Annotated in this window: 113 protein-coding genes, 2 pseudogenes and 3 riboswitches (2 of these 118 running past the window's edge); of the genes and pseudogenes, 48 read left to right on the forward strand and 67 right to left on the reverse strand. The window is 59.0% G+C overall.

What is annotated here, in order from left to right; all coding sequences use genetic code 11:
* The 4 genes in view from M0412_RS05450 to M0412_RS05465 are tightly spaced (at most 13 nt apart) and all read left to right on the forward strand, a layout consistent with a single transcriptional unit that may run on beyond the window.
* Positions 1 to 449, forward strand: partial view of a PfaD family polyunsaturated fatty acid/polyketide biosynthesis protein gene (locus M0412_RS05450; RefSeq protein WP_269699571.1) — the 3' end only. It extends 1249 nt beyond the left edge of the window; 449 of the gene's 1698 nt are visible here — the last part of the coding sequence; the start codon falls outside the window, past its left edge; its stop codon occupies positions 447 to 449.
* Positions 446 to 1810 (forward strand): aspartate aminotransferase family protein, encoded by a 1365-nt coding sequence (locus M0412_RS05455; protein ID WP_205125313.1) that lies wholly within the window; start codon positions 446 to 448, stop codon positions 1808 to 1810. The genes M0412_RS05450 and M0412_RS05455 overlap by 4 nt, the downstream gene beginning before the upstream one ends.
* Positions 1807 to 2574, forward strand: a complete 768-nt coding sequence (locus M0412_RS05460; protein ID WP_269699570.1) for an SDR family NAD(P)-dependent oxidoreductase — start codon at positions 1807 to 1809, stop codon at positions 2572 to 2574. Before M0412_RS05455 ends, M0412_RS05460 begins: the two co-directional genes overlap by 4 nt.
* 13 nt (positions 2575 to 2587) lie before the next feature.
* Complete coding sequence (locus M0412_RS05465) at positions 2588 to 3817, forward strand: thioester reductase domain-containing protein (RefSeq protein WP_269699569.1); 1230 nt, start codon at positions 2588 to 2590, stop codon at positions 3815 to 3817.
* 38 nt (positions 3818 to 3855) lie between these two features.
* On the opposite strand, the gene M0412_RS05470 is transcribed toward M0412_RS05465, so the two are convergent.
* On the reverse strand, positions 3856 to 4050 hold the full coding sequence (locus tag M0412_RS05470; protein WP_269699568.1) for a hypothetical protein: 195 nt from the start codon (positions 4048 to 4050) through the stop codon (positions 3856 to 3858).
* Between the two features lie 119 nt (positions 4051 to 4169).
* On the opposite strand from M0412_RS05470, the gene M0412_RS05475 reads away from it, so the two are divergent.
* From M0412_RS05475 to M0412_RS05520, 10 genes are all read left to right on the forward strand, one after another.
* Entirely contained in the window at positions 4170 to 5057 is an 888-nt protein-coding gene (locus M0412_RS05475; RefSeq protein WP_269699567.1) for a LysR family transcriptional regulator, read from the forward strand.
* Between the two features lie 209 nt (positions 5058 to 5266).
* Positions 5267 to 5460: riboswitch (cobalamin riboswitch) on the forward strand.
* 89 nt (positions 5461 to 5549) lie between these two features.
* Positions 5550 to 6341 (forward strand): (2Fe-2S) ferredoxin domain-containing protein, encoded by a 792-nt coding sequence (locus M0412_RS05480; RefSeq protein WP_237681350.1) that lies wholly within the window; start codon positions 5550 to 5552, stop codon positions 6339 to 6341.
* 16 nt (positions 6342 to 6357) lie between these two features.
* On the forward strand, positions 6358 to 7854 hold the full coding sequence (locus tag M0412_RS05485; protein ID WP_269699566.1) for an ABC transporter substrate-binding protein: 1497 nt from the start codon (positions 6358 to 6360) through the stop codon (positions 7852 to 7854).
* 6 nt (positions 7855 to 7860) lie between these two features.
* Positions 7861 to 8775: an ABC transporter permease gene (locus M0412_RS05490; protein ID WP_269699565.1), complete on the forward strand. Its 915-nt coding sequence runs from the start codon at positions 7861 to 7863 to the stop codon at positions 8773 to 8775.
* Positions 8775 to 9536, forward strand: a complete 762-nt coding sequence (locus M0412_RS05495; RefSeq protein ID WP_269699564.1) for an ABC transporter permease — start codon at positions 8775 to 8777, stop codon at positions 9534 to 9536. The genes M0412_RS05490 and M0412_RS05495 overlap by 1 nt, the downstream gene beginning before the upstream one ends.
* Before the next feature lie 45 nt (positions 9537 to 9581).
* Positions 9582 to 10355 carry a class I SAM-dependent methyltransferase gene (locus M0412_RS05500; protein WP_142839967.1) on the forward strand — a complete coding sequence of 258 codons (774 nt, stop codon included), beginning with the start codon at positions 9582 to 9584 and terminating at the stop codon, positions 10353 to 10355.
* 208 nt (positions 10356 to 10563) lie between these two features.
* Complete coding sequence (locus tag M0412_RS05505; protein ID WP_309568464.1) at positions 10564 to 11550, forward strand: L,D-transpeptidase; 987 nt, start codon at positions 10564 to 10566, stop codon at positions 11548 to 11550.
* 171 nt (positions 11551 to 11721) lie between these two features.
* A riboswitch (glycine riboswitch) is annotated at positions 11722 to 11815 on the forward strand.
* A 450-nt stretch (positions 11816 to 12265) separates the two neighbouring features.
* Positions 12266 to 13117 (forward strand): LysR family transcriptional regulator, encoded by an 852-nt coding sequence (locus M0412_RS05510; RefSeq protein WP_269699563.1) that lies wholly within the window; start codon positions 12266 to 12268, stop codon positions 13115 to 13117.
* Between the two features lie 157 nt (positions 13118 to 13274).
* A complete protein-coding gene (locus tag M0412_RS05515; protein WP_269699562.1) occupies positions 13275 to 15011 on the forward strand; it encodes a penicillin-binding protein 2 in 1737 nt (578 codons plus the stop codon).
* 51 nt (positions 15012 to 15062) lie between these two features.
* Positions 15063 to 15701, forward strand: a complete 639-nt coding sequence (locus tag M0412_RS05520) for a trimeric intracellular cation channel family protein (RefSeq protein ID WP_269699561.1) — start codon at positions 15063 to 15065, stop codon at positions 15699 to 15701.
* A 9-nt stretch (positions 15702 to 15710) separates the two neighbouring features.
* Here M0412_RS05520 and M0412_RS05525 read toward each other — a convergent pair.
* Positions 15711 to 15800, reverse strand: a pseudogene (locus tag M0412_RS05525) (3-oxoacyl-ACP reductase); the annotation flags it as partial.
* Positions 15801 to 15886: 86 nt separating this feature from the next.
* Here M0412_RS05525 and M0412_RS05530 point away from each other — a divergent pair.
* Positions 15887 to 16318 (forward strand): GNAT family N-acetyltransferase, encoded by a 432-nt coding sequence (locus M0412_RS05530; RefSeq protein WP_371338109.1) that lies wholly within the window; start codon positions 15887 to 15889, stop codon positions 16316 to 16318.
* Between the two features lie 5 nt (positions 16319 to 16323).
* On the opposite strand, the gene M0412_RS05535 is transcribed toward M0412_RS05530, so the two are convergent.
* Both M0412_RS05535 and M0412_RS05540 read right to left on the reverse strand, forming a co-directional pair.
* Positions 16324 to 16974 (reverse strand): glutathione S-transferase family protein, encoded by a 651-nt coding sequence (locus M0412_RS05535; protein WP_269699559.1) that lies wholly within the window; start codon positions 16972 to 16974, stop codon positions 16324 to 16326.
* A 91-nt stretch (positions 16975 to 17065) separates the two neighbouring features.
* Positions 17066 to 18279: pseudogene (locus tag M0412_RS05540) on the reverse strand (MFS transporter).
* Positions 18280 to 18758: 479 nt separating this feature from the next.
* Between M0412_RS05540 and M0412_RS05545 the strand changes: the two are divergent.
* Positions 18759 to 19415, forward strand: coding sequence for a peroxiredoxin (locus M0412_RS05545; protein WP_035217366.1), 657 nt, complete (start codon positions 18759 to 18761; stop codon positions 19413 to 19415).
* Positions 19416 to 19492: 77 nt separating this feature from the next.
* Here M0412_RS05545 and M0412_RS05550 read toward each other — a convergent pair whose 3' ends face one another.
* Entirely contained in the window at positions 19493 to 19945 is a 453-nt protein-coding gene (locus M0412_RS05550; RefSeq protein WP_142839738.1) for a DUF5680 domain-containing protein, read from the reverse strand.
* A 165-nt stretch (positions 19946 to 20110) separates the two neighbouring features.
* Between M0412_RS05550 and M0412_RS05555 the strand changes: the two genes are divergently transcribed.
* Genes M0412_RS05555 through fghA form a run of 3 tightly spaced genes read left to right on the forward strand, consistent with a single transcriptional unit; the run spans position 20111 to position 22134 of the window.
* Entirely contained in the window at positions 20111 to 20566 is a 456-nt protein-coding gene (locus M0412_RS05555) for a YaiI/YqxD family protein (RefSeq protein WP_142839737.1), read from the forward strand.
* Positions 20567 to 20591: 25 nt separating this feature from the next.
* Entirely contained in the window at positions 20592 to 21269 is a 678-nt protein-coding gene (locus M0412_RS05560; RefSeq protein WP_142839736.1) for a DUF1345 domain-containing protein, read from the forward strand.
* Positions 21270 to 21300: 31 nt separating this feature from the next.
* A complete protein-coding gene (gene fghA / locus M0412_RS05565; protein WP_269699556.1) occupies positions 21301 to 22134 on the forward strand; it encodes an S-formylglutathione hydrolase in 834 nt (277 codons plus the stop codon).
* A gap of 59 nt (positions 22135 to 22193) precedes the next feature.
* Here the strand turns inward: fghA and M0412_RS05570 are convergent, their stop codons facing one another.
* The 6 genes from M0412_RS05570 to crcB form a co-directional block, all read right to left on the reverse strand.
* A complete protein-coding gene (locus M0412_RS05570) occupies positions 22194 to 22583 on the reverse strand; it encodes a RidA family protein (RefSeq protein WP_269699555.1) in 390 nt (129 codons plus the stop codon).
* A gap of 227 nt (positions 22584 to 22810) precedes the next feature.
* Positions 22811 to 23299: a hypothetical protein gene (locus M0412_RS05575; RefSeq protein ID WP_142839733.1), complete on the reverse strand. Its 489-nt coding sequence runs from the start codon at positions 23297 to 23299 to the stop codon at positions 22811 to 22813.
* Between the two features lie 60 nt (positions 23300 to 23359).
* Positions 23360 to 24154 (reverse strand): ATP12 family chaperone protein, encoded by a 795-nt coding sequence (locus M0412_RS05580; protein WP_269699554.1) that lies wholly within the window; start codon positions 24152 to 24154, stop codon positions 23360 to 23362.
* Positions 24155 to 24186: 32 nt separating this feature from the next.
* Positions 24187 to 24849, reverse strand: a complete 663-nt coding sequence (locus M0412_RS05585) for an HAD family hydrolase (RefSeq protein WP_142839731.1) — start codon at positions 24847 to 24849, stop codon at positions 24187 to 24189.
* Positions 24850 to 24855: 6 nt separating this feature from the next.
* Positions 24856 to 25845 (reverse strand): RluA family pseudouridine synthase, encoded by a 990-nt coding sequence (locus M0412_RS05590; protein ID WP_142839730.1) that lies wholly within the window; start codon positions 25843 to 25845, stop codon positions 24856 to 24858.
* Positions 25846 to 25911: 66 nt separating this feature from the next.
* Positions 25912 to 26289, reverse strand: coding sequence for a fluoride efflux transporter CrcB (crcB, locus tag M0412_RS05595; RefSeq protein WP_142839729.1), 378 nt, complete (start codon positions 26287 to 26289; stop codon positions 25912 to 25914).
* Between the two features lie 202 nt (positions 26290 to 26491).
* Between crcB and M0412_RS05600 the strand changes: the two genes are divergently transcribed.
* Positions 26492 to 26812, forward strand: coding sequence for a hypothetical protein (locus M0412_RS05600; protein ID WP_269699553.1), 321 nt, complete (start codon positions 26492 to 26494; stop codon positions 26810 to 26812).
* 224 nt (positions 26813 to 27036) lie between these two features.
* Here M0412_RS05600 and M0412_RS05605 read toward each other — a convergent pair whose 3' ends face one another.
* Positions 27037 to 28017 carry a copper chaperone PCu(A)C gene (locus tag M0412_RS05605; RefSeq protein WP_142839727.1) on the reverse strand — a complete coding sequence of 327 codons (981 nt, stop codon included), beginning with the start codon at positions 28015 to 28017 and terminating at the stop codon, positions 27037 to 27039.
* Positions 28018 to 28106: 89 nt separating this feature from the next.
* Entirely contained in the window at positions 28107 to 28487 is a 381-nt protein-coding gene (locus tag M0412_RS05610; RefSeq protein ID WP_269699552.1) for a hypothetical protein, read from the reverse strand.
* A gap of 174 nt (positions 28488 to 28661) precedes the next feature.
* Here M0412_RS05610 and M0412_RS05615 point away from each other — a divergent pair, with 174 nt between their 5' ends.
* From M0412_RS05615 to M0412_RS05640, 6 genes are all read left to right on the forward strand, one after another.
* Positions 28662 to 28847 (forward strand): DUF3008 family protein, encoded by a 186-nt coding sequence (locus M0412_RS05615; RefSeq protein ID WP_142839725.1) that lies wholly within the window; start codon positions 28662 to 28664, stop codon positions 28845 to 28847.
* Between the two features lie 124 nt (positions 28848 to 28971).
* A riboswitch (glycine riboswitch) is annotated at positions 28972 to 29059 on the forward strand.
* Positions 29060 to 29211: 152 nt separating this feature from the next.
* Positions 29212 to 30351 carry a glycine cleavage system aminomethyltransferase GcvT gene (gene gcvT, locus M0412_RS05620; RefSeq protein ID WP_269699551.1) on the forward strand — a complete coding sequence of 380 codons (1140 nt, stop codon included), beginning with the start codon at positions 29212 to 29214 and terminating at the stop codon, positions 30349 to 30351.
* A gap of 27 nt (positions 30352 to 30378) precedes the next feature.
* A complete protein-coding gene (gene gcvH / locus M0412_RS05625; RefSeq protein WP_006315335.1) occupies positions 30379 to 30741 on the forward strand; it encodes a glycine cleavage system protein GcvH in 363 nt (120 codons plus the stop codon).
* Positions 30741 to 33605 (forward strand): aminomethyl-transferring glycine dehydrogenase, encoded by a 2865-nt coding sequence (gene gcvP, locus M0412_RS05630; RefSeq protein WP_269699550.1) that lies wholly within the window; start codon positions 30741 to 30743, stop codon positions 33603 to 33605. Before gcvH ends, gcvP begins: the two co-directional genes overlap by 1 nt.
* 217 nt (positions 33606 to 33822) lie before the next feature.
* On the forward strand, positions 33823 to 34380 hold the full coding sequence (locus M0412_RS05635) for a fasciclin domain-containing protein (RefSeq protein ID WP_046800194.1): 558 nt from the start codon (positions 33823 to 33825) through the stop codon (positions 34378 to 34380).
* A 187-nt stretch (positions 34381 to 34567) separates the two neighbouring features.
* A complete protein-coding gene (locus M0412_RS05640; RefSeq protein WP_269699549.1) occupies positions 34568 to 35371 on the forward strand; it encodes an endonuclease/exonuclease/phosphatase family protein in 804 nt (267 codons plus the stop codon).
* A gap of 29 nt (positions 35372 to 35400) precedes the next feature.
* Here the strand turns inward: M0412_RS05640 and M0412_RS05645 are convergent, their stop codons facing one another.
* Entirely contained in the window at positions 35401 to 35904 is a 504-nt protein-coding gene (locus M0412_RS05645) for a hypothetical protein (protein WP_142839721.1), read from the reverse strand.
* 196 nt (positions 35905 to 36100) lie between these two features.
* Here M0412_RS05645 and M0412_RS05650 point away from each other — a divergent pair, with 196 nt between their 5' ends.
* On the forward strand, positions 36101 to 37378 hold the full coding sequence (locus M0412_RS05650) for an MFS transporter (RefSeq protein WP_269699548.1): 1278 nt from the start codon (positions 36101 to 36103) through the stop codon (positions 37376 to 37378).
* 65 nt (positions 37379 to 37443) lie between these two features.
* Here M0412_RS05650 and M0412_RS05655 read toward each other — a convergent pair whose 3' ends face one another.
* From M0412_RS05655 to cysG, 5 genes are all read right to left on the reverse strand, one after another.
* Entirely contained in the window at positions 37444 to 38256 is an 813-nt protein-coding gene (locus tag M0412_RS05655) for a ferredoxin--NADP reductase (protein ID WP_142839719.1), read from the reverse strand.
* 148 nt (positions 38257 to 38404) lie between these two features.
* On the reverse strand, positions 38405 to 38911 hold the full coding sequence (locus M0412_RS05660) for a DUF934 domain-containing protein (RefSeq protein ID WP_269699547.1): 507 nt from the start codon (positions 38909 to 38911) through the stop codon (positions 38405 to 38407).
* 10 nt (positions 38912 to 38921) lie between these two features.
* Positions 38922 to 40592 (reverse strand): nitrite/sulfite reductase, encoded by a 1671-nt coding sequence (locus tag M0412_RS05665; RefSeq protein ID WP_269699546.1) that lies wholly within the window; start codon positions 40590 to 40592, stop codon positions 38922 to 38924.
* Between the two features lie 8 nt (positions 40593 to 40600).
* The gene (locus tag M0412_RS05670; RefSeq protein WP_046800199.1) at positions 40601 to 40915 is read right to left on the reverse strand and encodes a DUF2849 domain-containing protein; all 315 of its coding nucleotides are present in this window, start codon (positions 40913 to 40915) and stop codon (positions 40601 to 40603) included.
* On the reverse strand, positions 40908 to 42371 hold the full coding sequence (gene cysG / locus M0412_RS05675) for a siroheme synthase CysG (RefSeq protein WP_269699545.1): 1464 nt from the start codon (positions 42369 to 42371) through the stop codon (positions 40908 to 40910). The genes M0412_RS05670 and cysG overlap by 8 nt, the downstream gene beginning before the upstream one ends.
* A gap of 262 nt (positions 42372 to 42633) precedes the next feature.
* Here cysG and M0412_RS05680 point away from each other — a divergent pair, with 262 nt between their 5' ends.
* Together M0412_RS05680 and mazG are read left to right on the forward strand one after the other, a co-directional pair.
* A complete protein-coding gene (locus M0412_RS05680; RefSeq protein WP_269699544.1) occupies positions 42634 to 43221 on the forward strand; it encodes a deaminase in 588 nt (195 codons plus the stop codon).
* A 69-nt stretch (positions 43222 to 43290) separates the two neighbouring features.
* Positions 43291 to 44136 carry a nucleoside triphosphate pyrophosphohydrolase gene (gene mazG / locus M0412_RS05685; protein WP_269699543.1) on the forward strand — a complete coding sequence of 282 codons (846 nt, stop codon included), beginning with the start codon at positions 43291 to 43293 and terminating at the stop codon, positions 44134 to 44136.
* A 153-nt stretch (positions 44137 to 44289) separates the two neighbouring features.
* On the opposite strand, the gene hflX is transcribed toward mazG, so the two are convergent.
* The 8 genes from hflX to dusB all read right to left on the reverse strand — a co-directional run bounded on the left by hflX (position 44290) and on the right by dusB (position 55046).
* Positions 44290 to 45711 carry a GTPase HflX gene (gene hflX, locus M0412_RS05690; protein WP_269699542.1) on the reverse strand — a complete coding sequence of 474 codons (1422 nt, stop codon included), beginning with the start codon at positions 45709 to 45711 and terminating at the stop codon, positions 44290 to 44292.
* Between the two features lie 108 nt (positions 45712 to 45819).
* The gene (gene hfq, locus M0412_RS05695; RefSeq protein WP_003496145.1) at positions 45820 to 46062 is read right to left on the reverse strand and encodes an RNA chaperone Hfq; all 243 of its coding nucleotides are present in this window, start codon (positions 46060 to 46062) and stop codon (positions 45820 to 45822) included.
* Between the two features lie 184 nt (positions 46063 to 46246).
* On the reverse strand, positions 46247 to 47644 hold the full coding sequence (gene trkA, locus M0412_RS05700) for a Trk system potassium transporter TrkA (RefSeq protein WP_269699830.1): 1398 nt from the start codon (positions 47642 to 47644) through the stop codon (positions 46247 to 46249).
* Positions 47645 to 47670: 26 nt separating this feature from the next.
* Positions 47671 to 49035: a sigma-54 dependent transcriptional regulator gene (locus tag M0412_RS05705; protein ID WP_035217431.1), complete on the reverse strand. Its 1365-nt coding sequence runs from the start codon at positions 49033 to 49035 to the stop codon at positions 47671 to 47673.
* Entirely contained in the window at positions 49025 to 51286 is a 2262-nt protein-coding gene (locus M0412_RS05710) for a PAS domain-containing sensor histidine kinase (protein WP_142839711.1), read from the reverse strand. Before M0412_RS05710 ends, M0412_RS05705 begins: the two co-directional genes overlap by 11 nt.
* Positions 51287 to 51436: 150 nt before the next feature.
* Complete coding sequence (gene ntrC, locus M0412_RS05715; protein ID WP_046800205.1) at positions 51437 to 52888, reverse strand: nitrogen regulation protein NR(I); 1452 nt, start codon at positions 52886 to 52888, stop codon at positions 51437 to 51439.
* Positions 52885 to 54033, reverse strand: a complete 1149-nt coding sequence (locus tag M0412_RS05720; protein WP_269699541.1) for a nitrogen regulation protein NR(II) — start codon at positions 54031 to 54033, stop codon at positions 52885 to 52887. The genes ntrC and M0412_RS05720 overlap by 4 nt, the downstream gene beginning before the upstream one ends.
* Positions 54030 to 55046 carry a tRNA dihydrouridine synthase DusB gene (dusB, locus tag M0412_RS05725; RefSeq protein ID WP_269699540.1) on the reverse strand — a complete coding sequence of 339 codons (1017 nt, stop codon included), beginning with the start codon at positions 55044 to 55046 and terminating at the stop codon, positions 54030 to 54032. Before dusB ends, M0412_RS05720 begins: the two co-directional genes overlap by 4 nt.
* A gap of 275 nt (positions 55047 to 55321) precedes the next feature.
* Between dusB and M0412_RS05730 the strand changes: the two genes are divergently transcribed.
* Positions 55322 to 56509 (forward strand): bifunctional 2-C-methyl-D-erythritol 4-phosphate cytidylyltransferase/2-C-methyl-D-erythritol 2,4-cyclodiphosphate synthase, encoded by a 1188-nt coding sequence (locus M0412_RS05730; protein ID WP_269699539.1) that lies wholly within the window; start codon positions 55322 to 55324, stop codon positions 56507 to 56509.
* Complete coding sequence (locus M0412_RS05735) at positions 56506 to 57015, forward strand: CinA family protein (RefSeq protein WP_269699538.1); 510 nt, start codon at positions 56506 to 56508, stop codon at positions 57013 to 57015. Before M0412_RS05730 ends, M0412_RS05735 begins: the two co-directional genes overlap by 4 nt.
* Here M0412_RS05735 and M0412_RS05740 read toward each other — a convergent pair.
* Both M0412_RS05740 and M0412_RS05745 read right to left on the reverse strand, forming a co-directional pair.
* A complete protein-coding gene (locus M0412_RS05740) occupies positions 56997 to 57452 on the reverse strand; it encodes a type II toxin-antitoxin system RatA family toxin (protein ID WP_269699537.1) in 456 nt (151 codons plus the stop codon). The genes M0412_RS05735 and M0412_RS05740 overlap by 19 nt on opposite strands.
* A 9-nt stretch (positions 57453 to 57461) precedes the next feature.
* The gene (locus M0412_RS05745; protein WP_269699536.1) at positions 57462 to 58031 is read right to left on the reverse strand and encodes an AAA family ATPase; all 570 of its coding nucleotides are present in this window, start codon (positions 58029 to 58031) and stop codon (positions 57462 to 57464) included.
* 247 nt (positions 58032 to 58278) lie between these two features.
* Here M0412_RS05745 and M0412_RS05750 point away from each other — a divergent pair, with 247 nt between their 5' ends.
* From M0412_RS05750 to M0412_RS05760, 3 genes are all read left to right on the forward strand, one after another.
* A complete protein-coding gene (locus M0412_RS05750; RefSeq protein ID WP_003496171.1) occupies positions 58279 to 58455 on the forward strand; it encodes a hypothetical protein in 177 nt (58 codons plus the stop codon).
* 129 nt (positions 58456 to 58584) lie between these two features.
* Complete coding sequence (locus tag M0412_RS05755) at positions 58585 to 59319, forward strand: AraC family transcriptional regulator (protein WP_269699535.1); 735 nt, start codon at positions 58585 to 58587, stop codon at positions 59317 to 59319.
* A gap of 357 nt (positions 59320 to 59676) precedes the next feature.
* The gene (locus tag M0412_RS05760) at positions 59677 to 60609 is read left to right on the forward strand and encodes a DMT family transporter (RefSeq protein WP_269697841.1); all 933 of its coding nucleotides are present in this window, start codon (positions 59677 to 59679) and stop codon (positions 60607 to 60609) included.
* Between the two features lie 168 nt (positions 60610 to 60777).
* Here the strand turns inward: M0412_RS05760 and lipA are convergent, their stop codons facing one another.
* The 12 genes from lipA to M0412_RS05820 all read right to left on the reverse strand — a co-directional run bounded on the left by lipA (position 60778) and on the right by M0412_RS05820 (position 72471).
* On the reverse strand, positions 60778 to 61749 hold the full coding sequence (lipA, locus tag M0412_RS05765; protein WP_142839703.1) for a lipoyl synthase: 972 nt from the start codon (positions 61747 to 61749) through the stop codon (positions 60778 to 60780).
* Positions 61750 to 61853: 104 nt separating this feature from the next.
* Positions 61854 to 62102: a GlsB/YeaQ/YmgE family stress response membrane protein gene (locus M0412_RS05770; protein ID WP_065115534.1), complete on the reverse strand. Its 249-nt coding sequence runs from the start codon at positions 62100 to 62102 to the stop codon at positions 61854 to 61856.
* A 96-nt stretch (positions 62103 to 62198) separates the two neighbouring features.
* Complete coding sequence (gene lpdA / locus M0412_RS05775) at positions 62199 to 63644, reverse strand: dihydrolipoyl dehydrogenase (protein ID WP_142839702.1); 1446 nt, start codon at positions 63642 to 63644, stop codon at positions 62199 to 62201.
* A gap of 60 nt (positions 63645 to 63704) precedes the next feature.
* Entirely contained in the window at positions 63705 to 64349 is a 645-nt protein-coding gene (locus tag M0412_RS05780) for an SGNH/GDSL hydrolase family protein (RefSeq protein ID WP_269697848.1), read from the reverse strand.
* A gap of 12 nt (positions 64350 to 64361) precedes the next feature.
* Positions 64362 to 65732, reverse strand: a complete 1371-nt coding sequence (locus tag M0412_RS05785; RefSeq protein WP_142839700.1) for a pyruvate dehydrogenase complex dihydrolipoamide acetyltransferase — start codon at positions 65730 to 65732, stop codon at positions 64362 to 64364.
* A gap of 2 nt (positions 65733 to 65734) precedes the next feature.
* Positions 65735 to 66022, reverse strand: coding sequence for a hypothetical protein (locus M0412_RS05790; RefSeq protein ID WP_161991186.1), 288 nt, complete (start codon positions 66020 to 66022; stop codon positions 65735 to 65737).
* Positions 66023 to 66034: 12 nt separating this feature from the next.
* Positions 66035 to 67456, reverse strand: coding sequence for a pyruvate dehydrogenase complex E1 component subunit beta (locus M0412_RS05795; protein ID WP_142839699.1), 1422 nt, complete (start codon positions 67454 to 67456; stop codon positions 66035 to 66037).
* A gap of 17 nt (positions 67457 to 67473) precedes the next feature.
* Positions 67474 to 68517, reverse strand: coding sequence for a pyruvate dehydrogenase (acetyl-transferring) E1 component subunit alpha (gene pdhA / locus M0412_RS05800; RefSeq protein WP_046800221.1), 1044 nt, complete (start codon positions 68515 to 68517; stop codon positions 67474 to 67476).
* 153 nt (positions 68518 to 68670) lie between these two features.
* Positions 68671 to 68988, reverse strand: a complete 318-nt coding sequence (locus M0412_RS05805) for a septum formation initiator family protein (protein ID WP_003512872.1) — start codon at positions 68986 to 68988, stop codon at positions 68671 to 68673.
* Between the two features lie 344 nt (positions 68989 to 69332).
* A complete protein-coding gene (eno, locus tag M0412_RS05810; RefSeq protein WP_003512870.1) occupies positions 69333 to 70607 on the reverse strand; it encodes a phosphopyruvate hydratase in 1275 nt (424 codons plus the stop codon).
* A 137-nt stretch (positions 70608 to 70744) separates the two neighbouring features.
* On the reverse strand, positions 70745 to 71590 hold the full coding sequence (kdsA, locus tag M0412_RS05815; RefSeq protein WP_269697866.1) for a 3-deoxy-8-phosphooctulonate synthase: 846 nt from the start codon (positions 71588 to 71590) through the stop codon (positions 70745 to 70747).
* Entirely contained in the window at positions 71590 to 72471 is an 882-nt protein-coding gene (locus tag M0412_RS05820) for a VOC family protein (protein ID WP_269697867.1), read from the reverse strand. Before M0412_RS05820 ends, kdsA begins: the two co-directional genes overlap by 1 nt.
* A 212-nt stretch (positions 72472 to 72683) precedes the next feature.
* On the opposite strand from M0412_RS05820, the gene lexA reads away from it, so the two are divergent.
* Together lexA and M0412_RS05830 are read left to right on the forward strand one after the other, a co-directional pair.
* Positions 72684 to 73406 carry a transcriptional repressor LexA gene (gene lexA / locus M0412_RS05825; protein WP_142839696.1) on the forward strand — a complete coding sequence of 241 codons (723 nt, stop codon included), beginning with the start codon at positions 72684 to 72686 and terminating at the stop codon, positions 73404 to 73406.
* Positions 73407 to 73819: 413 nt separating this feature from the next.
* On the forward strand, positions 73820 to 74497 hold the full coding sequence (locus M0412_RS05830) for a glutathione S-transferase family protein (protein ID WP_269697869.1): 678 nt from the start codon (positions 73820 to 73822) through the stop codon (positions 74495 to 74497).
* 19 nt (positions 74498 to 74516) lie between these two features.
* On the opposite strand, the gene M0412_RS05835 is transcribed toward M0412_RS05830, so the two are convergent.
* The gene (locus tag M0412_RS05835) at positions 74517 to 76952 is read right to left on the reverse strand and encodes a ComEC/Rec2 family competence protein (protein ID WP_269698818.1); all 2436 of its coding nucleotides are present in this window, start codon (positions 76950 to 76952) and stop codon (positions 74517 to 74519) included.
* Positions 76953 to 77259: 307 nt separating this feature from the next.
* Here M0412_RS05835 and gltA point away from each other — a divergent pair, with 307 nt between their 5' ends.
* Positions 77260 to 78549, forward strand: a complete 1290-nt coding sequence (gltA, locus tag M0412_RS05840) for a citrate synthase (protein ID WP_006312523.1) — start codon at positions 77260 to 77262, stop codon at positions 78547 to 78549.
* 112 nt (positions 78550 to 78661) lie between these two features.
* Here the strand turns inward: gltA and lpxB are convergent, their stop codons facing one another.
* From lpxB to M0412_RS05910, 14 genes are all read right to left on the reverse strand, one after another.
* Entirely contained in the window at positions 78662 to 79843 is a 1182-nt protein-coding gene (lpxB, locus tag M0412_RS05845; protein WP_269697886.1) for a lipid-A-disaccharide synthase, read from the reverse strand.
* Positions 79844 to 79847: 4 nt separating this feature from the next.
* Positions 79848 to 80720, reverse strand: a complete 873-nt coding sequence (locus M0412_RS05850) for an LpxI family protein (protein ID WP_269697887.1) — start codon at positions 80718 to 80720, stop codon at positions 79848 to 79850.
* Between the two features lie 3 nt (positions 80721 to 80723).
* Positions 80724 to 81539, reverse strand: coding sequence for an acyl-ACP--UDP-N-acetylglucosamine O-acyltransferase (gene lpxA / locus M0412_RS05855; protein WP_142839693.1), 816 nt, complete (start codon positions 81537 to 81539; stop codon positions 80724 to 80726).
* The gene (gene fabZ, locus M0412_RS05860) at positions 81536 to 82003 is read right to left on the reverse strand and encodes a 3-hydroxyacyl-ACP dehydratase FabZ (protein ID WP_142839692.1); all 468 of its coding nucleotides are present in this window, start codon (positions 82001 to 82003) and stop codon (positions 81536 to 81538) included. Before fabZ ends, lpxA begins: the two co-directional genes overlap by 4 nt.
* Positions 81996 to 83063: a UDP-3-O-(3-hydroxymyristoyl)glucosamine N-acyltransferase gene (gene lpxD / locus M0412_RS05865; RefSeq protein ID WP_142839691.1), complete on the reverse strand. Its 1068-nt coding sequence runs from the start codon at positions 83061 to 83063 to the stop codon at positions 81996 to 81998. The genes fabZ and lpxD overlap by 8 nt, the downstream gene beginning before the upstream one ends.
* 49 nt (positions 83064 to 83112) lie before the next feature.
* Entirely contained in the window at positions 83113 to 85437 is a 2325-nt protein-coding gene (bamA, locus tag M0412_RS05870; RefSeq protein ID WP_269697890.1) for an outer membrane protein assembly factor BamA, read from the reverse strand.
* 199 nt (positions 85438 to 85636) lie between these two features.
* Positions 85637 to 86758, reverse strand: coding sequence for an RIP metalloprotease RseP (rseP, locus tag M0412_RS05875; protein WP_269698820.1), 1122 nt, complete (start codon positions 86756 to 86758; stop codon positions 85637 to 85639).
* Between the two features lie 49 nt (positions 86759 to 86807).
* Positions 86808 to 87641: a phosphatidate cytidylyltransferase gene (locus M0412_RS05880; RefSeq protein WP_142839688.1), complete on the reverse strand. Its 834-nt coding sequence runs from the start codon at positions 87639 to 87641 to the stop codon at positions 86808 to 86810.
* Entirely contained in the window at positions 87641 to 88384 is a 744-nt protein-coding gene (locus M0412_RS05885; RefSeq protein WP_269697892.1) for an isoprenyl transferase, read from the reverse strand. Before M0412_RS05885 ends, M0412_RS05880 begins: the two co-directional genes overlap by 1 nt.
* 64 nt (positions 88385 to 88448) lie before the next feature.
* Positions 88449 to 89006, reverse strand: coding sequence for a ribosome recycling factor (gene frr, locus M0412_RS05890; RefSeq protein ID WP_046800234.1), 558 nt, complete (start codon positions 89004 to 89006; stop codon positions 88449 to 88451).
* Positions 89007 to 89072: 66 nt separating this feature from the next.
* Positions 89073 to 89795, reverse strand: a complete 723-nt coding sequence (pyrH, locus tag M0412_RS05895; RefSeq protein WP_003502561.1) for a UMP kinase — start codon at positions 89793 to 89795, stop codon at positions 89073 to 89075.
* A gap of 97 nt (positions 89796 to 89892) precedes the next feature.
* Entirely contained in the window at positions 89893 to 90819 is a 927-nt protein-coding gene (tsf, locus tag M0412_RS05900; protein ID WP_142839686.1) for a translation elongation factor Ts, read from the reverse strand.
* 362 nt (positions 90820 to 91181) lie between these two features.
* A complete protein-coding gene (rpsB, locus tag M0412_RS05905) occupies positions 91182 to 91949 on the reverse strand; it encodes a 30S ribosomal protein S2 (RefSeq protein ID WP_046800236.1) in 768 nt (255 codons plus the stop codon).
* A gap of 192 nt (positions 91950 to 92141) precedes the next feature.
* Complete coding sequence (locus tag M0412_RS05910) at positions 92142 to 92984, reverse strand: cell envelope integrity EipB family protein (RefSeq protein ID WP_142839685.1); 843 nt, start codon at positions 92982 to 92984, stop codon at positions 92142 to 92144.
* Between the two features lie 116 nt (positions 92985 to 93100).
* Between M0412_RS05910 and M0412_RS05915 the strand changes: the two genes are divergently transcribed.
* From M0412_RS05915 to M0412_RS05930, 4 genes are read left to right on the forward strand one after another with little or no spacing between them, the layout of a single operon-like run.
* Positions 93101 to 93571, forward strand: a complete 471-nt coding sequence (locus M0412_RS05915; protein ID WP_065115506.1) for a RidA family protein — start codon at positions 93101 to 93103, stop codon at positions 93569 to 93571.
* Positions 93568 to 94308 carry a glycerophosphodiester phosphodiesterase gene (locus tag M0412_RS05920; protein WP_161991184.1) on the forward strand — a complete coding sequence of 247 codons (741 nt, stop codon included), beginning with the start codon at positions 93568 to 93570 and terminating at the stop codon, positions 94306 to 94308. The genes M0412_RS05915 and M0412_RS05920 overlap by 4 nt, the downstream gene beginning before the upstream one ends.
* On the forward strand, positions 94305 to 95498 hold the full coding sequence (locus M0412_RS05925; protein WP_269697923.1) for a GNAT family N-acetyltransferase: 1194 nt from the start codon (positions 94305 to 94307) through the stop codon (positions 95496 to 95498). Before M0412_RS05920 ends, M0412_RS05925 begins: the two co-directional genes overlap by 4 nt.
* Before the next feature lie 22 nt (positions 95499 to 95520).
* Complete coding sequence (locus M0412_RS05930; protein WP_269697925.1) at positions 95521 to 95952, forward strand: HIT family protein; 432 nt, start codon at positions 95521 to 95523, stop codon at positions 95950 to 95952.
* 178 nt (positions 95953 to 96130) lie between these two features.
* Here M0412_RS05930 and M0412_RS05935 read toward each other — a convergent pair whose 3' ends face one another.
* The gene (locus tag M0412_RS05935; protein ID WP_269697927.1) at positions 96131 to 96982 is read right to left on the reverse strand and encodes an urea carboxylase-associated family protein; all 852 of its coding nucleotides are present in this window, start codon (positions 96980 to 96982) and stop codon (positions 96131 to 96133) included.
* Positions 96983 to 97091: 109 nt separating this feature from the next.
* Between M0412_RS05935 and M0412_RS05940 the strand changes: the two genes are divergently transcribed.
* The gene (locus M0412_RS05940) at positions 97092 to 97982 is read left to right on the forward strand and encodes a LysR family transcriptional regulator (RefSeq protein WP_269697929.1); all 891 of its coding nucleotides are present in this window, start codon (positions 97092 to 97094) and stop codon (positions 97980 to 97982) included.
* On the opposite strand, the gene M0412_RS05945 is transcribed toward M0412_RS05940, so the two are convergent.
* The 6 genes from M0412_RS05945 to cckA all read right to left on the reverse strand — a co-directional run bounded on the left by M0412_RS05945 (position 97961) and on the right by cckA (position 105921).
* Positions 97961 to 98911: a phosphatase PAP2 family protein gene (locus tag M0412_RS05945; protein ID WP_269698822.1), complete on the reverse strand. Its 951-nt coding sequence runs from the start codon at positions 98909 to 98911 to the stop codon at positions 97961 to 97963. The genes M0412_RS05940 and M0412_RS05945 overlap by 22 nt on opposite strands.
* A gap of 70 nt (positions 98912 to 98981) precedes the next feature.
* Positions 98982 to 99326: an AzlD domain-containing protein gene (locus tag M0412_RS05950; RefSeq protein ID WP_161991183.1), complete on the reverse strand. Its 345-nt coding sequence runs from the start codon at positions 99324 to 99326 to the stop codon at positions 98982 to 98984.
* Positions 99323 to 100081: an AzlC family ABC transporter permease gene (locus tag M0412_RS05955; protein ID WP_269697933.1), complete on the reverse strand. Its 759-nt coding sequence runs from the start codon at positions 100079 to 100081 to the stop codon at positions 99323 to 99325. The genes M0412_RS05950 and M0412_RS05955 overlap by 4 nt, the downstream gene beginning before the upstream one ends.
* Before the next feature lie 68 nt (positions 100082 to 100149).
* Entirely contained in the window at positions 100150 to 102666 is a 2517-nt protein-coding gene (gene clpA, locus M0412_RS05960) for an ATP-dependent Clp protease ATP-binding subunit ClpA (protein ID WP_269697935.1), read from the reverse strand.
* A gap of 10 nt (positions 102667 to 102676) precedes the next feature.
* Positions 102677 to 103030 (reverse strand): ATP-dependent Clp protease adapter ClpS, encoded by a 354-nt coding sequence (gene clpS / locus M0412_RS05965; protein ID WP_142839678.1) that lies wholly within the window; start codon positions 103028 to 103030, stop codon positions 102677 to 102679.
* A 305-nt stretch (positions 103031 to 103335) separates the two neighbouring features.
* On the reverse strand, positions 103336 to 105921 hold the full coding sequence (gene cckA, locus M0412_RS05970) for a cell cycle histidine kinase CckA (protein WP_269697937.1): 2586 nt from the start codon (positions 105919 to 105921) through the stop codon (positions 103336 to 103338).
* A gap of 332 nt (positions 105922 to 106253) precedes the next feature.
* Here cckA and M0412_RS05975 point away from each other — a divergent pair, with 332 nt between their 5' ends.
* Complete coding sequence (locus tag M0412_RS05975) at positions 106254 to 107531, forward strand: flagellar biosynthetic protein FliO (RefSeq protein WP_269697939.1); 1278 nt, start codon at positions 106254 to 106256, stop codon at positions 107529 to 107531.
* A gap of 113 nt (positions 107532 to 107644) precedes the next feature.
* Here the strand turns inward: M0412_RS05975 and dksA are convergent, their stop codons facing one another.
* The gene (dksA, locus tag M0412_RS05980) at positions 107645 to 108064 is read right to left on the reverse strand and encodes an RNA polymerase-binding protein DksA (protein WP_046800250.1); all 420 of its coding nucleotides are present in this window, start codon (positions 108062 to 108064) and stop codon (positions 107645 to 107647) included.
* A 302-nt stretch (positions 108065 to 108366) separates the two neighbouring features.
* Here dksA and M0412_RS05985 point away from each other — a divergent pair, with 302 nt between their 5' ends.
* From M0412_RS05985 to M0412_RS06000, 4 genes are all read left to right on the forward strand, one after another.
* Positions 108367 to 108843, forward strand: a complete 477-nt coding sequence (locus M0412_RS05985; protein ID WP_237681348.1) for a histidine phosphatase family protein — start codon at positions 108367 to 108369, stop codon at positions 108841 to 108843.
* 131 nt (positions 108844 to 108974) lie between these two features.
* Positions 108975 to 110453, forward strand: a complete 1479-nt coding sequence (locus M0412_RS05990; protein ID WP_149897692.1) for a YcjX family protein — start codon at positions 108975 to 108977, stop codon at positions 110451 to 110453.
* Positions 110450 to 111529: a YcjF family protein gene (locus M0412_RS05995; protein WP_269697945.1), complete on the forward strand. Its 1080-nt coding sequence runs from the start codon at positions 110450 to 110452 to the stop codon at positions 111527 to 111529. The genes M0412_RS05990 and M0412_RS05995 overlap by 4 nt, the downstream gene beginning before the upstream one ends.
* A gap of 129 nt (positions 111530 to 111658) precedes the next feature.
* On the forward strand, positions 111659 to 112219 hold the full coding sequence (locus M0412_RS06000) for a hypothetical protein (protein WP_142839672.1): 561 nt from the start codon (positions 111659 to 111661) through the stop codon (positions 112217 to 112219).
* A gap of 14 nt (positions 112220 to 112233) precedes the next feature.
* On the opposite strand, the gene folK is transcribed toward M0412_RS06000, so the two are convergent.
* From folK to folP, 3 genes are all read right to left on the reverse strand, one after another.
* Positions 112234 to 112749 carry a 2-amino-4-hydroxy-6-hydroxymethyldihydropteridine diphosphokinase gene (gene folK, locus M0412_RS06005; RefSeq protein ID WP_269698823.1) on the reverse strand — a complete coding sequence of 172 codons (516 nt, stop codon included), beginning with the start codon at positions 112747 to 112749 and terminating at the stop codon, positions 112234 to 112236.
* A 4-nt stretch (positions 112750 to 112753) separates the two neighbouring features.
* Positions 112754 to 113119 carry a dihydroneopterin aldolase gene (gene folB / locus M0412_RS06010; RefSeq protein WP_142839671.1) on the reverse strand — a complete coding sequence of 122 codons (366 nt, stop codon included), beginning with the start codon at positions 113117 to 113119 and terminating at the stop codon, positions 112754 to 112756.
* A 77-nt stretch (positions 113120 to 113196) separates the two neighbouring features.
* Entirely contained in the window at positions 113197 to 113982 is a 786-nt protein-coding gene (gene folP, locus M0412_RS06015) for a dihydropteroate synthase (RefSeq protein WP_269698824.1), read from the reverse strand.
* A 179-nt stretch (positions 113983 to 114161) separates the two neighbouring features.
* Between folP and M0412_RS06020 the strand changes: the two genes are divergently transcribed.
* A protein-coding gene (locus M0412_RS06020) for a DUF922 domain-containing Zn-dependent protease (protein WP_142839670.1) crosses the window boundary here: on the forward strand, positions 114162 to 114476 show its 5' portion. 312 nt of this gene lie beyond the right edge of the window; the window shows 315 of its 627 coding nt (coding positions 1-315); it begins with the start codon at positions 114162 to 114164; its stop codon lies off the right edge, out of view.

The following is a 114476-nucleotide window of genomic DNA, read 5'->3' on the forward strand; positions in this document are numbered from 1 at the left end:
AGTTCTTTCAGGCGCGCGGCAACCCCAGAATTATCGAGGCGGCGGAGACGCATCCGAAAAAGCGCATGGCGCTGGTCTTCCAGTGGTATCTCGGCCAATCCTCCCGCTGGGCGATTGCCGGAGAGAAATCCCGCGCGGTCGACTACCAGATCTGGTGCGGCCCGGCCATGGGTGCGATCAATGAATGGTTGCGTGGCAGCCCTTACGAGCCGGTCGAGCACCGCTCCGTCGTCGTTATCGCCGATCTTCTGATGCGCAACGCGGCCTATCTTGCAAGGCTCGAAGCGCTGAAAAACGCTGGCCTACCGGTGCCAGACGCACTCTACCGCTACCGGCCCTGGACGGAAAATCCGTTCGATCCTTCAACGCCGCCGACACGGCATCCATCCCCGTCAATCGGAACCGCCCCGGCAGCATCGCCGGCCAAACTGGAGAACGCACAGCCATGATCACAGATACGGACAGCAAGCTGACGCTGAAGATTTCGCGCGATTTCTACAAACGGCTCTGGGAACTGATGCCGGGCGGCACCCACTATAATTTCGGCGACGCCGAGCGCGCCTTCGTGGTGCCCTTCAACAAGGGCCGCAATTCCCGGGTATGGGATCTCGACGGCAATGAACATCTGGATCTCTTCTGCAAATTCGGCGCACTTTTCGTCGGCCATCACAATGAGGCCTATAATGAAGCGCTGATCCGCTACATGGAGAAGGTCACTTCCGTCGATACCTGCGATCTGGAGATCGAGGTGGCGGAACTGATGATCAAGCATATTCCCTGCGCCGAGATGGTGCGGTTTTGCCTGAGCGGTACCGAGGCGGTGCAGAATGCGCTGCGGCTGGCGCGCGGCTTTACCGGCAAGAACCGCTTCATCCGCTTCCATGGCCATTATCACGGCAATGCCGACAACGTCATGGGCTTCCGCAAGAAGGACAATCTCGATTTCCCCGTGCCGGAAAAATACCAGGGTGACATGCTCGATACGCTCGGCCGCGCCGAGGGCGTGCTGGAAAGCCAGAGCTTCATGCTGCCGTGGAACGACATCAACGCGCTGGAAGCCACCATCCGCCGCTACGGCAACGAAATCGCGGCCGTGCTGATGGAGCCGATCTGCATCAATGGCGGCGGCATCTTCCCGGTCGAAGGCTATCTGGAGCGCACCAAGGAACTGTGCGAAGAGCACAATATCGTGCTGATCTTCGACGAGATCATCACCGGCGTGCGTCTGGGGCTCGGCGGCGCGCAGGATATTCTCGGCGTCACGCCGCATCTCGCCACCTTCGGCAAGGCGCTGGGCGGCGGATCGATGCCGATTTCCGCCATTGCCGGCCGGCGCGACATCATGGATCTCTATACGCGCGGCAAAGTCATCCATGCGGGCACTTTTAACGGTTACCCGCTGGGTCTCGCCGCCATCAAGGCGACCTTCGATATCGTCGAGAAGGATCCGGGTTGCTATGACCGGATGCGTCGCTACACCGAACAGATTTCGGGCGTCTTCACCAAGGCGGCGAAGGCTGCCGGAATGCCGCTCGTCATTCAGGGCATGCCGACGGCGCTGGTCTACCATTCGCAGGAAGAGCCGGTGGATCGCTCCGAGGGCTATTCGCACAAGGTGAAATTCTGCGACATCATCATCCGCGAGGTGAGCAAGCGCCACGGCATCCAGTTCTCACCGCTGTCGCGCATCTATTCCAACCTCTTGATGAACCAGGACGACGTGCATTTCTTCGAGGAACGCATCTCCGATGCGCTCGTCAATGCCCGCAAGGTCATGGAAATCGCCTTCAAGGACGAGGAAGTCGCGTGAGCCAGCAAATCGCGGTCGTGACCGGTGCTTCAGGCGGCTTCGGCGCCGCCATTACCCTTGCGTTGCTCGATGTTGGTTATGCGGTAGCGGCTGTTGATATCGACGTTACCGCGCTGCAACGCCTTGAACAGGAGATCGGAAAACCCGGGCACCTTGGCGTTTTCGCCATGGATGTCACCGATCATGGCAGCGTCGAGCAGGCATCGGGTGCCATTGCCGAGAAAATGGGATTGCCGGTGACCGTACTCGTCAACAATGCCGGCATTCTCGATCGCACCTATTGCGTCAACGACCGCAGCCAGACGCAGTCCCGCAAGGTCATCGACGTCAACCTTGCGGGCGCGTTCAACTGCACGGGCGTCTTTACGCGCTCGATGGTGCGCCAGCGTTACGGGCGGGTCATCAACATCGCCTCGATTGCCGGCATCTGGGGGGCAGGGGGTGGGGCAGCTTATGCCGCCTCCAAGGCCGGTCTCATCAAGGCCTCGGAATCCTGGGCGCAGGAACTCGGACAGTTCAACATCAGCGTCACGGCGATTGCGCCGGGCATCTGCAAGACCAACATGTCCAAACCCTTCGAACAGGAAGGCATCAACGACACGGTGGCCGATGAACGTCTGGTGCGCTCGATCGTCCCGGTCGGACGCTGGGGCACGCCTGATGATGTGGCGGAAGTGGTGACGTTTCTGGCCACCTGCAAAACCAATTACCTCAATGCCGCAGTGATCCCGATGGATGGCGGCATGCGGGTCGGAACGCTCTAAACGGAGATCGGCAATGACTTACGATAACGGCGTGGACAATATTCTGCTGACCGGCGCCACCGGCGTCATGGGCGGACGCCTGCTGCAGGAACTGCTCACCACAACAAAAGCCACGGTCTATTGCCTGGTGCGTGCCGCCGACATGGCGGAGGCGATGGGCAAGATCGAGAGCATCCTCTTCTGCTATGACGAGGAACGCAGCCTCAAGGGGGAGGCCGCCGCCCGCATCGTGCCTGTTCTCGGCGATGTTTCCAGATCGCATCTCGGACTGCAAAGGCATGCATGGCGTGACCTTGCCGAAAGGATCGATCTTGCGCTGCATTGCGCGGCCAATGTCAATCTCATCGCATCCTACAGCAAGATCGCGCCGGTCAACGTTGGCGGTTCGGCCAATATGGTGGAGTTTTGCCTCGAGGGTAAAATCCCGTTGATGCATACATCGAGCTTCAGCGTCATCGGCGACAAGCTATACGAGGAGTTTACGCTCTATGAGGATGCGCTCGACGTCGGCCAGCGTTTTCCGGACATGGATTATGAACGTTCCAAGTTCGAGTCGGAAAAGCTGATGCACGCCGCCGGGCAAAAGGGTCTCGATTTCATCATCGTACGCCCGGGCAACATCTGGGGCGACAGCCGTACCGGTCGTTATCCGCTGACGCAGACCAAGGTGAAGGGTATCTATTACGAAGCGGTGCGCGCCATTGTGGAAACCGGCTTCACTTTCGCATCGGATGAAGATTTCGATATCACGCCGGTCGATTACGTGGCACGGGCGAGCCTGCATCTCGCCATGAACTGGCGCGCTCACAACCGCCGCACCTTCAATCTCGTCAATCCAAAACCGATCGACTGGAACACGCTGGTGGAACAGGTGCGCGATTGCGGCTATGTGGTGCGCGAATTGTCACGCGACAATTATTTCGATGCGCTCAATCAGGGCCGGATGCTGCGAGAGGGTAAAGCCTATAGCTCGGTCTTCACCGATCTTCTGTCGATGCTGGGCAATGCCGATTACGTGCGTGACAGCGCCAGATACGACACTGGCAAAGCCCGGCAGGCGCTCGCCGGAACCGGAATCAACTGCCACGAATGCGATGTGATGCTGATGATGCGTTATCTCGATTACGCCTTCGAAAAAGGTTTCCTGCCGCTGGCCGGAAGTGGCTTTCCACTGGCGGAAATTTCGAGGACGGTTGCGCCGCGCGGTTTCATGGAGCGGCTTTACGACGCGAAGCTGGTTTAGATGCGAGTGCTTCCGTGCCGTATCGGGTGCCCGGCTCCCTAGTCATGCAAAGCCATGTCGCGCATGAGGGCGCTGTCCTTGTCCGAATGCGGTGATCCGTAGGCGACGGATGCGGTAACTGTTGCGTCGATTGCCGGCCTGTTGTCGGGGAGCGTCCTTGCAGCGAACACAGCAAGGACGAGCAGCGCCAGTCTGAAGGCGATGGCGCGGAGGAGGGCTTCTGAGGCGTCCATGTATGTCGTTCCGGATCAATAAACTACGGCGACAATGATCGTTGTCCGTGACTTCGCACAATGCGGAAGATACAAGGAAACCCTTCGGATTATCCGAAGGGTCTGGACCGGAGGGGCAAATGCGCTTCGATTTGACCGACCTCCGCCTGTTTCTTCACGTGGTCGAGGCGGAAAGTATTACGCAGGGAGCAGACCGCACGGGTATGGCCTTGCCATCGGCGAGCGCGCGTATTCGCGGCATGGAAGAAATGAGCGGCGTATCGCTTCTCGATCGTGGCGCCCGCGGGGTCAAAGCGACGCCGGCGGGGGATGCTCTGGCCCATCATGCCCGTATCGTGCTCGGGCAGATGGAGCAGATGAGGGGTGATCTGCAGCTTTATGCGCGGGGTCTGCGGGGGCAGGTCCGGATATTTTCGGGGCGGGCGGCAATGGCGCATCTTCCCGGCGCCCTTCGCCGATATCTCGTGGATCACCCGACCATCGACATAGACCTCGAAGAGCGCCAGAGTCCCGATGTGGTTGCAGCCGTTGCCGCCGGGCAAGCGGATCTCGGCATTGCGGCGGACACGACCGATACGGGAACGCTGGAAACACGGCCTTTCGAGATCGACAGGCTTGTTCTGATCACACCTGCCAGCCATCCACTCGCGGACCGGGATATGGTGACGTTCGCGGAGCTTCTCGACGAACCCTTTGTCGGCCTTCCGACGGAAAGTGCGCTTCAGGGGCATCTGGCAACCCATGCGGCGCGCGAGGGCCGGCCGTTCAAACTGCGTATCCGTCTGGATAGTTTCGAAGATATCTGCGCCATGGTCAGCAGCGGTGTCGGGCTTGCCATCGTGCCGGAGGTTTATGCCTTGAGGTACCAGGCCGAATTGCCCTTCAGGACAGTCTCGATCTCCGATGTCTGGGCGCGCCGTCATCTGCTTATCTGTGCTCGAAGTTTTGCGGGACTTCCCGTACATGCCCGCGCCGTGGTCCATTATCTGACGGCGTTGAAAGGCTAGGTCGCCTGTCTTTCGGCGATTTGACCCACAGACATCAAACATTGTGGTTTCGCGTCCCGCCAGTCTCTCAGCCAATTCCTTAGAGGAGAGCCTTGACGGCCAGGTATCTGTCATGCTTAACGTTACTTTATAACGTAACATGATTATAAAGCTTTGTTGCGTGGAAATCAGACTACCCGTGCAGGCGGTTGACAGTGACCGGCGGCAGTGTAGGGTCGCTCCGTCATGGTTCTTTCGCCGCCCGGCGGAAGCTAAGAGGGAATCCGGTTAAATTCCGGAGCTGTCCCGCAACTGTAAGCGGTGAGCCGATCGCCCACGATGTCACTGGCAGCGATGCCGGGAAGACAGGTGAGACGGCCTCGACCCGCAAGCCAGGAGACCTGCCTGACATCATGTAATTCCGTGGTCGGGGGGTGCCATGGGAATGATGGCTGTTTCCGGTCTTCTGCCGGAGACCCGTCATTTTCGACGCCGCCTCGTGAATGAGGCAATGTGACAGATAGTACCCATCCCACCCATCGCGAGCCTTCCGTGCCGGACGCGGTGCTGCTTGTCGCCAAGTCGGCCTTTGCCGCCGCGCCTCATCAGGACATGCAGCGGCTGGCAATGCAGGCCGAAGGGCTTTGCGGCGCTCAGACCGTTCGCATCGCCTTCACGGAGCAGGGAACACCGTCACTCCATGAAGCGCTGTTCGAGCTGATCGATGAGGATGTCGGCCATGTCCTGATCGTTCCGCTGATGCTGCCGCTCGAGCCCAGTTTTCACAACTGGATGACCAAGACATTGAAACGATGGCGGGCAGGCGACCTCCGGCCATGGCCGTCCCTTTCCATAACAGCAAGTCCCACATCGAGCAGCCTGATGGCGCGCCTGCTCGAAGATCTGGCCGAAACGGCGCAGGCGCTTGACCTTTCAGGGCCTGTTCGCCCGGCAGGTGAAGGATCGCTGGTCCCGGCGCAGAAGCGTCGTGTGCTCGTCTGCCAGGGGGCGCCATGCAACTCGGCGGGTGCGGATGTGATCTGGGGTCATCTGCGCAACCAGCAGGAACGGCAGAAACTTCGGGTAACGGGAGAGGGGACCATGACCGCCAAGTCCACCTGTCTTGGCCCCTGCAACCTTGCGCCTGTCCTGCAGGTCTTTCCCGAGGGCACCTATTATGGCGGCGTCACGGAAGAGGCAGTCGATCGCATCGTTGCCGAACATCTGCTGGGTGGCCGCGTCGTTGACGATTTCGCCTACCACCCGACCGGCCGCAAACAGCGGCTTCGTAATCTGTCCGAATAGCATGAGAGGAAATAGAATGTCGGCAAAGAGCTTTTCACGTCTGGCCGCGGCCGCGCTTGCGGCCTTGATCACGGGTGTGGGCGCCAGCGCTCTCGCCACCGAGCCGTTGCGCGTTGGCGCCACCTACATCACGAGCGGTCTCGACCCGGCAAAGGGATCGAACGGCTGGGCGCTTGTCAGCCATGGCGTGGGTGAAAACCTCTTCACCGTCGATCGGGAAGGGCGGCTTGTGCCCGGTCTCGCCGAAAAAGCGGAACGCACCGGCGATCTCAGCTGGAAAGTGACGCTGAAACCGGGCCGCGCCTTTTCCGATGGTTCCCCTGTGACGGCGGCTGCGCTTGCCGCCGGTTTCGACCACACATTTGCGACTAACAAGGCGGCGCTGGCAACGGGTGGAAAACTGGATTTCGAGGCGGCCGATGACCTGACACTGACGATTACCACGGAGAAGCCGGTGGCTTTTCTTCAGGCGCTTTTCGCCGAATGGCCGCTGATCGCCTACAAGCCTGCAACCGACGGTAAGGCGCTGTTCACCGGGCCGTATCAGATTGCGGATTTCAAGGCGGATACGTTACTGACGCTTACGCCGAACACCCATTTTGCCGATGCGGATGCCCGTTCCCCGGTTGATTTTCGCAGGTTCGGCGATGCGCAAAGCATGACACTGGCGCTGGAGGCGGGTGAACTGGACCTTGCTTTCGGATTGCCTTCGGAAGTCGTAAGCCGTCTGAAAACCAATCCGGATCTGACGATCAAGTCTTTCCCTGTCGGTTATCAATATCTCGCTTTCCTGAACACAACGAGGCCGGTTACCGCCGATATCAAGGTACGCCAGGCGCTCGATCTCGGCTTCGACCGCAGGGAACTGGCCGCCGCCATCAATGGTGGTGAACCCGCGACCGGCGCTTATGCCGCCTATTTCCCCTTTGCCGGGAAAGAGCAGCGACAGACCGATCTTGTGAAGGCCGAAGCGCTTCTCGACGAAGCCGGCTGGACGAAGAACGGGGCAGGGAAGCGTGAGAAGGACGGCACGCCGCTGCGCCTTCTCGCCATTACCTATCCGCAGCGCCCGGACCTCGTCACCATGCTGCCGGTGGTGAAGGCGCAGCTTGCCAGAATAGGTATCGAACTCGACACGAAGGTCGTTGAAAATATCCAGGACGTGGCTGCTGCCGGTGAATTCGACATCGCGCTCTGGGCGCAGCATACCGCACCGAACGGAGACCCGGCCTTCTTCCTCAATTCGATGCTGCGCAGCGGTGCCTCGCTCAATTATGCGAAATACGCCTCGCCTGAATTCGATGTCATTCTCGATCGTTTCGCGACGGCTGGCGAGGCCAGCGAACGTGCAACGATCGCGCTTGATGCGCAGGCAAAGCTGTTTACCGACGTTCCTGCATCCTTCCTGGTTTCGCCGGTCTGGTATGTCGGCGTTTCGAAGCGGCTGCAGAACTACGAGCCCTGGGGTTCCGACTATTATGTCCTGCGCGGCGATATAGGCGAAGCGCGGTAAGGTCAGATGCAATTGCTCCGGTTCGGCATATATTCCGTGGTGGGAATGGTTGCGCTTTCATTCGCATCCTTCACGCTCATCGCATGGATGCCCGCCGATCCGGTGCAGATTGCCATTCGGGTGTGGAACCTGACGGCCACGAGTGAAACCGTTGCAGCGCTGCGGGAAGGGTGGGGGCTCGATCGCCCGCTCATCCTGCGTTATCTGCACTGGCTCGTGGATTTCGTGACCGGCGACTGGGGACGATCCTTCCGCACCGGCGAATCCGTCTTTGCGGAATTTATCGAACGTCTGCCTCTCTCGCTCATGCTCGGTATTTCCGGCCTTCTCCTCGCCATTGCCGTCGCCGTACCGCTCGGTTTCAGCGCTGCGGCGCGGCCAGGCGGCATTGCTGATCGTGCCAGCCGGGCATTTTCGGTGTTTGTGCAGGCTGTTCCCGGTTTCTGGCTGGGGCTTGTCCTGCTCTGGGTTCTCGGCGTCCAGCTGCGCTGGATCCGTCCGTTCGGAACCGACATAACGGCAATCGTTCTGCCCGTCATCCTGATCGCCTGCCATTCGGCCGCCGTCTTTGCTCGCATCTACCGCCGCGACATGATCGAGACCACCCGACAGCCGTATTTTCGCACCGCTCTCGCCAAGGGGCTTTCGCACCGGCAGGCGCTCTGGCGTCACGCGCATCGTGGCGCGTTTTATGCCCTGCTTTCGGCGGTGCGCTCGGAGGCGGGGTGGGTGATCGGTTCGACGGCGACCATGGAAATCCTCTTCAATCTTCCCGGCATCAGCCAGTTTCTCGTGCAAAGCATCGCGGTGCGCGACCAGATGGTGCTGCAGGCCTATGTGATGGTCATCGCGCTTTGGCTGCTCTTCATGAACCTGATCGTGCAGCTGTTTCAACGTCTTCTGGATCCACGGCTCGCCTGATGCTCCGGTATTTCGCACTTGCCGTTCTGGCCCTTTTCCTGCTTCTGAGCGCCATCTGGCAGCCATATGATCCTGACGCCGTGGATATCCTGGCCCGCCATTCCGGTATGACGGCGCAGCACCTGCTGGGTACCGATCATCTCGGCCGCGATCTTCTTTCGCGCCTCATGGCGGGCGGATGGCGCACCGCGCTTGTGCTGTTATCGGTCGGCACCATCGCCTTTACCGGCGGCACCTTGCTCGGCGCCGGCGCTGCGGTGCTGGGTGGCTGGCAGGAGAGGGTGGTGCTGCGCTGTTGCGAATTCTTCATCACCGTTCCGACGCTCATCATCGCCCTGACGGCGGCGGCGATTTTTGGGCTTACACCGATGACGGCCGGGCTGGCGCTTGGTCTTGCCGGCATTGGTCCGACGGCTCTGCTTGCCCATTCCCTCAGCCGGCGCGTGCTTGGGCAACCCTTTGTCCATGCCGCACAGGCGCTGGGCGTTCCGCCCTTGCGGATGGTCCTGCGCCATCTTCTGCCGAATATCCTGCCGCTGATGATAACCCATACCGGAAATCAGGTGGGTTTTGCCGTCACCGCCTATGCCTCGCTGGCCTTTATCGGGCTTGGCGCGGACCCTTCCAAACCGGACTGGGGCTCGATGTTGTTCGAGTATCGCGTTTTCATCTTCGATCATCCAAGCCTGATGATCTGGCCCGGCATCGCAATCGCCATCACGGTTGCGACGCTCAATACCGTATTCGACACATCCGACTGATCATTTTGCCGGAACTCGCAGATGCAACACACAAAGGACGACACGATGGATGGCGGCAATTTCGATCTCAAGGAGGAAATCCGCGACTATTGGTCCAAAAGATCTGAGACCTTCGATCTTGCTTTCGGACATAAAATCTCAGCCGGTCCGGAAGCCGAGGCATGGCAGAAACCGATCCGCGAGCTGATCGGCGCGGAACCGAAACGGGTCCTTGAACTGGCCTGCGGCACCGGCGAGGTGACGCGGCTGATCCATGATCTCGGCCACGATGTTACGGCGCTCGATTTTTCAGAGGCGATGCTGGCTGTGGCACGCGCCAAACATGCCGGTAAACCGAGGCTGCGTTTCATCATGGCGGATGCCGAAAACACCATGGAGCCCGACGCATCCTATGACGCAATCATCTGCAGGCATCTGGTCTGGACTTTGACGCAACCCGAACAGACGTTCCACGAATGGTTCAGGCTTCTCCGTCCGGGCGGCCGGCTTCTGTTTTTCGACGGCGATTGGGCGACGCCGAAACCGACCGGACGCATTGCGAGACTGCTTATTGCGCTCATCGATCGTGTCGTGGGCGAAGACAGTCATTATGACGGCGCTCTGGGCAGCCGCCACGCCGCCATCATGAAGGGACTTCCATTCGGTGAAGGGCTGCGGCCTCACATGTTGATGCCGTTGCTGACTGGCGCTGGCTTCGCGGAGATAAAACTCCATTCCCACGACCCAATCGCCAAAGCGCAGCGTAAAAAAGCCGACCTGCGCAACCGGCTGCGCACCTTCGTTTATCGACGCTTTATCCTGACCTGCCAACGTCCGTGACGTTGTCGCGAAGGCGTTTTCTGGTCCGGACCGCCGTCTCAACCGCAATTTAGTTCCATAATCTATCTTATGCGATCATCGCATGCGGCGGTCATCTTGTAGATGCGATGCCTTGGGCCGCTGAAATCCGGCCCTCTCCTTGCACGACGCTGGTTAATATCAACGTTGGAACTTGCCGGTACGCAAGTCCGGTTGCCGGACGGATTTTATGACCGATCCAGAAATTATCGCAAGACGGCAAAAGGTTGTGTTTGCAGGATCGGTCCCAATACATATCAAAGCCGGTTTTACCGGGAATGTCGCAGGGCCAATCTGCGTATTTGTGCAGTATCGAATGGGCAGATTTCATGGTTTCTGTCGCGCCGCAGACATCCGGGCCTTGGCGCTTCGCCGGTTGTCCGCCCCGATCCCGGCACAGCCCCTAGAATTCGACAGCAGAACAGCCTTGGAACAGAAAATCAATTCTCACTTGTCTCGCAGATCGCTGCTCACCCTGGCCATCAGTTCATTTCTGGCTGCAGGTTGCGAGCAGGTTCCCAAGACGAAACTCGAAGTCACCGCGGCTACCCTGCCCGAACATAAAAATGAGACGACGACAGCCGCAAAAACATCGAAGGACAACGGGCCAAAGCCTGCGGGTACCGGTTTTGCTTACGACGAGATTTATGCTGCGCTTACGGATGGTGGCTTTGACGTTCCAGCTGTCAATTACCGCGCCATCGACCCACAATATCTCCGACAGGAGGTTGAATACATCACCGCAGAGCCCGCCTATTCAATTGTCGTAGATACAAATGAGAGGTTCCTCTACTGGGTTCTCCCCCGTGGCCGAGCCATACGTTACGGCGTAGGGCTTGGAACTCAGGGCCGATCATGGAAAGGGCGCGCTGTCGTTCAATGGAAGCAGAAATGGCCAAGATGGAAGGCGCCGGAGGATATGATCGCCCGTAATCCTGAACTCAAGCCATACGGTGTTGAAGCAGGCGGAATGGCCCCCGGCCCCCGGAATCCTCTGGGTGCGCGCGCCATGTACATTTTCCAGAACGGCAAGGATACGCTCTATCGTATTCATGGATCACCGAGCTGGAGAACCATAGGTAAAAATTCGTCCTCGGGTTGCGTCAGGATGCTGATGCAGGATGCGATCGATCTTTATGACCGAGTGAAGGGAAAAACGCCGCTTTTGGTCATCTGATAGCGTCAATTTGAGCGCGCAGTGACTAAGAATAACCGCTGCGGGTCAAATTTACGCCATAAACGGCACCATATTTCGCGTCGTTCGGTTTAGCGGATCTAGGGCCTTTCGGTCTTGGAAACGCCAGATCACAGCGCTCCAAACCTCGCGACAGAGGCATGGGGCAACACATATCGAGCAGCGGGAGAGACCGATATCTCCCGACATCGGCGCCGACGGAGCAACCACCCCGGAAACTCTCAGGCAAAAGGACCGCTGCAAGATCATACAAACTCTGAAAAGCGAGCTGATGCTCGCGCCGATGGTGTAAGTTCGCCGAAACAAGGTGAGCGAATCTCTCAGGCCAATGACAGAGGGGGTGCCAAAAGCCCAGGAAAAGGGCAAGGAGCACCTATGGCTGGAAGTCACCCTTCCCTATCGACAGTCGATTGCGTTGACGCAGTTTCAAGATCATTTTCAGTGTCGATGACGGCAATTGCATTTGCTGCATACGGCCTTGACAGGCGTGGCGCATTCCGGCGCGCCGTCGCTCGTGTCAGCCGGCTTCAGCTGAGGCATTTCACCCCGGTCCCCTTCAAAATTTGAACAGCTCCACGCGGTTTTACCGGGCAACGGCGCTCGACAGGTGTGGTGCAAACACCTCGCGACCTGCCTTCTCGCGGTGAGACCGCTATGCGGTTCTCGTACGAACACTACCTAATTCAGGAAATTTAAAATGGTCGATTGGGAAGATTTGCGATTTTTCTCCGCCTTCGCTCACCACGGCTCCATCACGGCAACCGCCAAGGCGCTACGCGTCGATCATACGACTGTCAGTCGGCGCATCACATCGCTGGAAACCTCGCTTTCGGTGAAGCTCGTGGATCGCAGGCCACGATCATATGTACTGACCGATATGGGCCGCGACGTCGCGAACTTCGCCGAGGAAATGAGCAGGTCTGCATTTGCTCTGAGCCGTTGCGCTGGTTCCGGCCAGAACGGTATCGAAGGTGATATCGTGGTATCCGCCCCGCCATCGCTGCTCTACAGCTTCATTGCACCGCAAATCTCCACGCTGCAATCTCAGCATCCTGACGTAAGGCTCCGTCTTGTCGGCACCATGGAGGCCATGTCCCTCTCCAAGGGAGAAGCGGATATTGCCATCAGCCTCAAGCGGCCGAGCGAAGCCACACTGGTTGCGCGCCGCCTTGGACAATTGTCCTATTTCCTCTATGCCGATCCTGCCTACCCGACGAGAAATGGCCCCCCTCTTTACATCAGTTACGACGATACCATGCGGGAGTCGGATCACTATCGCTGGCTTGATGACAGGCTTTCGGCCGACGAGGTTTTCATGTGCAGCAACGATCTGCGCATACAGGCTGCCGCCGCCGCGGGCGGGTGTGGAGTGGCACTGCTGCCCGCCTACCTCGCCGCCGAACATGGTCTTGTGAGATTCGATCCACTCGATCCAGGCATCAGGATCGACGTATGGCTGGTGATCCACGAAGACGTGCGCGACACGCCACGCATACGTGTTGCCATGGACTTCATAAGTGAAAGCCTCAAGCCCTTGTGGCGTTCCTGATTATGCGCAGATCGAGCCTGCGCCATTGCCGAATTTTCCGGGATTTGGCGCGGTGTAAAATGCCGCGTGACAGGGTCTGTCCTGCACGCGTGCAGTGACCGGTTGGACCCGCCCGCCTTCCCACCCTATTCCCGACGCGTGAGCGTGGAGTATTTTCATGTCTTTGATTGCTCGTTACAGGAAAGGTACCATTGGATACCTTGTTCTTCCTGCGAAAAAACGCAGCGTAAAGTCTTCCACTCGAAATCGTCAGCGGGTGGGCCTGCTCATCGTGGCATTCGCGATCGGTTATGCCGCGATCGCAGTCCGCCTTTTGCAATATGGCTATTTTTCCGAGAACGAAGCGACGGCGAGCATTCCGCGATCACCCAATATAATCGCCTCCCGCCCCGACATTCTGGACCGCAACGGCCAGCTTATCGCAACGGATATCAATCTCATCTCGCTTTATGCGGAGCCTCGTCGCGTTGTTGATGCAAATGAGGCCATCGAAAAGCTCGCCTCTGTTGTTCCCGATCTGGACTGGGCTGATCTGCACAGAAAACTAACGTCTGACTCCGGTTTTCAGTGGATCAGGAGACAGCTTACGCCCCGCCAGGAGGCTGAGATCATGCGCCTTGGCATTCCGGGCATCGGATTCAGACCGGAAAAGCGGCGTTTTTATCCAGGCGGCCCGGTGGCGTCCCACATTGTCGGGCATGTCAATATCGACAATCAGGGGCTGGCGGGCATTGAGCGCTATCTCGACAGGCAAGGTCTGGCAGACCTGCGTGGCGTCGGCCTTACAGATCCCACCCAGCTTGAACCGGTCCGGCTGTCCATCGATTTGCGTGTTCAGAGCATCGTGCATAACGTCGTTGGCGATGCCGTGAGGAACTATCAGGCGGAAGCCGCAGGTGCCGTCATAATCGATGTCGACACAGGCGAGGTTCTCGCGATGACATCCGTCCCCGATTATGACCCGAATGAACCTTCGCGCCGCCTTGCCGACGGCACGATCGACAGGGACTACGAAAAGGGATGGTTCAACCGCATGAGCAATTCAGCGGTTGAAATGGGCTCGACCTTCAAGGCGTTTACCCTTGCCATGGGGATTGATGCGGGCGTCGTCACTCTGAACTCGGTCGTGGATGCCTCCCGTCCCCTGAAAATGGGTGGTTTCACCATCCGGGATTTCCACGGCCGAGGAAGGCCGCTGACAATCCGGGAAGTCTTTCGCTACTCATCAAATATCGGCACGGCAAAGGTCGCTGATCTCGTTGGCCTGGAAAATCACCAGCAGTTTCTCTTCAGACTGGGCCTGTTGTCAAAGATGCAGACGGAGTTGCCGGAAATAGCTTCGCCCACGGCGCCAAGGAACTGGAAAAAGATCAATTCCGCAACGATTTCCTTCGGTCACGGCCTGGCCACGACACCGCTACAGACGGCTGCGGCTGCGGCGGCCCTTGTCAACGGCGGCATGTTCCGGCACCCGACTTTCATTGCCGACAGTGGGAGGCGTCACCAAATCACCGGCAGGCGTGTCCTGCAGGCCTCGACCAGCGCAAAGGTCCGCGAGCTGTTCTGGTACAACGGCACCCAAGGTTCGGGCCGAAACGCCCAGGTGGTCGGTTTTGATGTAGGCGGGAAAACCGGGACAGCGGAAAAGGTTATCAATGGCAAATACGCGAAGAACCTGAACTTCAATACATTCCTCGCGGCATTCCCCATGCACCGCCCCCGTTATTTGGTGCTGTCGATCATTGACGCCCCGCTTTCCGGTGAGCGCGGCGGGCGCCTGGCGGCCTTCAATGCCGCGCCGATGGTGCGCGATATCATCGAGCGCGCCGCACCGCTTCTCGGGGTTCGGCCGTCATTCGGGAACCCGCAGGCATCTCCTTTGATGAACTACTGAATAGACGATGAACCCACGTCATTCGCAGATACTGAGTTTTCAGGTTATTCGATGATCTTTCCCCCGACGAGCGACATTATCCATATCCTCTATTTCGTTGCGATTGTCGCAGAAGCCATGACAGCCGCCCTCGCCGCCGGCCGTCGCGAAATGGATTGGATCGGCGTATTTCTGCTTGGATGTATTACCGCCCTCGGCGGTGGAACCGTGCGCGATGTTTTTCTGAACCACTATCCGCTGTCGTGGGTCGAAAATCCCAGCTATCTCCTCGTGACGGGATTATCGGCTCTGGCGACGATCCCGATCGCCCGATATATGTATCACCTGCGCAAGATGTTCCTTTTTCTCGACGCGATAGGACTGGTCGTCTTCACCGTCATCGGCTGCCAGATTGCGTCAAGCCTCAACCTGCCGCTGATTGTCGTGGTGGCGGCTGGCGTGCTGACCGGATGTCTGGGCGGCGTACTTCGGGATATCCTGTGCAACGAAGTACCGCTCTTGTTTCGTTCGGAACTCTATGCAACCGTCTCAGTCTTTACGGGCCTGATCTACTTGATCGTGCCCCTTGTGGGTGTCTCCCACGCGATATCCTCGCTCGTTGCAATGGCCCTCGGCTTGATGCTCCGGCTCCTTGCAATACGCTTCAACTGGTGTGTGCCGACATTCGTCTACACGAAAGATCCTCGTTGAGGAGCGAGTGCGTTCTTCCTTCAGGGGTGGACGCGCGCGATTGTTCATGATTGGCGTATCGGTCTCGCCCGGCAGGATGGTGGTCGCCCGGATACCCTGGATAAGTCCGGTTCAGAATCGACACATATGGATGTAGAACCACTCTCGGGCGCCAGACGACACTGTCGTGGCGCGACGATGAGGAGATGTCGATGAACCACCCCGCCTATTCAGTCGTGGCAAGAACCCCTTCCGTCGAGGAGTATCTGCATCTGCGCGCCGTGGCAGGGCTTAGCCCGTTCTCGCGGGAGGCGGCAGAGAAAGGCTTGCGGGGCACCGTTTTTTCCGTGCTGGTTCTGCACGAGGATTCCGCCATCGGCATGGGCAGGATTATCGGTGACGGCGGCTGCTTTTTTCAGGTGGTGGACATCGCCGTCAAGCCCGAACATCAGGGCCGCGGGCTGGGCAAGGCGATCATGAATGCGCTGATGGAGCATGTGAAGAGCGAGTTTCCCGCATCAGCCTATGTCAGCCTGATCGCCGATGTGCCGGCTAATAAATTATATGAAAAATTCGGCTTCAAGGAGACCGCGCCCCGGTCGCTTGGAATGGCATATCGCGTCAATGTATCGGAGTGAGACGGTCAAGCATTCTGCGCCGCTTTGAAAACCGCCAGTTGATCGGCGAAAGCCCGCCTATAGGCGGGACGCGCTTCACCTCTGGCCACATAAGCTGAAAGGTTCGGATATTCGTCGAGAATGCCTGAACTTATGATCCTTTGCAGGACCGACACCATCAGCAGATCGCCGGCGCTGAACGCACCATCGAGCCAGTCGGCGGCGCTGAGGCGGCGGGACAATTCACCGAGCCGCCTGCGAATGCGTTCATTCACCATTCGAAGGCGTTCATCATGCCAGCTTTTGTCCCTTTCGAGAAAGCCGGTGACAAAGTGCTCGACGATTGGCGGCTCCATGGTGTTGAGGGCCGCAAACATCCAGCTTATCGCCCGCGCCCGGGCTCCCGCTTCTTCTGGCAGCAAGCCGGCATGGCTCTCGGCTATATGAAAGATGATGGCGCCGGATTCGAACAGGACGAGGCCGCCTTCTTCATAGGTCGGAATCTGTCCGAAGGGCTGAAGCATGAGATGTTCCGGTTCCTTCATCGCCTTGAAGGAGAGAAGGCGCACATCATAGGGCTGGCCCACTTCTTCCAGTGCCCAGCGAACACGCATGTCACGGGCGAGACCCTTGCCGCCATCGGGTGAGCGTTCAAAGGCGGTAATCGTGATCGTCATCGGTATTCTCCATCACATCGGGTTTGGAGACGGCGTGGTGATGCCGCGCCAGAATAGGCGTTTCAAATAGTGAAAACAATCTTTTCGCGCCTTATCGGGCTAAGGCGCTTCCCCGGCGGGATATCCAGATCAACACCGGCAATGCCGCGCAAGACAGCGCTGCGCCCAGGATGAAGGTGCCGAACGATCCGTGGATATCCCACACCAATCCGGCGATGACATTGCCGAGGAGCACCGCCACACCCATCATCAGGTTAAAGACGCCGAAGGCGGTGCCCTTGAGATTTGACGGCGCCGTTTCTGCGATGAGGGTGGCGAACAGACCCTGCGACAGGCCCATATGCAGGCCCCAGAGAAGAATGCCGATCAGGAACAGCGGAATGGAGTTGGCATAAGCGAGCACGAGATAGGAGGCTGCCAGCACCACCACGCTTGAAGCGAGAATGCCCGACCGGCCGATGCGGTCTGAAAGCCGGCCGGCTGGATAGGCCGTCAGGCCGTAAACGGCATGCATGATGACCATGGTGATCGGTATCCAGGCCGGCCTGAACCCCGCCTCCTCCGATTTCAGCAACAGGAATGCCTCGCTAAACCGCGCAAAGGTCAAAAGCGACGCCCCAAGGATCACCACCCAGACCGCAGGATTGAGCTTTGCAAAATCGGCGATCCGGAACGGCTTGTCCGATTTCGTTTTCGCCGGCGCATCCGGCTCTTTCACGCCGATCATGAGGATGAAAACGGCAAGGAATGCGGGAATGACCGCGATCCAGAAAATGGCGAGAACATTTTCGCTCAGTGCAAACATCAGCGCGATCGCCGCCAGCGGCCCGATGAAACCGCCGACCGTATCAAGCGACTTTCTGAGCCCGAATGCCGCTCCCCGGATTTCGGTGGGCGTCACATCGGCAATCAGCGCGTCACGCGGTGTTCCGCGAATGCCCTTGCCGACGCGATCCACCGCCTTGGCGGCGACAATGCAGCCTAGCGAGGTGGCGAAGGGAAAAGCGAGTTGGAGATCGCCCCAAGACCATATCCGATCACCGCAAGCATCTTCCGTCGCCGCGTCCAGTCCGCGATAATCCCGGAAAATAGCTTGGTGGTGGTCGCGATGGCAACCGACAGGCCCTCGATGAAACCGACGGTGACGGCAGAAGCGCCAAGGCCCGAGACGAGATAATAGGGCAACAGCGTCTGTACCATCTCCGAGGAGATATCCATCAGCAGGCTGACGAAACCAAGGACCCAGACTGTGGGCGGTATGCGCGCCCGAACGGCCGCTGAAACCGGCGCAGAGGATGTTGTCATGAATGGCCCCCGATCCACTCTGGAATAATGGCGGCACCTGCGACATTCAACCGGTCTCGCCAATGATTTTCGCTCTCCTGCCGCCGCCTTAGGGGATGGAACGTCATCGGCATTCGGCTCTCCTGACCTATATCAGTGTGAAAAAACGACCGATGGCGCCTCCCCGCCCGTTCCTCTAGTAGCGACAACCCGCCCGGCGCTTTTGGCGGCGTGGCCAAAGGTCGCATAAGCTTGCCGCAAATTCAGCAGATTCTCTTGTCCGTATCACGCGTGTCAGAAATTGTCGGACTGGCCATAACCGCCATGGAACGTCATCAAGCTTTTGCGGGAACTTCGCAAACTTTTGCTGCTTGGCAACGTCACCGCGGCGCGATGAAAAGGCTGGCCATTTCGCGCAGACACACTAAGCTTCGGCGCCGGATACGGATTGCCGAAAATCATCAGAATTTCAGTTCAAATCATTAGGGAGAAACTATCAGATGAGCCTGCGTATCAACGACATAGCACCTGATTTCACCGCCGAGACCACCCATGGGCCGGTAAGCTTTCACGACTGGATCGGCGACGGCTGGGCGGTGCTGTTTTCGCATCCGAAGAATTTCACGCCGGTTTGCACCACGGAACTTGGCGCGATGGGCGGCCTGCAGCCGGAATTTGAAAAACGCGGCGTCAAGATCATCGGCATTTCGGTCGATCCGGTCGAAAGCCATGAGAAGTGGAAAAACGACATCCGCACCGCGACAGGTTTCAATGTCGATTATCCGCTGATCGGCGACAAGGACCTGAAGGTCGCCAAGCTCTATGACATGCTGCCGGCCGGTGCCGGCGACAGCTCCGAAGGCCGCACCCCGGCTGACAACGCCACCGTGCGTTCTGTTTTCGTCATCGGCCCCGACAAGAAGATCAAGCTGGTCCTCACCTACCCGATGACCACCGGCCGCAACTTCGAGGAAATTCTTCGCGCGATCGATTCCATCCAGCTGACGTCCAAGCACCAGGTGGCAACGCCCGCCAACTGGAAACAGGGCGAGGATGTCATTATTACCGCCGCCGTCTCCAACGAAGATGCGATTGCCCGTTTCGGCTCCTACGACACGGTTCTTCCCTATCTTCGCAAGACGAAGCAGCCCGGCTGATTTGAAATATCAATGGAGGCGATGAACCTTCATCGCCTCTCTTTTTCAGCCCCTCGCAGCGGCGACCTCTGCCAACCCTAGGGCTTTATCGTTCCACCATGATAGTCGAGCCGATAAACCTCGATATCCTCGCGATAAATCCTCTCCACCCCGGTAAAAGATCGGAATTCGCCTTCATTCGCGTCCACATAAATCAGCTCCTCAAGCTGATGGGTGAAACCACCGAGAAACCGCCCTTCCTTATAAAGCCTTGAGAGGGAGTGCTGGATGACCCTGCCCGCCATCCCGGCGTCGATCATATCCGGTCTCAGGATACGACCATAATAATTCATCGCCCATAGCGCGACGCCCTGATGCCAGACCACCTCCTGCCCGATGAAATCGGTTCCGCCGAAGTAGCTGTCGATATAGTGCCAGTCGCCTTGCCGATAGGTGAGATCATGCGATCCCTTTCGGGTAGAAATCGCGGATTTATCGCCGCCGCCGACATAGGTGGCAGACTTGGCCTGAACGATGAATTCTTCCAGCATCCGACATCTCCAAACAATAGAACATAAAGAGAACATACGGAAGTCTCGGCGTTGTCGCAAGCCCATTCCCGTGCCTTGTCAAGCCAGCATTTCGGCGACGACGGGCTTGGTAATCGCTGCATTTGCCCGTAAAAGCGTCGCAAGAATTATCTGCGAAGAGTGCCCATGTCGAAAAACCCGCAAATCTATGTCGATGCCGATGCCTGCCCGGTGAAACCGGAGATCCTCAAGGTGGCCGAGCGACATGGGTTGGAGGTGACCTTCGTCGCCAATTCCGGCCTGCGCCCCTCGCGGGATCCGATGGTGAAGAACGTCATCGTATCGGCCGGTTTCGATGCGGCTGACGACTGGATTGCTGAACATGCCAGCGAAAACGATATCGTCATCACCGCCGATGTGCCGCTGGCCGGGCGCTGTGTTGCCAAGGGCGCGCTGGTGACGGGACCGACGGGCCGTGTTTTTGACCAGGCCAATATCGGCATGGCCACGGCAATGCGTGATCTTGGCGCGCATCTGCGTGAAACCGGTGAGAGCAAGGGATATAACGCAGCTTTTTCGCCGCGCGACCGCTCCGCTTTTCTGGAGACGCTTGACCGCTTCTGCCGCCGTGTCAAAAAATGAGGCTGCAAACAGAAAGGTGCCGCCCATGACCACGGCCAAACCAAAAAGCTCCGCGACGACCGGCAGCAATGCCTTTCGCCGACATCAGCCTTTCGTCTTCGCTTTTTTCGCCGGTGCTCTTGGTCTTGGTCTGGCATTGGCCTTGGCGCCATCGCTTGCCATAGAAATCGCAGCCGTTCTTTTTTTCCTGACCTATCTGACGCTGGTTGCCTTTCGTCTGCCGGGATTGACGGCGCAGCATCTGAAGGCCCATGCCGATAGCGACGATCTGCCGGCAATCGCCATCATCGCCGTCACGCTGCTTGCGGTGGCGGTTGCCGTTGTCTCATTGTTTCAGGCGCTCAATCATACGGGCGAAACCGTATGGACCCTGCTCATCGCCTTCGCCTCGGTGATTTTCGGCTGGCTGACGATCCACACCATGACGGCCCTGCACTATGCGCATTTATACTGGCGGCCGGCCATGGTGGATGGCAAGCGCCAGCATCGCGGCGGCATGGATTTTCCGGCGACGAAGGAACCCTGCGGTTACGACTTCCTCTATTTTGCCGTGGTGATCGGCATGACGGCGCAGACATCGGATGTGGGGGTGACAACGACCGCCATGCGCAAGGTCACGCTGCTTCACTCCATCGTTTCTTTCTTTTTCAACACGGTTCTGGTGGCGGCGGCGGTGAATGCCGCTGTCTCGCTTGCGGGCTGAACCGGAAAACTTTTCTCAAAGGAATGGCTTCATGAACATCATTTCGCAAAATACGGCTTTTGACGGCATGCAGGGCGTATTTTCGCACACATCCGAAACCCTGAAGTCCGAGATGACCTTTGCGGTCTATGTGCCGCCGAAAGCGGTCCATGAGCCCTGCCCGGTTGTCTGGTATCTCTCCGGCCTCACCTGCACCCATGCCAATGTCATGGAAAAAGGCGAATATCGCCGCATGGCTTCCGAACTGGGCCTGATCATCGTCTGCCCCGATACCAGCCCGCGCGGCAATGACGTGCCGGATGAGCTGACCAACTGGCAGATGGGCAAGGGTGCCGGCTTTTACCTCGATGCCACCGAGGCACCGTGGTCTGAGCACTACCATATGTACAGCTACGTGACGGAAGAGCTGCCGGCCCTCATCGGCCAGCATTTCCGCGCGGATATGAGCCGCCAGGGCATATTCGGCCATTCGATGGGCGGCCATGGTGCGATGACCATCGCGCTCAAGAACCCCGAGCGGTTCAAGAGCTGCTCCGCCTTTGCACCGATCGTGGCGCCCTCCTCCGCCGACTGGTCCGAACCGGCGCTGGAAAAATATCTCGGTGCGGATCGGGCCGCCTGGCGTCAATATGACGCCTGCTTACTGGTTGAAGATGGCGCCCGCTTTCCCGAGTTCCTGATCGACCAGGGCAAGGCCGATAGCTTCCTCGAAAACGGCCTGCGCCCATGGTTGTTCGAAGAGGCGATCAAGGGCACGGATATCGGCCTGACATTGCGCATGCACGATCGCTATGACCATTCCTATTATTTCATCTCCACCTTCATGGACGACCACCTGAAGTGGCACGCCGAGCGGCTGAAATAAGGATGAAGACAGGGCTGGCGGCGCCCTGAGAGCGCCGCCATTTCAGGCCCGGCCGGACATCATGGGATGCGGGCAATAACCTTGATCTCGAAATCGAAACCGGCGAGCCAGTTGACACCGACGGCAGTCCAGTTCGGGTAAGGCGATTTGCTGAAAATCTCCTGTTTGACCTTCATGATGGTTCCAAACTGGTTTTCCGGGTCCGTGTGGAACGTCGTCACGTCGACTATGTCGTCAAAGGTGCAGCCTGCCGCCTCAAGCGTGGCTTTCAGGTTCTCGAAGGCGAGCCGGACCTGCTGTTCAAAGTCCGGTTCAGGCGTTCCGTCGGCACGGCTGCCAACCTGCCCGGAAACGAACAGAAGGTCACCGGAGCGAATGGCTGCGGAATAGCCATGTTCCTCGTAAAGCGCGTGCCTGTTGGCAGGGAAAATCGCTTCGCGTTCGGTCATTTTGCTTCTCTCTTTTGGGTTGAGTGGCAATGGACGGCGAAGCATTGTTTTCAAAGCTTCGAACGTCACTTCACATACGTTACGTATGCGAGATAGTGACGTACGCAACGTATGTCAATTAAGATACGCAACGTATGTGAAGCTAAGAACGCTGAGGCTCATTTTTTGAAGCAGTGGATCCACAGCAAAGGGACGAATGGCTTTCGTATGCCCACCTCGCGTCCTGTTTATGGAAAAAGCGCCGTCGCCAGTGTCGTCGGGCCGGATCGGTTCAGCCGGAATTCGCGGATCACCCGTTCAGCGACGCCATAGGCAAGTTCCTGCTCGATGGACTGATTGTCGAAGCTGACAACGGTGGCGGTGAATTTGGCCTCGGCGATCACCTCGCCGGTTGCCACGGCCGCAGCGCGGACGATCACCTTGGCCGAGGCGCGCTCCCCGAACAGGAACGGCGCGCGCGTGACGGATGTGAGACGGATGGTCAGCACAACGCGTGGTCTGGTCTCGCCACGCGCCGTCGTCCTGATAGCACTCTGTACCTGAGCATGGATGGATTGCATCAGCGCCGGTGCGACATCCGGGCGTGCGGCGACGAATGCGCCGCGCACATCGTAAAGCAACCGGTCGGCATTGGTCGCTTCCGGTTCCAGCCTGAAAGACATGAGCGTGAAACACGCCAGCAAAACAATGCCAAGGCGTTTCAGCGTGGTGTTCATGATCAGCGGCTCCCCTAACGTGAGGTAACCGCATATTCGATCATCAGGGTTAGAAAACCGTTAAGAGGCGCTCTTCAGCGACTCCAGAACATGGAGTGCCGCGCGCATATCGATGAGCCTGACGGCGCGGCGTTCCAGCGCCTCCTCATCCTCACCCCATTGTTCGGCGGTCCAGTCCTCGTCGAGATGGGCAAGCGCCCAGGTCTCCTCAAGAGTCAGCTCGCCTTCCGCCAGTGCAAGGGCCAGAATGGCGGAGCCGGTCAATGACGTCATGGTGTGAAGAGCAGCAAGTGCGATCGGCGCATCGTATTTCCGCAGCGTCACCGCGAAGGCAGCGATGGCTTCGCGCGGCTGGTCACGGTGCATGACACCTTCGACGAGAATAAAGCGGGCGCCAAGCACATTGGCGGCCCAGTCGAGCACCGGATCCCAATGGTCAGTCTGACGTTGAACCAGTGCTTCGGGATCGCCGGCGCGATAACACAGGAGATCGGAGGACGAGAAACGCAGGATGTCTTCGAAAACCGCCTGGGTGTCGCTGGCGATGCCATCAATGGCGGTGTTCACGTGCCGAGACACCGGCATGACCACCGGGTTCACCACTTCTTTCTGCGCATCCCACTCGTCGCGAAGCAGGCCTGCGAGCGCCTTCGTCGGCACGATCAGCGGCTTCTTGGCGGGCGTGCGCAGCGGCTTGCCATCAAGATGGATGGTGAAACCGCCCTCCTCCACATCAGCGACGGTCACGTCCTTGTAGAACCGCTTCGGCAAAGGCTTCTGCATCTGGATTTGCGCACGCAGGATCGGGTCGGGGTGGCTCAGGCCCTCCGAAAGGTCGTTCAGGAGATCACGCATGGCACGTCCTCATCAGTCAGGTAGAAGATTATTCAAATGTCGGCCGGAACATAGGCCGGGATTTCACGCGGGTGGCTGACGACGGCATCGGCGCCGGCCTTCCAGAGATCGTCGACCGAGGCATAACCCCAGGCAACACCGATGGCTTTTGCGCCAGCGGCTTTGGCCATCTGCATGTCATAGATCGCATCGCCGATGACGACAGTGTCGGCCGGAACCATGCCGGTTTCATGGCAGCATTCCATCACCATGGCCGGATGCGGCTTGGACGGGCAATCATCCGCCGTGCGCGAAACGATGAAGTGATCCGTAAAACCGTGGGTTTCGAGAATATGGGTCAGCCCGCGCCGACCCTTGCCGGTGACGGCGCCGATCAGCACGTCATCCCGTTTCGAAAGCGTGTCAATCAAAGGCGCGATGCCGTCGAAAAGCGGTTCGATCATGCCCGGGCGCTCCCGGATCGGGTGATAGATTTCACGATAACGCGCCGTCATCGCAAGCGCCTCGTCATCCACATGCGTCTTGCCGAGCATGCGGGCTATGGCGATATCGAGCGTCAGGCCGATGATCGCCTTGGTCTGCGAGATATCCGGACGCGGCTTTCCGAAATCGGCAAACGTGTCGGCCATCACGGCATGGATAAGGCCGGCGCTGTCCACCAGCGTGCCGTCGCAATCGAAAAGAACCAGTTTCATCTGATATCAATCTTCCCTATCGCCATCGGCCACGTCGAGGCCGAGCAGGTTCCAAGTCTGCACCATATGCGGCGGCAAAGGCGCGCTGACCCGAAGGCGGCCGCCATTAGGGTGCGGTATGTCGATATGGCGCGCATGCAGGTGCAGGCGCTTCTGGATGCCGCCCGGGAAATCCCAGTTCGGATCGTCGATGTAATATTTGGGATCGCCGATGATCGGATGTCCCATATGCAACGCATGAACGCGAAGCTGGTGGGTACGGCCGGTATAGGGTTCCATTTCCAGCCAGGCGAGGTTCTGCGCGGCTGTATCGATGACACGGTAATAGGAAATGGCGTGATCGGCCCCCTCCTCGCCGTGTTTGGCGATGCGCATGCGGTCGCCATCCATCGTCTGCTCTTTAACCAGCCAGGTGGAAATCTTGTCCTGATGTTTGCGCGGCACGCCCTTGACCAGCGCCCAGTAAGTTTTCTTGGTATCGCGCTCACGGAAGGCGGCCGTCAGCTTCTGCGCCGCACCTCTTGTGCGGGCAACCACCAGCACGCCTGACGTATCGCGGTCCAGACGGTGCACCAGACGCGGCTTTTCACCCTTCGGGCTCGTCCATGCTTCCAGAAGCCCGTCAATATGACGGTTGACGCCGGAACCGCCCTGCACGGCAATGCCGGCCGGCTTGTTGAAAACGAAAACCTTGTCGTCTTCATGCAGCAGCATGCGCGCCAGAAGTTCGGCGTCTTCCGAATGTTTGAGGTCCCTGGAGCCAATCGGGCCGGTTTTGACCTTCAGGTCGGAATCAACCGGCGGCACGCGCACCATCTGCCCCGGCTGCACCCGCGCATCCGTCTTCACCCGGCCGCCATCCACGCGCACCTGGCCGGAACGCAGCAGCTTCTGCAATTGGCCGAAACCAAGGCCCGGATAATGAATCTTGAACCAGCGATCCAGGCGCATACCGGCCTCGTCGGCCTCGACCTTGATATGCTCGATACCTGCCATGAAATTTCCAGTCTTTCTGTCTTGATCGCGCGCTCTGTTCGTCGGCGCGCCGTTTGGATCAAGCCTTTAGAACAAACTGCGGCCCAAGGCCAGCCCGGCAAAAACCGCAGCGATGGAAACCACAAGGCTTGCAAGGATGTAAACGGCCGAAAGGCCGAGCGCGCCGCGTTCGAAAAGTGTTACCGCATCAAGCGAGAATGACGAAAATGTCGTGAAGCCGCCAAGCACGCCGGTGACGAGAAACAGACGCATTTCCATCGAGGCATTCAATCGCCGCGCCACCAGTTCGACCAGAAGACCGATCAGGAACGATCCGACCACATTGACCGCCAGCGTTCCCCAGGGAAAATTCACCCCCGCCAGCCGAACGCTCCAGACGCCGACCAGATAACGAAAAACGGAACCGATTGCGCCGCCGACGGCGACAAGAGCGATATTCACCATGGGGATTATGTCTCCGGAGGAAATGGCCGGACCGGGCAGTCCGACGCAGTTTTAGACCATCATAATCGCAGGCGAAAGTCCTCTGCCCGCCGCTTGCGTCCACTAAAATACGATTAAATTGCAGCCCCGTGATTTAGCCTTCCAACAAGACGCGGATGGTATTCTCCAATTTTCAAGGGTCGCGAAGATGGCCGGAGGTTGAATGACACAGGTTCTTTCCGTTTCTGCGAATACGGCAGCCTATGCGCTGGAAGCCGTCAAGCCATCGCAGCGCGTGCCGCGCAAGAGCGAGGTCGAAGAGGCCATTCACGAACTGGCGCGCAAGGCCGAACATGGCGACGATTTCCAGCTGCGAGCCCTGATGACCGCCATCAAGCCGCCGGCGCTCACCCTCTATTTCCTCACCGCCGCCAGCCAGCGCCATGAACCGCAGGCGACGCTCGAACAGGCTGTGGAAGCCTATGAGGAAAACAACACCAAAACTCGATCTGAAAATAACAATTTAAATCAGACTGATATCTGAATATTTTAATTTTATGTCTGAATACAGGTGCGCGATCGACAGGCCTTCGGCATTCAGGCTGGCGTCAGGATGATTTTCTAAATATTTTCAACCGAATGCCGGAAAAATCACGGAGGCGACGGCCATCACGCCTTTTCCGCCACGGCGCTAGAAACGAGATACAATAATAAAAAAGCTTGCGGCTACCGGACCTGTCACGCGTTCCGGTAGCCGTTCTTTATTGATCAATTGTGCTGGTGGTCGCCGCCGTTACCCTTGGCCGCGCTGGCGGCGGAGAGTACGATCTCGACCTTGCCGGCCTTTTCGAAGATCAACGTTACCGGCACTTTGTCGCCTTCGGCAAAGGGCTTCTTCACGTCGAAGAACATCATGTGCAGGCCGCCGGGTTTCAGTTCCACGGTCTGGCCGGCGGGAATGACGATGCCGTCATCCAGCTTGCGCATCTTCATGACGTCGTTGACCATAGCCATCTCGTGGATTTCGGCACGACCGGAAGTGGAGGATTCGACGCCGATCAGCTTGTCGTCGCTGGTGCCGGCGTTCTTGATCGTCACGTAGCCGCCTCCCACTGGCTGGCCCGGCAGCATGGCCTTGGTCGCACCGCCGGAAACCTCAAGGCTGCCGGCCTTCACGACATCCATATCCATGGCGCCATGATCATGGCCGCCGGCAGCATGGGCCGCCTTTGCGGCAACGCGAATGGTTGGGGCGGGGCTTTTCAGCGAGTGCGGATCGACACCGGCTGCCGCCACCTCGTCCCAGGAAACCTTACCCTTGTCGCCACAAAGCTGCGTTACCTTGAAGGGCAGGTCCTGTCCGGCTTCGATGCCGGAGATTTTGCCCTGTACGGCGAAGGTGTCGTAAAATTCATCCGGCAGATTGCCCCCCTTCCAGCGGATTTCGACCGGGCCGCTTTTGATTTCCTTGCCGTGGTTCTTGTAGGCCTTCTGGTAGTCACCCTTGATGACTTCCAGCTCCCAGCCGGCCTTGGGCTGCGGCTTGGCGGAAATGAAGCCTTCCGGCAGCTTGATCTGCACTTCTGTCGTGGCAAGTCCGCCGTCACAGCCGTGCGGCACCTGCAGCGCGGCAACAACGGTGCTTTCCTGTTCAGCCGAGCCGTCAACGAAAGTGGCGTGGGCGAAAGCCTGCGCGGTCGAAACCGAGGCGACGAACAATGTGCAGGTGATGATTTTGGTGGTCTTCATGTCTTTTGTCCCTTCGACTGCATCCCTTAAGGGCCGTGGCAGTCGCTCCGTGCCGCCAGCAGGCGGCGATGATCCCGTAAAACGAAAAATCAGGCGGACAGGGATGGAGGCCCACGCGCTGCGGGTTTCTCAATCGTCAGGACAGAGCGGAAGCTCCAATTTGCGCTCAGGCGATTGTCGAGCCAGGAGAATTCGGTCTTCAGCCAGCCTTCGGTATCAGGTATCGGCAGAAGAATGGACGAGGCCAGCAGGCAGGCCTCGCAAAACAGCATGGCATCGCCGGAATGGGCCGGATCGTCCTTGCCATGGGAGACGTTGACGCCATCGCCGTGGCCAAGGCAGATTTCCGCAAAGGTGCCGTCCGGCAGCCGGTAGCTCTCGTCCAGAGACACCGTCGGCGCTGCGGCCAGCACGGGCTTGTGGGCAAAACCGAGCGACAACATCAAGGCCGCGCAGAAAATGCGAAGCATTCTCTCCATCCCTGTCAGTCGTCGGTTTCGATTTGCATCCATGACCTCATGCGATATCCCGCTTTCCCGTCGATTTCAAAGGGGAATTTTGCCGCATGCTTGACGTCTCGCAAGGGAACAATCGTCGCAAGGCGGCATTTCCCTGCTGGAACAATCGTTTCAGAGGAGGCAGACATGCCAGCCAAATCGAAAGCCCAGCAGAAAGCGGCGGGTGCAGCACTGGCCGCAAAACGCGGCGACATCAAGAAATCCAGTTTACAAGGTGCTTCAAAAAGCATGGAGAAGTCCATGACAGAAAAGGAACTTGAGGATTTCGCCTCGACGAAACGCAAGGGCTTGCCGGAGAAAAAATCTGACTAATATTGCCTGACATTCCGACTGTTGAACGCATCTTGCGCTGCCGATGGCGCAGATGGAGCAAGAATCTGTTCAGATGCGTCATTTGGTCCTTGCCAACAGCGGGGCTTCGAAGATAATGAGCGTCGCATCATCGTTGGGAGAAGCCGCGTCACTGCGGTGCCGAAGGAGCAACCGCCCCGGAAACTCTCAGGCAAAAGGACCAGCGGTGACGACGGAACTCTGGAGAGAAGCCACCTTGATCTAAAGGACGGCTCGCCGAAGGGATAACAATCTCAGGCGACAAGGACAGAGGGGGCTCTTGAACCGGTGCGTTTGCGCCATGACCTGAGCCCGCGCGATATTTCGCGCAACCCTGGAGGCGTCCTTGGACGATACCGCCGAGCTTAAAACCACGCCGCTCCATTCCCTGCATGTTTCGCTCGGTGCCCGCATGGTGCCGTTTGCCGGTTACGACATGCCGGTGCAATATCCGGCCGGTGTGCTGAAGGAACACCTTCAGACGCGCACCTCCGCCGGTCTGTTCGACGTCTCCCATATGGGACAGGTGATTGTGAAGGCTAAGTCCGGCGACAATGCCGATGCCGCACGCGCGCTTGAGACGCTTGTGCCGGTCGATATTCTTGGCCTCAAGGAAGGCCGCCAGCGTTATGGCTTCTTCACCGACGACAACGGCCACATCCTCGATGACCTGATGGTCACCAATCGCGGCGACCATCTTTTCGTCGTCGTCAATGCGGCCTGCAAGGACGCCGATGTTGCTCATATGAAGGCGCATCTTTCCGACGCCTGCGATATCACCCTTCTTGACGACCGGGCGCTGATCGCGCTGCAGGGACCACGCGCCGAAGAGGTGCTGGCGGAACTGTGGGCTGGCGTGTCCGAAATGAAGTTCATGGATGTGCAGGAAGTGCCGCTGCATGACGTGCCCTGCATCGTTTCCCGTTCCGGCTATTCCGGTGAGGACGGTTTTGAAATCTCCGTACCCGCCGGCAAGGCGGAGGAAATCGCCAAAGCCCTGCTCGAACATCCCGATTGCGAAGCCATCGGGCTTGGCGCGCGCGACAGTCTGCGTCTCGAAGCCGGCCTTTGTCTTTATGGCAACGACATCGATACCACGACGTCACCCATCGAAGCCTCGCTTGAATGGGCAATCCAGAAGGCGCGCCGCGCCGGTGGTGATCGCGAAGGCGGTTTTCCGGGGGCGGAGCGCATTCTCGGCGAACTCAAGGATGGCACCTCGCGCCGCCGCGTCGGTCTGAAGCCCGAGGGCAAGGCGCCGGTGCGTGGCCATTCGAAGCTTTTCGCGGATGCCGAAGGCAAGACGGAGATCGGCGAAGTCACCTCTGGCGGTTTTGGCCCTTCGGTCGAAGGCCCTGTTGCCATGGGGTATGTGCCCGTGTCCTACGCGACACCCGGCACGGCGATCTTCGCCGAAGTGCGTGGCAAATACCTGCCCGTTGCCGTCGCTGCCCTGCCCTTCATCAAGCCCACCTATAAACGATAATTTCATCCCATCTCCGGAGAGAACACGATGCTGAAATTTACCGCAGAACACGAATGGCTGAAGTTCGAAGGCGATATCGCCACCGTCGGCATTACCAGCCACGCCGCTGAACAGCTCGGCGATCTCGTCTTCGTCGAACTGCCGGAAGTGGGCGCAACCTTTGCCAAGGATGGCGATGCTGCAACCGTTGAATCCGTCAAGGCTGCCTCCGACGTCTATTGTCCACTGGATGGCGAAGTGGTCGAAATCAACCAGGCGATCGTTGACGATCCCTCGCTGGTCAATTCCGATCCGCAGGGTGCCGGCTGGTTCTTCAAGCTGAAGCTTTCCAACGTGGCGGATGCCGATACGCTGCTCGACGAAGCAGCCTACAAGGAGCTGATCGCGTAATGACGACGCCCACCGAATTCCATTTCACCGACTATCAGCCCTATGATTTCGCCAACCGGCGTCACATCGGGCCGTCGCCGTCGGAAATGGCAGAGATGTTGAAGGTCGTCGGCTATAAGAGCCTCGACGCGCTCATCGACGCCACCGTTCCCGCCTCCATCCGCCAGAAGGTGCCGCTCACCTGGGGTGCGGCGCTGACCGAACGCGAGGCGCTGGATCGTCTTCGCGAGACGGCCAACAAGAACCAGGTCCTGACCTCGCTGATCGGCCAGGGCTATTATGGCACCATCACGCCGCCGGTCATCCAGCGCAACATTCTGGAAAACCCGGCCTGGTACACGGCCTATACGCCCTACCAGCCGGAAATCAGCCAAGGCCGCCTTGAGGCGCTGCTGAACTACCAGACCATGGTCTGCGATCTCACCGGCCTTGATGTCGCCAATGCATCACTGCTCGATGAAGCGACTGCCGCTGCCGAAGCCATGGCCATGTGCCAGCGCGTCGCCAAGTCCAAGGCGACCGCTTTCTTCGTGGACGCCAATTGCCATCCGCAGACCATCGCGCTGATCGAGACCCGCGCGGCCCCGCTCGGCTGGAAGGTGATTATCGGCAATCCCTTCACCGATCTCGATCCGGTCGACGTGTTCGGCGCGATCTTCCAGTATCCCGGCACCCACGGTCATGTCAGCGATTTCTCCGGCCTGATTTCCCGTCTGCACCAGACAGGCGCGATTGCCGCCGTCGCCGCCGATCTTCTGGCGCTGACGCTTCTGAAATCTCCCGGCGAAATGGGCGCAGACATCGCCATCGGCACCTCGCAGCGTTTCGGCGTTCCGGTCGGTTATGGTGGTCCGCATGCGGCTTACATGGCCGTCAAGGACGCGCATAAGCGCTCCATGCCCGGCCGTCTGGTCGGCGTTTCCGTCGATGCGCGCGGCAACCGCGCCTACCGCCTGTCGCTACAGACCCGCGAACAGCACATCCGCCGCGAAAAGGCGACGTCGAACATTTGCACCGCGCAGGTGCTGCTTGCCGTCATGGCTTCGATGTATGGCGTCTTCCATGGCCCGCAAGGCATCAAGGCGATTGCCCAGCAGACCCACCAGAAGGCCGTGCTGATGGCCAAGGGACTGGAAAAGCTTGGCTACACCATCGAGCCGGAAACCTTCTTCGACACGATCACCGTCGAAGTCGGCCACATGCAGGGCGTTATCCTGCGCTCGGCCGTGGCGGAAGGTGTGAACCTGCGCAAGGTCGGCGCGACCAAGATCGGCATGAGCCTTGACGAGCGTACCCGCCCGGCAACGCTTGAGGCCGTCTGGCGTGCTTTTGGCGGCAATTTCTCGATCTCGGATTTCGAGCCGGACTATCGTCTGCCGAAGGAACTGCTGCGCACCAGCCAGTACATGACGCATCCGATCTTCCACATGAACCGCGCTGAAAGCGAGATGACCCGTTACATCCGCCGTCTTTCGGACCGCGATCTGGCGCTCGACCGTTCGATGATCCCGCTCGGTTCCTGCACCATGAAACTGAACGCTACGGCGGAAATGCTACCGATCACCTGGCCGGAATTTTCCGACATCCACCCCTTCGTACCGGCCAATCAGGCGTTGGGTTACAAGGAGATGATCGACGATCTCTCCGAAAAACTGTGCTCGGTCACCGGTTACGATGCCTTCTCCATGCAGCCGAATTCCGGTGCGCAAGGCGAGTATGCCGGGCTTTTGACCATCCGCAACTACCACCTTGCCAATGGCGACACACATCGCGATGTCTGCCTCATTCCAACCTCGGCGCATGGCACAAACCCTGCCTCGGCGCAGATGGTCGGCATGAAGGTAGTGCCGGTGAAGGTGCGGGATAACGGTGACATCGATGTCGATGATTTCCGTGCAAAAGCAGAGCAGTATGCGGAAAACCTCTCGTGCTGCATGATCACCTATCCGTCCACTCACGGCGTATTCGAGGAGACGGTTCGCGAGATTTGCGAGATCACCCACAGCCAAGGCGGTCAGGTCTATCTCGACGGTGCCAACATGAACGCCATGGTTGGCCTTGCCCGTCCCGGCGATATCGGTTCTGATGTTTCGCATCTCAACCTGCACAAGACCTTCTGCATTCCGCATGGCGGCGGCGGTCCAGGCATGGGCCCGATCGGCGTCAAGGCGCACCTGGCGCCTCACCTGCCCGGCCATCCGGCGACGGACGGTCGTGAGGGTGCGGTGTCTGCAGCTCCTTTCGGTTCGCCGTCGATCCTGCCGATTTCCTGGAGCTATTGCCTGATGATGGGCGGCGAAGGGCTGACGCAGGCGACCAAGGTGGCGATCCTCAACGCCAACTATATCGCCGAACGGCTGAAGGGCGCTTACGACGTGCTCTACAAGTCCGAGACCGGTCGCGTGGCGCATGAATGCATCATCGACACCCGCCCGCTTGCAGACAGCTGCGGTGTGACGGTAGACGATGTGGCGAAGCGCCTCGTCGATTGCGGTTTCCACGCTCCGACCATGAGCTGGCCGGTTGCCGGCACGCTGATGATCGAGCCGACGGAATCCGAGACCAAGGCGGAAATCGACCGTTTCTGCGATGCCATGCTGGCGATCCGCGAGGAAGCCCGCGATATCGAGGAAGGCCGTGCGGACAAGCTCAACAATCCGCTGAAGAACGCGCCGCACACGGTGGAAGACCTCGTCGGCGAATGGGACCGTCCCTATAGCCGCGAAAAGGGTTGCTTCCCGCCCGGCGCCTTCCGCATCGACAAATACTGGTCGCCGGTCAACCGCATCGACAATGTCTATGGTGACCGCAACCTCATCTGCACCTGCCCGCCGATGGAGGATTATGCCGAAGCGGCTGAGTAAACTTCGTTTCGCTCAAGACAAAAGCCCGGATCGCTCCGGGCTTTTTTATGTCGGCGCATAAATAATCATTCTTGAAATCAATTATTTATCATTTTTCCTGGCTCGCCTCGAAACTTCGGGGAAACGGCTTTCGTCTCTTTTATCGCTACGGATGACCGATAGCGGCCACCGGAAGAACTGCCTTTCGGGGTTTGGAAGTCACCAAGGAGGAATAACGATGTACAACGTTTCTGTTCGTGCCCTGACGCTGGCCGCAGCTCTTTCCATCGGCATGGTTTCCGCTTACGCGGCGAACCCCAAAGTTGGCGGCGCCGCAATGTTCGAGGACAAGAATATCGTTGAAAATGCGATGAACTCGAAAGACCACACAACGCTTGTCGCAGCGGTGAAGGCAGCCGGGCTTGTCGAAACACTGCAAGGAAAAGGTCCGTTCACGGTGTTTGCGCCGACCAACGAAGCTTTCGCTGCCCTCCCGAAGGGTGCGGTCGACGATCTTCTGAAGCCCGAGAACAAGGAGAAGCTGGTCAAAGTACTGACCTGCCACGTCGTTGCCGCCAATGCACTGTCACCGGCCATCGAAAAGATGATCAAGGACGACAAGGGTGAACATGACGTGAAGACCGTCGGCGGCTGTGTGCTCAAGGCCAAGGAAAGCATGGGCAAAATCACATTGACAGACGAGAATGGTACGGTTGCCCATGTAACCATCGCCGACGTCAAGCAATCCAATGGCGTCATTCATGTCATCGACAAGGTGTTGCTGCCGAAGATGTAGTCAGCGCTGCCTGACACAAAATCTCCGAATAAAGCATTTGGCTTGAACCTGCATCAAAGGCCCGGAAACATCCGGGCCTTTGTCATCAGGGCGACGACATCCCCACACCCCGAAATCGCGGGACGGATTGATCGCCAGCGGTTCCATGCTAAACGGGATCATGCAATTCCGCGGCGATGGAGTGTAAATGCGTCTGATCTGCCTGAACGGCTGGGGCGGGAAGCTCCATGACGAGCTTGTTCCCTATCTCTCCTCTTCCGATCCCGATATCCTGTGTCTGCAGGAAGTGGTGCATAAGCCTGATGCCACGCAGGACTGGCTGTCCTATCGCGATCACGGCATAGACCTGCCGCAGAGGGCGAATTTCCTGCGGGATATCGCAGACGCCCTGCCCGATCACTTGGCGGTTTTCTGCCCGGCAGCGCAGGGTGATCTCTGGGACGGTGACATACGATACCCGTCGCAATGGGGGCTGGCGACCTTCGTGCGTAGATCCATTGCCATTGTCGCGCAGGCGCAGGGTTTCGTTCACGGCACCTTTTCAGCCGATGGATATGGCGACCACCCGAGATCGCGGACCGCCCATGCCATTCGTATTTTCGATTTCACAACCGGCCAGCCCGCCGTCATCGCCCACATGCACGGCCTGCGAGACCCCGAAGGCAAACACGACAGCCCCGCGCGTCTGGCCCAGGCGAAGCGCCTCGTCCAGCTGGTCAGAAATATCGCCGAGGCGGGTGACCGGATTATCGTCTGCGGCGACTTCAGTGTTTTGCCCGACAGCGAGACTTTTGCCGTTCTGAGAGAACTCGATCTCACGGAGTTGGTCACGACGCGCGGCTTTAACGACACGCGGACTTCGCATTACACCAAGCAGAACCGTTATGCGGATTACATGCTGGTCAATCCGGCTGTGAAGATCGACCGTTTCGACGTTGTGACGCAGCCGGAGGTTTCGGATCATTGCCCGCTGCTGCTTGAATTCAGATAGACAAGCTGGCGCTACATTATCGCCGCTCGTCAGCGCACCAGCCGGATGTCGCTCGTCACCACCGTCTTGCCGGTTCTGCCGTCCTTATCGGTGGTGCGCAGCCGCAGTCCGTTGGCTCCAATCTTTTCGATGGTCATGGCGGCAACCCGGTCGCCGTTTATGTCGCGGTTCCAGCGGACCGTCAGGTTGATTGCGTTTCCTCGCCTTGTGCCGGAAAGGGCCGATGGTCGGCCAGACGGGCCAGTATAAGCCCCGCTGTAGCGTCCGCCCTTTTCTGAAAGATCAGCCGCGATAGCGCGCCTTACCACAAGAAGGCCGCGGCACGTGCCGGACATGTTGAGCGATGATGCCCCGGCATTGGAATTCAGCGTACAACTTACATTGATCGGCGGAGTACCGATCCGCGTAATCACGGTCCCCTTGCCGGCCCATGTGCCTTTCAGCGATGAGAGGAATGCGCGTTCATCCGCATGTGCGGGCTGGCCACCGAGCAATACAGCCGAAAATAGAAGTGCTAAAGCATGGGTTTTCATGGCGAGTAATCCGTTTTTCCACGGAGACTAACTCGACAATACGGTCAAACGTTCCTTCAGCCTATTCTGCGGCGATCAAAAATGTCGAGAGTTTTATGTTTATCTCTCACTGATGCAACCAAATGCAGACACAGCTGTTTCTCGCCAGCCTTGATCAATTTCCCATTACTCGCGCATGTTTTTCGGAGCGTATTTCATGACGACTATTGGCGTTTCGACTCCGCATGGTGGTCTTCCTTCGGGCGGTCTGCCGCGCAGCGGTGGCATCTCAGACCGCACGCTTTTTGCCCTTGCAGCATTGAACTTTTTCCTCGCCGATGCCCGCGACGGTCTCGGTCCGTTTCTGGATGCATTTCTGGCGACAAAGGGCTGGTCTTCGCTCTCGCTGGGCATGATCGCCACGGTGGGTGGCCTTGTCGGTCTGCTTGCGACACCGCTCTGCGGTGCCCTTGTTGATGGCACAACATGGAAGAGGATGCTGATTGCCATCCCTGTCGTTCTCGTGACCATCGGCGCGCTGATCACGCTGATCTTTCCGGATGCCTGGATCGTCTGGACCGGGCAGATCATGACGGCGGTCGTCGGCGCCGTGGTCGGTCCAGCACTTGCCGGCCTCACACTGGGTCTTGTCGGCGAGCGCCTGTTTTCCCATCAGATCTCGCGCAACGAATTCTGGAACCACGGCGGCAATTTCGCGTCGCTTTTTGCGACTTATGTGGTCGTCACGTTCTTCGGCATGAATGGGATTATTGGCCTGATGCTGCTGACCGCTGCAGGCGCTCTGGTCGCGACGGCGGCGATTGATCCTGACAGGATAGATCACAAGGCTGCGCGTGGTCTTGCCGAAGACAAGGGAGAGCCCGGGCCATCCGGAATAAGGGTTCTGCTGCACGAACGCGGGCTGATCTTTCTCGCCATCATTCTGCTCGTCTTCCATTTTGGCAACGCGCCCATGGGTCGATTGATCGCACAGGATTTCGCCATCGAACTGCAAACGCCCTTCCGCACCACAGCCATCATCACCGGCGTCGCGCAATTCGCGATGATTTTCGTCGCTGCAATGGCGCCGTGGCTGATACGCCGTTTCGGTCTTTCGACGGTGTTTATCATCGCGCTCGTCGCCCTGCCCATACGCGGCCTTCTCGCTTCGGCCTTTACGGATTTCTGGGTCGTTTTTCCGGTGCAGTTTCTTGACGGCGTTGGCGCCGGTCTGCTCGGCATCGTTACACCTGTCGCGGTGGAAAGAATCTTGAAGGGGACCGGCCGTTTTAACGTCGGCCTTGCCAGCGTCATGATGGTTCAGGGCATTGGCGCATCATTCAGCAATGTCGTGGCAGGCTGGCTGGTGACGAAGGGTGGTTATTCGCTATCGCATCTCGTCGGCGGCGGCATCGCGGCGATTGCCATCGGACTGTTCGTTCTCTATCGCAATGAAATCGCACCGAAACAGGATGATGACAGCGTTTCTCGATAGCTACACTGAAGGTGCAAATAAAAAGGAGGCCTGACGGCCTCCTGAAATCTTGTCGTCTTATGCGTTCAGCCGACGAAAGCGCGCTCGATCACAAATTCAGCGGGCTTGTTGTTGGCGCCTTCATTCAGGCCGGCCTTTTCAAGCAATTCCTTGGTGTCCTTCAGCATGGCCGAGGAACCGCAGATCATGCCGCGATCAATTTCCGGATCAAGCGCCGGCACGCCAAGATCGGCAAACAGCTTGCCGTTTTCGATCAGCGTGGTGATACGGCCCTTGAAGGGGTAATCCTCACGGGTCACCGTCGCATAATGCTTGAGCTTGTCGCCGACGATTTCGTTCAGGAATTCGTGGTTGCGGATTTCCTCAACCAGATCGAAGCCGTATTTCAGCTCTGCAACATCACGGCAGGTATGGGTGAGGATGACCTCTTCAAACTTCTCATAGGTCTCGGGGTCACGGATCAGGCTTGCAAAAGGCGCAATGCCGGTGCCGGTCGAGAACATGTAGAGCCGTTTGCCGGGTGTCAGCGCATCAAGAACCAGCGTGCCTGTCGGCTTCTTGCGCATCAGAACCGTATCGCCGGGCTTGATCGCCTGAAGATGAGAAGTCAGTGGGCCGTCTGGAACCTTGATCGAGAAGAATTCCAGTTCCTCATCCCAGGCGGGGCTGGCGATGGAATAAGCGCGGTAAATCGGCTTTTCTCCGACCATCAGGCCGATCATGGCGAACTCACCGGAGCGGAAACGGAAACCGGCAGGACGTGTCATGCGGAAACGGAACAGGTGATCCGTATAGTGCTCCACGGATAAAACCGTCTCGGCGTAAACACCATCAGGTATCTTGATCGCGAAATCTTCCGTCTTGGCTGGCGCGTTCATTTCAGGTTCCGTCCATTCTTATTCGATAAGCGACATTCTCCAACCGGGCAATTATACCATTTTTGCCGAGGCTTGAAGGCATGAGAATATCACAACTGCTATGTGCTCAGGAAATATGTATCAAAAAATCATATTTCCGCGCAACGTGTCACAGGGACGCACGCCGACGCCAGCTATAAGCCTCGCCGCCCGCCGCCGGCCGGGCCGTCGGCTGGTAATAAACCGGGATTTCCGGCAGGCGATTTTCGGACAGGCGGCGGATCGCCGTGCCGTTCGTCACTGCAAAACTGGTAAAGCCGGTGCGCAGCATCGGCGGCACCTGGTCGATCAGCACGTCGCCGACTGCCCTCACCTCACCTCTAAAACCCAGGCGGTTGCGCAGCAGCGAAGCGTGGCTGAAACCCCGGCCATCGTTGAAGGCCGGAAAACTCACGGCCACAAGGTCGATACGGTCAAGGTAGGGCTCGAGGCGGGTGACATCGTCGGCCGGCGCAATCAGCACGCCCAGGCCTACATCGTTGCTTTCCGCCGCACGAATGAGGAAATCCGCGAGCGGCAGCAGCGGCTTTTGCGCGGCTGCAGCTTTCACCTCTTCAGTTTCGATCACCCAGGGATCGTTTTCCACGAAGCCGTCGCGGTTCCAGATTTTCGTCATGACGCTCTCCTCAGGCGGCTTCGGCGGCGGAACCGTAGAGCGCATCCTTGAAAGGCTGCGGTCCGATACGGCGATAGGCATCGAGGAAAATTTCCTCTTTCGACAGGCGAAGCCGCAGATAGGTATCGACGATTGTTTCAATGGCGTCGGTTACCCTGTCCGGCTCGAAACCACGGCCGATGATCTCACCGATCGAGGTGTTTTCGTCACCCGATCCACCGAGCGTGATCTGGTAGAGCTCGGCTCCCTTTTTCTCCACGCCCAGCAGGCCGATATGACCGACATGGTGATGGCCGCAGGCATTGATACAGCCGGAAATCTTGATCTTCAGTTCACCGATTTCCGCCTGACGCTCCGGAGCACCGAAACGGGTGGAAATTTCCTGCGCCACCGGAATGGAGCGTGCATTGGCAAGCGCGCAGTAGTCCAGCCCGGGACAGGCAATGATATCGGTGATCAGCCCTGCATTGGCGGTCGCAAGGCCAGCACCCACCAGTGCACGATAGACCGGTTCCAGATCGGCCAGCGCCACATGCGGCAGGATGATGTTCTGCTCGTGGCTGATGCGGATTTCGTCGAAAGCGTATTCCTGGGCGATATCAGCGACGAGTTCCATCTGCTCGTCGGTCGCATCACCCGGAATGCCGCCAATCGGCTTCAGGGAAATCGTCACCATGCCGTAATCGGGGTGCTTGTGCGGCTGGACGTTCTGGTCAACGAAACGGGCAAAACCCTCATCCGCCTTCTTCCAGCGCGCCAGGCTTTCCCAGCCTTCGGGGCGGTTCTTCAGTTCCGGCGGCGCGAAATAAGCGGAAATCGCCGCGATATCGGCATCCGGCAGCTTCAATTCGGTGTTTTTCAGCTCGGCGAACTCGACCTCGACCTGGCGGGCCAGTTCTTCCGCGCCGGTTTCATGCACGAGGATCTTGATGCGCGCCTTGTATTTATTGTCGCGGCGGCCGTGCAGGTTATAAACGCGCATGATTGCCGTGGTGTAGGACAACAGGTCCTCTTCCGGCAGGAAATCGCGGATTTTCTTGGCGATCATCGGCGTGCGGCCCTGCCCGCCACCGACATAAACGGCAAAACCGATCTCGCCCTTGTCGTTCTTTTTCAGATGCAGGCCGATATCATGGACCTGAATGGCGGCGCGATCGCGCTCGGCACCCGTTACCGCGATCTTGAACTTGCGCGGCAGGAACGAGAATTCCGGATGCACGGAAGACCATTGCCGCAGAATTTCCGCATAGGGGCGCGGATCGGCAACCTCATCGGCTGCCGCGCCGGCGAAATGATCGGCGGTGACATTGCGAATGCAGTTGCCCGACGTCTGCAGCGCGTGCATTTCCACGCTTGCCAGTTCAGACAGGATATCCGGCGTATCTGATAGCTTCGGCCAGTTATACTGGATGTTCTGGCGCGTGGTGAAGTGGCCGTAACCCCGGTCATATTTGCGGGCGATATGGGCCAGCATCCGCATTTGTTGCGAATTCAGCGTACCGTAGGGAATGGCGACGCGCAGCATATAGGCATGCAACTGAAGATAAACGCCGTTCATCAGGCGCAGCGGCTTGAATGCGTCCTCGGCCAGCTCGCCGGACAGCCGGCGCTCGACCTGATCGCGAAACTGCGCCACGCGGCCTTCAACAAATGCGTGATCGAACTCGTCGTAACGGTACATATTCTTCCTCAGACTGCGATAAATGCTGCATCGGCCGGCTTGAAGCCGGTGGCATAGTGCACGGTGGGGCCGGCAGCGCGGATACGCTCGCGAAGCCGGGTCGGCCAGAGCTTGCCATTTTCCTCCACCACGTCAACGATGGCCACATCGACCACCTTGTTGGCGGAAAAATCACGCTTGCCGATTTCCTCGAACGAAGCGACGGCCTCCGCATGGCGGGCAACGATGGCGCCCTGCAGGTTCTCCGTCCAGTCACCATTGGCGTCGAGCCAGACGGCGATACCATCGCCCAGACGATTGGCGGTCAAAACCTTGTCAACCATTTACGTACTCCCGTTTGAAATCCGCCGGCTGCACTGACAGTGCAAGCGCCTCGGACCTGTCGAAATTGGCGCCCGCCACCGCATCACCGATGATGACCATGACCGGGCCGGTCAGTTCATCGCGATGTTCGAGGTCGGGCAGATCGTTCAATGTGCCATGCAGCAGGCGACGATCCGCGCGGCTGGCGTTTTCAATAACGGCGACGGTGGTTTCCACACCCAGGCCCGCTTCGATCAGCCGCGTCGCCACCGAGGCGGCAACGCTGCGGCCCATGTAAACGGCGATTGTTGCGCCGGAAACGGCAAGACGGGCCCAATCGGGCAGAACATCGCCGGTCAGATCGTGGCCGGTGGTGAAGATCAGCGACGAAGCCACACCGCGTAGCGTCAGTGGCAATTCGAAATCCGCAGCGGCGGCGAAGGCGGAGGTGATGCCCGGCACGATCTCGTAACCGATGCCGGCATTGCGCAGCGCCGCCATTTCCTCGCCTGCGCGGCCATAGACCAGCGGATCGCCGGATTTGAGGCGCACGACGCGTTTGCCATCCCGGCCAAGACGCACCAGCAGACGGTTAATCTCTTCCTGCGACTTGCTGTGGCAGCCCTTGCGCTTGCCAACAGACAGCCTTTCGGCATCGCGACGGCCCATATCGACAATCGCCTGCGGCACAAGTGCGTCGTAAACGATCACATCGGCTTCCATCAGCACGCGCTGTGCACGCAGCGTCAGCAGATCTTCCGCACCGGGACCGGCGCCAACAAGCCAGACGCGACCTTCGCTGCGTTCCGGCGATTGCAGCAGGCGATCTGCGGCATGACGGGCGGAAGAGGTGTCCCCGAGAGCGACAGCATCCGCAACCGCACCCGAAAAAAACCGCCGCCAGAAATTGCGCCGCAACGCGCCCCTGGGCACATTCTCCTCGGCCGCATCACGATACTGCACCGCAAGACGTGCGAGTTTCCCGAGCGACGGCGACAACATCTGGTCGATGCGGGCGCGGATCATCTGGGCAAGCACCGGCCCTGCCCCTTCCGTGCCAATGGCGATGGCGACGGGTGCGCGGGCGACAATCGCCGGGGTGAAGAAATCGCAAAATTCCGGTTGATCCACCGCATTTGCGGGGATTTTCTTCGCACGCGCGGCGGATACGATTTCGCGGTCGAGCGCCTCGTCTCCGGTGGCGGCAAAAACCAGCGTCGCGCCTTCGATCAGCTCAGCGGCGAAAGCCAAAGCACGATGATCGATACCATTTTCGCTGATATAGCGGGCAAAATCCGCCTCCGGCTGATCGGCGTAAGCAACGATATGCGCATTGGTGTTGGCGAGGAGCCTTACCTTGGCGAAAGCCTCGTCACCATTTCCAAAGACCGTGACCTGCCGCCCCTCAACCCGGAAGAAAGCGGGAAAGGTCGAAAGGCGATCGCCAGCTGCGGAAAAATCATGTTCGTTGTGCATTGGACATATATCCCGCATTGCGGCGCAAGATTGAAGAAACAGAAATTCAAGCCTTTCCAGCGCTTGGATTTTTATTTCTCGAACACCCCTGTTTTTGAGGAAAACAAACCGGCACCCCCGTTTTGCACCGGTCAGGGCGCCCTCAAACCCATGAGAATCCCTTGACAAACCGGGTCCTCGCGCCGAACAAGGGAGGACCATTTTCTGTCGTTTTCTCCATGCGAATACCGCTTTCTTTAAAGCGGCACGAAGGATCAGACCCTTGACCAGCCACAGCCTCGCTTCCCGCCTTCTCGACGTCATCGAGCATGATATCCTGCCCTTGACGGCCCGCGGTGTGAGCTTGGGCAACAAGGTTTTCGGTGCGGCTATCCTGCGCAAATCCGACCTGTCTCTGGTGGTTGCCGAGACGAACAACGAACTCGAAAATCCCCTCTGGCACGGCGAAGTGCATACGCTGAAGCGGTTTTACGAGCTGGGAGAAAAGCCGAATACCAAGGATCTGATTTTCCTTTCCACCCATGAACCCTGCACCATGTGCATGTCGGCCATCACCTGGGCCGGATTCGACAATTTCTATTCCTTCTTCAGCCATGAGGATTCACGCGATGCTTTTGCAATCCCGCATGATCTGAAAATCCTGAAGGAGGTATTCGGGCTGGAGCCGGGCGGTTATCGCCGCAACAACGCGTTCTGGAACTCTTTCTTCATCGCCGATCTGGTTGAGGGCGAGGACGATCCGTTGAAAACCACCCTGAAGGTGCAGACGGCCCGTATCAAGGCAACTTACGATGCTCTCTCCACCAGCTATCAGTCATCGAAGAGCGACAACGATATTCCGCTGAACTAGGGCATTTTCGTTGAGGGTGCAGTGCGGATTTCCGCGCGGAAAATGCGTAAAAACAAAGGTTTGATACATATGGAAGCCTCGAAGGATATTTCCCGCCTGATCGAGATCATGGAGGCGCTCCGCCAGCCGGAAACCGGTTGCCCGTGGGATATCGTTCAGACCTTCGAGACGATCAAGCCTTACACCATCGAAGAGGCCTATGAAGTTGCCGATGCCATCGAGCGCAAGGATACGGACGATCTTTGCGACGAGCTGGGCGACCTTCTCCTGCAGGTGGTTTTCCATGCCCGCATCGCAGAGGAAATGGGCGAATTCGCTTTCGGTGACGTGGTGCAGGCCGTCACTTCGAAGATGATCCGTCGTCACCCGCATGTTTTCGCCGTCTCCAGTGCCGACACACCGGAAACGGTCAAGCTGCAATGGGACCAGATCAAGGCTGAAGAAAAACGTGAGCGTGCGGAGCGCCGTGCGCGCCGGGGTATTACCGAGGATTTCAAGGCTGGTTTTCTGGGCGGCATACAGCGCAGCCAGCCGGCGCTGACCGAGGCTTTGAAGCTGCAGGAACAGGCGGCGCGCGTTGGTTTCGACTGGTCGGACCCGGCGCCCATCCTCGACAAGATCGAAGAGGAAATCGCCGAGCTGCGCGAGGCACTGGCGGAAGGCAGGCCGGAGAAGGTCTCGGACGAACTTGGCGACCTGATCTTCGCGCTGGTCAATATCGGCCGCCACGTCAAGGCTGATCCGGAAAATGCTCTGCGCGGCACCAACACGAAATTCCGCAGACGTTTCAATCACATAGAAACATCGCTCCACGATAATGGCGAGACGCTTCAAGCGGCGAGCCTCGAGAGGATGGAAGACCTCTGGCAGGCGGCAAAACGCATCGAGCGGTCGCTTGATGTGGTTCCGTCCTGATTACGACGAACCTCGCCAGACACTCTGCCGTCATCCTCGGGCCTGTCCCGAGGATCTGCCAACGTCTTGATTTTATTCGACGTGTTTAGATCCTCGGGACAAGCCCAAGGATATCGTCGAATGTGAGGGAATGCCGGCTTTCTTACGGACCGTTCAGCGCTCCCAGTCCTCGCGCTCACGAACGGTCGCTTTTCCAAGCTTCCGCTCCAGTTCCACAGCCTGCGCTTCCGACAGGCGAACATCCAGTTCAACCGATCCGTCCTCATGGTCTTCACGGTTATCGACGATGGAGTTGCCGTAGACCCAGGAAATCAGCGGCAATTGCTCGACAGACAAGACAACAGTCGTTTCCGTCAGCACACCGGACAGGCGCTTTGAAATCTCTTCCATCAGGGCATCGACGCCCTCACCCGTGATCGCCGAAACGGCGCGGATATCGGAGCGGCCTTCGGCGCGCTGCATGATGGCGTCATGCGCTTCCGGCTCCAGACGATCGACCTTGTTCCAGACCTCGATAATGCGCTTTTCGGCTTCTTTCTCGTCGATGCCGAGATCGCTGAGAATGCGCAGCACATCCGCAGACTGGGCGGCATTGTCCGGATCGGACATATCACGCACATGCAGAACGAGATCGGCTTCAAGCACCTCTTCCAGCGTCGCACGGAAAGCCGCGACGAGATGCGTCGGCAGGTCGGAAATGAATCCGACGGTATCGGACAGGATAACCGTGCGGCCGTGCGGCAGTTTCATGCGCCGTAATGTCGGGTCGAGCGTGGCGAACAGCATGTCCTCCGCCAGAACACCTGCCCCGGTGATGCGGTTGAAAAGCGTGGATTTGCCGGCATTGGTGTAACCGACGAGCGCAACGATCGGATGCGGCACCTTGCGGCGCTTGGCGCGGTGAAGCTGGCGGGTACGCACCACCTGCTCCAATTCCTTCTCAAGCTTGACGATGCGATCCTGCAGCAGGCGTCTGTCGGCCTCGATCTGGGTTTCACCCGGACCGCCCATGAAGCCCGCACCACCGCGCTGGCGTTCAAGGTGGGTCCAGCTTCTGACGAGGCGACCCTTCTGGTAATTCAGATGCGCAAGATCAACCTGCAGCGTGCCTTCCTTGGTGGAGGCGCGACGGCCGAAGATTTCGAGGATCAGGCCTGTCCGGTCGATGACCTTGGCATTCCATTGCTTTTCGAGATTGCGCTGCTGCACCGGGGTCAGCGGATGATCGACAATCACCAGGCCGGAATTGGTTTCATCCAGCAGATGACCGATTTCCTCGATCTTGCCGGTTCCGAACAGGGTGGCGGGGCGCGGCTGATTGACGGAAACGATGAGACCCTGTGTTACCTCGAGCTCGATGGCAAGCGCCAGACCCTTTGCTTCCTCAAGCTTGGCTTCGACTGAGCGGCCGGGAGCAACCGGTGCCGCCGCATCGCGATTTTCACGCTGTTGCTTGAGGACCGGCACGAGGACCACGGCGCGCATGTCGTCGCGGCGCTTCTCCTGCTCCGGAATGATCGATTCGTTCGAGGTGTCGCGCGTCGAAATGGGCTCAGCCTTATCCAGAAAGAACATTGCGGCCGACCGCATCCGCGCGGACGGCCATGGAGATTAACCTGACGAGACCGGAAATGTTCCGATCCGGGTCAGTCTATATCGAAGATACCGTCAGAGGGAGCCTGATCAGGCTGCGCCTTCTTCGCTTTCGAACATCTGCATCGGCTGGCCGGGCATGATGGTCGAGATCGCATGCTTGTAGACCAGCTGCGAATGACCGTCACGGCGCAGAAGCACGCAGAAATTGTCGAAGGAAGTGACAACGCCCGTCAGCTTGACGCCGTTGATCAGAAAAATCGTGAGCGAAATCTTTTGCTTACGAACGGTATTGAGGAAAAGATCCTGAAGATTTTGAGAACGTTCCGCCATGGCGCCGCTTCTTTCTTTATTGCCGGCAGGGACACCGGAAAATAATCAATCAATAATAAACCGGCCGAGTCTAGTCCCCCGCTTGGCCAGCCTGCAACTCTGGTATCAAATCATGTCCCATTCCGCAACGGCGAAAACGGCCTGACGAGTACGAGTATTGACCCGCTTTTTCGATTCGAAACAGTCAGAAATATTGTATCGAAACCCGGAAAAGCTGCTCCACGTCGCGCACCGCATCCGCTGAGGCAAACAGCACGACGCGATCCTTCGCCTTGATCTTCGTGCTGCCATCCGGGCGGATCACCACGCCGTCGCGATAGATCGCGCCGATGCGTACGCCGTCGGGCATGTCGATATCACGGAAGGACTGGCCCACCAGCGGCGAGGTTTCCAGCGCTTCAGCCTCAATCACCTCCGCCGACCCGCGCTGCACGGCATAGACCGAGCGGATGCGGCCTTTGCGCACATGCTGTAGAACGCGGGAGATGGTGACGGCGCGAGGGTTGATATAGGCATCGAGACCAAGCGAACCCGCCACATCGTGAAAGGACGAACTGTTCAGCAGCGCAAGATTGGACTTGCAACCCAGCTGCTTTGCCATCACGGCGGCCAGAATATTCGTCTGGTCGTTATTGGTCAGCGTCACGATCAGATCCGCATCCTGAATATCGGCCTGCATCAGAATTTTCTGATCAAGCGCTGAACCATGCATGACGATGGTGTTGCTGAGCTGCTCCGATGCGGCAACAGCCCTGTCGCGATCCGCCTCGACGATCTTCACCCGGGTTTTCGGCTGCATCTCCTCGATCTTGCGGGCAACGAAGTGGCCGATATTGCCGGCGCCGGCAATCACGATACGCTGCGCTTCCTGCTCCTCATGGCCAAACAGACTTAAGGTACGGCGGGCGTGCTGGCGCTGACAGATGACATAGGCAAGGTCGCCGACCCTCAACTGTTCGGAGGAATGCGCCACCTTGAGGATGCCGTTACGGAAAACACCGACAACCGTGGCGATGAGGTCCGGAAAAAGGTTGGAAAGCTGGTGCAGCGGCGTATTGATGACCGGGCAGTCTTCCATACATTCGATCGCCAGCATGTATATCGTGTCATCCGCGAAGCGCACGACGTCGGTGGCGCCTGGAAAGGCGATGCGGCGCAACACCATCTTGCCGACTTCCACTTCCGGGGAAATCGTCACGTCGATCGACATGTTCTCGCGGCTGAAGAGATCGGCATATTCCGGCTTCAGATAACTCTGGTCGCGGATGCGGGCGATCTTGGTCGGCACACTGAACAAGGCATGCGCCACCTCGCAGGCAACGATGTTGATCTCGTCATGCAGCGTGACGGCGATGATCATGTCCGCCTGGTCGGCGCCCGCTTTCGCCAGCATGTCCGGATGCGCGCCGTGGCCGACATAACCGCGCACATCGAGCGTCTCGGTGATGGCGGAGATGAGCGGCGCGGCGGTATCGATCACCGATACCTCGTTATCCTCGCGCGACAATTGTTCGGCTATGCCGTAACCCACCTGCCCTGCGCCGCAAATGATGACTCTCATGCTGTCTCTCTGACGGAATATCGGTTACGGCAATGCGCCTTCTGTCCTTATACGCCGAGAGATTTCAGTTTGCGATGCAGTGCCGATCTTTCCATGCCAACAAATTCTGCCGTGCGCGAAATATTGCCGCCAAAACGGTTGATCTGGGCCACCAGATAATCCCGTTCGAACATTTCACGGGCTTCACGCAGCGGCAGGGTCATGATGTGCTGGTCTCCCTGCGCCGAAATCTTTGGCAGCATGTCGCCGATATCTGACGGCAGCATGTCGGCCGAGATCGGTGCTTCGCCGCCTTCGGGACGCGCGAGAATCATTAGTCGCTCGATATTGTTGCGCAGCTGGCGAATATTGCCCGGCCAGTCGTGCGTCTGCAGGACGGCCATGGCGTCGTCGCCGATCTTGCGCGGACGAATGCCGGCCTGCTCAGAAATCTGCCGCATGAACATGTCGACGAGGAAAGGAATATCCTCGCGCCGTTCGGACAGAGCCGGCACCTTCACGGGCACGACGGCAAGGCGATGGTAAAGATCCTCGCGGAACTGGCCTTCGGCGATCAGGCTTTCGAGGTGATGGGCGGTCGAGGAAATGATGCGCACATCCACCTTCACCCGTTTGCCGCCTCCGACGCGCTCGAACTGCTGGTCAACCAGCACGCGCAGAATCTTGTTCTGGGTTTCACGCGGCATTTCACCGACTTCGTCGAGATAAAGAACGCCGCGATGTGCCTCTTCCAGCGCGCCGACCTTGCGTGGCTGGCCGGGCAAGCCTTCGGTGCCGAAGAGTGCGATTTCCATGCGGTCCGGCGTGATCGTCGCGGCATTCAACGCCACGAAAGGCCCGGTGGCGCGTGAGGACTTCTTGTGCACCATGCGCGCCACCAGTTCCTTGCCGGAACCGGAGGGGCCAAGGATCATGATGCGGCTGTTGGTGGGTGCAACCCTGTCGATGGTCTGACGAAGCTGCGAAACCGCAAGGGAAGCGCCGACGAGTTCAACCGCGTCACCCGTGCGCTTCTTGAGTTCCTGAACCTCGCGCTTCAGCTTGGAGTTCTCCAGCGCCCGCTCGGCGATCAAGATAAGGCGGTCAGCCTTGAACGGCTTTTCGATGAAATCGAAAGCGCCGCGCTTGATGGCGTTAACGGCGGTTTCAATATTGCCGTGACCGGAAATCATGACGACAGGAATTTCGGGATGGCGGCTCTTGATCTCGTCGAGCAGCGCCAGACCGTCGAGCTTCGAGCCCTGCATCCAGATATCGAGGAAGATCAGGCGCGGCACGCGCTCCGAAATCGCGGCCAGCGCACTGTCGCTGTCGAAGGCCATGCGGGTTTCGTGGCCCTCGTCGGACAAAATGCCCGCCACGATTTCGCGAATATCCGCCTCGTCATCCACGACCAGAATATCAGACGCCATATGCTGCTTCCTTGTTATTTTCGCCGCCGACCGCCTCGATATAGGGCAGCAGCACTCTGATCATGGCGCCGTGGCCGTGATCGAACTCCGGCGGGGCATCGTGGAGTTCCAGATACCCGCCATGCTCTTCGATGATCTTCTTGACGATGGCGAGGCCGAGACCGGTGCCCTTGTCGCGCATCGTCATATAGGGTTCGAGAATGCGATGACGGTTCTCGACGGGAAGGCCGCGGCCATTGTCGATGATGTCAGCCACGAAACGGGAATTGGCCTCGTCGAAAGAGGCGCGCACGAGGATTTTCCCCGGCCGCTTTTCGCCTTCCACCGCCTCGATGGCTTCCGTTGCATTCTTGATGAGATTGCCGAACGCCTGTCCCAGCATGCGGGCATCAAACATGCCCTCCAGCGCGACATCGCCCAGTTCGGTGGAGAATTTCGTGTCGGCGGCGCTGATTTCCCGCAGGAAGGCCGCGTCCTTCAGGATCGAACGCAGGTCCGACTTTTCCTTCGTCGGCTTCGGCATGCGTGCGAAAGCCGAGAATTCATCCACCATCCGGCCGATATCACCGACCTGCCGGACGATGGTGTCCGTACACTGGTCAAAAACGGCGCGGTCGCTTTCGTCGATCTGCTTGCCGAAACGACGCTTGATGCGCTCGGCGGAAAGCTGGATCGGCGTCAGCGGGTTCTTGATTTCATGGGCGATACGGCGCGCGACATCCGACCATGCGGTGGACCGCTGGGCGATGACGAGATCGGTGATGTCGTCGAGGGTGATGACGTAGCTGTCGCGGCTGTCGCGGGCATCCTCGCGGGTCACCTGCACATTGAGTGTCCGCTCCTTGCCGCGTCGCATGATGTTGATCTGCTTGCGGAAATTGCCGCGCGACCAGGTGTTGGCCTCGGTCACCACCTGTTCGATCTCAGGCGCGATCTCCGACAATTGCGCGCCGATCAGCTGCTCGGAGGTCTGCGCCAGGAATTCTTCACCCGACGGATTGACGATGGTGATCTTGCGGTTCTCGTCAACACCGATGACGGCGGCTGTAACGCCCGACAATACGGCCTCGATGAAGCGGCGGCGATCGTCGATATCGTCCTTGGCCTCGATGATCTGCTCCTGCTGGCTGCGCAGTTCCGAGACCATCTTGTTGAAAGTACGCGACAGGCGCCCGACGTCGCCATCCACGGCGCGGACGGGCACCAGAACATGCATGTTGCCGGTGGCGACACTGTCTGCGGCACTGATGAGCAGGCGGATCGGCCGCACGATACGGTCGGCCACCGCAATAGCGGTCCAGATGGCGGCCAGAAGCACGATCAACGCAAAACCGAGATAGAGAATGGCAAAGGCGATCTGCAGCGGCGCACGACCGGCCTCCATTGCCTTGTATTCGGCGCGGTTCTCCTCCATCAGCCGCATCGCGCCCATCACCTTGGGATCGACGGCGCGAACGGTGTAGAGGAAAGTGCCTTCGATGCCTTCAAGCTTGATGATGGCGCCGACAAGGTTGGTAATGCCGGGCGGGATCAGGGTCGGCTGGCCGGCGGCGGCCTTTTCCAACGCATCGTGCGGAATGGCAGGAAGCGGTTTCTCCGTCTTGATGTTGGCCTGGGCGACGGCGTCGCCATCTTCCTGCACCAGAAACGCGCCAAGCAGGCCGCGGCCCTTGGCCTGACGGGTCATCAGATCGACGAAGCCCGTACGGTCGAGATAAAAAAGCGCGCGGTTGCGATCAAGGTCGGTGGCCATCGACAGGGTCTGTCCCTGAAGGTAGCCGGCATTTTCCATCATATAGGCCTGAGCGATATTGCTGGAGGAATCGACGATCGACTGGGTTCTAAGCGAAAACCAGCGATCGAGACCGACATTCAGCGTCAGACTGGCGAAGATGGCGACAAGCACGGCCGGCGTGATTGCCACTATGGAGAAAAGCACGACGATGCGCACATGCAGACGGGCCGCCGCCCTGCCCTTTTTGCGCGCTTTCAGCAGACGGTTGATTTCGCGGCCGATCAAAAAGATCAGGCCGATCACGAAGATCGAATTGATGACGACGGAGGCAATGACGACATTGGATGTCGGCGCAATCGGCGTGACGCCGAGAAGCACGAAGAGTGTGATGATGGCGCAAACGAGGGCGACGCCAGCGAGCACCAGCCCCGGCAGAGCGAAAGACATCCTGCGATCGGCAACCACCATGCCCGCTGCCTCATCGGCAACGGCGTGTTCAGCGGCGGGTTTCCGCATGCACTACTCCCAATCGCTGGCCAGCCAGCACCACATTCCTGAAGTCAGGCGAGAAACGCTTGAGACCAGCGAATCTCTCTCCCTCCTAGTGTTTTCCAAGCAACACAATGTGGCGAAAATGCAACGACAAGTGCGGCCTTGTCAACATTCTCAGGTCGGGCGGGAGCTGCGATAGACCGAAACGCCAAGCTCGCGGATCTTTTTGCGCAGCGTATTGCGGTTGAGGCCGAGGAGATCGGCGGCCTTGATCTGGTTGCCACGCGTCGCCGTCAGGGCAGCGAGAATCAGCGGATATTCGAGTTCGCGCAGCACGCGGTCGTAAAGGCCTGGAGGAGGCAGGCCGTCGCCGAAGCTGGCAAAATAATCCCGCATATTCTCCTCTACCGCCTGCGAAATGCTCAGCGTGCCGGTGCGGACCGCCATCTTGTCGAGCGGGCTGTCAGGAACATCCGACTGCAATTCCTGCTCGATGATCTCGCGAGTGATGACTTCCTGCGGATAAAGCGCCATCAGCCGGCGGATAAGGTTTTCCAGCTCGCGCACGTTGCCCGGCCAGGCATAGGCCTTCATGACCTCAAGGGCTTCGCTCTCGAAACGCTTGCCTTCCAGGCCTTCCTTCTCGCCTGTCTGGATGAAATGACGCACCAGATCGGGAATATCCTCGGCGCGGTCACGCAGCGGCGGCAGGCGCAGCGGCACGACATTCAGGCGATAATAAAGGTCTTCGCGGAAGAGGCCCTGATTGATCGACTGTTTCAAATCCTTGTTGGTGGCGGCAACGATGCGCACATCGGTGCGGATCGGCGTGCGACCACCCACCGTCGTATATTCGCCCTGTTGCAGCACACGCAGCAGGCGCGTCTGGGCATCCATGGGCATATCGCCGATTTCATCGAGGAACAGCGTGCCACCCTCGGCCTGTTCGAAACGGCCAGTCGAGCGGTTCTGCGCGCCGGTGAAGGCGCCCTTCTCATGGCCGAACAGTTCCGATTCGATGAGATCGCGCGGGATCGCTGCCATATTGATGGCGACGAAGGGACCGTTGCGGCGCTTGCCATAATCATGCAGCGCCCGCGCCACCAGTTCCTTACCCGTCCCGGACTCACCCGTGATCATCAGCGTCAGGTCAGTCTGCATCAGGCGGGCGAGAACACGGTAGATTTCCTGCATCGCTGCCGAGCGGCCAACCAGCGGCATGCCGTCCTGCATGTCGTCATCGAGCTTCGCCGGCTTGCGCTTGGGCTCAGAAAGCGCGCGGCCGATGATGGCAATCAGCTCCGTCAGATCGAATGGCTTGGGCAGATAATCATAAGCGCCCTTTTCCGAGGCCTTGATGGCGGTCATGAAAGTGTTCTGGGCGCTCATGACCAGAACCGGCAGGTCCGGCCGGGCCTTCTTGATGCGTGGCAGAAGATCAAAGGCGTTTTCGTCCGGCATCACGACATCGGTCACGACAAGATCGCCCTCACCTGCCGAAACCCAGCGCCATAGCGTTGCGGCATTGGAAGTGATGCGCACATCGTAACCGGCGCGGCTGAGCGCCTGGTTCAGAACCGTGCGGATCGCGGCATCATCATCGGCGACGAGGATCGTAGCTGTCATGGGTCATTTCCTGTCGTGTTCGGCAAAGAGCTGTCGTCGAGCGCCATTTCCGGCGAGACGGGCAACAATACGCGGAAAGTCGTGCGGTGGTTCTGGCTGTCACATTCAACGATGCCGCCATGCGCGCCGATCAGCTTGGCAACAAGTGCCAGCCCAAGGCCCGAACCATTCGTCTTGGTGGTAATGAAAGGATCGAAAAGATGCGGCAAAAGATCGGCCGGGACGCCCGGACCATTATCATGCACGCAGAATTCGAGCGGCAGCGAGATGCGCTCACGGCTGCCGGCGACTGAAAGGCGCATGCCGGGACGGTAAGCGGTGGTCAGCAATATCTCGCCATCCGGCTGGTTGCCCACGGCTTCCGCCGCATTCTTCACCAGATTGAGAAACACCTGCACAAGCTGGTCGCGATTGGCATAGACAGGCGGCAGCGAAGGGTCATAATTTTCGGAAATCTTGATGTTGCGGGCAAAGCCGGCCTTGGCGATGGCCTTCACATGATCGAGCACTGAATGGATGTTGACCGGCACGCGGTCCACCGGCCGCTCATCGGAAAATACCTCCATGCGATCGACCAGCGAGACGATGCGGTCGGTCTCGTCGCAGATCAGCCGCGTCAGCGCCCGGTCCTCGTCGGCAACCGAGGTCTCCAACAGCTGGGCGGCGCCGCGAATACCGGAAAGCGGATTCTTGATCTCATGCGCCAGCATCGAGGCGAGCCCGGTGACGGAACGAGCCGCGGCGCGATGGGTCAATTGCCGATCGATCTTGTCGGCCATCGATCGCTCCTGAAAGACGACGACGACCGATCCCGGCTCGCTGACGACAGGTGCGACGTAAAGGTCGACCAACTTGTCCTGTCCGAGACGCGGCGAACTCAGGTCAACGCGATATTCATTGACCGGCGCACGACGTTCCCGCACCTGATCGATCAGCGCCAGAAGCGGGCTGCCAAAGGGAATGAAAGTGGAGACGCGGTAGCGGGCAAGATGGGAGGCGCTCGCCCCGAAAAAGGCTTCGGCTTCCCAATTGGCGAAGGCGATAAAACCATCGGCATCCACCAGGATGACGGGGTTCTGCACCGCGTTCAGAACCGCCATGGCGAGCGGGTTTGCATCTGCCGGGCTGTGTTTGTCGGCGCTCATGCGGCCTTCCTTGCGGCTTCTTCGCCCGCATTTTCGCAAAGGGCGGAGCGCAGCAGATCCGCCACTTCCGCCGTCTCACGCGATGTCATGATTTTAGCCTTGTCGGGCGCGGTAAACTCAGGCGCAAAACGGTCGAGATACCAACCCAGATGTTTGCGGGCATGCCGCAGACCGGCTTCCCTTCCGTAAAATTCCAGCATCATCTCGTAATGCTCGACGGCGATATCAGCGATTTCGGCGCGTTGCGGCGCGGCGTGTCCGGCCAGTACCGCCGGCAGCCAGGGCTGGCCCTGCGCACCGCGACCGACCATGACGGCATCCGCACCGGAACGATGGAGAATTTCCCGCGCATCATCAGCGGTCTCGACATCGCCATTGGCGATCAGCGGCACTGAAATCACCTCCCGCACTGCGCGGATGGCATCCCAGTCCGCATGCCCCTCATAAAACTGCATGCGGGTGCGGCCGTGAATGGTGATGAGCTGAACCCCTGCCGCTTCGGCGCGGCGGGCAATCTCAGGCGCGTTGATGGTGTTTTCGTCCCAGCCGAGCCGCATCTTCAGCGTGACGGGCACATCGACCGCGCCAACCGTCGCCTCGATAAGCGAGAGCGCATGATCGGGATCGCGCATCAGCGCCGAGCCGGAATAACCGCCCGTCACCTTCTTGGCCGGGCAACCCATGTTGATATCGATGATGCCGGCGCCGTTATCCGCGGCAATCCTGGCGGCTTCCGCCATGAAATGCGCCTCGCGCCCGGCAAGCTGCACCATATGCGGAACCATGCCGGCATTTTTCAGCCGCGCCCAGGATTCACCCCTGTTGGCGACGAGTTCGCGGCTGGCGACCATTTCCGTCACGACCAGACCCGCGCCAAAACGCCAGGCAAGCTGTCGGAACGGCAGATCCGTCACGCCAGACATGGGCGCCAGCACCGCACGATTACGGATCGTTACTGAGCCGATGCTGAACGGTTCTGACAATTCCGGAAGGGACAACTGATGATCTTTCATGCAGAAGGGTTATTTGCATTATTTTTAGACAGTGTTTGCGCAGTTGCCAAGCACTTTTAGAAGGTTGCACCTTTTATTTGCGGGGCGGCTGCCTGCCTGTTTTGCGGTCGGTGGCAATTTGTGCAGGTTGCGACGCGCAATGACAGACGATCCTGCGGCGTGCAGGATGAATGCGCGTCTTATCGGGCTGGCCATCCCGGTTTTGAAACGCTAGAGCAGGACTGTCAACCGCTAAGGGTTGCGCGCAAAGCATATGACCAATGCAGGAAAGTACTATGAAACTCGGCATCGTCATCGTCGCCGCCGGACGCGGTGAAAGGGCAGGCTCCCCCGAGGAGGGGCCAAAACAATATCGCCCGATCGGCGGCAAGGCCGTGATCGAGCATACATTGTCGACCTTTCTTGACTGGGCCGGCACCTGCCCGATCGTGATCGTCAGCCATGCCGACGATGCCGCACTGCTGTCACCGATCCTTGAGCGGGTTGATGCCGGCGAGCGGATCATCACTGTGACCGGCGGCGGAACGCGCCAGCAATCGGTGCTGGCCGGGCTTGAGGTGCTTTCCTCGCACGATCTGAGCCATGTTATGATCCATGATGCGGTGCGGCCTTTCGTCGCCGCCGAGATGCTGGAGCGTATCGTGACGCTGCACCAGGAAGGTGCTGTCGGCGTTCTGCCCGCCCTGCCCGTCACCGATACGCTGAAGCGCGGGTCAGATGATCGTGTCGTGGAAACGGTTTCCCGGCAGGGACTTTATGCGGCGCAGACGCCGCAGAGCTTCGCCTTCAACGATATTCTCGCCGCACACCGCGCCGCTGCCGCTTCGGGAAAGACCGATTTTACCGACGATGCGTCGATTGCCGAATGGGCGGGACTGCCGGTGACGCTGACCGAAGGTTCGGTCGACAATGTCAAACTCACTCTCAAGCGGGATATCACCATGGCCGATGAAAAGCTCTCTCACGCATTGCCCGACGTGCGCACCGGCAATGGCTACGACGTGCATCAGCTGGAGGCCGGCGATGGCGTGACGCTTTGCGGCGTGTTCATTGAACACGACCAGAGACTCAAAGGCCATTCGGATGCCGATGTGGCGCTGCATGCGTTGACGGACGCGCTGCTCGCCACCTGTGGTGCGGGCGATATCGGCGATCACTTCCCACCATCCGATCCGCAATGGAAGGGTGCAGCCTCACGCATCTTCCTCGAACATGCGGCCAAGGTGGTGCGCGACAATGGCGGCACGATCATGAATGCCGATGTCTCACTGATCGCCGAAGCGCCGCGCATCGGCCCGCACCGCCAGGCCATGCGCGAAGCGCTCTCGGACATGCTCGGGATTGCGCTGGAGCGCTGCTCGGTGAAGGCGACAACCAATGAAACCATCGGCTTTGTCGGCCGCCGGGAAGGCATTGCGGCCATCGCCACCGCCACCGTCGTTTACAGGGGCAGACCACTATGAGCCTTTTTCCCGGTGACATAGAAGAACTGGCGCAGCGGATCATTACCGATTTCACCGCCCGTGGCTTCATGGTCTCGACCGCCGAAAGCTGCACGGGCGGCCTGATCGCCGGTTCGCTGACCGAAATTGCCGGCTCTTCCGCCGTCGTTGATCGCGGTTTCGTCACCTATACGAACCAGGCCAAGATGGACATGCTGGGGGTTGGCACTGGCACGCTCGCCACATTCGGCGCGGTATCCCGGCAGACGGCGCTGCAGATGGCGCATGGCGCACTGTTCCGCTCGGGTGCGGATTTTGCCGTGGCCGTGACCGGCATTGCCGGCCCTGGAGGCGGTTCCCCCGACAAACCCGTTGGCCTGGTGCATCTGGCCGCCAAGGCACGCAGCGGCAAAATCCTGCATCATGAAATGCGTTACGGCGAGATCGGCCGCACCGAAATCCGGCTGGCAACCGTCAGAACCGCACTTGAGATGCTTGTCGCCCTCAATCAGGCCGGGTCGGCGTAAATCTTGTCAGCGCGGGTCTCGAAGGCTTCGGCGAACATGCGGAAGGCCCGATCAAACATCGACCCCATGACGGCGCCGAGCAACCGGCTCTTGAATTCATAATCGATGAAGAAATGAATGGCCGAGCCACCATCTTTCGATTCTTCGAAACGCCAGCGATTGTCGAGATATTTAAACGGCCCATCAATATATTTTACATCGATGGCGCGCTCGGCCGGGTTCAGCAGCACCTGCGTGGTGAAGGTCTCGCGAATGGCCTTGTAGCCCACCGTCATATCTGCCACCAGCAGCACCTTGCCATCCCGCTCCTTGCGCGAGCGAACGGTTAGCCCTTCGCAAAGGGGCAGAAACTGCGGATATTTCTCCACATCGGCGACAAGGTCGTACATGCGGTCGGGTGAGTGTTTGACGTGGCGATGCGTTTCGAACTGGGGCATAAGCGGCAGTTAATCGCCGATAACAAGAAGATCAAGAAGGCGGCGAAACTGTTTTCGGCTTTTCAGCTGGAATACCGGCACATCCTGACCATAAAGAGCGAAATTCTGCTCGAAAATCGGAGTATGGCGGCGCTCGAAGTTCCAGATATAACGCAGGAAATCGGCGTCTATCCTTTCAGGACATCCCTCCGCCATTTCCGGCCGTGCCTTGCCATAACCCTTGATCGCCCGGCTGACGGCGCCCCACAGGCAGAGCCAGCGCGGCATTCTCACCCAGAGCACGATGTGAGAGCGCGGCATGCGCATATCAAACGACGACGGATTGCTGCCATCCATCAACCAGCGCTCCTCCATAACCATGGCGGCTATCCTCTGCCGCTGCTCTTCGCGCGGGCGCAACTGCCAGCCGGGCAGCCAGAAAATTTCGCGATCCATGGAGATATAACGAAGCCCGAATTTGCGCGCGAGTTTCTGCGAGAGCGTCGACTTGCCGCCCCCGGAGCAACCAACGACCATGATGCGCTGCGCCCGAACGATGATTGCAGCCGCGTCTTCCACTGTCTCGAGATAGTTCGGCATCCTATGCCCTCGTCATGACCGGAAAATTGCCTGACGCACGGACACCCGCATTCAAGCGATATTGTCGTTGCGCATGGCAGTTACGGAAAATTGACTATTGCAACCCCCTCATAGGGATTGCTATTTATTTGCCACTAATATTACACCCACTGGATGCAAACGCGCCGGGCGCTCCCGTTTTTCCCACGCGTATTCATCTTTGGGTTCAGACCCGACACATAACCGCTTTGAGCCACTGAGTGAGCCGATGGACGATTTTTCCAACATCATCAACCTTCTCGAATCCGCCAAGCAACTCGCATCGATGAACGGCATGCCCGTGCTTGCCTACCTTATCGACGTTGCAAAATGCGAGGCGAGAGAGAACAAGCCGGTTCTGCGCAAGCGCAAACGCGGCGAATCGACCGCCAAGGAAGACTGTTAATTGCCGTTTCGTATGGCCCACCGATAAAGCCGGCTGGCCCAACCTTCAAGACAATGTCATAATCAGACAATGAAACTGGCCGCTTTTTTCGAGGCGGCCATTTCTTTGCACAATGGAAACGACAGCGTCATGACAGTCGCATCGGCAGATATCAGAACCTACCGGCAGGAAAGACCTAGGGAACGGCACGGTTTCGTGCAGATCGTTCTTCCAGTCTCCGGCTGCCTGCGGATCGATGTGGGCGGACGGCAGGACGAACTGTCGACCGGACGCGGCGTCTTCATCCACCGTGATGCACCGCATACGCAGGAAGCGACGGCGATAAACCATTCGCTGGTGGTGGATATCGATGAAAGTGCCGTTTCCGAACAGACGCTGGAGAGATTTGCCCGCGTGCCGTTTCTCGATATTGCGCCCGATACACGGCAATTGATCGCCTATATGCGCGGCCTCATCAAAACCGACGGCCGGCGCGACGATATCGCCGGTCTCTGGGCGCCGCTGCTGGTGGACAGCCTCGCGCCTGAAAAAGCCGATATTCGCCAGCGCCTGCGCAAACTCAGCGCAGTTGTCGGAGCGGAGCCGTTCTTTCCCTGGACGATCGACATGCTGGCGGCCTGCGTGACGATCAGCGACAGCCGCCTGCACGCGCTGTTTCTCGAAGAATTCGGTCTCCCACCTCACCGCTGGCTTGCCGGATTGCGGATGGACAAGGTTTGCACGCTCCTCAGCCAATCCAGCCTGCCGATTGCCGAAATCGCGCTCAGGGCCGGTTTTTCCGACCAGACGGCGCTGACCCGCGCCATGCGCAATGCGGTGGGTGAAACGCCGGCATCCTATCGCCGGAACCGCGGCATTCATTAGATTTGAGCTTTCAGGAGGTTGTCAGCTCATAGCGGATCGAGGTGGGCGTGGTTTACCCCCCTCTGCCCTGCCGGGCATCTCCCCCACAAGGAGGGAGATCGGCAAGACGTACTCCCGCCGCCTCATTCTCGAACGTCAAGATGGGCGAGACGTTGCCACAGATCGATCTCCCCCTTGTGGGGGAGATGCCCGGCAGGGCAGAGGGGGGTAAACCACACGCGCCCTCCGCCCACTATAAACAGACAACCCTCTGCCCCCCAATCAGAGCGGCGGATAAATCCTCAGGAGTTTTTGTCAAGACAGCCGCAAAGGCCTGTGGCACATCGCAGGCAAATGTGAATGTGGATGTGACATGACATGAACAACAAAACGGGTCTCGGTGTTTTTTACGGCGTGCTGGCAGGCGCACTCTGGGGTGGCATATTTCTCGCTCCGAAACTCGTGCCTGATTTTTCGGCCCTGCAATTATCGACGGCGCGTTATCTCACCTATGGGCTGATTTCCCTCATCATCATCGGGCCGCGCCTGAAACGGGTATCGGCGCATTTCGGCGCGCGGGAATGGTTTGCGCTCGGCTGGCTGAGCATGATCGGCAATATCGCCTATTATGTCTTCATATCAACGGCGGTGAAGCTGAGCGGCGTTGCTTTCACTTCGATCATCATCGGCTTCCTGCCCGTCGCCGTTACCATTATCGGCAGTCGCGATCATGGCGCGGTGTCGCTGAAGCGGCTGTGGCCATCGCTTGCCTTCGGCGCAATCGGCATTATCGGCATTTCCTGGCAGTCGCTGACGGAAAACGATGCGGGGCTGGATGTGTCCCGCGTCATCGGGCTTGCCTGTGCGCTCGGGGCACTGGCCTCATGGACGGCCTTTGCTGTCGGCAATGCCCGCTGGCTTTCGCGTCTTCACGATGTCAGCGCCGATGACTGGAACATGATGACCGGTGTCGTGACCGGCGGGCTTGCGCTGCTGCTCGCCATTCCGGCCTTCGGCTTTGGCGGAGAAAGCCACGATACGGGAGACTGGCTGCATTTCGCCGCCATCGCCGCTGGCCTCGGTTTCACCGCCTCCATTCTCGGAAATGCATTCTGGAACCGCATGAGCCGCATGCTGCCACTCACCCTGGTGGGGCAGATGATCCTGTTCGAGACGCTGTTTGCGCTGCTTTACGGGTTTTTATGGGAAGGACGCGGGCCGACCATTGTCGAGATCGTGGCGATCTGTTCGGTGGTGTTGAGCGTCGTGCTGTGCATGCGGGCGCATAGGCCAGAGAAGGTTGTGGTGTAAGCGAGGCAAGCTAAACCAGGCAGCCAAGTTTCCTGACGAGCGCGCGCCACTCGACGTCGTCCTCGGGCTTGACCCGAGGATCCACCTTTTCGGTCGCCAATGGATCCTCGCCTCAAGGGCGAGGATGACGAGGGAGAGAGATTGCGCCCCTTTTGGGCCTACCGCTGCTTACTCCGCAGCCGCCAGCAGCTTCTTCTCGCGGGCTGCGCGCAGGCGCTCGAAATCGTCGCCGGCATGATGCGACGACCGCGTCAGCGGGCTGGAGGAGACCATCAGGAAGCCCTTGGTATAGGCAACGGTTTCGTAGGACTTGAACTCTTCCGGCGTCACGAAGGCCTCGACCTTGTGGTGCTTGCGGGTCGGCTGCAGGTACTGGCCGATGGTCAGGAAGTCCACGTCGGCGCTGCGCAGATCGTCCATCAGCTGCAGCACTTCGTTACGCTCTTCACCGAGGCCAACCATGATGCCCGACTTGGTGAACATGGTGGGGTCCAGTTCCTTGACGCGCTGCAGGAGGCGCACGGAATGGAAGTAGCGCGCACCGGGGCGGACCGTCAAATAATTGCCCGGAACGGTTTCCATATTGTGATTGAAGACATCGGGCTTGGCGGCCACGACACGCTCCAGCGCACCGGGCTTCTTCAGGAAGTCGGGTGTGAGGATTTCGATGGTCGTGTTTGGAGACGCAGCACGGATCGCCCAGATGACCTTTTCGAAATGTTCAGCACCGCCGTCGGCGAGATCGTCACGGTCTACCGAGGTGATGACGACGTGCGAAAGGCCCATCTGCTTGACGGCCTTGGCGACATTCTCAGGCTCGTCCATGTCAAGCGCGTTGGGCTTGCCGGTCGCGACGTTGCAGAAGGCGCAGGCGCGGGTGCAGATTTCACCCATGATCATGAAGGTCGCGTGTTTCTTGTCCCAGCATTCGCCGATATTCGGACAGCCGGCTTCCTCGCACACCGTTACCAGCTTGTGGCTGCGCACCAGTTCGCGCGTCTCGTGATAGCCCTTGGAGGTCGGCGCCTTGACGCGGATCCATTCCGGCTTGCGCATGACCTCGGTATCGGGCCGATGCGCCTTTTCCGGATGGCGGATACGCTTTTCGTCGGACGACGTTCTGTCGAGAATAGTGACCATTTAAAACCTGCTTCCATCGCCTGTGGCGATCTAAACACCTGTTGGCCGGATGCTTTAGAACAATTCCAGAAAAAGCGTAAGCCCCTTCCGGTCACGAAGCGTTTTCAGCGCCGTACCAGCTTTGCCAGGAACAACAAAAGGCTGGCACCGAGGAAAGACGTGACGAAATAACCGAGCCTGCTGTCCTGCACGAAGACATCAAGAGTGCGAAGGACGGCGACGGCGACAACCGAGCCGACAATGCCGAGAATGATGTTCATGAAGATGCCGAAGCGCATGTCCATGAGCTTGCCCGCAAGCCAGCCGGCGAGACCGCCGATGATGATTGCTGCAATCCAGCCTACACTTTCCATTCCCACGCTCCCTGAAGAACAGTTCCCTTGAGGAACCGGCGTTGAGACATATGGGACACCCGGCAAGGTTAGACAATGCCGGGCATCACGCGGCACTTATGCGTTCAGCACACGCCCATAGGCGTCGAGCACGCTTTCCTTCATCGATTCCGAAATGGTCGGATGCGGGAAGATCGTGTGCATCAAATCTTCCTCGGTCGTCTCGAGATTCATGGCGACGACGAAGCCCTGAATGAGTTCAGTGACTTCCGCACCCACCATATGCGCGCCAAGCAGCTCACCGGTCTTCTTGTCGAAGATGGTCTTGACCATGCCCTGGTCCTCGCCAAGCGCAACGGCCTTGCCGTTTGCCGCAAAGGAGAAGCGGCCGACGCGGATGTCACGGCCCTGTTCCTTGGCCTTGGCTTCGGTGAGGCCGACAGAGGCGACCTGTGGGTTGCAATAGGTGCAGCCGGGGATCTTGAGCTTGTCCATCGGGTGGACATTCGGCAGACCGGCAATCTTTTCGACGCAGATGACGGCCTCATGTTCGGCCTTGTGGGCGAGCAGCGGCGGGCCGGCGACATCGCCGATGGCGTAGATGCCAGGCACGTTGGTCTTGCCGTAACCGTCGATGACGATGAAGCCGCGATCGGTCTTCACGCCAACGGCCTCAAGGCCGATGCCTTCGACATTCGCCACGACGCCAACGGCGGAAATCATCCGGTCGGCGGTGATCTTCTCGGAAGAACCGTCCTTCTTCTCCAGCGTCGCAGTGACAGAGTTTGCAGCCTTCTCGACCTTGGAAACCTTGGTTTCCAGATGAATCTTGATACCCTGCTTTTCCAGCTGCTTCTTGGCGAAGGCGGAGATTTCCGCATCTTCGACCGGCATGACCTGGCTCATGATTTCGACGACGGTGACGTCAACGCCCATGGTGCGGTAGAAGCTGGCGAATTCGATGCCGATGGCGCCCGAACCCATGACGAGCAGCGACTTCGGCAGCTCTTCCGGCTTCATCGCCTCGAAATAAGTCCAGATCAGCTTGCCATCCGGCTCGATGCCGGGCAGCGCGCGCGGGCGGGCGCCTGTGGCGACGATGATGTGCTTGGCAGTGTAAGTGCCCTCGCCCTGCGTGTTCTTCGGAACCGGACCCTGCGGCTGAACCACCGGCTTGGTGGACTTGCCAACGACGATTTCACCCGGCTTGGTGATCTTGGCTTCACCCCAGATGATATCGACCTTGTTCTTCTTGAACAGGAAACCGACGCCATTGTTCATGCGAGCGGCGATGCCGCGCGAGCGGGCGACGATTGCCTTCACGTCCGGCTTGATCGAACCTTCCAGCGTCAGGCCATAATCCTTGGCGTGGGTGGCGGTGTGCATGACATCGGCGGTACGCAGCAGAGCCTTGGTGGGAATGCAGCCCCAGTTGGAGCAGATGCCGGCAAGGTGCTCGCGCTCGACAACGGCGACCTTCATGCCGAGCTGGGCGGCGCGGATCGCGGCAATATAACCGCCCGGTCCCGAACCGATGATGATGACGTCATAAGATTGAGCCATTGGAAATCCTGCCTTGTCTTAATTCGGATGACGGCACGCCGTTCCGAAACGGAATTATTGTCAAAGTCCGAGCATCATACGGACGACGGGCTCCAGCCCACGGCCGATGGCCCGCGTGTTTTCAGCATCGAGATGAACGCCATCCACCGGCGTCGTGCGGGCAACCGACCCGGCATCGAAAAAGCCGCAATCGAGTTCGTCGGCAAGGTCCCTGTAGACGGAAGCCAGCATCGCCGATTCATCGATAGCATCGCGAAAGATCGCGCCCATGAACGGATTGGCCGTTTCGCATAATTGCGGCGGCGCGACGATCAGAACGTCAGGCGCTTCCCAGTCCGGCACCTGCCAGACGTGGTTGCGCGTGAGTTTCACCAGCCGCTCCACACCCTTCATGGCGACAATGGCCGAACCATGGATCGCCGGCTTCAGGTCGTTGGTGCCGAGCATGATGATGACGAGATCAAGCGGCGCATGGCTGTGCAGCAGCGTCGGCAGTAATCTCGCGCCATTGCGGTCGCAATCGGCGGTGTGGTCGTCATAGGCGGTGGTACGGCCACCCAGACCTTCATGGATCACATGCACCTCAGGCCCGAGCGCCTTTTGCAGGACGCTCGGCCAAAGATCGTCATGGCTGTGCCGGCCACCCGTTTCCGCATTTGATCCCCAGGTCAGGGAATCGCCAAAGCAGAGGACCGACTTCACCATGTTACTCTCCGATCAAACCAGCATGCCCATCGGGTTTTCGATGTAGCGCTTGAAGGCGCCGATCAGCTCGGCTCCGAGCGCGCCATCGACGCAGCGGTGGTCGGTGGAAAGCGTGACCGTCATGACGTTGGCGATCTTGATCTCGCCGTTCTTCACGACTGCCCGCTGTTCGCCCGCGCCGACCGCCAGAATGGTGGCATGCGGCGGGTTGATAACGGCAGAGAAGCTCTTGACGCCCATCATGCCCATATTGGACACGGCGGTCGTGCCGCCCTGATACTCCTCGGGCTTCAGCTTGCGCTCTTTCGCGCGCTTGCCGTAGTCCTTCATCTCGTTGGAGATGGTGGAGAGCGACTTTTCTTCCGCCTTGCGGATGATCGGCGTGATCAGGCCACCCGGAATGGAAACGGCAACGCCGACATCCGAATGCTTGTGCTTGACCATGGCGCTTTCCGTCCAGGAGACGTTGGCGTCAGGTACATCACGCAGCGAAAGAGCCAGCGCCTTGATGACCATGTCGTTGACCGACAGCTTGTAGGCGGGCTTGCCGTCCTTTTCGGGGGCAGCCGCGTTAAGCTGGGCGCGGAGCGCCAGAAGCGTATCCAGTTCGCAATCCACGGAGACGTAGAAGTGCGGAACCGTCTGCTTGGATTCGACCAGACGCTTGGCGATGACCTTGCGCATGCCGTCATGCGGCACAAGCTCGTAGGAGCCCTGTTCGAACAGCTTGAGAACCGCTTCGTCCGACTGACCCTTGGCAAGGGCCGGAGCCCGTGTGCCTGCGGATGCCGCGGCGGCCGGAGCAGCCTTTGCACCGCCGGAAGCGGCAGCCTTTTCCACGTCGGTCTTGATGATGCGGCCATGCGGGCCGGAACCGGAGACGGCCGAGAGGTCGAGACCGGCTTCCTTGGCGAGACGGCGAGCAAGCGGCGAAGCAAAGATACGCTCACCGGACTTTGCAACCGGCGCCGGCGTGGAGGACGCGGGCGCCTGATCGGCGGCCGGCTTTTCAGCCTTGGCAGGTACTGCTTCTTCCTTCGGCGCTTCGGCCTTAACGGCTTCCTGCTTCGGTGCTTCGGCCTTTGCTTCCGCCTTGGCAGGAGCGGCATCGCCGCCCTTTGCCGCCTCGGCCACGTCCTCGCCTTCGGCGGCGAGGATGGCGATCAGGGCGTTGACCTTGACGGCTTCGGTGCCGGCCGGAACAACCAGCTTGGCAACCGTGCCTTCGTCCACGGCTTCCACTTCCATGGTCGCCTTGTCGGTCTCGATCTCGGCGATCACGTCACCGGGTGCGACCTTGTCGCCTTCCTTGACCAGCCACTTGGCCAGATTGCCCTCTTCCATGGTGGGAGAAAGGGCAGGCATGGTGATGTTGATAGGCATGACTAGGCCTCCCCCCAAACGAGATTAAAATCTTCCAGGTCTTCAGGATGTTCCATGAGCCAATCCACCTGTGACGGTGTAATCTCGATGTATCCGGCAACGTCGACGAGCCATTCGCCGACTGCACCGATAACGCCGATATCCTCACGCGGAACACCGGCGACAACATCGCCATCACCGTCGTTGACGACGGCCCAGAAGATTACCCGCTCGAACAAAGGCGCGTCTTTGGTACCTAAAACACGGTACCAATTTTCGGTTGCCGGGAGGATTTGTTTTATGACACTCAAAATCATCTCCCCTTATTTGTAGCAGACGGTTTTGACGGCCTGAACAACTTCATCGACGTTGGGCAGAGCCAGCTTTTCGAGGTTTGCCGCGTAAGGCATCGGAACGTCCTTGCCGGCAATCGTCAGGATTGGCGCATCGAGATAATCGAAAGCGGCGCGCATGACCTGGTTGGCAATGAAGTCACCGACCGATGACTGCGGGAAGCCTTCTTCCACCGTGACCAGACGGCCGGTCTTCTTGACCGATTCGATGACCGTGGGCAGATCCATCGGACGGATGGTGCGCAGGTCGATCAGTTCGACATCGATGCCGAGCTTTTCGAGTTCCGCAACCGCCTTGATCGCATAGGTCATGCCGATGCCGAAGGAAACGATGGTCGCATCCTTGCCCTTGCGGTGAATGCGCGCCTTGCCGATCGGCAGCACGAAATCATCGAGCTTCGGCACTTCGAAGCTCTGACCGTAGAGAATTTCATTTTCCAGGAAAATGACCGGGTTCGGATCGCGGATAGCTGCTTTCAGCAGGCCCTTGGCGTCGGCTGCCGTGTAGGGCATGACGACCTTGAGGCCCGGAATATGGCTGTACCATGCGGCGTAACATTGCGAATGCTGCGCGCCAACGCGGGCAGCAGCACCGGACGGACCACGGAACACCATCGGCGCGCCCATCTGGCCACCCGACATATAAAGCGTCTTGGCCGCCGAGTTGACGATCTGGTCGATCGCCTGCATGGCGAAGTTGAAGGTCATGAATTCGACGATGGGTCGCAGGCCCGTCATCGCAGCGCCGACGCCGATACCGGCAAAACCATGCTCGGTGATCGGGGTGTCGATGACGCGGCGCTCACCGAATTCCTGCAGCAGGCCCTGGGTGATCTTGTAGGCGCCCTGATATTCGGCGACTTCTTCACCCATGACGAAAACCTTTTCGTCGGCGCGCATCTCTTCGGCCATGGCGTCGCGCAGTGCTTCACGCACCGTCGTCATCACCATTTCCGTACCTTCCGGGATATCCGGATCGGCTGCGACATCGATCTTCGGGGCTGCCGGAACCTTGGCGGCTTCCTTGGCAGCGCTCGGCTCTTCAGCAGCTTCCCGGGTCTTGCCGCCGGCGGCATCAGAACCGGAATTTGCGGCTTCAGCCTTCGGCTCTTCCTTCTTGGCGGAAGAAGAGATGTCGTCGGCGCTTTCGCCTTCCTGAAGGAGTACGGCAATCGCCGTGTTGACCTTGACGCCTTCGGTGCCGGCATCAATCAGCAACTTGCCGATGATACCTTCATCCACGGCTTCCACTTCCATGGTCGCCTTGTCGGTCTCGATTTCGGCAATCACGTCGCCTGATGTGACCTTGTCGCCTTCCTTTTTAAGCCATTTGGAAAGCGTGCCTTCCTCCATGGTCGGGGAAAGGGCGGGCATAAGAATTTCTACTGGCATGGGGTTCCCTTTCCCGATCAGAGCAGAATGTCGGTGTAAAGCTCGGACGCATCCGGCTCTGGGTCGTTCTGGGCAAAGTCGGCGCTGTCGGCGACGATATCACGGACATCCTTGTCGATGGCCTTGAGTTCGTCTTCGCTTGCCCAGCCCTGCTCCAGAAGCCGTGCCTTGACCTGCTCGATCGGGTCGTGTTCGGAGCGCATCTTCTGCACTTCGTCCTTGGAACGGTATTTCGCCGGGTCGGACATGGAGTGACCACGGTAACGGTAGGTCAGCATTTCAAGAATGATCGGCCCCTTGCCGGAGCGGCAATATTCCAGTGCCTGGTCGGCGGCGGCCTTGACGGCGCGCACATCCATGCCATCCACCTGGATGCCGGGAATGCCGAAAGACTGGCCGCGCAGCGAATAATTCGACTGTGCGGTGGCGCGGGCGGTCGAGGTGCCCATCGCATAACGGTTGTTTTCAACGATATAGATGATCGGCAGTTTCCAGAGAGCAGCCATGTTGAAGCTCTCATAGACCTGGCCCTGGTTGGCAGCGCCATCACCGAAGTAGGTCACGGAAACATTGTCGTTGCCACGATAACGGTTGGCGAAGGCAAGACCGGTTCCAAGCGAAACCTGTGCGCCGACGATGCCGTGGCCGCCATAGAAATGTTTCTCCTTGGAGAACATGTGCATGGAGCCGCCCTTGCCCTTCGACAGGCCGCCCTTGCGGCCGGTCAGCTCGGCCATGACGCCACGGGCGCTCATGCCGAGAGCCAGCATGTGGCCATGGTCACGATAGGCGGTGATGACCTGATCACCTTCCTTCTGCGACATCTGCATGCCGACCACGACGGCCTCCTGGCCAATGTAGAGGTGACAGAAACCACCGATGAAGCCCATGCCATAGAGCTGGCCGGCCTTTTCCTCGAAACGGCGGATGAGCAGCATTTCACGATAGGCGTGAAGTTCGTCTTCCTTCGAGAAGTCCGGGCTGTTCTTGCCGGTGAATTCGGTTGCAGCCTTTGCCGTGGTCTTGCGGCCGGATACGGTCGCTGGTTTTCGCGGCGCCATTCATCCCTCCCTGAGTTGCCGTTTGAATGGATAGATTGGCGCGTACCATATGCAAGAAAATGCCATGCAGCAATGCTTTAAACGCATGGCACATATTCACGCTAAGATGCTGTGAATAAATCACAAATGTTAAATTAACCAGATTTCGGTTAATCAGAAATATGTGTTCATGATGACAATTTCGTCCGTGCGGGACATATTCAGCTGGTAACGGGAAATTTCATCAATCATGTCCCGCTCCAGCGAGCCGTCGCTCAGCAATTCCACCTGCCGCTCCAGCGCTACACGCGCCTGCGTCAGCTTTGCAAGCTCCGCTGTTCTGGCAATACGCTGCCGCTCCAGCCGCTCCGTTGCCTGAAGGCCGAAGTCGCCATGGATGGAATGATAGCCGAAATAGGAAAGAAAAGCGATCGTGATGGCCGGAACGATCAAACGGCCGAATCGTCTCTTTTTATGATGTCTGGTCCACATGCCGCAGAGAAGCCTTAAAACGCATAACCTTTGAGTCTCGAGACTAAGCCGGATTGTTTAACTATCCGTTGACCTTAAATTGCGATTGGCAATTGGGCATGAAAAAAGCCCGCCGGAGGGCGGGCTAAGAACGGCAGCGACGTCAAAAGAACCCTCGTCATGCCGGATTTGATCCGGCATCCAGCCACAGCGCGTCTGCGCTGTGGGGAGAGTCTTTCGCGATCAAGGACTTGATCGCGCTAGACCCCGGATCAGGTCCGGGTAACTGAATGCGGATGCTACCGCTCGCCTCTGAATGAGCCCGCCAAGGCGGCGGGCCGCATCACAAACCAATACTGCCGGAATTAACCGCGCAGGATCGAACGGCCGGCGTAGGCAGCCTGCGGACCCAGCATTTCTTCGATGCGGATCAGCTGGTTGTACTTTGCGAGCCGGTCGGAACGGGCAAGCGAGCCGGTCTTGATCTGACCGCAGTTCGTCGCAACAGCGAGATCGGCGATGGTGGAATCTTCCGTCTCGCCCGAACGGTGCGACATGACGGCGGTGTAACCAGCCTTGTGTGCGGTCTCAACTGCATCGAGCGTCTCGGAGAGCGAGCCGATCTGGTTGACCTTGACGAGGATGGAGTTTGCGACACCCATCTTGATACCATCGCGAAGGCGGGCGGAGTTGGTGACGAAGAGGTCGTCGCCGACCAGCTGGCACTTGTTGCCGATGAGATCGGTCAGAGCCTTCCAGCCGTCCCAGTCGTCTTCCGCCATGCCGTCTTCGACGGAGATGATCGGATACTTGGCAACGAGTTCAGCCAGATATTCGGCCTGCTCGATCGGCGAACGGGTCTTGCCTTCGCCTTCATAAACGTAGTTGCCGTTCTTGAAGAATTCGGTCGCAGCACAGTCAAGACCGATGAACATGTCGTCGCCCGGACGGTAGCCAGCCTTTTCGATCGACTTCATGATGAAATCGAGTGCTGCCGGCGCGCTTTCGAGACCCGGTGCAAAACCGCCCTCATCGCCGACATTGGTGTTGTGGCCCTGTGCGGACAGTTCTTTTTTGAGCGTATGGAACACTTCCGAGCCCATGCGCACGGCTTCACGGATGTTCTCCGCGCCAACCGGCAGGATCATGAATTCCTGGAAATCGATCGGGTTGTCGGCATGCGCGCCGCCATTGATGATGTTCATCATCGGAACCGGCAGCAGATGCGCGTTCGGGCCACCGACATAACGGTAAAGCGGCAGGCCGGAGGCTTCGGCTGCAGCCTTGGCGACAGCGAGCGACACACCGAGGATGGCGTTGGCGCCGATGCGCGACTTGTTCGGCGTACCGTCAAGCGCGATCATCATCTGGTCGATCTGGATCTGGTTTTCAGCGTCGAAACCGCCGATGGCGTCGAAGATTTCCGTATTGACGGCTTCAACCGCCTTTTCCACGCCCTTGCCGAGATAACGCTTGCCGCCATCGCGCAGCTCAACCGCTTCATGCGCGCCGGTCGAGGCGCCGGAGGGAACGGCCGCACGGCCCATGGAGCCGTCTTCGAGGTAAACATCGACTTCAACAGTCGGGTTGCCGCGGCTGTCGAGAATTTCGCGCGCGATGATATCGGTAATGGCAGTCATGGTCTCTCCCTTGGGAATGGAACAGATATTTTCCGTCGCCTGTCTTAGACGATGACGAAGAAATTACAATGACGGCGGGCGGCAGAAACGGAGCGCCCGCCATTTAAAATCGATTGGCACAAACGAAACGCACGGCCTCAGGCTTTGGTGATCGCGTCAAAGGCCAGAAGCTTTTCCAGCAGTTTCGGCATGTCCTTCAGGTGCACCATGTTGGGGCCGTCAGACGGTGCATTGTCCGGGTCCTCATGAGTCTCGATGAAGAGGCCGGCGACACCGACCGCCACGGCCGCGCGCGAAAGCGTCTCGACGAATTCGCGCTGGCCGCCGGTGGAACCGCCCTGCCCGCCCGGCTGCTGCACCGAATGGGTGGCGTCGAAGACAACAGGCGCGCCGAGCGAAGCCATGATCGGCAGCGAGCGCATGTCGGAGACCAGCGTGTTGTAACCGAAGGACGCGCCGCGCTCGCACAGGAGCACATTCGGGTTGCCGCTTTCGTTGAGCTTGGCCAGCACGTTTTTCATGTCCCAGGGCGCCAGAAACTGGCCCTTCTTGACGTTGATGACGCGGCCGGTCCTGGCGGCGGCGACGAGAAGATCGGTCTGGCGGCTGAGGAAGGCAGGAATCTGCAACACATCCACCACTTCGGATACGATAGTGCATTGTTCCTCGGTGTGAATGTCAGTCAGAACAGGAAAACCGTATTCCTTCTTCAGATCGGTAAAAACCTGCATCGCGCTGTCAAGGCCGATGCCGCGCTTGCCGGAAAGCGACGTGCGGTTCGCCTTGTCGAAGGAGGATTTATAAACGAGGCCGATGCCCAGGCTGTCGCAAAGTTCCTTCAGCACGCCGGCAATCATGAAGGCATGTTCGCGGCTTTCCATCTGGCAGGGGCCGGCAATCAGCGAAAAACGCTCGGTATTGGAAAAGGAGACCTTGCTGGCGCCATCGCCGGCGGTGACTTTGAGATTGTTCGTAACGCTCATCATTTTTCCTCGAAGGCGAAGGCAACGCCCTGACCGGGTGCTGCGGGCACCACCAGCCGGCCAGCCGCTTCTGTGCTGGACACGCCATTAGCAGCAAGTACCGCTTCTGTCACGGCAAGATCGCGAACGGAAAAGACGATGCCTGCGCCGCGCAATCCACCGCCGCCCTCTTCGGGAATATTAAAGGCATGTCCGCCGAAGACCGGCTTTTGCGTCAGTCTTATGCGGGCATTGCCGGTTGCGAAAAGCACATCACCATCCGGGGACATTTTGCCATCACAGCCGAAAACAGTTTCGATTAGCCGCACCGCATTCGCATCACCACCGGAAAACAGGACGATCTCGCTGAGACCGGAAACGCCGTTAGCATGGCGCTCCAGCACTGAGCGGTCGCCCGGCAGGGCCTGCAGCCGCTGGCAACTGAACAGAAAGAAATCCTCCGCGGAACCGCCTGCTGCAAAAGCCAGCCGGAAGGCCGCCTCGCTCTGCGAACCATCCGGCATTTTGACCGGCCGCGAAAATTCAAAGCCATTCCCGGCCGAGAGGCCCGCGGCTACGAATCGGTCGTGATCGCCACGAGCGTCCTGTGTCGCAGCGACCAGAGCGGAAAATCCCTCGCCTGCAACCTGTTTCCGGAAGGCCTGGTCCCGCCCGGTGAACACATCTCCGCGATCAATCGATGCATTATAGTTAGCCGGGTTAGCGATTGCGAGAGGCTCCAGATACGTTCCATCGGCGAAAAAAACGCAGGCATTCTGCGTGCCGAAGGGGTGAAGAGCCGCAGGCGCTACCGTAAATCCCAGGTTTCCAAGGCGATTTGCCGCAATGTCGATGTGCTCGACAGGCAATACGAGATGGTCGATGTGGTATGGTTTCGTCATTTCCCTGCTTCCTCCTGTCGCATGCGGCATGGCCATGCCGGAACAGTCCGGACGGCAGAAAAGCACAATTTCGTGCTTTCAGGCAAATTATCAAAACAACAGATAGCAGCTTCACGAAATTTTAGGGGATTGCGGAACACATATGGAACATATAGTGTTCGTTCTGTATTTGTTTCGCGACCTCCACTACGATTCTCAAGGGTGTTTTCCTCATGCTCACGCGCAAACAGCAGGAATTGCTTCTCTTCATTCATGAACGAATGAAAGAGTCCGGCGTGCCGCCCTCCTTCGATGAAATGAAGGACGCACTCGATCTTGCTTCCAAATCCGGCATCCACCGGCTGATAACCGCCCTCGAAGAGCGCGGCTTTATTCGCCGGCTACCTAACAGGGCACGGGCGCTGGAAGTCATCAAGCTACCGGAGGCCTATGCGCCTGGTGCGAGGCCGCAGCGCGGCTTTTCGCCAAGCGTCATCGAAGGCAGCCTCGGCAAACCGAAGGCACCGGAACCCGCACCTGCGCCCAAGGCGCCCGCCAACGATCTCGGTGGTGCTGCCACGGTGCCGGTCATGGGCCGCATCGCCGCCGGCGTGCCGATTTCCGCCATCCAGAACAACACCCATGATGTTGCCGTACCGGTGGACATGCTGGGTTCGGGTGAACATTACGCGCTCGAAGTTAAGGGCGATTCGATGATCGAGGCGGGGATTTTCGACGGCGATACCGTCATCATCCGCAACAGCAATACCGCCAATCCGGGCGATATCGTCGTGGCACTGGTGGATGACGAGGAAGCGACGCTGAAGCGGTTCCGCCGCAAGGGCGCTTCCATCGCGCTGGAAGCCGCCAACCCCGCTTATGAAACCCGTATCTTCGGGCCTGACCGGGTAAAAATTCAAGGCAAGCTGGTCGGGCTTATACGCCGTTACCATTGATCTGAATTGGCCGTCATTCTCTCGAGACAGGTGTCGTCATGCGGCGGCGCCTGTCGAAGATAACGGCAATTTCTTAGTTCGACTGACCATGTGAGTCTCGGGCACTCCTATTCTTCCCGCAGACGGATACATCTCGTCTGGTAAAGATCAGTTCCAGTTTCATATGGATATCTTTGTCGCGCACTCCTCACCGGCCTGTTATCACCAATGCGTCGTACGCCGTGGACTTCTGATCGCGTGAGGTCGTTGACGCTTGCGGGATGCGGCCGGCCTGACGCTGCCACCGAATGGTGACACTCGATGCAAAGCCCCTGCCATTCATCAACGCGATTTATGAGTGCCATGGATTATTTTCGATATTCCATCATGCCCCGACAGGTATAGAAATGCGCGTCATATCCGGGAGATAAGCCATGTACGATCTTTACATCGCCAACAAGAACTACTCTTCATGGTCACTGCGGCCGTGGGTGTTGATGCGCACTCTGGGTATCGCCTTTGATGAAAAACTTGTTCCGTTTGGCGAAGGTGTCGCCTTTTCCAGCTTCTCGCCGACCGGCAAAGTGCCTTGCCTTGTCGATGATGGCGTGACGATATGGGAAACGCTGTCGATCGCCGAATATCTCGCAGAACGGCACCAGGGCGTCTGGGCAGGCGACAAGCAGGCGCGGGCATGGTCGCGTTCGGCGGCGAGTGAAATGCATGCCGGCTTTTCCTCGCTGCGCAATCTTTATCCGATGTCGGTCGGTATTCGGGTCAAGCCGAAGGGTGGCGATGCCGGGCTTGCGGCAGACATAAAGCGCATCGATGCGCTATGGAGCGAAGGTCTGACAAAATTCGGCGGTCCTTATCTTGCCGGTCAGAAATTCACGGCGGTCGATGCTTTCTTCTGCCCTGTCGCGTTCCGTTTCCAGACCTATGGCGCTGATCTTTCACCTGCGGCAAAAGCCTATTGCGACCGGCTGCTGGCCCTGCCCGCCATGCGTGAATGGTATGAAGCCGGTTTGAATGAGATCTGGCGCGATGCGGCGCATGAGGAGGAAATCGGCGGCATTGGTGAAATGACTGCCGATCTGCGTGTGAAGGTCTGAATATCCATGCTGGCGACGTTCATTGCGGTGTCGCCAGCAACTGCCTGACTGGTTCCGGCACCTCGTATTCGAAACGGTCGGTTTTCCAGTTGTAATAGCGGTGCTCGCTCCATGGCCTGTCCGCCCCGGCAATCGCCGCGCGCAGCCGTCCGACGACCGCAGGCTGATCGCTGTCGGCAAAGTTTATTTCCACCGAACCAATGCGCCGCAATATATCCCGGTTGAGCAGAAGCGCACCTGAGCGGCATTGTGAAAACGAGGTCCTGCGGGAAACGACGACAATATCGGCGATGTCGCAGGCTTTTCCGGCAAACCGGCCGTCTTCCAGAACGACGATCCACTCCCCGCTCCCGGCGCGCGCCACGCACCATATGCCTTTGCTGCAGGTGAAGACGCCGGGTTCCGCATCTTTCAGCGCTGCCGTCATCTGCCGTGTCACCGCCCTCGTCTCCTCCGGCGTAAGTTTTGATTTTGTGGTCAATCCTACACTGGTTATTGCGGCCTCCGCTTTGAGATTGACCGGTGGAACGGGCTGTTCCGGCAACAGGAGTGCTCTTTGCCACTGGCCGTATACGAAGTCCTGCGGTCGCGTTTTTGTCGTATAGGCTTTGCCGTCGTCCAGCAGCGCCACCAGTTCCCCCTCCTCGTGAATGAGCAGATCCGGGCCATCGCGATAGGCCGTGGCCGCCGACAGGCCGAAGGCGGAAACAAGAAGCGGAATACCAAGCAATGCAAGCCGGCTGCGCAGCAAGGTGAGCAGCAGGAAACCGGCGGAGCCGAGACCAATGAACCACTCATGCGGCCGCCCCGTTGCTGCACTGCCGCCCCAGGACGCCACTTCATTGGCGACTTCGATGACAAGCGCCATGCCATAACCCATGATCTTCAGGAACGGCCCGTCGAGCCCGAACGGCATCAGCAGCATGGCGAGCAGGCCAAAGGGCATGACGATCAGCGACATCAGCGGCATGGCAGCCAGATTGGCGAAAAGTCCATAGGTGGTGACACGATGGAAATGCTCGGCCGAATAGATCGCCGTCGAAACTCCGCCAATCAGCGACGTGGTAATGACCCCGCCAATGATGGTTCCTGCCATTTGCGCCGCCGTCATCCATACCGGTCTGCGTCCGATCAACAGTCGCTCGTGATCGCCGCGCCGGCGGCCCCACCAGGCATAGGTGGATACGAGCGCGATGGTCGCGGCAAACGACATCTGGAAACTCGGCCCCATGATTTCCGAAGGCGAAAAGACAAGGATGATGAGAGCCGAAATAGCGACATTCCGGAGACTGAGCGACGGCTGATCGAAAAGAACCGCGATCAGCATCACCGACATCATCAGCCAGGCGCGCTCGGCGGAGACGGCGAAACCGGAAATCAGGTAATAGGCGAGCGTCATCAAGAGTGCCGCGAAAGCCGAAATCTTCTTGACGGGCCAGCGCTGCGCAAAAGCGGGAAACAAGCTGAAGGTCAGCCTCAGCCCCACAAAAAAAATGCCTGCGGCAAGTGCCATGTTCAGCCCGGATATGGCAACGATATGGGCAAGGCCGGAAAGCCTCAATGCCTCCATCGTATCGGCCGAGATCGCCTGTCTCTCATCAGTGACGATGGACGCGGCGAAGGCTCCGGCGTCACCGCCAATGACATAGCGGATGCGCTCTGCAATGGCGCTGCGCAGGCCATAAAGCCGCATATCCGCCCATTCCAGCCAGCCCGTTTCGACTTTGATGTCGCCCCTTGGTGATATGAGTGCCTGCGGCGGTTTGTAGAAAAATCCGGTCGCACCAATACCTTTGAAATAGGAAGCGAAGGCGAAGTCATTCAGACCCGGCAAAGCAGGGCCGGAAGGCGGCGACAGTCGGGCCTTGCCTTGAATGGTCGCGCCAAGTGCAACGGGGTCACCTCCGCCACGGGACATCAGCGAGATTCTCGCCGGCGGACGCGACAATGCTGGCGCTTCGGTCGCAGCCAGCTGAATGACATATCGCCAGGAACCGCGCGCATCCACTTCCCGGCGCACCACCGTGCCGGTGATGGTGGTTGTAACCGGGGTATCCAGTACCACGGTTCCCGCCCGCCGGGTTTCAACATCCGCCAGAAGCATGCCCAGCAGAAGAAAAGCGGCAGCGCTGCAGGTCGCCGCCGACAGGCCGTTATTATATCGGCTAAACAGCGCCAGACCGGCAGCAAGCAGGAACATGATGGCGAGAGCAGGCAAGGACGGCGTGACATCAAGGGAAAACCACAGGATCGCGCCGCAGCCGATAAAGACGGGAACGAAAAGGAAATCATGGCCGAATGCGCGTTCCTCGGCGACACAGCCGGCAACTTTTTCGGTGATGACAGCCTTGAGATTGCGCCTGACAACACGGGTGGGCAGATCATAAGCCACAAGATCGCCGGCACGGTGAACGGGAAACAGGATTTCATGCGCGCCGGGCAACTCACCCTGCAACGTTTCGGCATATCCGAGATGCTTTTTTTCCCCTTGACCAAGCAATCCGCGCCGCGCCCCTGCCGCACCGGAAACAGGTTTGCAGGGCGGCGGGAAGGATTGCAATCCTTTCCTTTAACCGCGCGTTGACCGAGATTGAATTGCCATGGCCGATAATGCCGCAAGCAACGTAATTGCGTTTGCCGCAATGCACAATTTGACCTTCGAATAGCTTGGCATCGGCGCAAGGATCATATAGCTAATCGGTAGACGCTTAACCGCGAGGCGTGTCTCAACGCCTCCACCCGCATGTTCTCGGAGGATCAGTATGACGGAAAAAAGCGCTACAGTGACACTTGGCGAAAAGCAGGTGGAACTCCCGGTAAGGGAAGGCACGATTGGACCAAGCGTCGTCGATATCGCCACGCTCTACAAGCACACGGGCTCCTTCACTTACGACCCGGGTTTCACGTCGACGGCCTCCTGCGAATCCAAGATCACCTATATCGACGGTGACGAAGGCGTTCTCCTTCACCGCGGCTTCCCGATCGAGCAGCTCGCCGAACAGGGCGACTTCCTGGAAACCTGCTATCTGCTGCTTTACGGCGAACTGCCGACGGCTGCGCAGAAGAAGGACTTCGACACCCGCGTTACGCGCCACACCATGGTGCACGAGCAGATGAGCCGTTTCTTCACCGGCTATCGTCGCGATGCGCATCCGATGGCCGTCATGTGCGGCACGGTCGGTGCTCTCTCAGCCTTCTACCACGACTCGACCGACATTACCGATCCGCACCAGCGCATGGTCGCTTCGCTGCGCATGATCGCGAAAATGCCGACGATCGCCGCCATGGCCTATAAGTACCATATCGGCCAGCCCTTCGTTTATCCGAAGAACGATCTGGATTACGCTTCCAACTTCCTGCACATGTGCTTTGCGGTGCCGTGCGAGGATTACAAGGTCGATCCGGTTCTGGCCCGCGCCATGGACCGCATCTTCATCCTGCATGCCGACCACGAGCAGAACGCCTCCACCTCCACGGTGCGTCTTGCCGGTTCTTCGGGTGCAAACCCGTTCGCCTGTATTGCGGCGGGCATCGCCTGCCTCTGGGGTCCTGCACATGGCGGCGCCAACGAAGCGGCGCTCAACATGCTGAACGAAATCGGCTCTGTTGACCGTATTCCGGAATACATCGCCCGCGCCAAGGACAAGAACGATCCGTTCCGCCTGATGGGCTTTGGCCACCGCGTGTACAAGAACTACGACCCGCGCGCCAAGATCATGCAGAAGACGATGTATGAAGTGCTGGAAGCCACCGGCAATTCTGACGATCCGATCATGCAGGTTGCGCTGGAACTGGAAAAGATCGCCCTTTCCGACCCCTACTTCGTTGAAAAGAAGCTCTACCCGAATGTCGACTTCTATTCCGGCATCACGCTGAAGGCGCTGGGCTTCCCCACCACCATGTTCACCGTTCTCTTCGCGCTCGCCCGCACCGTCGGCTGGATCGCACAGTGGAACGAAATGATCGAAGATCCGCAGCAGCGCATCGGCCGTCCGCGCCAGCTCTACACGGGCGCCGGCAAGCGCGATTACGTTCCGGTTTCCAAGCGCTAAACCGGCAATCAAAACATCAAAGGCCGGCGGGTGAAAATCCGCCGGCCTTTTTTATTGGGTATTTCGGTAAGATAAACACGTTCGACCGGTGGCCAAGACGGCCAAGCCTGTATCAGCCTTGCTGTCTGCGGCCGTTCAGCACATCGAGCAGAATGGCAGCACCGGTTTCGCCCGGAGGCACATCGGTGTGCAGACGCTGCTGCACCAAAGCATAACCGTCAAGCATGGCCCGCCGCTCTGTTGTGTCAGATGCAAGCCGCTCTGCCCAGCGCAGCATGGACCCTGGCCGCACCACCTCGTTGAGATATTCCGGCACAACCGGGTAGTCGGCAATCAGGTTCGGAAGTGCGCCCGTCCAAGTTTTTACCCGCTTGCTCAGCATGGTGAAAATCCAGTCGGTCTTATAAACAGAAACGGTCGGCACGCCGGCAAGCGCCAGTTCGAGAATGACAGTGCCGGAGGCGGCGATTGCCGCATCGGCAAGCGCAAACGCGTTCCATTTGAAGGCGGAATCGATGCCGATTTCAGGCCTTATATCTTCCGGCCATGTTGCCGCCAGCTCGCGAATACGGTTTTCCTGACGCGGCACGGTGGGCAGCACGAAACGGGTTGGACCGTTGCGTTCCACAAAGGCCTTTGCGGCCTCCCGAAATGGCTCCATCAACCGCGTGGTTTCCGTGGAGCGCGACCCGGGCAGCAGAAGAATGGTCTTGGCTTCGCCCTTGGCCGGAAGGGGGCGTTCCGCCCGCTTTTGCCGCACCGCCAGCACATCGGGATCGACGCTGAGACGATGGCCGACAAAGGTGGTCGGCGGGCCGCCCAGACGCCGCATCGCCTCCGGCTCAAAGGGCAGCAAGGCAAGAACGTGATCGACATAGGACAACATCGCGGTGGCGCGATATTCCTTCCACGCCCAGACACTGGGGCAGACATAGTTGACGACCGGCAGATGCGGCAATTGCTTGCGGACTTTTTTCGCAACACGATGCGTGAAATCCGGGCTGTCAATGATCAACAGAATATCCGGCTTTGCGGCGATGATCGCCTGCGCAGTCTGATTGATGCGCGCAATGAGTTTCGGCAGCTTTTTGAGGACTTGCGTGAAGCCCATGATGGAGAGTTCGGAATAATCGAACAGCGAGGTCAGCCCCTGCGCCTCCAGCGCCTCGCCGCCGACGCCCATCAGCTCAACGGAGCCCGGATATCGGGCTTTGAGGGAGCGGATCAGATCTGCGCCCAGAAGATCGCCAGACACTTCCCCGGCAATAACCGCCACTTTTAATGTCGCCGTCATCCGATCATCTCTCCCCGATCATATCACCACCGAGTGACGTATCGATGCCGCAGACAAATATGCCCGCCTGATCGGCGGCTTTCAACATCTCGTCGCGGTCCAGCACCAGCGCCCGTCCCGCTTCGACGGCGATGCCCGCCAGTCCGGCTTTCTGCGCGTTTTCCACGGTTTCGATACCGATGGTCGGCAGGTCAGCGCGGATATCCTGTTGCGGCTTGCAGAGCTTCACCAATACGCCCTTGCGGCGGGGCGATATGCGGCCTTCGGCACGCAGTGCCGCAACACGTGCCAGCATGGCATCGGTGCCCTCAACGCCTTCCAGCGCAACGATGCGACCGCCGACCGAGACCGCCCCCTGCCCGACATCAAGCGTGCCAAGCGCAAGTGCCGCCTCAGCCGCCTTGCGAATATCGCGCAGATCTTCATCCGTGGGTTTCTGCGTGCCCAAAGTACCTGTCGTGGCAAGCAGGCCGGGCGCAATCTCGTGGGCGCCGATGACCTTTGCGCCGAGCGTGCCGATGACCTTGATCACCATCTGCAACACGGCGTCATCACCGCCCGACAAAAGCGTGCGGACGATGGAGGGCAGTTTCAGCACGATGCCGACCGTCGGGCGGATCTCCCGCCATTCCGGCCGTCGCGCCACGGCGCCGGAAAGCACGACGCGGTCCACCCGGTTTTCACGCAGCAAACGGCCGAGCCCTGCGACGTCGCCCACGCTGATGACAGCATTGTCGAAGCCGCTCCAGTCGAAGCTGGAATCATCGCGCAGGCGCACGATGAAAGGGTTTTCACCCATCTCGCGGGCGGCGGTCGCCACATAAAGCGGCAGCTGGCCGCTGCCGGCCACGATGGCGAGACGCCCGCCGCCTGTCACGGCTCACTTGCCCCGATTGGGCGAAGAGATCGCGCGGTCGCTGCCCGCGCCGATGAAATCGATGACTTCGAGGGCCTGCGGGCAATCCAGATATTCATTGCGATCGATTGCCGCCGCGTTACCGCGGATCGTACCTTCAGCCTCGAAAATCTGCTTGTAGACGCGCCGGACCTTGTGAATATCCGCCCGTTCAATGCCGGCACGCGTCATGCCGACCACATTGAGGCCGCCAAGAATGCCGGGATTGCCGTTCAGCATGCCATAGGGAATGACATCGTAATTAACCGCCGACAGCCCGCCGATAAAGGCCTGACGACCGATGCGGGTGAACTGGTGCACGGCACAGCCGCCGCCCAGGATGGCGCGGTCTTCGATAGTCACATGGCCCGCCAGCATCACATTGTTCGACAGGATGATGTGATTGCCGAGGCGGCAATCATGCGCCACATGCGAATTGGCCAGGAACAGATTATCGTCACCGACAATTGTCTTGCCGCTGCCATCGGAACTGCCGGCGTTCATCGTCACGCCTTCGCGCATGATACAGCGTTCGCCGATCTCGAGCGTCGTTTCCGATCCATCATGGCGAACCGCCTGCGGGGTGCCGCCGATGACGGCCATGGGATGGATCACTGATCCACGGCCGATGACGGTTACGCCAGAAACGATGGCATGATTGTGCAATATGACATCATCATGCAGCGTGACCTTTGCGCCGACATAGCTGAGCGCGCCGATGACGACATTTTCACCGATAACCGCACCGTCTTCGACAACGGCGGTCGGGTGAATTTTGGCCGAGGCGGCGATCCTGCTCATTGCTGGTCCTCGGGGATCATCATCGCACCGACATCAGCCTCCGCAACCAGCGCGCCATCCACCTTCGCCTCGCAATGGAATTTGAACACATTGCCGCGCTGACGCTGCTTGACGACGTGGATCTCCAGCCGGTCGCCGGGGATAACGGGTTTGCGGAAACGCGCATTGTCGATTGTCATGAAGTAGACCAGGTGACCGCCCTCGCCCTGACTGCGAGCGCATATCGCACCTGCCGTCTGGGCCATGGCTTCGACGATCAGAACGCCTGGCATGATCGGCCGGTCCGGAAAATGGCCGGTGAAATGCGGTTCGTTGACCGTGACGTTCTTAATGCCGGTCGCCGAGTTGTTACCATCGATATCGATGATCTTGTCGATCAGCAAGAACGGGTAACGATGCGGCAGAAGCTTCATGACTTCCAGAATGTCAGCCGCGCCGAGCGCCGTCTTCGTTTCTTCAGTCATTGTTTTTTTCTCCTGTTTTTTTATCACGCGCTTCAGCGCGTGCCAGAATTTCGGCCATGTCGCGCAGGAAATATTTCATCGGGCGTGCAGGCGTTCCGCCATAACGGGCGCCGGCCGGAACATCGGCGACCACACCACTCATGGCTGCGATCTGCACACCGTCACCAATGGTGATATGGCCATTAACGCCCGCCGCACCGCCGATCATTACGCCATCGCCAATGCGGGTGCTGCCCGCAATGCCGACCTTGCTGACGATGCCACAATGGCGGCCGATGCGCACGTTGTGACCAATCTGGACCTGATTGTCGATCTTTGTGCCTTCACCGATGACGGTGTCATCCATGGTGCCGCGATCGATCGTGGTATTGGCGCCGATCTCGACATTGTCCTGAATGATGACGCGGCCGATCTGCACGATTTTCAGCATGCCGCGGGGACCGGGAGCGTAACCGAACCCATCCTGACCGATGCGCGCGCCATTATGGATAATCACATTGTTGCCGATGAGGGCGACAAGAATGCTCGCGCCACCGGAAATGGTGCAATCACGCCCAACCTGCACATGCGGCCCGATGATGACACCCGGGCCAATCCGTGTACCCGCGCCAATGTGAGCGCCTGCGCCAATGACGGCGAGTGGCTCAACGATCACGCCCGCTTCCAGCTTCGCCGACGGATCAACATGGGCAGCCGGAGAAATCTCGGCTTCCATCGGCGCAATCGTCGCGGGCCGCATGGCGGAGGGATGCAGCAACGCACCCACCTGCGCAAAAAGCGTATGCGGATTTTTCGATATCAGTGCGGGAATGTGAGACGGCACCATATTCGCCAGCGCAGCGTCGCAGATGACGGCACCAGCCTCGCAGCTTACCAGCTCATCGCGGTTCTTGCGGGAGAGAATATAGCAGAGCTGATCGGGTTTTGCCCGGTAGACCGGCGCGACAGACCTGATAGTCCGCTCACCCGCCGCCTCATCAGACAGTTCCGCCCCAAAACGGTCTGCGATATCTTTCAATCGCAATCCATCATGGGGCGGAAAAAAGGCGTTGTATTCCATTAGCCGGAAACTCCAGAACGTTCAAAGTTGCAGTTCTGGACTGCCGATATCAGAAAGTGTTGGACATGCCAAACCGGAAACGCTGTTCCTCGTCGTAGTCTTCCTTGGCGATCGGTACAGCATAGTCAACACGGATCGGACCGAAGGGCGATGCCCACATCACGCCGATACCAGCGGATGCGCGGATGGAGTTGTCATCCTGGACAGTCTGAGACGTAGAAACCTTGTTGCCATACATGGTGCCGGCATCGACGAAACCAGCCAGACGCAGGCCGAAATCTTCCGGAACGCCAGGCATCGGAGCAGTGACTTCAGCGGAGGCCGCGAAGTAGGTCGTGCCGCCGATGGAGTCAGAACCAATGCGCGGGCCGATACCGTCGTTCTTGAAGCCGCGAACCTGACGGCCACCGAACTTGAACTGATCGAATACCAGCAGATTGTCGCCCGTCGGCATAACATGACCCGCCTGACCGGTGATCGAGCCGATAACATCGTACTCGTCCGACAGCGTGTAGAAGAAGCGCGCCTTGGCGTAGATCTTGTAATATTCGGAATCGCCACCGAGGCCTGCAAATTCGTTCGTCAGGGCAGCCTGCCAGCCTTCGCGCGGCATGTTGCGGTCGTCGAGCGTATTGTAGTTCAGCGTGTTGGAGATGATGGACTGCGTCCAGTCACCACCTTTAATCAGCGCCTGATATGGCTCTGCAAGATTGGAATTGTTTTCCCAATCGCCTTCCCCATCATAATTGATCTGCTTGTAAGTATACTTGAACGTCGTCGAGAGGTCTTCGGTGATCGGCGCGGTCACACGCAGCGCGAAGCCCTGTTCGTCGTAATCGTAATAGTCTTCGCTGCGGCTCTGGCTCTTGAACAGATCGAAACCTGCGGCCAGACGGTAGCCAAGGAAATACGGCTCGGTGAAGGACAGCGTGTAGCTGCGCGCATCGTCTTCGCCCGCACCGGCAGCGAGACGGATGTACTGGCCGCGGCCGAGGAAGTTCTTTTCTTCGATGGATGCTTCAAGCAGAACGCCGTCGTTCTGCGAATAACCAGCACCGATACCGAACGAACCCGTCGATTGATCCTCAACGTCGACAACGATGACAACGCGGTCAGGCGCGCTGCCGCCGGCGGTTGAGATGTTGACCTTCGAGAAATAACCGAGCGCTTCAAGACGACGCTTTGCCGCCGTGATGACCGTCTGGTTGAATGCATCGCCTTCGGAAATATCGAATTCGCGGCGGATGACATAGTCACGCGTACGGGTGTTGCCGCGGATTTCGATACGCTCGACATAGGCGCGTTCGCCCTGGTCGACGATATAGGTCACGCCGATGGTGTTGCCGGACATATCGCGGTCACCGCGCGGCGTTACGCGGGCAAAGGGATAACCTTCGCCGGCAACGCGCTTGGAAATCGCTTCCATGCTCTGCTGAACTTCTTTGGCGCTGTAGCTGGCGCCCTGGCGGGTTTCAACGAGACCCTGCAGTTCAGAACCATCGACACCCGGAACAGTCGATTCGACAGTGACGTTGCCGAAGTCGTATTTCTTGCCTTCATCCACCGTGATGGAGATGGTGTATTCGTTCTTGGACTCATCCAGTACAGCGTCGGACGACACGACCCGGAAGTCGGCATAACCGCGGTTGTAATAGAACTGGCGCAGCGCCTCTTCGTCGGCGCGCAGCTTGTCCTCGTTATAGACGTCCTTACGTGTCAGGAACGACAGCATGTTGGACTTCTTGGTATTGATGACGGCGGCCAGACGACCGTCGCTATAGGAATTGTTGCCGACGAAATCGATGCGGCCGATCTTGGTGCGCTCACCTTCGTTGATGACGAAAGCGATGTTCACACGGCCCTGACCGACGGAAACGGTCTGCGTGGTGATTTCGACGTCGCTGCGGCCGATTGCGCCATAAGCCTCCTTGATGCGGGCGATATCCGCAGTCACGATCGCCTGATTGAACGGGCCGAGCGACTGGGTCTGCACGATGCCGGCGAGCTTGTCGTCCTTGATCTTGCGGTTACCGTTGAAGACAACCTGGTTGACCAGCTGGTTCTCGTTGACGGTCACGACCAGCGTGCTGCCGGAAACGCGCATGGAGACATTCGAGAAGTAACCGGTGGCGTAAAGACGCTTCACCGATTCATCGATATCCGAATTGGAAAAGTTTTTACCCGGCGCAATGGTGATGTTGGAACGCACGGAGTCCGCACCGGACCTCTCGGCCCCGCGAACATCGATCTTGCTGATAACGGCTGCATTTGCAGCACCAGCAGAGGCAAGCACGCCAAGGCCCGCAACCGAAGAAACACCAGCAGACAGCGCAACCGCCGACACAGCGTTCAAAAATCTTGAACCAGCCTTCATTTCAAATCTTACCTTTTTACGTTGTCCCTCAGCGGGCGGAACCCGACTCCGGCCATGTGCGTCGTTTTACCTGCTTTTCCCCTACAAGCAAGTCAGAACGTTAAATTCTGTTTACTTCGTGATCCAGAGTGGCTCATTCGCCACTTCGGCATAAAAACAAGGTAAACAAGCCCCTAACAAAACCGTTAAAACACAATTCTCAGCCGATCAAGCTGCTGATATCATTCCATGTTGCAAAAACCATAAGTCCCAGAATCATCGCCATGCCGATACGGAAGGCAACTTCCTGCGCTCCGGCGCCAAGCGGCCTGCCGCGAATGGCCTCGATGGCATAAAACACCAGGTGCCCACCGTCCAGAACCGGGACAGGCATCAGGTTGAGAAGTCCGATCGACACTGAAAGCACGGCGGCGAGCTGGATGACGGCTGCAATGCCGAGTGTTGCCATCTGGCCGGATGCCTGCGCAACGCGGACCGGACCACCCAGCTGATCGGCATTCATGCGGCCGGTCACGAGATTGCCGATATAGTTGAAGGTGCCGGTGATGACGTGGCCCGTCTCGCGCACGCCCTCAAGCAGGGCCTCAGACGTCGAATATTCAATATGGCGGAAGTTGCCACTGGTCTGGTCGGTGACGATGCCGATGATGCCCATTTCCAGCTTGTTGCCGAACTGGTCCGTCGTCTCGGTGCGGGTCGGCACCATCGGCAGCTTCAGCTCCTCGCCTGCCCTTTCGACAGTCACGGTGATCGGCGTGCCCGGCCGGATGCCGACGTAACGACGGACATCCTCGAAGGTCATGACCTTTTCACCATCGATCGCCACCAGACGGTCACCGGGGCGCACGCCTGCCGCTGCGGCAGCGCTGTTTTCACGCACCTCGGCCACGACAGGATCGGCGATCATCCGGCCATAAACACCGAACAGAACCGCAAAGATGAGAATCGCCAGGATGAAGTTGGCGATGGGCCCCGCCGCAACCGTTGCCGCCCGTTTCCACAATTTTGCGCCGGCAAGTGTCTGCGCCCTTTCCTCGAGCGACATATGCGACATGCCGGAACTGTCCGGCTTGCTCGCGGCATCTTCATCGCCGAAGAACTTGACGTAGCCGCCGAGAGGGATCGCGGAAATCTTCCAGCGCGTGCCATGCCGGTCGGTAAAGCCGATCAGCTCCGGGCCGAAGCCGATGGAGAATGCGGTGGAGCGAATGCCGCTCCAGCGGCCGACGAGATAATGGCCCATTTCATGGACGAAAACGAGCAGGGAAAGCACCAGGATGAAGGGCACGATGTAGCCGGTAAAAAAACCGGTCGCCGCCATTACTGTGTTCATGACAATCTGCCCTTTATGTCGTGACCTTTCGTGCCGCTTAAAAGCCCGGCAGGAGACCGCCGCCCGATCCGGGCACGTCGCCGGTTGCCGCCGCATGCACGAAAGCAATGAGGAATACCGTAAAGCAGGCGAAAACAAGACCGTCAACACGGTCCATGAAGCCACCATGGCCCGGGATGAGATGGCTGGAATCCTTGACTTGGAAACGCCGTTTCACGAAGGATTCGAAAAGATCGCCAATCTGGCTGAAGACGGAGAGGATAAGCGCGAGCCCAAGCACCAGCAGACTGATCCTGCCGTGATAGGCGAGCGATACCGCACCGCCGCCGATCAGCGCGGCCACGGCGCCACCAATCGCGCCGGACCAGGTCTTGCCGGGAGAAATCGCCGGCGCGAGCTTTGGCCCGCCAATGGCGCGCCCAACGAAATAAGCAAGAATATCCGTCGACCAGACAACGGCGAAAATGAACAGGATGGAGACGAAGCCGGTCAACTCGTCACCACGAATGGCAGCCAGCGAAATGCCGCTGAGACCGGCATAGATGATGCCGCCCACCAGCCACCAGTTCCTGCCGCGCAGAACGGGGAAAAGTGCTGCCGTCAGCGTAAAGCCCGACAGCAGCGGCAGATCAAGCGAAGGTTCGCCAAAAATCGTGTTGCCGGCGATGACGGCAACCGCAAACCAGCCCCAGGCATTGCCGGTGGAGTTGGTTTCGGACAGCCGAGTAATCGTCGACCACTCATAATAGATGAGGATCGCCAGAAGACCGGCCACGATGCGGAACAGGATGCCGCCATACCAGGTGGCGGCCAATATGACCGCCGCCATGACGATTGCGGACACGATCCGCAGTCTGAGTTCACGGCTCATCAGGCGCCTGCCACGGCAACCGGCTCGGCGATGGCGCCGAAGCGGCGATTACGCGTTGCATATTGCTCGATTGCAGAAAAGAACAGCTGCCGGTCGAAGTCGGGCCAATATTCCGGAACGAACAGGAACTCGGAATAGGCCGCCTGCCAGAGCAGGAAATTCGACAGGCGTTCTTCGCCGCTGGTGCGGATGATGAGATCGGGATCCGGCATTCCGCACGTATCAAGTCTCGCCGAGATCATCTCCGGCGTGATCGATGCCGCATCCAGCCGGCCTTCGGCGACATCGCGGGCAATCGCCATGGTGGCGCGGGTAATCTCGTCACGGCTGCCGTAATTGAAGGCGATCACCAGCGTCAGCTTGGTGTTGTCAGCCGTCATCTGTTCGGCTTCTTCAAGAAGGCAGCGGATGTCGTTTTTCAGGCCCTGCCGGTCGCCGATGATGCGCACACGGACGTTTTCACGATGCAGTTCCGCAAGGTCGCGCCGGATGAAGGCCTTCAGAAGCCCCATAAGATCGCTCACCTCGGATTCCGGCCTGCGCCAGTTTTCCGAGGAGAAAGCAAACAGCGTGAGATAACGGATGCCGCAGTCGCCGGCCGCACGCACGGTTTCGCGCACGGCCTCAACCCCGCGGCGATGCCCCATTACGCGCGGAAGACCGCGCTGTTTTGCCCAACGCCCATTTCCATCCATGATGATGGCGACGTGCTCGGGTATTGAGGAACGTGTCGTCGTCGGCATATCGATCCAGTAACAGGCAGTGCGAAATTAAAACGAATAAAATACAGGTCTATCACAAGGGATATTAGACCTGCATGATTTCCCTTTCCTTCTCGCCAAGCAAGCGTTCAATCTCGGAAATCGTGTCGTCGGTCATTTTCTGGACCTTTTCGGACTGTCCGCGGCTTTCGTCCTGACCGATGTCACCGTCCTTTTCGGCTTTTTTCAGGCCATCCATGCCGTCGCGGCGCACATGGCGAATCGCCACCTTGGCTTTTTCGGCATAGTCGTGAGCCACCTTGACGAGCGATTTGCGGCGCTCTTCGTTGAGTTCAGGCAGCGGAATTCGCAGGTTCTGGCCGTCGACGATCGGGTTCAGGCCGAGATTGGATTCGCGAATGGCGCGGTCGACGGCATTGACCATCGACTTGTCCCAGATGTTGACGCCAAGCATGCGCGGCTCGGGAACGGTGATGTTTGCCACCTGGTTGAGCGGCACACGCGAGCCATAGGCCTCGATGGTCACCGGGTCGAGAATGTTGGCCGAAGCACGACCGGTGCGCAGCGATGCTATATCGCTCTTGAACGCATTGATGGCGCCATCCATGCGGCGCTTGATATCGTTGAGGTCAATACCACTCATCTAGATACTCCATCTCTGTCGGCCATAATGGCCGGAATTCGCCCCGGGGGCGGCATGTTTTTTTGATTACTTGTCGTGCACGATGGTCTTGCGGCCGCCGCCGGTCAATATCTGTGCGAAACCGCCCTTCTCGTGGATCGAGAAGACAATGATCGGGATATGGTTTTCGCGGGCAAGTGCCACAGCCGCGATATCCATCACCGCCAGGCCCTTGCCGAGCACTTCGCTATGGGTCAGCTCGTCGAAACGGGTGGCCGTCGGGTCCTTCTTCGGATCGGCAGAATAAATGCCGTCCACCTGCGTGCCCTTGAAGATCGCCTCGGCGCCCATTTCGGCGGCGCGCAGCGCCGCGGCGGAATCGGTGGTGAAGAAGGGGTTGCCGGTGCCGCCGGCAAAAATCACCACGCGACCCTGCGCGAGATGGTGAAGAGCGGCGCGCTGCGAGAAGCTCTCGCAGATTTCAGGCATGGCGATTGCGGAGAGAACGACGGTGTCGATGCTGAGCTTGCGAAGCGAGGTTGCGAGCGCCAGTGCATTGATGACGGTTGCCAGCATGCCCATATGGTCGCCGGTGACGCGATCGCCACCCTTGGAGGCCACGGCGACGCCGCGGAAAATATTGCCGCCGCCGACGACGACGCCGACTTCAACGCCCATCGCCCTTGCCTCGGCAATATCGGAGGCGATCCGGTCGGCCACCGCCACATCGATACCGAAACCCTGATCACCCATAAGGGCTTCACCGGAAGCCTTGAGAAGAACACGTTTGTAGATCGGCTTGGAAGACATCATGACTCCTCGGAAATGTAACCGAAACGCGGATACACGAAGGGCACCGCGTTGTCACGCGATGCCCTCCCGTTTTCCCAAGATTGGGTAAATATAATCAGCCCTTGGCGACTGCGGCGACTTCTGCTGCGAAATCGCTTTCTTCCTTCTCGACGCCTTCGCCGAGGAGAAGACGAACCATGCCGGTCACTTCGATGGAAGCGCCAGCTTCCTTTTCAGCTTCCTTGACGGCAGCGCCGACAGTGATGTCGGGGTTGATGACGAAAGCCTGCGACAGAAGGGCGACTTCTTCGAAGAACTTGCGCATGCGGCCATCAACCATCTTTTCGATGATGGCTTCCGGCTTGCCGGATTCGCGAGCCTGTTCGATGAAGACGTTGCGTTCGCGTTCAGCAACAGCAGCGTCAACTTCTTCAGCGCGGATGGCGAGCGGGTTGGTTGCAGCGATGTGCATGGCAACCTGACGGCCGATCGAGTTCAGGACAGCCTTGTCGCCTTCCGACTTCAGGGCAACGAGAACGCCGAGCTTGCCGATGCCGTCGCCGGCAGCGTTGTGAACGTAGGTCGCGACAACGCCGTGCGGAACTTCAAGCGCTGCGGAACGGCGCAGCGTCATGTTTTCACCGATGGTGGCGATGGCGTCCTTGATGCTGTCGGAAACGTTCTTGCCGGTCGCCGGGTAGTTGGCGGCGGAAACAGCCTCAACGGTGCCGTCGGTGGTGAGGGCAACCTGGGCGATACCGCGGATGAGATCCTGGAACGCGTCGTTACGGGCAACGAAGTCGGTCTCGGAGTTGAGTTCGACAACAACAGCCTTGTGACCCATGGTGGCGACGCCGATCAGACCTTCGGCAGCCGTGCGGCCGGACTTCTTGTCGGCCTTTGCGATGCCCTTGGCGCGCAGCCAGTCGATCGCCGCTTCCATGTCGCCATTGGTTTCAGCAAGAGCCTTCTTGCAGTCCATCATGCCTGCGCCGGATTTCTCGCGCAGTTCCTTCACCATTGCGGCTGTGATTTCGGTCATTGTTTGCCTCTTATCGGTTCGATCGGTCAGCCGGCTGAATTTGCCGTGCCGAATTTCTGGGTGATGAGTGTACCCGGCCGCACACCCTTTGAAACCGGAGAGGATTTCAGGAAAGGGGTATGCGCATTCCCAAGTGCTGCGGCGTCTCCATACATCGAAATGATGGGTGCCGCCGAAGTGTGACAGCGTTATGAAGACTGCTTTCCGTTTCAACCACATCAGACGCCGACAGCTTCGTAAAAACCGAGACGGAGCGGTATGAAACGAACAAGGCCGTCAACCCATTGAAGGTCTTTGACGGCCTTGTCATATCCTGGTCGAGGAGACGGCGATCAAGAAATCGCCGCCAGACAGGGCCTAAATCAGGCGCCAGCCTCGTCTTCGAGAGCGGGCTCGATCGGAGCTTCTTCGGCAGCGCCGATGTCGCGGCCGGAAGCGCCCTGCTGACGTGCGATACCGTCGATGGCAGCGCGGGCGATCAGGTCGCAATAAAGCGAGATGGCGCGCGATGCGTCGTCGTTACCGGGGATCGGGTAGTCGATGTGATCCGGGTCGCAGTTGCTGTCGATGATCGCAACGACCGGAATGCCAAGACGCTTGGCTTCTTCGATCGCGATCTTTTCCTTGTTGGTGTCGATGATGAACATCAGGTCCGGAACGCCGCCCATATCGCGGATACCGCCGAGAGCCTTTTCAAGCTTTTCGCGCTCGCGCTCAAGGTTCAGGCGTTCCTTCTTGGAATAGCCGGAGCCTTCCGAGTTGAGGATTTCGTCAACCTTGCGCAGACGCTGGATCGAGTTCGAAATGGTCTTCCAGTTGGTCATCATGCCGCCGAGCCAGCGGGAGTTGACGTAATACTGGGCCGAGCGCTTTGCGCTGTCGGCGATGATTTCCGACGCCTGGCGCTTGGTGCCAACGAACAGAACGCGGCCGCCACGGGCAACGGTGTCGGACACGACCTGCAGGGCGCGCGACAGCATCGGAACGGTCTGAGCCAGATCGATGATGTGGATGTTGTTACGGTCGCCGAAGATGTACGGCTTCATCTTCGGGTTCCAGCGGTGCGTCTGGTGGCCGAAGTGAACACCAGCTTCCAGAAGCTGGCGCATAGAAAAATCGGGCAATGCCATGCCTTGTTACTCCTTTTCCGGTTTAACCCCCGCGAAGCGAACAGCACCGATTTTCATCGATACCACCGGGCGGAACGGACCGGATTTCTCCCGGAACATCCCAAGCTTCGCGTGTGGAATGGTGAGCCGCATACAGTCGCCTGCATGAAAATGCAAGCATTTATGCGAAAAAATCGCTCAAATAGCCGCGTTTCAGCGGACTGGCTTGCTTTCGCAGGTTTCGGGCTTGAGAATATCAAGCTTCGCAAGCTTCCCCGTCAGAACGAAATCGCCGTAATCCATCGTCAAATCGCGGGTGATTCCGTTTTCGTAAAGCTTGAATGACATGCGGTAGATCGGCAGGGCGTCGGTGCCGGTCTTGTCGTTGTAATAGGCGATCGTTACCGGCCAGAATGCCGCCTTGGCGAAATCACCCGCCTTGCCGGCGTCCGCGTCGCCATCCTTCGGGGTCTGTGACTTGCCGACCAGCGTCGAGGTGATCAGGCTCTCATCGCCATCATCGGAACCGTCGAAAATCCGCGATTCGAAGATTCGCTTTCCCTGCCTGGCATGTTCGATGACCTGAAACATATGCTGCGTCGGGAACTCGCTGGCGACAAGACTGACCTGGCGGGCATCAGGCCTCGTCAAATCGACCTTCACGCCGTCGGTGCCGTCGATTGCCGCCCCCTGCACTTCCTTGTCCAGCTTGTCGTCGGTGTAGGACTTGGTCTCGAAGGTGAATTTCTTTGCGGCCAGATCCTCGAAGGTGGTGGTCTGCTGGTCCGTCATGCGAACCGCATCGCCGGTGTTGATCTGCGTCACGAAGCGGAAATCCGTCTTGTAACCCTGACAGGCCGAGCCGGTGAATTCATAGACCATGCGGCCGGTCATGCCCTCGATGCCGGAGCGGTCGGACGCATCCTTGAGTTCGAGATCATAGACTGCGCGGTGCGCGACAAGGTCCGGAACCGCCACCGGCAAGGCATTGGCGGCGTTTGACAGGCCGGTCATAAGCCCTGTTGCGGCAACGAAACCAAGCGTCCTGACAAACATGCAATATCTCCTGTTGGAAGAGCCGCTCATATTGTACAAGCAACCGCCCGGCTTTTGGATCAACATCTTCTGAATGCCGGATTCTTGAAGGATTTACAACAAAACCGGAGACGAAAATGTCTGATGTCATCGAAGGCCGCCTCAAGGAACTTGGCTTTACGCTTCCCGTAGCCGCAGCACCAGCCGCAAACTACGTTCCCTTCACCATCAGCGGCAATCTGCTTTATGTATCGGGTCAACTGCCGATGGAATCTGGCAAGATTGCGGTGACCGGCCTGGTTGGCCGCGATGTAGACGTGCCAGGCGCCCAGCGCGCCGCCGAATTATGCGCCGTCAACATTCTCGCACAGGTCAAGGCCGCGTTGAATGGCGACCTCTCGAAAATTCGCCGTGTCATCAAGCTGAATGGCTTTGTTGCCTCCGTTCCGGAATTCGTCGAACAGCACCTCGTCATCAACGGCGCCTCCAATCTTCTCGCCAATGTTCTCGGTGATGCCGGCAAGCATGCCCGCGCCGCCGTTGGCATGGCCTGCCTGCCCTTCAATGCCGCCGTCGAGATCGACGCCATCGTGGAAATCGACGCATGACACTGAAACTTTCCTGGCTGACGGCGCAGCCCGTCGCCCATCGCGGTTATCATGATCTCAACAAGGCGGTCTGGGAAAACACGCTATCGGCCTTTTCCCGCGCCATCGAGGCCGGGTTTGCCATCGAATGCGACGTGCAGCTGGCAGCCGACAGCGTGCCGGTGATCTTTCACGACGACGACATGGCGCGCCTGACCGGCATCAAGGGCGACGTGCGCGAACGCACCTCCGGCGAACTATCGATGCTTTCCATCGGCCAGACGAAGGATCGTGTTCCGACGCTGAAGCAGCTTCTGGCGCTCTGCGCCGGCAAGGTGCCGCTGGTGATCGAGCTGAAAGGCCGGCAGGGCGAAGGCGTCGATGACGGTTTTGCCGAGGCGGTTCTGGAAGACCTCGAGGGTTACAAGGGCCATGTGGCGCTGATGAGTTTCGACCATCATCTGCTGAAAGACCTGAAGGCTGCGGGTTCCCCCTGGCCGCTGGGTCTGACGGCCGAAGGCAACAAGCCGGAAGACTTCTTCAAACACGACGAAGCGATGCAGCTTGGGCTTGATTTCATCTCCTATCATTGGGGACATCTGCCCAACAGCTTCATCGAGGCGCAAAGAAAACTCGGACTTCCGGTAATTACCTGGACAGTCAGGGATGAAAATGCGCGCGAGACTACCTATAAATATGCGGACCAGATGACATTCGAAGGTTTCGACCCGAGAGAGAACCCCTCCGCCACGGCATGACAGAAGACTATTCCATTCGCGTTGCGCAATCCCTGGGGGATATCGATCCGGAGAGCTGGAAACGGCTTTCCGGAACTTCTCGCAACACGGCAGGAAAACCGTATAATCCTTTTATCTCCCACGCATTTCTATCATCGATGGAAGCGTCCGGATCGGCGACGGCCAAGACCGGCTGGCTTGGAAACCATCTGCTGCTCGAAAACGCGTCCGGTGATCTGGTCGGGGCAATACCGGCCTATCTGAAGAACCACAGCAAGGGTGAATATGTCTTCGACCATGGCTGGGCGGATGCTTTTGAGCGGGCCGGCGGCCATTATTATCCGAAACTGCAATGTTCGGTGCCCTTTACGCCCGCAACCGGGCCGAGGCTGCTCACTTCCGAAACAGTGGACGAAACGCGCTTCAAGCCGCTTCTGGCCTCCGGCCTCGCCCAGGTGACGGAAAAGATCGGCGTTTCGTCCGCACACGTGACGTTTCTACCCGAAGACGACCTGTCAGCCCTTTTGCCCCGTGATTTCCTGCACAGGACAGACCAGCAATTCCATTTCATCAATAACGGCTATCGCGACCATGATGATTTTCTCGACGCCCTTTCTTCGCGCAAGCGCAAGGGGCTGAAAAAGGAACGCCGTGCAGCGCTGGAAAACGGCATCGAAATCGACTGGCTGACCGGAAGCGATCTGACCGAGGATATCTGGGACCAGTTCTTCGCCTTCTACCTCGATACCGGCGGGCGCAAATGGGGCCGGCCCTATCTGACCCGGGAGTTTTATTCGCTGATCGGCGAGCGCATGGCCGACGATGTGCTGCTGGTGATGGCGAAGCGCGATGGGCGTTACATTGCCGGTGCGATCAACTTCATCGGCTCGGATGCGCTTTATGGCCGCCATTGGGGTTGCATCGAGGACCATCCCTTTCTGCATTTCGAGGTCTGTTATCATCAGGCAATCGATTTCGCGCTGGCGAAGGGATTGAAACGGGTGGAAGCCGGTGCCCAGGGCGAACACAAGCTGGCGCGCGGTTATGTGCCGGTCACCACCCATTCGGCACATTTCATCGTCCATCCGGGCTTGCGCCGCGCCATCGCCGACTATCTTCAGCGCGAGCGCGAAGAGGTCGAGCATATCGGCGACTATCTTGATGAACACACGCCCTTCCGCAAGGGCGAGAGACAGGAACCGGACGTTTAGTCCGCCATGAGGAGAGATCACGATGACGGCCAGCACCTATGACGACAACAATATCTTCGCAAAAATCCTGCGTGGCGAAATTCCGAGCCACAAGCTTTACGAGGACGAGCATACGCTGGCCTTCATGGATGTGATGCCGCAGGCCCCGGGCCATCTGCTGGTCGTTCCGAAAACAGGTTCGCGCAACCTGCTCGATGCCGACCCTGAAGTGCTGGCGAAAACCATTCCCGTGGTGCAGAAACTAGCCGTGGCGGCCAAGGAAGCCTTCGATGCCGATGGCGTCTTCATCGCCCAGTTCAACGAGCCGGCGGCTGGCCAGACCGTGTTCCACCTGCATTTTCACGTCATTCCGCGCAAGGAAGGTGAACCGCTGAAGCCGCATTCCGGCACCATGGCCGATGGCGAGGTGCTGAAGGCCCATGCGGAGAAGATAAAGGCGGCGTTGGCTTCTTGAGGCGTGCCAAGACGCCCAGGCGTTAGGCAGTACCTCGGCATCCGCATCCCGTCACGCCGGACTTGATCCGGGGTCCAGTGCGATCAAGTCCTTGATCGCGTAAGAGTTCTTTCACGGCGCAGACGCGCCGTGGCTGGATGCCGGATCTGGTCCGGCATGACGGCAGTGATGTTTACCATCATTCCACGGGGCGATAGGCATTCCTTTCCGGCCACGGCCAGCCCTCAAGCACAGCCATATCCGGCCGGAATATCTCCACCTTCAGCGGGTAACAGGCAGCCGCGTCGCTGGAATGGGCCGAGCCGCAATCGCCACCCGGGCAGGCGGAGAGCGCGCCGATGAGATCGATTTCCGCAAAGAGTTCCAGAAAGTCGCCCGGTCGCACGGGGCTCGCCTTCATGAAATATTGGTGTGTGTCGCGGGTAAAGCCCGTGCACATGAAGACGTTCAGTACATCATGCACATGCGGTTCCGCCTCCCGGAATGACAGGCCGCTCGCCGAAGCAAGTGCGTTTGTCAGGTTCGAATGGCAGCAATGATGGTAGTCACCGCCGCTCAGCAGCTTGTGGGTATAGGGATCGCAGCGGGTGCCGATCACGTCATGCACACCGCCGCCATCCTCATCCCAGCCGTACCATGACAGCGTGTCGTGGGTGATGGTCGCCATGGGCCGAAGAGACGGCAGGTTGCTCCACAGCCGGTTGCCGACGGAAACATGGGTGGCATGCAGGGCACGGGTCTTGCCGCTGAAAAAACGCTCATTCAGATCATGGGCGTTCCACAGATTCAAATCCCCAACCTGCGGACCTTCGATGCTGACGATGCGGAAAAAATGCCCCTTCGGCACATTGAAAGTACGACCGTCGCGCGGCGGCACGATCACTTCGTCGATCTTCTCCATGCCCTCTTTTGCCTTTTCCAGACGCGAAAGGTCCGGCGTCTCAAGCGTACCATTCGGATAAACGACGACGGGACGGATAGCGCGGCGCGCGGCGGCATCGACGGGTTCGGCGGCAGGCACAGGGGTCATGAAATCCTCGAAGCGATGAAATGTCGACGTGAAATTGCGGCATGAACGCCCGGCTGACAAGGCAGGTTTTTCTTGCGCTCAGCCAAAGCGTAACTTACCCTCATCAATCATGAAACTGCCGCCGCCTGCCACTCTCCGCGCTTTCGAATCCGCCGCCAGAAAACAGAGCTTTTCTCTGGCCGCGCAGGAACTTGGAATGACGGCGACCGCCGTCAGTCAGCATGTGCGCAATCTGGAAGCCTGGCTTGGCGTGGCTCTGTTCGACCGGCATGCAAGAGGCGTGAGGCTTACCCCGGCGGGCCGGGAATTCGGCATCACGGTTTCAGGCGGTCTGCGGCAGATCGCCTCCGGTGCGGAACGTATCCGCCGGGGTCGCGATCGCATGACTGTGCGCCTTGCCAGCCTGCCCTCGGTGGTGGCGCATTTTCTGACGCCCCGCCTGCCGCGCTTCCGGGCCTTGCATCCGGACATACAGGTGTCAATCAGCTATGCTGGAGGGGATCACACCGTGGAGGCCGATCTCAGCATCATACATGGCGCGGCCCCTGCACAGAAAGCCGTGGCGCTCTTCAGCGCCGAGACGCGCCCGACATGCGCGCCGGCTTACATTGCGAAATCCGGTCCCTTTGATGACGCATCGAGCCTATGTCAGGCGGAGTTACTCCATGACGACGGCGAGACGGCATGGCGGGACTGGCTGGCAACGGCTCACCTGCCCCTGCCCCAGAGCGCCGGGCCGATCTTTGCGGATTTCAACCTGCTGGTAACCGCGCTGAAGGCTGGTCAGGGCATCGGTCTGTGCCCGACTGCACTTCTGCGCGACGAGATCACCGAGGGGCAATTGACAGTGCTTTTCGACGGAGCGGCCGATACGGAAAAATACTATTGGCTGATAGAAGCCGAAGAGATGAGCGGATCGGCTCGGCTGCTATCCGACTGGCTTCTCACGGAAGCCCACGAGAGCGAAACCCGCGGCAATTATTCTGCCGCGGCTAGTTGAGCCGGAGCGGTTATCGTCTCACGGGTCTGCTCCCTTGCCGACATCCAGTTGAGCAGACGGGCCGAGGCGGCGCAGACGATGACAAAAGCGATGAGACCGCCGAAAACATCGGCAAGATGGTGTCCGCCCTGAACGAGAACGGCCAGTAGCATCACGAAATTCAATGGCAGGATCACCGCCATCACCAGCCAGTGACGCGGCACGAACCAGACGGACATAGCCGCCATGAAGATGTGGAATGACGGAAAGCCGATCAGCCCCAGCACATTTCTGGGTGTGAGGTAGCTTACGCCTTCCTGACCCAGTCGCATCAACTCACGCCCGTAGGCAGGGTCGACAGCCAATGGAATTGTCTGGGCCACCCACTGCGGCAACTCATGATAGGCTTTGGCGCCATAGGTCGGGAAAAATATCCAGAAGGTGATGCTGGCCATCGCGCCAATCACCCCTGTGACGAGAAAATGGTGCAGCATCCTGTCCTTACCGGTGAAACCCAGCGTGATGATGATCAGCAGGAGTTGTGGTAAGGAGGTGGCGTAAACCATGAACAGCGTTTTGCCGATCCAGGGATATGTGGCTGCCCAAATAACGATATCCGGCCAGCTATAACCAAAAGCCGCATCCACGCGGAAAAGCGCCTGATCGATGACCGGAAAGGCAACCGGCAGAAACATGTAGTTGAAAACCGAGGCGACGAGCGAAAACAGGATGAATAACCCGCTCGAAATCAGGGCAGTGGCGATGCGAAGATCACGCCCGCTTTTGCGATAGAACTGACCCAGGACGAAAACGCCCGATCCCGCCAGCGCACACAAAAAATATCCGGCATAGTCGACGCTGACGCCTTTGACGGCGATCAATGTCGCATCGATGACGAATAATATGGCTATAACGCCAAGTACAAAACGCTCTGCCGCAAATAGTCGCATGGAATTGCCGCCCCGGTTCCAGTCAGCGGCAAAGTAGGGCAATGGGCTTAATATTCGGATAAGGCCTGTATTAAAAATCGAGTACAAACAGCCCGCCGGCCAGAAGCACGATCGGGACAGCCACGCCGACGATGACACGCTGGCCGGCAAGCAGGAATGCGATGAAACCGAGGGCCGCCGCACCGATGCGTAGCCACATGGGTGTGGCTTCCAGCGTTCCGGTTGGAAAGACGATCAATTTGGCGGTAACGGCCATGACCAGCGAGGTAGCGACCGCCCTCACCCAATAAAGCGCCTCGGAATCTTCCTTCAGGCGGTTGCCGGCGAGAACGCCGAGCCAGCGCCACAGATCGGTCGCCAGCCAGCCGGCGATGGCGATGAACAGATAGGGCGCCCACCAGTTTTCGGTCATCATGACTCACTCTCCGGCGACACAGGTTTGATCTTTCGACGAAAGACGAAGCGGTCGATCATGTAGGCAAGCGTGCCTCCGCCGATGCCGGCATAGAGAATATCGAATTCGGGGGCGATAACCGCAAAGGCCGGCCCGGCGATCACACCGATGACAAAAGCGACCTTGACGACGGAATGGCGGGCTGACGCCCAGATCGATGCCACGAAATAGACCGGCGTCAGGAAAAACAGCACGCCGGCGACCAGCGGCGGAAAGGCGGCGACGACGCCATAACACAGGCCGACAATGATGGCATTGATGACGGTAAGCGTGATGCCGAAACCAGCGAACCAGGCGGCGCGTGCCTCACGCGGCACTTTCGAGAGGTTCTGCGTGGCGAAAACCCAGGCCGTGATGGCGACGAAATGCGAGAGAAACAGCAATATCCATGTCGGCGTCTTCGCACCTCGCATCTCCGGGACGATGGAGGCGACCATCGGCATCATCCGGACCGACGATAACGTGACCGCCAGAAAACAGGCGGCGAGATTGGCGCCGCCAACCATGGAGCCGATCAGGATCATCTTGGCCGGCAGAGCCCAGATCACCAGCGTCATGAACACCGCTTCGCCGCGCGGTACGCCGGATTCCAGCGCAAAGGCGCTGAAACCGACAAAGGATGTCATGAGAATGAGCGAGGGCAGCGAGAATATGCCCCGCATTCCCCTGAAGAACCAGCCACGCAGGGGGATGGTATTGCTATCGGCCGTTTGCATTCATTATCCGCTACACATGAAAATGCCGGGCTTTCGCCCGGCATCGGTTTATCGGTCGCGTCACCGCATCATTTCTTCTTCGGCACCTTTGGCACCGTATTGGCCTTGCGGCGCGGTTTGTTCTCTTCGTCGGGCTTGTCCGCCTCGGCGACCAGAACATCCGCCTCCTCATTGACTGTCACCGCCTTCGAGGCGGGTTTCGCCTTGGCCTTCGACGCCTTGCCTGGCGACTTTGCAGCCTTCAGTTCCGCTTCCGGCTTCGGCTTTACGGGCGCAGTTTCCGGCAGAACCTCGAGCATGAGGCCATCGGAACCGTCGTCCTTCTTGCCGACGGTGACGCTGACGACGCCACCCTTCTTGAGCTTGCCGAAGAGGATCTCGTTGGCGAGCGGCTTCTTGATATGTTCCTGGATCACGCGCGACAGCGGGCGAGCACCCATCTTTTCGTCGTAACCCTTGTCCGCCAGCCAGGAGATCGCATCCTCATGCAGATCGAAGGTGACATTGCGTTCGGACAGCTGGGTTTCGAGCTGCATGACGAACTTCTGCACGACCTTGTGGATGACGGCAGTCGGCAGCGGCGAGAACGGAATGATCGCATCCAGACGGTTGCGGAATTCCGGCGTGAACAGGCGGTTGATCGCCTCTTCATCCTCACCGGTGCGGCGTGAAGAACCGAAACCGATGGCCGACTTGGCCATTTCGGACGCACCCGCATTGGTCGTCATGATGAGAATGACGTTGCGGAAGTCGATCTTCTTGCCATTATGATCGGTCAGCGAGCCATGGTCCATCACCTGCAACAGAATGTTGTAGATGTCGGGATGCGCCTTTTCGATTTCGTCCAGCAGCACCACGGAATGCGGATGCTGATCGACGCCATCGGTCAAGAGACCGCCCTGATCGAAGCCGACATAACCGGGAGGTGCGCCGAGCAGGCGCGACACGGTATGGCGCTCCATATATTCCGACATGTCGAAACGCAGCATCTCGACACCGAGCGAGGCGGCAAGCTGCTTGGCCACTTCCGTCTTGCCCACGCCCGTCGGGCCGGAGAAGACATAGGAGCCAATCGGTTTGTTCGGTTCACGCAGGCCCGCACGGGCGAGCTTGATGGCCGTTGCCAGCGCCTCGATGGCGATGTCCTGACCATAAACGACCGAGCGAAGTTCCTTTTCGAGATTGGCGAGAACCATCTCGTCGTCCTTGGACACCGTCTTTGGAGGAATGCGGGCCATCGTTGCGATGGTGGCCTCGATCTCCTTTTCGGTGATCAGCTTGCGGCGCTTGGAAGCGGGCAGCAGCATCTGCGCGGCACCGGTTTCGTCGATCACGTCGATCGCCTTGTCCGGCAGCTTGCGGTCGGAGATGTAGCGGGCCGACAGTTCAACGGCAGCCTTGATCGCCTCATTGGAATATCTGAGGTGATGATAATCCTCGAAATAGGGCTTCAGACCCTTCATGATCGCGATGGTGTCGTCGATCGACGGCTCGTTGACGTCGATTTTCTGGAAACGACGCACCAGTGCGCGGTCCTTTTCGAAGAACTGCCGATATTCCTTGTAGGTGGTCGAACCGATGCAGCGGATCGCGCCCGAAGAGAGCGCGGGCTTCAACAGGTTCGATGCATCCATCGCACCACCGGAGGTAGCGCCAGCGCCGATGACGGTATGGATTTCGTCGATGAACAGCACCGCGCCCGGAAACTCTTCGAGTTCCTTGACAACCTGCTTCAGTCGCTCCTCGAAATCACCACGATAGCGAGTGCCGGCAAGCAGCGTGCCCATGTCGAGCGAGAAGATGGTGTCGTTGGCGAGCGCTTCCGGCACCTTGCCTTCAACGATGCGCTTGGCCAAGCCTTCGGCGATCGCCGTCTTGCCCACGCCGGGATCCCCCACATAAAGCGGGTTGTTCTTCGAGCGGCGGCAGAGGATCTGGATGGTGCGGTTGACCTCTTCATGGCGGCCGATCAGCGGGTCGATCTTGCCGTTGCGCGCCTTGTCGTTGAGGTTGACGCAATAGGCCTTCAGCGCGTCCTGCTGCTTTTTGGCAGACGGGCCTTCTTCCTCGGGATTGCTGCGGCTTGCCTTGTTGTCGCTTTCGGGCTCATCGGCACCACGCGGCGCACGTGTCTGCGACGTGCCCGGACGCTTGCCAATGCCGTGGGAGATGTAATTGACCGCGTCGTAACGGGTCATTTCCTGCTCCTGCAGGAAATAGGCGGCATGGCTTTCGCGCTCGGCGAAAATCGCCACAAGCACGTTGGCGCCGGTCACTTCCTCGCGGCCGGACGATTGTACATGAATAACGGCCCGCTGGATAACCCGCTGGAAGCCGGATGTGGGTTTGGAATCCTCGTCGTAACCGGTCACGAGGTTGGTCAGTTCGTTGTCGACATAATCGCTGACGGTCTTGCGCAGCGCATCGAGATCGACGTTGCAGGCGCCCATCACGGCGGCGGCATCCGCGTCGTCGATCAGCGCCAGAAGGAGATGTTCAAGCGTCGCATATTCGTGGTGACGCTCATTTGCAAAGGTCAGTGCCTGGTGCAGCGCCTTCTCGAGACTCGGGGAAAAAGTTGGCACGTTGCGATCCTCATTTCTTTTCCATGACGCACTGCAGCGGATGCTGGTGCTGTCGGGCGAAATCCATGACCTGGCTTACTTTCGTCTCTGCGACCTCATATGTAAACACCCCGCATTCTCCCACGCCGTGCTGGTGCACGTGCAGCATGATACGGGTTGCCGCTTCGCGATCCTTCTGGAAAAAACGCTCCAGAATGTGGATGACGAACTCCATGGGAGTGTAGTCGTCATTCAGTAAAAGAACACGGTACAAATTCGGTCTTTTCGTCTTTGCCTTGACGCGGGTGATAACGGAGGTGCCGCGGTTGTTGCCGCCTTCTTCCCCGTCGCCCTCGCCCTGCATGTAGATCGGCCTAGCGATCATCTTTCATCATTCTCCACACTATTCTCGAACCGACAGCTCATCGCCAGCAGGGAGAACTTCGCCTCTTCATATCTAGGTCGTCGTGACGTGATTTTAAGCCCCTTGCGCAACGGCGCAATCACTATTGCGTTTGGGAAGGGGCAAACCGCGGGAAAAGTAGGGATGTGACGGCTTCCTGAGGGTGGGCGCAGACAAACCGGCGATGGCGGCGTGTTTTCGGCCCGTCGGAAAGGGCTGCAGTGACCAACAGTGGAAGCGAATCTCTGTCGCACCGCCCTGCCGTTACTCCCTCTTACCCGGCGTTGTCACCCGGCATTGTCATCCAGCATTTCGCGCACGGCGATCGCCAGCTGCTTCAGGGAGAACGGCTTCGGCAGGAAGCCGAATTTGGCATCTGCCGGCAGGTTTTTCGCAAAGGCGTCCTCCGCATAACCGGACACGAAGATGAACTTCAGGTCGGGATAGGACTTGCGCAGTTCCCGCAGCAACGAAGGGCCGTCCATTTCAGGCATCACCACATCGGAAACGACGATATCGACCTTGCCGTCCAGCTCCTCCATCACCTCCAGCGCCTCGGTGCCGGAGCCCGCCTCATGCACGGTGTAGCCACGGGTTTCCAGCATGCGCTTGCCGCCGCGTCGCACCGCCTCCTCGTCCTCCACCAGAAGCACGACAGCGGAGTTGCCGGTGAGGTCCAGCGGTTCTTCCTTCACCGGCTCGGGTGTCGCGACCGGGGTGAGCGCTGCTTCACCGGGCTGCTGGCCCGCAACGGCTTCCACCACATGGCGCGGCAGGTAGATGCGGAACGCAGTGCCCTTGCCCACTTCCGATTCGGGATAGATGTAACCGCCGGACTGCTTGACGATGCCATAGACCATCGACAGGCCGAGACCGGTGCCCTTGCCGACTTCCTTGGTCGTGAAGAAGGGTTCGAAAATCTTGTCCATGATTTCAGGCGGAATGCCGGTGCCGTTATCGCCGACCTCGACCATGACCATGTCTTCCGCCGGAACTTCCGGACGGCCAAGCGCAGCCGCCTCCTTCGCATCCACATTACGGGTGCGGATGGTGATCTTGCCACCATCAGGCATGGCATCACGCGCATTGACGCAGAGATTGATCAGCACCTGCTCGAATTGCGACAGGTCGGTCTTTACCGGCCAGAGATCGCGGCCATAATCCACCTCGAGCTTGACATTGGTTCCGGAAATCAACCGGTCGACCAGCATGCGCAGATCGCCGATCACGTCGGTCAGGTTCAGCACCGCCGGGCGCATGGTCTGCTTGCGCGAGAAGGCCAGCAGCTGGCGCACCAGAACCGCCGCGCGGTTGGCGTTGCGCTTGATCTCCATGAGGTCGGCAAAGCTCGGATCGGCGGGCCGCGCCTGCAGCAGCAAGTGATCGGACGACAGCAGGATGGCAGTCAGCACATTGTTGAAATCGTGGGCAATGCCACCCGCCAGCGTGCCGACGGCGTTCATCTTCTGCGTCTGCGCCATCTGGGTTTCGAGCGCCTTCTGCTCCGTCACCTCTATGGCATAAACGATTGCCACCTCTTCCGGCGCCTCGTCGTCCTGATCGATGACGGCGTTGACGTAGAAACGGAAATGCCTGGTCTCGTCGCTCGGGTGGCGCGAATCGAACGGCGCGATATCGCCCTGACGATCCTTCGCCTCGGCGAGGGCCTGTTCCAGCCGCGGCTTCTCATTGTCGTGAAGGACGGTTTCGAGCGCCACACCGCGGTCGATATCGTCACGTCCGACAACGCCGGAAAACAGCTTGAGGAAGGGTGCATTGATGCGCAGAATGCGGCCTTCGCCATCCAGCGAAGCGATCGCCATCGGCGTATTGTTGAAAAAGCGCGTGAAACGCATGGCGGAGGAGGATTCCGTATCCTCCTGCCCCTTGGGGCGCATCAGAACGATCGTCCGGCTCTCGCCCGGTGCACCGTCCTTGGAACTGACCTGATGCACAAGGCGGGCCGGCATGCTCTGGCCGTTCACCCGGCGCATGTCGAGATCAAGGATTTCGGTGCGCTTGGCGCTGCCCTGCGGATGGACGGATTCGATCAGCGCCATGCCTTCGCCAGCGACGATGTCGGACACGGTCATCGAACCGGGCGAAAACTGCGCCAGATCGATGCCCAGCCATTCCGACAGGGTGGCGTTCAGATAAACGATCTCGCCCTTGCGTCCGGCGGAAAAGAAACCGGCCGGCGCGTGGTCGAGATAATCGATGGCATTCTGTAATTCGCGGAAGAACCGTTCCTGATCCTCACGCTCCGGCGTGATGTCGGCGATCTGGAAAACGTGCAGCCCCTCACCGCCCGCATCCTTCAGCACACGGCCTTTAAGCCTGTACCAATGCGGCCCGGCGCTCGCATCCTCGCCAAGCGGCTTCTGCAGCCGGAACTCCTCGTAACCGTCGCGGCCTTCCCGCAGCACATTGATGAGCCGGTAAAGCGCCTCGGTCGATTCCCGGCTGCGCGACAAAAGCGTTTCAAGGCTCTGTATATCGCTCGCCCTGGTGGTGCCGCTCATGCGGCAATAGGTGGCGTTGGCATAAACCATATGCCCCTTGGCATCGGTGATCAGCGTGCCTTCGGGATGGGCCGACAGGAAACGGCGGGCAAGCCCGTCCGATTGCGACTGCGGCATGACCTCGATGAAACCGATGATCGACGACACCAGAAAAAAGATGCCCATCATCGCCAGCACGCCAAGAATGCCGAGCACGATTTCGTTTTCCAAAGAGTTCTTGAAATACACGAAGGCCGCGGCGGCGGCGATCAGCACCAGCGCCAGAAGCAGGATGCGCAAAACCGTGCCGGAACGGGCACGCCTGTCCACCAGCGGAAGGTCGTTGTCGCTTGTCTCGCGCACCCGTGTCATCTTGGCCTCGCAGTCGTGCAGGTCGTCATTCGGTCAGCCACGGTCCTCGACGGAATCGGGCGTTAAAATTTCTTGTAGCAACTCGCTTGAGCATCAAAAAGCTCCGCCGGGCCACAAAGGCTTAAAAACGCACAGGGAAAACGGCCTGAGAGGCGCAATACACAGGCGTTTCAGTCGACGAGGGAACCGAAAGCCGCACCAACCGGTTTTGTGTTCCAGGGGGACGGTGACGGATAAACCTTGTATCGCGTCCAAAAAAATCGTCTTTTCCTGCTTGACGTTCACACTATAAGAACCACGGCAATATTAATTGCTCGAAAAAATCTGAAGGGATGATCTCCATGATGGATGATTTTATCGGCACCTATGGAAACAATCTCATCGTCGCCGTCGTCGGTGTGGGTGTGGCGCTTCTCGTTCTGGCGATTGCTTTATGGCTTCTGCGCAGGCGCAGCGGCTCGTCGCCGTTTATCCGTGGTGGGCGCAACCGGCAGCCGCGCCTGCAGGTTCTCGACGCGACGGCCGTTGATGCGCGCCGCCGTCTGGTGCTGGTTCGCCGCGACAATGTCGAGCACCTGGTGATGATTGGCGGGCCGACAGATATCGTCATCGAAAGCGGTATCGGCGCAATCCCGATCGTCAGGGACGTGCAGGAGCCGGAACTGAAGGCACTGCCGCGTCAGGAAAGCGAGCCGAAGAGAGCCGAGCCGTCCATTCCCCAGGAACGCCGCTCCGCCCTGCCGCAACAGCAGCCCGTCGCAGCACCAGTACCAGCACCAGCCCCGGCTCCCGTGTCACAGGAACCGGTAAGGCAGCCGCAGCAACGGCCGGAGCCCACCGCACCTGCTCCTCGCCCCGCACAACCGGCCGCAACAACGTCACCATTGCCGCCGCGTCCATCGACACCACCGCAACCCGTATCGCCGCCGCCGGTCGCAGTTCGCGAGCCCGCTTCCCCGGTGAGACAGGCCGCGCCCGAGAGGGAAATCCCTCGCCCAACGCCGCAGTCGTCAGCAGTGGCTGCGGCTGTTCCTGCAGCCACCACTGTGCCAGCCGTCGCCGCATCGCTCGACACGGCCGGCCAACGCAGCGAACCGCGTCGTGCGGAACCCTTCACGCCCGCTCCGGTACAAACACCGATACCGGTCGTTTCGCCGGCTCCCGCACAGGTGACGCAGGCAAAGGTGGAGGAAGAACGGCCGACGGTCATCGCTCCACCGGTTTTTGCCGCACGTGAGCCGGTGCTCGATCAATCCAGCGCCGCAGATTTTCTCGACGCTGCACGCGAGCGGGTTCTTCCTGGCCTCAAGTCCGAACCGAATGTACCGCCGGCCCCTTTCCCGCCGAAACCGGAAACTCCCGCTTTTGCGTCCAATGACGCTGAGCCGAAATTTTCCGATGAGCTGGCCAGCGATTTCGAGAGCTTTCTCGAAGCCGAGATAGCCAAGAGCCGGGATGCGGACAATGAACCGTCCATTGCCGCCGCCCCGGAAAAGCAGCAGAAAAACGAACCCGTTTCGCCACCAGTTACCGGAGCGTCGCCAGATGGTGACGTGCAGAAAGAAATGGCGCGTATTTTCGGCGAGCTTTCCGTTACCCGCGACCGCTGAGGCGGCGCGCATGGAGCTTCAATGCAAAAGGGCACGGAATAATTCCGTGCCCTTTTTGTATGTCCGGTGCTTGAGATGGCCGGTTCGCGGCAGCGTCCGGCACAGCAGCCTTGTTATTCGTCGCGATAAACTTTTTCGCGACGCTCGTGACGTTCCTGCGCCTCGATGGAAAGTGTCGCTATCGGGCGGGCGTCAAGACGCTTGAGGCCGATAGGTTCACCCGTTTCCTCACAGAAACCGTAGGTGCCGTCTTCGATCCGCTGAAGAGCCGCATCGATTTTGGAAATCAGCTTGCGCTGACGGTCGCGGGCGCGAAGTTCGATCGCCCGGTCTGTTTCGGATGAAGCCCGGTCAGCGAGATCGGGGTGATTGGCGCTTTCTTCGGCGAGATGTCCGAGGGTCTCGCGCGCTTCTCTCAGGATGTCATTTTTCCAGGCGACCAGCTTCGCGCGGAAGTAGGCCCGCTGGCTGGCATTCATGAACTCGTCGTCTTCCGAGAGTACATATTTGCTAAGATCGATCTTCTCACTCAACGCGATTCTCCTCGAAGAACATCTCAATGCGGCGGTGTATACTCCAATGATATAGGCCGGTTCAAGTCTACAGATCAGTTTTCAGGCATTTTTAAAACTGACACAAAAATCATCTAAATGACTAATTTTTATCCTTTATTGGCGTCGAGGCGATCTGTTCTTCGATCACTTCAATGCGACTTGCCAACAGGAAAGAGGACTTGCGGTCCCTTGATCCTATCCTGTAGCATCCGGCTGTACCCCAGAGTTTCGAACGCCGGTTCCTGCCCTTGACAGATTCTCATCCGAAGCGAGTTTATCTTTTGCGCCACGCCAAAGCCGCCTGGGCGGCGCCGGGGGAACGCGATTTCGACCGTGGATTGAATGAAGCAGGTTTTGCCGAGGCGGAGATCGTTGCCGACCTTGCCGCCGACCGGCGTTACCGCCCCGACATGCTCTTATCCTCCACCGCTGCACGCTGCCGGCAGACCACGCAGGCCTGGCAGCGCGCTTTCAACGAAGGCATCGAAATCGCCTATGTCGATGAAATGTATAATGCCCGCAGCGAAACCTATCTCTCCCTCATCGCAGCGCAGACGGATGCTGGTTCGGTGATGCTGGTGGGCCATAACCCCACCATGGAAGCGACACTGGAAGCGATGATCGGCGAAGATCTGCTGCATGCCGCCCTGCCCTCCGGTTTCCCGACAGCAGGGCTTGCCGTACTCGATCACGACGGCAGTGCTGTAAACGGCGCGGATCGCTGGCGACTGGTCGATTTTCTCTCACCCGGCAAGTAGCAGCCCCAACGCGTGACGGAACCACCGCCGATGGCGGCTGCCGTGAAAATCCACCGGGGCGCTTCTTTTTTGGGCAGCCGCGACTTCCTATATTGCAGCCGTGATCATGAACCACAGCCGGGAAACTGCCATTGCCGCCTTCTCTGACGTCCCTGACAGACAGTGCGCTTATCGCGCTCGATAATCTGGCCGACCGTGCGAGCAACCTTACCCATCCGACATTGCGGCTTGGCGTTACAGGCCTTTCGCGGGCGGGAAAGACGGTTTTCATTTCCTCCCTCGTCCACAACCTCCTGAACGGCGGTCGCCTGCCCTTATTCGAGGCCATGCGGTCAGGCCGCGTCTCGAATGTGCGCCTCGAGCCGCAGCCGGACGATGCCATTCCCCGCTTCCAGTACGAAGACCATATTCAGGCGCTGGTGCGCGACAGGCTGTGGCCGGATTCGACGCGGGCAATCTCGGAACTCAGGATCACGCTGGATTACCAGAGCGCCAGCGGCTGGGGCCGGTGGTTCTCGGCCGGCAAGCTATCCATCGATATCGTCGATTATCCCGGCGAATGGCTGCTCGACCTGCCGCTTCTGTCACAGGATTACAAACAGTTCAGTGACGCGACCGTCGCACTTGCCGGGAGCGGCATCCGCGCCGAGCTGGCGCAGGAATGGCTGGCGATAGCCTCTTCGCTCGATATCAATGCACCTGCCGATGAGATGACGGCGCGGCGGCTGGCGGAAAGTTTCGCGGCCTATCTGAAAGCCTGCAAGTCCGACGAGAGATCGCTCTCCACCCTGCCGCCCGGCCGTTTCCTGATGCCGGGCGATCTGGAAGGTTCTCCGGCGCTGACCTTTGCGCCCCTGCCGGGGCTGACCGACGAAAAAGCGCCAAAGGGTTCGCTGCGGGCGATGATGGAGCGGCGTTACGACGCCTATAAGTCGATCGTGGTCAAACCTTTCTTCCGCGAGCATTTCGCCCGTCTCGACCGTCAGATCGTGCTGATCGACACGCTGCAGGCCGTCAATCGCGGACCGGAGGCCGTTCAGGATCTGGAACGGGCGCTGGGCGATGTGCTTGCCTGTTTCCGCCCCGGCACCAATAGTCTGTTATCCTCGCTGATCGGCCGGCGCATCGACAAGGTGCTGATTGCCGCCACCAAGGCCGACCATCTGCATCACGAAAGCCATGACCGGCTGGAGCGGCTGACCCGTCGTCTGGTGGACCGCGCCATCACCACCATCGGCATGAACGGCGCCGGCATCGAGGTCATGGCGCTTGCTTCCGTGCGCGCCACCAGAGAGGCAAGCGTGCGTCAGGACGGCCACGAGCTTCCGGTTATCGTCGGTACGCCGATGGCTGGAGAAACCATCAATGGCGAGACCTTCGACGGCAATCGCAAAACAGCGATCTTTCCCGGCGACCTGCCCGAAGACCCGGAGCCGTTGTTTCGCAGCATAGACGAGGATGGCGACAAGGCGACGCTGCCGGATGTCAATGTCGTGCGCTTCCGCCCGCCCAATGTGGACGAGCCGGGCAGCGGCGGCATCCGGCTTTCCGTTCCCCATATCAGGCTCGACCGCGCCATGCAGTTCCTGTTCGGAGACAAGCTCGCATGAAGGCTCCCACACACAACGATCCGCAGGCCCGCCGCCCGGCAGCCTTCACGCTCGAGACAGAGGAGACGGCACGGCCGTCGCCGGCGCAGAAACGTGCCCCGCGCAGCTTCGACACCGAGATTTCATTGACGCCGGACGAGGACGATCCGTTTCTGGCGCCGGAGGAGATCGATGCGGCCGCATTGCCAGTGGCCTCGCCGAAGAAAAACCGCTTCTCTTTCGGCAAGCTCGCGCTCGGCGCGCTTGGCGTTCTGTTCTCGCTCGCCTTCGGCCTCTGGGCAGATCAGCTTATCCGCAACCTGTTCTCCCGCTCCGACTGGCTGGGTTACACGGCGAGCATCGCCCTTATCGTCGCGCTCTTCGCCGTTCTCGTCCTTGTCGGGCGGGAAGTCTTCGGCATCATGCGGCTCAACGCCGTGCAGTCTCTCAAGGCCGATGCCGAGACGGCGAGCCTCGACAAGAGCCCGAAACCCGCCCGTGCCGTCATCACCCGCCTTAATGCCGTTCTCTCCCACCGGGCCGAAACGGCCAAGGGCCGTGCGGCGCTGAAAGATACAGAAAACGATGTGATCGACGGCCCGCATCTCATCGAGCTTGCCGAGCGTGAATTGCTGGCGCCGCTCGACAGGCAGGCACGGGCGCTGATTCTCAATTCCTCCAAGCGTGTCTCCGTGGTCACCGCCGTCAGCCCGCGTGCCATCGTCGATCTCGCTTATGTTCTGTTCGAAGTGACGCGACTGGTTCGGGGCATGGCGGAGCTTTATGGCGGCCGCCCCGGTACGCTCGGCATGCTCCGGCTGTTGCGCGACGTCGTCGCCCATCTGGCCGTCACGGGTTCCATCGCGGTTGGAGATGGTCTCGCCCAGCAGGTCCTTGGACACGGGCTTGCCTCGAAGCTTTCCGCCCGCCTCGGCGAAGGCGTCATCAACGGCCTGATGACGGCGCGAATCGGTATTGCAGCGATGGACCTTTGCCGCCCGCTGCCGTTTCGTGCGGTGAAGCGGCCGGGGATCGGTGATTTCATGTCCGACCTCACGCCCGATTTAAGCGGCGGAAAAAGCGGTGAAAAAGCCTGATTGGCCGGACATGCGCGGTTCAAAAGGTTACGAACGAAACCGCAAATACGGGTGAAATAAACCAAGCATTAACCATTCCGCCGGTAGATTGCCGCCTATCGAACAGGCTTCTTCGCCGGGGAAAGTATCATGTATTCGCGCTTCTTTTCGCTTGTGGGCGGACTTGCCGCCATATTGTCCGTCAGCGGCGGTTTCGGCCTGTCTGACGTCCATGCCGCATCGCGCGATCGCGACGACGTGTTCTTCCGCTCGGTGGCCGGCGTCTGGAAAGGTCCGGGCGAAATCGTCGCGGGCAAATACAAGGGCACCAAATTCACCTGTGATCTGACGGGCGAACCGCTTGATGACAAAAAGACCGGCATCAAGCTTGGCGGCACCTGCCGCGTCGGCGTCTTCAGCCAGCCCATGTCCGCCATCATCAGCCAGAAGGGCAGCAGCTACGAAGGCAAGTTCCTCGACGGCGCCGAAGGCAAGGGACTGGACATCACCTCCGGACAGGTCAACGGCGACAAGGTCGTCGTCGGCATCAACCGTTCCAAGCTCAATGGCGCCATGGTTGCCCGCGTCTCGAGTGACAACTCCATGAACATCACCATTTCCGTCAAGGTCGCCGACCAAATGATCCCCGTCATCGGTGTGACGCTGGCGCGCGACATCGATCAGCTCGCCGTCGGTTCGATCAAGCCCTAAGCGCGATAATCCTATCAGTCATTGCCGAGCGGGAGTGTCCACCACTCCCGCTTTTCGTTTGTGTGGACAATACCGCTTCTATCCGCCTGCTGAAGCCATTCCCGCACCGGCTTTCCCTTCACCTCGATATCCGGGGCAATCTCGGCGAGCGGCATCAGCACGAAAGCCCGCCCTGTCATGCGCGGATGCGGCACTTCGATGCTTTCCGTTACGATAGATTCATTGCCGTAGGTCAGCACATCGATATCGATGGTGCGCGGGCCCCAGCGTTCCGTGCGTACCCGCTTCATGCCCCTTTCAATGTCGAGGCATAATTGCAGCAGCGCGGGCGCCGTAAGCGAGGTTTCGACCAGCGCGCAGCAATTGAAGAAATCCGCCTGATCCGTCTTGCCCCAGGGAGGCGTGCGATAAAGACCGGAGACGGCCAGCAGGCGGCAATTTTCATGCATATCCAGTTCGTGCAAGGCCTTGGCCATCGCGGCGGCGGGATCGCCGATATTGCCGCCAAGACCCAATGCGGCGACGGTCATATTTTCAGGCACGGTGTTCAACGCTCACCTGCGCGTAGTCGAGAATGCCGGGAACGGGAGCGGACGGTTTACGCACCGTGATGCGCAACCAGACGATCTGCGGGTACCGGGCGCGCAGCGCCTTGGCGATATCGTTCGCCAGCGCCTCGATGAGATAACGGCGCTGCCCGACGACGATTTTTTCGATGACGGCGAAGGCCACACCATAATCGACGGTATTTTCGATCTCGTCGGTTTCCAGCGCATCACCCGCCTCGACCTCCATCTCGGCATCGACGAAAAAGCGCTGGCCCAGCACCTCCTCCTGCTCGAGAAGGCCGTGACGGGCGAAAAAGGAACAGTTTTTCAGGATGATGGTATAGCGGCTCATCGCATCGCCTCCATGGCAGGAATGTTTCGCCGAAAGCCGCGCCCTTGCGGGGACACGGCGCTCCGGCACTCGTTGATCTACGCATCGGCCTTTGCCGACGCTTTGGCAAGAACCGCATCGGCAATTGCCAGTGCATCGCGTGTGGCAATGACATTGTGCACGCGAAAAATCGAAGCACCCGAAAGGCGCAGGATCGCTGTTGTCGCAGCCGTTCCGATATCGCGTTCGGGGGCCGCATCCCGGCCCGTCAGCGACCCGATGAAACGCTTGCGCGACGTGCCGGCCAGAACCGGCAGGCCAAAAGCGGCAAGCTCACCGAATCGCGCCATAAGCTCGACATTTTCGCGCTCGTCCTTGGCAAACCCGAAACCGGGATCGAGCACGACGGCATCTCGGGCAACACCCGCATCCTGCGCAATCTCCAGCGAGCGATTGAGGAATTCGAACTGGTCCTCGATGACATCGGCCCGTTTTTGCCTGTCGCGGCCGGTATGCATGATGCAGACGCCGGCGCACGCGGCGGCGACCACGCCCGCCATTTCCGCATCCTTCTGCAGGCCGAAGACATCATTGACGATATGCGCGCCCGCTTCGATCGAAAGCCTTGCCGTCGACGCACGATAGGTATCGACGGAAATCAGAACGTCCGTCTCGCGGCGCAGCCTCTCGATGACCGGCAGTACCCGATCCTGCTCCTGCGCCTCTGTTACCTCCGCCGCACCCGGCCGGGTGGATTCGCCGCCGATATCGATGATGTCAGCGCCCTGTTCCACACAGCTCAATGCATGGGAAAAAGCCGCATCGACGGCGAGAAAACGGCCGCCATCGGAAAATGAATCGGGCGTGGCGTTGACGATGGCCATAATACGGCCACGCCCATCAAGTTTCAGGGAGCGGCCATGGGCCGCTTGCCACACGTTGCTGCCGGCTGTTATCACGTAACACGCGCCTTTCGGGAATAACGGAATGTTATGCCAATTCTTATAGGTTCCGCTCCGCCTATGCAGCAAACGATTTTCAAGTTCAACCGGAAGGCCGGGTCATGACCAAATCATCACGTGCTCTTTGCGTCGCCCTTGCGGGCGCGCTGGCACTTTCTTCGGCCGGGCCGGCTTTTTCCGACACCATCGTCCGCAAGACCTATTCCTATTTTTCGATCACCGGCAAAACCGCCGCCGATCTCGACCAGCAGCTTTCCAAGCATGGCCCGCTGACGCGCAACACCGGCGCGCGCCATCCCGGTGCGACCGAGATTAAATTCGGTGGCGAACTCACCTATGTGGAAAAAAACGGACAGTGCAGTGTTGGAACGGCCAAGGTTCTGTTGAACACCCGTATCCTTTTGCCGCGATGGAAA

It is taken from the genome of Agrobacterium sp. O3.4, from assembly GCF_041414895.1.
Lineage (GTDB): Bacteria > Pseudomonadota > Alphaproteobacteria > Rhizobiales > Rhizobiaceae > Agrobacterium > Agrobacterium cucumeris.

Coding starts and splice junctions, on each gene's coding strand:
- M0412_RS05705 (WP_035217431.1), bottom strand. CDS start 49,035: ATGGCGTCTGATATTCTGGTCGTGGATGACGAGGCGGATATTCGCGAA.
- M0412_RS05975 (WP_269697939.1), top strand. CDS start 106,254: ATGATCTCCATGATGGATGATTTTATCGGCACCTATGGAAACAATCTC.
- M0412_RS05650 (WP_269699548.1), top strand. CDS start 36,101: ATGACGACTATTGGCGTTTCGACTCCGCATGGTGGTCTTCCTTCGGGC.
- fghA (WP_269699556.1), top strand. CDS start 21,301: ATGAACATCATTTCGCAAAATACGGCTTTTGACGGCATGCAGGGCGTA.
- folK (WP_269698823.1), bottom strand. CDS start 112,749: ATGACCGTCGCCGCATTGGGTCTTGGCGGCAATATCGGCGATCCCGCC.
- M0412_RS05485 (WP_269699566.1), top strand. CDS start 6,358: ATGTCGGCAAAGAGCTTTTCACGTCTGGCCGCGGCCGCGCTTGCGGCC.
- M0412_RS05720 (WP_269699541.1), bottom strand. CDS start 54,033: ATGAGCGCCGACAAACACAGCCCGGCAGATGCAAACCCGCTCGCCATG.
- M0412_RS05830 (WP_269697869.1), top strand. CDS start 73,820: ATGTACGATCTTTACATCGCCAACAAGAACTACTCTTCATGGTCACTG.
- clpS (WP_142839678.1), bottom strand. CDS start 103,030: ATGATCGCTAGGCCGATCTACATGCAGGGCGAGGGCGACGGGGAAGAA.
- M0412_RS05530 (WP_371338109.1), top strand. CDS start 15,887: ATGTCGATGAACCACCCCGCCTATTCAGTCGTGGCAAGAACCCCTTCC.
- M0412_RS06000 (WP_142839672.1), top strand. CDS start 111,659: ATGTATTCGCGCTTCTTTTCGCTTGTGGGCGGACTTGCCGCCATATTG.
- crcB (WP_142839729.1), bottom strand. CDS start 26,289: ATGGTGAATATCGCTCTTGTCGCCGTCGGCGGCGCAATCGGTTCCGTT.
- M0412_RS05580 (WP_269699554.1), bottom strand. CDS start 24,154: ATGCGTGATCTCCTGAACGACCTTTCGGAGGGCCTGAGCCACCCCGAC.
- M0412_RS05665 (WP_269699546.1), bottom strand. CDS start 40,592: ATGTACCGTTACGACGAGTTCGATCACGCATTTGTTGAAGGCCGCGTG.
- M0412_RS05755 (WP_269699535.1), top strand. CDS start 58,585: ATGACAGTCGCATCGGCAGATATCAGAACCTACCGGCAGGAAAGACCT.
- pyrH (WP_003502561.1), bottom strand. CDS start 89,795: ATGTCTTCCAAGCCGATCTACAAACGTGTTCTTCTCAAGGCTTCCGGT.
- M0412_RS05885 (WP_269697892.1), bottom strand. CDS start 88,384: ATGCCGACGACGACACGTTCCTCAATACCCGAGCACGTCGCCATCATC.
- hfq (WP_003496145.1), bottom strand. CDS start 46,062: ATGGCGGAACGTTCTCAAAATCTTCAGGATCTTTTCCTCAATACCGTT.
- lipA (WP_142839703.1), bottom strand. CDS start 61,749: ATGGTCACTATTCTCGACAGAACGTCGTCCGACGAAAAGCGTATCCGC.
- M0412_RS05615 (WP_142839725.1), top strand. CDS start 28,662: ATGCCAGCCAAATCGAAAGCCCAGCAGAAAGCGGCGGGTGCAGCACTG.
- M0412_RS05750 (WP_003496171.1), top strand. CDS start 58,279: ATGGACGATTTTTCCAACATCATCAACCTTCTCGAATCCGCCAAGCAA.
- M0412_RS05920 (WP_161991184.1), top strand. CDS start 93,568: ATGACACTGAAACTTTCCTGGCTGACGGCGCAGCCCGTCGCCCATCGC.
- ntrC (WP_046800205.1), bottom strand. CDS start 52,888: ATGACAGCTACGATCCTCGTCGCCGATGATGATGCCGCGATCCGCACG.
- fabZ (WP_142839692.1), bottom strand. CDS start 82,003: ATGACTGAAGAAACGAAGACGGCGCTCGGCGCGGCTGACATTCTGGAA.
- M0412_RS05995 (WP_269697945.1), top strand. CDS start 110,450: ATGAAGGCTCCCACACACAACGATCCGCAGGCCCGCCGCCCGGCAGCC.
- M0412_RS05745 (WP_269699536.1), bottom strand. CDS start 58,031: ATGCCGAACTATCTCGAGACAGTGGAAGACGCGGCTGCAATCATCGTT.
- M0412_RS05880 (WP_142839688.1), bottom strand. CDS start 87,641: ATGAGCCGTGAACTCAGACTGCGGATCGTGTCCGCAATCGTCATGGCG.
- M0412_RS05520 (WP_269699561.1), top strand. CDS start 15,063: ATGATCTTTCCCCCGACGAGCGACATTATCCATATCCTCTATTTCGTT.
- M0412_RS05770 (WP_065115534.1), bottom strand. CDS start 62,102: ATGGAAAGTGTAGGCTGGATTGCAGCAATCATCATCGGCGGTCTCGCC.
- M0412_RS05575 (WP_142839733.1), bottom strand. CDS start 23,299: ATGAACACCACGCTGAAACGCCTTGGCATTGTTTTGCTGGCGTGTTTC.
- lpxD (WP_142839691.1), bottom strand. CDS start 83,063: ATGGAATACAACGCCTTTTTTCCGCCCCATGATGGATTGCGATTGAAA.
- M0412_RS05475 (WP_269699567.1), top strand. CDS start 4,170: ATGCGCTTCGATTTGACCGACCTCCGCCTGTTTCTTCACGTGGTCGAG.
- M0412_RS05495 (WP_269699564.1), top strand. CDS start 8,775: ATGCTCCGGTATTTCGCACTTGCCGTTCTGGCCCTTTTCCTGCTTCTG.
- M0412_RS05560 (WP_142839736.1), top strand. CDS start 20,592: ATGACCACGGCCAAACCAAAAAGCTCCGCGACGACCGGCAGCAATGCC.
- M0412_RS05795 (WP_142839699.1), bottom strand. CDS start 67,456: ATGCCAGTAGAAATTCTTATGCCCGCCCTTTCCCCGACCATGGAGGAA.
- M0412_RS05735 (WP_269699538.1), top strand. CDS start 56,506: ATGAGCCTTTTTCCCGGTGACATAGAAGAACTGGCGCAGCGGATCATT.
- M0412_RS05950 (WP_161991183.1), bottom strand. CDS start 99,326: ATGATGACCGAAAACTGGTGGGCGCCCTATCTGTTCATCGCCATCGCC.
- M0412_RS05505 (WP_309568464.1), top strand. CDS start 10,564: ATGACCGATCCAGAAATTATCGCAAGACGGCAAAAGGTTGTGTTTGCA.
- M0412_RS05535 (WP_269699559.1), bottom strand. CDS start 16,974: ATGACGATCACGATTACCGCCTTTGAACGCTCACCCGATGGCGGCAAG.
- M0412_RS05550 (WP_142839738.1), bottom strand. CDS start 19,945: ATGCTGGAAGAATTCATCGTTCAGGCCAAGTCTGCCACCTATGTCGGC.
- M0412_RS05820 (WP_269697867.1), bottom strand. CDS start 72,471: ATGACGAAACCATACCACATCGACCATCTCGTATTGCCTGTCGAGCAC.
- mazG (WP_269699543.1), top strand. CDS start 43,291: ATGGAAGCCTCGAAGGATATTTCCCGCCTGATCGAGATCATGGAGGCG.
- gltA (WP_006312523.1), top strand. CDS start 77,260: ATGACGGAAAAAAGCGCTACAGTGACACTTGGCGAAAAGCAGGTGGAA.
- rpsB (WP_046800236.1), bottom strand. CDS start 91,949: ATGGCATTGCCCGATTTTTCTATGCGCCAGCTTCTGGAAGCTGGTGTT.
- M0412_RS05545 (WP_035217366.1), top strand. CDS start 18,759: ATGAGCCTGCGTATCAACGACATAGCACCTGATTTCACCGCCGAGACC.
- M0412_RS05930 (WP_269697925.1), top strand. CDS start 95,521: ATGACGGCCAGCACCTATGACGACAACAATATCTTCGCAAAAATCCTG.
- M0412_RS05500 (WP_142839967.1), top strand. CDS start 9,582: ATGGATGGCGGCAATTTCGATCTCAAGGAGGAAATCCGCGACTATTGG.
- M0412_RS05785 (WP_142839700.1), bottom strand. CDS start 65,732: ATGCCTATCAACATCACCATGCCTGCCCTTTCTCCCACCATGGAAGAG.
- M0412_RS05465 (WP_269699569.1), top strand. CDS start 2,588: ATGACTTACGATAACGGCGTGGACAATATTCTGCTGACCGGCGCCACC.
- M0412_RS05660 (WP_269699547.1), bottom strand. CDS start 38,911: ATGACGAAAATCTGGAACCGCGACGGCTTCGTGGAAAACGATCCCTGG.
- dusB (WP_269699540.1), bottom strand. CDS start 55,046: ATGAAAGATCATCAGTTGTCCCTTCCGGAATTGTCAGAACCGTTCAGC.
- M0412_RS05585 (WP_142839731.1), bottom strand. CDS start 24,849: ATGAAACTGGTTCTTTTCGATTGCGACGGCACGCTGGTGGACAGCGCC.
- folB (WP_142839671.1), bottom strand. CDS start 113,119: ATGAGCCGCTATACCATCATCCTGAAAAACTGTTCCTTTTTCGCCCGT.
- M0412_RS05590 (WP_142839730.1), bottom strand. CDS start 25,845: ATGGCAGGTATCGAGCATATCAAGGTCGAGGCCGACGAGGCCGGTATG.
- M0412_RS05555 (WP_142839737.1), top strand. CDS start 20,111: ATGTCGAAAAACCCGCAAATCTATGTCGATGCCGATGCCTGCCCGGTG.
- M0412_RS05710 (WP_142839711.1), bottom strand. CDS start 51,286: ATGCGGAAACCCGCCGCTGAACACGCCGTTGCCGATGAGGCAGCGGGC.
- gcvP (WP_269699550.1), top strand. CDS start 30,741: ATGACGACGCCCACCGAATTCCATTTCACCGACTATCAGCCCTATGAT.
- pdhA (WP_046800221.1), bottom strand. CDS start 68,517: ATGGCGCCGCGAAAACCAGCGACCGTATCCGGCCGCAAGACCACGGCA.
- tsf (WP_142839686.1), bottom strand. CDS start 90,819: ATGACCGAAATCACAGCCGCAATGGTGAAGGAACTGCGCGAGAAATCC.
- cckA (WP_269697937.1), bottom strand. CDS start 105,921: ATGACACGGGTGCGCGAGACAAGCGACAACGACCTTCCGCTGGTGGAC.
- M0412_RS05670 (WP_046800199.1), bottom strand. CDS start 40,915: ATGGTTGACAAGGTTTTGACCGCCAATCGTCTGGGCGATGGTATCGCC.
- lpdA (WP_142839702.1), bottom strand. CDS start 63,644: ATGGCTCAATCTTATGACGTCATCATCATCGGTTCGGGACCGGGCGGT.
- M0412_RS05945 (WP_269698822.1), bottom strand. CDS start 98,911: ATGCGACTATTTGCGGCAGAGCGTTTTGTACTTGGCGTTATAGCCATA.
- M0412_RS05470 (WP_269699568.1), bottom strand. CDS start 4,050: ATGGACGCCTCAGAAGCCCTCCTCCGCGCCATCGCCTTCAGACTGGCG.
- M0412_RS05605 (WP_142839727.1), bottom strand. CDS start 28,017: ATGAAGACCACCAAAATCATCACCTGCACATTGTTCGTCGCCTCGGTT.
- M0412_RS05570 (WP_269699555.1), bottom strand. CDS start 22,583: ATGACCGAACGCGAAGCGATTTTCCCTGCCAACAGGCACGCGCTTTAC.
- M0412_RS05805 (WP_003512872.1), bottom strand. CDS start 68,988: ATGTGGACCAGACATCATAAAAAGAGACGATTCGGCCGTTTGATCGTT.
- M0412_RS05655 (WP_142839719.1), bottom strand. CDS start 38,256: ATGAACGCGCCAGCCAAGACGGAAGATTTCGCGATCAAGATACCTGAT.
- M0412_RS05925 (WP_269697923.1), top strand. CDS start 94,305: ATGACAGAAGACTATTCCATTCGCGTTGCGCAATCCCTGGGGGATATC.
- frr (WP_046800234.1), bottom strand. CDS start 89,006: ATGAGTGGTATTGACCTCAACGATATCAAGCGCCGCATGGATGGCGCC.
- M0412_RS05940 (WP_269697929.1), top strand. CDS start 97,092: ATGAAACTGCCGCCGCCTGCCACTCTCCGCGCTTTCGAATCCGCCGCC.
- M0412_RS05935 (WP_269697927.1), bottom strand. CDS start 96,982: ATGACCCCTGTGCCTGCCGCCGAACCCGTCGATGCCGCCGCGCGCCGC.
- M0412_RS05760 (WP_269697841.1), top strand. CDS start 59,677: ATGAACAACAAAACGGGTCTCGGTGTTTTTTACGGCGTGCTGGCAGGC.
- M0412_RS05740 (WP_269699537.1), bottom strand. CDS start 57,452: ATGCCCCAGTTCGAAACGCATCGCCACGTCAAACACTCACCCGACCGC.
- M0412_RS05490 (WP_269699565.1), top strand. CDS start 7,861: ATGCAATTGCTCCGGTTCGGCATATATTCCGTGGTGGGAATGGTTGCG.
- bamA (WP_269697890.1), bottom strand. CDS start 85,437: ATGAAGGCTGGTTCAAGATTTTTGAACGCTGTGTCGGCGGTTGCGCTG.
- lpxA (WP_142839693.1), bottom strand. CDS start 81,539: ATGAGCAGGATCGCCGCCTCGGCCAAAATTCACCCGACCGCCGTTGTC.
- M0412_RS05635 (WP_046800194.1), top strand. CDS start 33,823: ATGTACAACGTTTCTGTTCGTGCCCTGACGCTGGCCGCAGCTCTTTCC.
- M0412_RS05640 (WP_269699549.1), top strand. CDS start 34,568: ATGCGTCTGATCTGCCTGAACGGCTGGGGCGGGAAGCTCCATGACGAG.
- lexA (WP_142839696.1), top strand. CDS start 72,684: ATGCTCACGCGCAAACAGCAGGAATTGCTTCTCTTCATTCATGAACGA.
- M0412_RS05510 (WP_269699563.1), top strand. CDS start 12,266: ATGGTCGATTGGGAAGATTTGCGATTTTTCTCCGCCTTCGCTCACCAC.
- M0412_RS05915 (WP_065115506.1), top strand. CDS start 93,101: ATGTCTGATGTCATCGAAGGCCGCCTCAAGGAACTTGGCTTTACGCTT.
- M0412_RS05455 (WP_205125313.1), top strand. CDS start 446: ATGATCACAGATACGGACAGCAAGCTGACGCTGAAGATTTCGCGCGAT.
- M0412_RS05955 (WP_269697933.1), bottom strand. CDS start 100,081: ATGCAAACGGCCGATAGCAATACCATCCCCCTGCGTGGCTGGTTCTTC.
- M0412_RS05515 (WP_269699562.1), top strand. CDS start 13,275: ATGTCTTTGATTGCTCGTTACAGGAAAGGTACCATTGGATACCTTGTT.
- kdsA (WP_269697866.1), bottom strand. CDS start 71,590: ATGAGCGTTACGAACAATCTCAAAGTCACCGCCGGCGATGGCGCCAGC.
- M0412_RS05780 (WP_269697848.1), bottom strand. CDS start 64,349: ATGGTGAAGTCGGTCCTCTGCTTTGGCGATTCCCTGACCTGGGGATCA.
- M0412_RS05600 (WP_269699553.1), top strand. CDS start 26,492: ATGACACAGGTTCTTTCCGTTTCTGCGAATACGGCAGCCTATGCGCTG.
- cysG (WP_269699545.1), bottom strand. CDS start 42,371: ATGCACAACGAACATGATTTTTCCGCAGCTGGCGATCGCCTTTCGACC.
- M0412_RS05910 (WP_142839685.1), bottom strand. CDS start 92,984: ATGTTTGTCAGGACGCTTGGTTTCGTTGCCGCAACAGGGCTTATGACC.
- folP (WP_269698824.1), bottom strand. CDS start 113,982: ATGGCCATCGTCAACGCCACGCCCGATTCATTTTCCGATGGCGGCCGT.
- M0412_RS05610 (WP_269699552.1), bottom strand. CDS start 28,487: ATGCTTCGCATTTTCTGCGCGGCCTTGATGTTGTCGCTCGGTTTTGCC.
- lpxB (WP_269697886.1), bottom strand. CDS start 79,843: ATGACGGCGACATTAAAAGTGGCGGTTATTGCCGGGGAAGTGTCTGGC.
- rseP (WP_269698820.1), bottom strand. CDS start 86,758: ATGGCGGCGACCGGTTTTTTTACCGGCTACATCGTGCCCTTCATCCTG.
- gcvH (WP_006315335.1), top strand. CDS start 30,379: ATGCTGAAATTTACCGCAGAACACGAATGGCTGAAGTTCGAAGGCGAT.
- hflX (WP_269699542.1), bottom strand. CDS start 45,711: ATGTTCTTTCTGGATAAGGCTGAGCCCATTTCGACGCGCGACACCTCG.
- M0412_RS05645 (WP_142839721.1), bottom strand. CDS start 35,904: ATGAAAACCCATGCTTTAGCACTTCTATTTTCGGCTGTATTGCTCGGT.
- eno (WP_003512870.1), bottom strand. CDS start 70,607: ATGACTGCCATTACCGATATCATCGCGCGCGAAATTCTCGACAGCCGC.
- M0412_RS05730 (WP_269699539.1), top strand. CDS start 55,322: ATGAAACTCGGCATCGTCATCGTCGCCGCCGGACGCGGTGAAAGGGCA.